The sequence below is a fragment of the Cupriavidus sp. MEYA8 genome (assembly GCF_059278825.1).
This window is the reverse complement of record NZ_CM181222.1, coordinates 391,446-504,454: the sequence shown is the minus strand read 5'-3', so window position 1 is coordinate 504,454 and position 113,009 is coordinate 391,446. Positions and strand designations below refer to the sequence as shown.

100 protein-coding genes, 2 tRNA genes, 3 rRNA genes and 1 pseudogene (2 of these 106 cut by a window edge) are annotated in these 113,009 nt (G+C 66.8%); 45 read left to right on the top strand and 61 right to left on the bottom strand.

Translation table 11 applies throughout. The annotated features are described in order from the left end of the window. From AC5WJ1_RS19435 to AC5WJ1_RS19385, 11 genes are all read left to right on the top strand, one after another. A 16S ribosomal RNA gene (locus tag AC5WJ1_RS19435) occupies positions 1-638 on the top strand; it begins 894 nt to the left of the window's first position. A gap of 62 nt (positions 639-700) precedes the next feature. Further along, positions 701-777: transfer RNA gene (locus AC5WJ1_RS19430), tRNA-Ile, on the top strand. Between the two features lie 11 nt (positions 778-788). After that, positions 789-864 (top strand) — tRNA-Ala (locus tag AC5WJ1_RS19425). Between the two features lie 296 nt (positions 865-1,160). Then, a 23S ribosomal RNA gene (locus tag AC5WJ1_RS19420) occupies positions 1,161-4,039 on the top strand. A gap of 115 nt (positions 4,040-4,154) precedes the next feature. Then, positions 4,155-4,268, top strand: a 5S ribosomal RNA gene (gene rrf / locus AC5WJ1_RS19415). The 16S, 23S and 5S rRNA genes sit together here with 2 tRNA genes alongside, the layout of an rRNA operon. A gap of 384 nt (positions 4,269-4,652) precedes the next feature. Beyond that, entirely contained in the window at positions 4,653-5,066 is a 414-nt protein-coding gene (gene tnpA / locus AC5WJ1_RS19410; RefSeq protein WP_494476911.1) for an IS66 family insertion sequence element accessory protein TnpA, read from the top strand. Further along, positions 5,060-5,407: an IS66 family insertion sequence element accessory protein TnpB gene (gene tnpB / locus AC5WJ1_RS19405; RefSeq protein WP_217447047.1), complete on the top strand. Its 348-nt coding sequence runs from the start codon at positions 5,060-5,062 to the stop codon at positions 5,405-5,407. The genes tnpA and tnpB overlap by 7 nt, the downstream gene beginning before the upstream one ends. A 36-nt stretch (positions 5,408-5,443) precedes the next feature. Continuing rightward, positions 5,444-6,955 (top strand): IS66 family transposase, encoded by a 1,512-nt coding sequence (gene tnpC, locus AC5WJ1_RS19400; RefSeq protein ID WP_115216979.1) that lies wholly within the window; start codon positions 5,444-5,446, stop codon positions 6,953-6,955. Positions 6,956-6,972: 17 nt separating this feature from the next. Continuing rightward, positions 6,973-7,473 carry a hypothetical protein gene (locus tag AC5WJ1_RS19395; protein WP_494476910.1) on the top strand — a complete coding sequence of 167 codons (501 nt, stop codon included), beginning with the start codon at positions 6,973-6,975 and terminating at the stop codon, positions 7,471-7,473. Between the two features lie 25 nt (positions 7,474-7,498). Further along, complete coding sequence (locus tag AC5WJ1_RS19390; protein ID WP_494476909.1) at positions 7,499-7,867, top strand: calcium-binding protein; 369 nt, start codon at positions 7,499-7,501, stop codon at positions 7,865-7,867. A 739-nt stretch (positions 7,868-8,606) separates the two neighbouring features. After that, on the top strand, positions 8,607-9,632 hold the full coding sequence (locus tag AC5WJ1_RS19385) for an IS110 family RNA-guided transposase (RefSeq protein ID WP_494476430.1): 1,026 nt from the start codon (positions 8,607-8,609) through the stop codon (positions 9,630-9,632). 395 nt (positions 9,633-10,027) lie between these two features. On the opposite strand, the gene AC5WJ1_RS19380 is transcribed toward AC5WJ1_RS19385, so the two are convergent. The 6 genes from AC5WJ1_RS19380 to AC5WJ1_RS19355 all read right to left on the bottom strand — a co-directional run bounded on the left by AC5WJ1_RS19380 (position 10,028) and on the right by AC5WJ1_RS19355 (position 19,335). Beyond that, complete coding sequence (locus tag AC5WJ1_RS19380) at positions 10,028-12,751, bottom strand: nitrate reductase (protein WP_133095384.1); 2,724 nt, start codon at positions 12,749-12,751, stop codon at positions 10,028-10,030. Positions 12,752-12,791: 40 nt separating this feature from the next. Further along, positions 12,792-14,033 carry an NAD(P)/FAD-dependent oxidoreductase gene (locus AC5WJ1_RS19375; protein ID WP_133095383.1) on the bottom strand — a complete coding sequence of 414 codons (1,242 nt, stop codon included), beginning with the start codon at positions 14,031-14,033 and terminating at the stop codon, positions 12,792-12,794. Between the two features lie 78 nt (positions 14,034-14,111). Then, positions 14,112-14,495 (bottom strand): nitrite reductase small subunit NirD, encoded by a 384-nt coding sequence (gene nirD, locus AC5WJ1_RS19370; protein ID WP_133095411.1) that lies wholly within the window; start codon positions 14,493-14,495, stop codon positions 14,112-14,114. A gap of 26 nt (positions 14,496-14,521) precedes the next feature. Next, complete coding sequence (nirB, locus tag AC5WJ1_RS19365) at positions 14,522-17,083, bottom strand: nitrite reductase large subunit NirB (protein WP_494476908.1); 2,562 nt, start codon at positions 17,081-17,083, stop codon at positions 14,522-14,524. Between the two features lie 125 nt (positions 17,084-17,208). Continuing rightward, positions 17,209-18,528 carry a NarK family nitrate/nitrite MFS transporter gene (locus AC5WJ1_RS19360; RefSeq protein ID WP_133095381.1) on the bottom strand — a complete coding sequence of 440 codons (1,320 nt, stop codon included), beginning with the start codon at positions 18,526-18,528 and terminating at the stop codon, positions 17,209-17,211. 336 nt (positions 18,529-18,864) lie between these two features. Continuing rightward, positions 18,865-19,335, bottom strand: coding sequence for a winged helix-turn-helix transcriptional regulator (locus AC5WJ1_RS19355; protein ID WP_133095410.1), 471 nt, complete (start codon positions 19,333-19,335; stop codon positions 18,865-18,867). A 90-nt stretch (positions 19,336-19,425) separates the two neighbouring features. Here AC5WJ1_RS19355 and AC5WJ1_RS19350 point away from each other — a divergent pair, with 90 nt between their 5' ends. Continuing rightward, positions 19,426-20,016, top strand: a complete 591-nt coding sequence (locus AC5WJ1_RS19350) for a GNAT family N-acetyltransferase (RefSeq protein WP_494476907.1) — start codon at positions 19,426-19,428, stop codon at positions 20,014-20,016. Between the two features lie 14 nt (positions 20,017-20,030). On the opposite strand, the gene AC5WJ1_RS19345 is transcribed toward AC5WJ1_RS19350, so the two are convergent. The 9 genes and pseudogenes from AC5WJ1_RS19345 to AC5WJ1_RS19305 all read right to left on the bottom strand — a co-directional run bounded on the left by AC5WJ1_RS19345 (position 20,031) and on the right by AC5WJ1_RS19305 (position 31,179). Next, the gene (locus tag AC5WJ1_RS19345; RefSeq protein ID WP_494476995.1) at positions 20,031-20,843 is read right to left on the bottom strand and encodes an EamA family transporter; all 813 of its coding nucleotides are present in this window, start codon (positions 20,841-20,843) and stop codon (positions 20,031-20,033) included. A 268-nt stretch (positions 20,844-21,111) separates the two neighbouring features. Next, positions 21,112-22,938: an efflux transporter outer membrane subunit gene (locus AC5WJ1_RS19340; RefSeq protein ID WP_494476906.1), complete on the bottom strand. Its 1,827-nt coding sequence runs from the start codon at positions 22,936-22,938 to the stop codon at positions 21,112-21,114. A 38-nt stretch (positions 22,939-22,976) separates the two neighbouring features. Next, positions 22,977-24,938: a glycosyltransferase family 2 protein gene (locus AC5WJ1_RS19335; protein ID WP_135703684.1), complete on the bottom strand. Its 1,962-nt coding sequence runs from the start codon at positions 24,936-24,938 to the stop codon at positions 22,977-22,979. Positions 24,939-24,940: 2 nt separating this feature from the next. Further along, positions 24,941-26,302, bottom strand: a complete 1,362-nt coding sequence (locus AC5WJ1_RS19330) for a hypothetical protein (protein WP_218959729.1) — start codon at positions 26,300-26,302, stop codon at positions 24,941-24,943. A gap of 44 nt (positions 26,303-26,346) precedes the next feature. Beyond that, positions 26,347-27,750, bottom strand: coding sequence for an HlyD family secretion protein (locus AC5WJ1_RS19325; RefSeq protein WP_135703685.1), 1,404 nt, complete (start codon positions 27,748-27,750; stop codon positions 26,347-26,349). A 530-nt stretch (positions 27,751-28,280) separates the two neighbouring features. Beyond that, positions 28,281-29,408, bottom strand: a pseudogene (locus AC5WJ1_RS19320) (MFS transporter); the annotation flags it as partial. Then, positions 29,357-29,980, bottom strand: coding sequence for a twin-arginine translocation signal domain-containing protein (locus tag AC5WJ1_RS19315; protein ID WP_494476905.1), 624 nt, complete (start codon positions 29,978-29,980; stop codon positions 29,357-29,359). The pseudogene AC5WJ1_RS19320 and the gene AC5WJ1_RS19315, both read right to left, overlap by 52 nt. A gap of 262 nt (positions 29,981-30,242) precedes the next feature. Beyond that, positions 30,243-30,935, bottom strand: a complete 693-nt coding sequence (locus AC5WJ1_RS19310) for an intradiol ring-cleavage dioxygenase (RefSeq protein WP_135703688.1) — start codon at positions 30,933-30,935, stop codon at positions 30,243-30,245. Between the two features lie 34 nt (positions 30,936-30,969). Next, positions 30,970-31,179, bottom strand: a complete 210-nt coding sequence (locus AC5WJ1_RS19305; protein ID WP_133095371.1) for a hypothetical protein — start codon at positions 31,177-31,179, stop codon at positions 30,970-30,972. A 471-nt stretch (positions 31,180-31,650) separates the two neighbouring features. Here AC5WJ1_RS19305 and AC5WJ1_RS19300 point away from each other — a divergent pair, with 471 nt between their 5' ends. After that, entirely contained in the window at positions 31,651-32,322 is a 672-nt protein-coding gene (locus AC5WJ1_RS19300) for an ankyrin repeat domain-containing protein (RefSeq protein WP_133095370.1), read from the top strand. Positions 32,323-32,433: 111 nt separating this feature from the next. After that, a complete protein-coding gene (locus tag AC5WJ1_RS19295; RefSeq protein WP_133095369.1) occupies positions 32,434-32,964 on the top strand; it encodes a MarR family winged helix-turn-helix transcriptional regulator in 531 nt (176 codons plus the stop codon). A 94-nt stretch (positions 32,965-33,058) separates the two neighbouring features. On the opposite strand, the gene AC5WJ1_RS19290 is transcribed toward AC5WJ1_RS19295, so the two are convergent. The 10 genes from AC5WJ1_RS19290 to AC5WJ1_RS19245 form a co-directional block, all read right to left on the bottom strand. Beyond that, complete coding sequence (locus AC5WJ1_RS19290) at positions 33,059-33,574, bottom strand: aromatic-ring-hydroxylating dioxygenase subunit beta (protein WP_195431450.1); 516 nt, start codon at positions 33,572-33,574, stop codon at positions 33,059-33,061. 37 nt (positions 33,575-33,611) lie between these two features. Continuing rightward, positions 33,612-34,901 carry an aromatic ring-hydroxylating dioxygenase subunit alpha gene (locus AC5WJ1_RS19285; protein WP_195431456.1) on the bottom strand — a complete coding sequence of 430 codons (1,290 nt, stop codon included), beginning with the start codon at positions 34,899-34,901 and terminating at the stop codon, positions 33,612-33,614. A 12-nt stretch (positions 34,902-34,913) separates the two neighbouring features. Continuing rightward, positions 34,914-36,194: an NAD(P)/FAD-dependent oxidoreductase gene (locus tag AC5WJ1_RS19280; protein WP_494476904.1), complete on the bottom strand. Its 1,281-nt coding sequence runs from the start codon at positions 36,192-36,194 to the stop codon at positions 34,914-34,916. An 11-nt stretch (positions 36,195-36,205) separates the two neighbouring features. Beyond that, positions 36,206-36,511, bottom strand: a complete 306-nt coding sequence (locus AC5WJ1_RS19275) for a non-heme iron oxygenase ferredoxin subunit (RefSeq protein WP_133095365.1) — start codon at positions 36,509-36,511, stop codon at positions 36,206-36,208. Between the two features lie 82 nt (positions 36,512-36,593). After that, the gene (locus AC5WJ1_RS19270) at positions 36,594-37,637 is read right to left on the bottom strand and encodes a branched-chain amino acid ABC transporter permease (RefSeq protein WP_135704016.1); all 1,044 of its coding nucleotides are present in this window, start codon (positions 37,635-37,637) and stop codon (positions 36,594-36,596) included. Continuing rightward, positions 37,637-38,521 (bottom strand): branched-chain amino acid ABC transporter permease, encoded by an 885-nt coding sequence (locus AC5WJ1_RS19265; protein WP_494476903.1) that lies wholly within the window; start codon positions 38,519-38,521, stop codon positions 37,637-37,639. Before AC5WJ1_RS19265 ends, AC5WJ1_RS19270 begins: the two co-directional genes overlap by 1 nt. A 12-nt stretch (positions 38,522-38,533) precedes the next feature. After that, entirely contained in the window at positions 38,534-39,271 is a 738-nt protein-coding gene (locus AC5WJ1_RS19260; protein WP_133095363.1) for an ABC transporter ATP-binding protein, read from the bottom strand. Then, positions 39,268-40,041: an ABC transporter ATP-binding protein gene (locus AC5WJ1_RS19255; RefSeq protein WP_494476902.1), complete on the bottom strand. Its 774-nt coding sequence runs from the start codon at positions 40,039-40,041 to the stop codon at positions 39,268-39,270. Before AC5WJ1_RS19255 ends, AC5WJ1_RS19260 begins: the two co-directional genes overlap by 4 nt. Before the next feature lie 8 nt (positions 40,042-40,049). Then, complete coding sequence (locus tag AC5WJ1_RS19250; protein WP_494476901.1) at positions 40,050-41,267, bottom strand: ABC transporter substrate-binding protein; 1,218 nt, start codon at positions 41,265-41,267, stop codon at positions 40,050-40,052. 164 nt (positions 41,268-41,431) lie between these two features. Next, entirely contained in the window at positions 41,432-43,048 is a 1,617-nt protein-coding gene (locus AC5WJ1_RS19245; RefSeq protein WP_494476900.1) for an MFS transporter, read from the bottom strand. Between the two features lie 450 nt (positions 43,049-43,498). Between AC5WJ1_RS19245 and AC5WJ1_RS19240 the strand changes: the two genes are divergently transcribed. The 8 genes from AC5WJ1_RS19240 (at position 43,499) to AC5WJ1_RS19205 (ending at position 52,309) form a co-directional block, all read left to right on the top strand. After that, complete coding sequence (locus tag AC5WJ1_RS19240; protein ID WP_135703695.1) at positions 43,499-44,461, top strand: amidohydrolase family protein; 963 nt, start codon at positions 43,499-43,501, stop codon at positions 44,459-44,461. Positions 44,462-44,481: 20 nt separating this feature from the next. Further along, on the top strand, positions 44,482-45,234 hold the full coding sequence (locus AC5WJ1_RS19235; protein WP_494476899.1) for a maleate cis-trans isomerase family protein: 753 nt from the start codon (positions 44,482-44,484) through the stop codon (positions 45,232-45,234). A 9-nt stretch (positions 45,235-45,243) separates the two neighbouring features. Beyond that, positions 45,244-46,098, top strand: coding sequence for an alpha/beta fold hydrolase (locus AC5WJ1_RS19230; RefSeq protein WP_494476898.1), 855 nt, complete (start codon positions 45,244-45,246; stop codon positions 46,096-46,098). Then, on the top strand, positions 46,089-47,147 hold the full coding sequence (locus tag AC5WJ1_RS19225; protein WP_135703698.1) for a 2,5-dihydroxypyridine 5,6-dioxygenase NicX family protein: 1,059 nt from the start codon (positions 46,089-46,091) through the stop codon (positions 47,145-47,147). Before AC5WJ1_RS19230 ends, AC5WJ1_RS19225 begins: the two co-directional genes overlap by 10 nt. Then, a complete protein-coding gene (locus AC5WJ1_RS19220) occupies positions 47,147-47,773 on the top strand; it encodes an N-carbamoylsarcosine amidohydrolase (RefSeq protein ID WP_494476897.1) in 627 nt (208 codons plus the stop codon). Before AC5WJ1_RS19225 ends, AC5WJ1_RS19220 begins: the two co-directional genes overlap by 1 nt. A gap of 128 nt (positions 47,774-47,901) precedes the next feature. Further along, on the top strand, positions 47,902-50,301 hold the full coding sequence (locus tag AC5WJ1_RS19215) for a xanthine dehydrogenase family protein molybdopterin-binding subunit (RefSeq protein WP_494476896.1): 2,400 nt from the start codon (positions 47,902-47,904) through the stop codon (positions 50,299-50,301). A gap of 3 nt (positions 50,302-50,304) precedes the next feature. Then, entirely contained in the window at positions 50,305-51,132 is an 828-nt protein-coding gene (locus AC5WJ1_RS19210; RefSeq protein WP_494476895.1) for an FAD binding domain-containing protein, read from the top strand. Between the two features lie 10 nt (positions 51,133-51,142). Then, the gene (locus tag AC5WJ1_RS19205; RefSeq protein WP_494476894.1) at positions 51,143-52,309 is read left to right on the top strand and encodes a xanthine dehydrogenase family Fe-S subunit; all 1,167 of its coding nucleotides are present in this window, start codon (positions 51,143-51,145) and stop codon (positions 52,307-52,309) included. 52 nt (positions 52,310-52,361) lie between these two features. Here AC5WJ1_RS19205 and AC5WJ1_RS19200 read toward each other — a convergent pair whose 3' ends face one another. Further along, on the bottom strand, positions 52,362-52,958 hold the full coding sequence (locus tag AC5WJ1_RS19200; protein ID WP_133095352.1) for a helix-turn-helix domain-containing protein: 597 nt from the start codon (positions 52,956-52,958) through the stop codon (positions 52,362-52,364). Between the two features lie 113 nt (positions 52,959-53,071). On the opposite strand from AC5WJ1_RS19200, the gene kbl reads away from it, so the two are divergent. After that, positions 53,072-54,271 carry a glycine C-acetyltransferase gene (gene kbl, locus AC5WJ1_RS19195; RefSeq protein WP_135703702.1) on the top strand — a complete coding sequence of 400 codons (1,200 nt, stop codon included), beginning with the start codon at positions 53,072-53,074 and terminating at the stop codon, positions 54,269-54,271. Then, complete coding sequence (locus tag AC5WJ1_RS19190; protein ID WP_135703703.1) at positions 54,271-55,227, top strand: L-threonine 3-dehydrogenase; 957 nt, start codon at positions 54,271-54,273, stop codon at positions 55,225-55,227. Before kbl ends, AC5WJ1_RS19190 begins: the two co-directional genes overlap by 1 nt. A 3-nt stretch (positions 55,228-55,230) precedes the next feature. Here the strand turns inward: AC5WJ1_RS19190 and ccmI are convergent, their stop codons facing one another. The 15 genes from ccmI to AC5WJ1_RS19115 form a co-directional block, all read right to left on the bottom strand. Further along, on the bottom strand, positions 55,231-56,430 hold the full coding sequence (gene ccmI, locus AC5WJ1_RS19185) for a c-type cytochrome biogenesis protein CcmI (RefSeq protein WP_494476893.1): 1,200 nt from the start codon (positions 56,428-56,430) through the stop codon (positions 55,231-55,233). Next, positions 56,427-56,894, bottom strand: a complete 468-nt coding sequence (locus AC5WJ1_RS19180) for a cytochrome c-type biogenesis protein (protein WP_494476892.1) — start codon at positions 56,892-56,894, stop codon at positions 56,427-56,429. Before AC5WJ1_RS19180 ends, ccmI begins: the two co-directional genes overlap by 4 nt. Continuing rightward, complete coding sequence (locus AC5WJ1_RS19175; RefSeq protein ID WP_133095347.1) at positions 56,887-57,429, bottom strand: DsbE family thiol:disulfide interchange protein; 543 nt, start codon at positions 57,427-57,429, stop codon at positions 56,887-56,889. Before AC5WJ1_RS19175 ends, AC5WJ1_RS19180 begins: the two co-directional genes overlap by 8 nt. Next, positions 57,426-59,462, bottom strand: a complete 2,037-nt coding sequence (locus AC5WJ1_RS19170) for a heme lyase CcmF/NrfE family subunit (protein ID WP_494476891.1) — start codon at positions 59,460-59,462, stop codon at positions 57,426-57,428. The genes AC5WJ1_RS19175 and AC5WJ1_RS19170 overlap by 4 nt, the downstream gene beginning before the upstream one ends. Then, positions 59,459-59,929, bottom strand: coding sequence for a cytochrome c maturation protein CcmE (gene ccmE, locus AC5WJ1_RS19165; RefSeq protein WP_133095345.1), 471 nt, complete (start codon positions 59,927-59,929; stop codon positions 59,459-59,461). Before ccmE ends, AC5WJ1_RS19170 begins: the two co-directional genes overlap by 4 nt. Continuing rightward, positions 59,926-60,084, bottom strand: coding sequence for a heme exporter protein CcmD (gene ccmD / locus AC5WJ1_RS19160; protein WP_133095344.1), 159 nt, complete (start codon positions 60,082-60,084; stop codon positions 59,926-59,928). Before ccmD ends, ccmE begins: the two co-directional genes overlap by 4 nt. Beyond that, the gene (locus AC5WJ1_RS19155; protein ID WP_494476890.1) at positions 60,081-60,851 is read right to left on the bottom strand and encodes a heme ABC transporter permease; all 771 of its coding nucleotides are present in this window, start codon (positions 60,849-60,851) and stop codon (positions 60,081-60,083) included. Before AC5WJ1_RS19155 ends, ccmD begins: the two co-directional genes overlap by 4 nt. After that, on the bottom strand, positions 60,848-61,525 hold the full coding sequence (gene ccmB / locus AC5WJ1_RS19150) for a heme exporter protein CcmB (RefSeq protein WP_135703709.1): 678 nt from the start codon (positions 61,523-61,525) through the stop codon (positions 60,848-60,850). The genes AC5WJ1_RS19155 and ccmB overlap by 4 nt, the downstream gene beginning before the upstream one ends. Further along, entirely contained in the window at positions 61,522-62,172 is a 651-nt protein-coding gene (gene ccmA / locus AC5WJ1_RS19145) for a cytochrome c biogenesis heme-transporting ATPase CcmA (RefSeq protein WP_494476889.1), read from the bottom strand. The genes ccmB and ccmA overlap by 4 nt, the downstream gene beginning before the upstream one ends. Positions 62,173-62,175: 3 nt before the next feature. Beyond that, complete coding sequence (locus AC5WJ1_RS19140; RefSeq protein WP_116319902.1) at positions 62,176-62,763, bottom strand: cytochrome c3 family protein; 588 nt, start codon at positions 62,761-62,763, stop codon at positions 62,176-62,178. Positions 62,764-62,821: 58 nt separating this feature from the next. Beyond that, entirely contained in the window at positions 62,822-63,352 is a 531-nt protein-coding gene (locus AC5WJ1_RS19135; protein ID WP_133095341.1) for a nitrate reductase cytochrome c-type subunit, read from the bottom strand. Positions 63,353-63,378: 26 nt separating this feature from the next. Continuing rightward, positions 63,379-65,874, bottom strand: coding sequence for a periplasmic nitrate reductase subunit alpha (gene napA, locus AC5WJ1_RS19130; RefSeq protein ID WP_494476888.1), 2,496 nt, complete (start codon positions 65,872-65,874; stop codon positions 63,379-63,381). Beyond that, complete coding sequence (locus AC5WJ1_RS19125) at positions 65,871-66,197, bottom strand: chaperone NapD (RefSeq protein WP_133095339.1); 327 nt, start codon at positions 66,195-66,197, stop codon at positions 65,871-65,873. The genes napA and AC5WJ1_RS19125 overlap by 4 nt, the downstream gene beginning before the upstream one ends. Before the next feature lie 86 nt (positions 66,198-66,283). After that, positions 66,284-66,448 carry a periplasmic nitrate reductase, NapE protein gene (napE, locus tag AC5WJ1_RS19120; protein WP_029044694.1) on the bottom strand — a complete coding sequence of 55 codons (165 nt, stop codon included), beginning with the start codon at positions 66,446-66,448 and terminating at the stop codon, positions 66,284-66,286. A 137-nt stretch (positions 66,449-66,585) separates the two neighbouring features. After that, a complete protein-coding gene (locus tag AC5WJ1_RS19115) occupies positions 66,586-69,240 on the bottom strand; it encodes a winged helix-turn-helix domain-containing protein (RefSeq protein WP_304524028.1) in 2,655 nt (884 codons plus the stop codon). 408 nt (positions 69,241-69,648) lie between these two features. Here AC5WJ1_RS19115 and AC5WJ1_RS19110 point away from each other — a divergent pair, with 408 nt between their 5' ends. Next, positions 69,649-70,644, top strand: coding sequence for a tripartite tricarboxylate transporter substrate binding protein (locus tag AC5WJ1_RS19110; RefSeq protein ID WP_135703711.1), 996 nt, complete (start codon positions 69,649-69,651; stop codon positions 70,642-70,644). Between the two features lie 38 nt (positions 70,645-70,682). Here AC5WJ1_RS19110 and AC5WJ1_RS19105 read toward each other — a convergent pair whose 3' ends face one another. The 5 genes from AC5WJ1_RS19105 to AC5WJ1_RS19085 form a co-directional block, all read right to left on the bottom strand. Then, positions 70,683-71,033 carry a fimbrial protein gene (locus AC5WJ1_RS19105; protein ID WP_195431475.1) on the bottom strand — a complete coding sequence of 117 codons (351 nt, stop codon included), beginning with the start codon at positions 71,031-71,033 and terminating at the stop codon, positions 70,683-70,685. A gap of 197 nt (positions 71,034-71,230) precedes the next feature. Next, positions 71,231-72,454, bottom strand: coding sequence for a phosphoglycerate dehydrogenase (gene serA, locus AC5WJ1_RS19100; protein WP_434034212.1), 1,224 nt, complete (start codon positions 72,452-72,454; stop codon positions 71,231-71,233). 136 nt (positions 72,455-72,590) lie between these two features. Then, positions 72,591-73,112, bottom strand: a complete 522-nt coding sequence (locus AC5WJ1_RS19095) for a hypothetical protein (RefSeq protein WP_133095404.1) — start codon at positions 73,110-73,112, stop codon at positions 72,591-72,593. A gap of 119 nt (positions 73,113-73,231) precedes the next feature. Further along, on the bottom strand, positions 73,232-73,426 hold the full coding sequence (locus AC5WJ1_RS19090) for a hypothetical protein (protein ID WP_133095334.1): 195 nt from the start codon (positions 73,424-73,426) through the stop codon (positions 73,232-73,234). Between the two features lie 146 nt (positions 73,427-73,572). After that, positions 73,573-73,854 (bottom strand): hypothetical protein, encoded by a 282-nt coding sequence (locus AC5WJ1_RS19085; protein WP_135703714.1) that lies wholly within the window; start codon positions 73,852-73,854, stop codon positions 73,573-73,575. Between the two features lie 351 nt (positions 73,855-74,205). Between AC5WJ1_RS19085 and AC5WJ1_RS19080 the strand changes: the two genes are divergently transcribed. Genes AC5WJ1_RS19080 through AC5WJ1_RS19065 form a run of 4 tightly spaced genes read left to right on the top strand, consistent with a single transcriptional unit; the run spans position 74,206 to position 78,109 of the window. After that, the gene (locus tag AC5WJ1_RS19080; protein WP_133095332.1) at positions 74,206-75,012 is read left to right on the top strand and encodes an HpcH/HpaI aldolase family protein; all 807 of its coding nucleotides are present in this window, start codon (positions 74,206-74,208) and stop codon (positions 75,010-75,012) included. Positions 75,013-75,066: 54 nt separating this feature from the next. Further along, positions 75,067-75,948 carry a 2-hydroxy-3-oxopropionate reductase gene (glxR, locus tag AC5WJ1_RS19075; RefSeq protein WP_434034210.1) on the top strand — a complete coding sequence of 294 codons (882 nt, stop codon included), beginning with the start codon at positions 75,067-75,069 and terminating at the stop codon, positions 75,946-75,948. A 2-nt stretch (positions 75,949-75,950) separates the two neighbouring features. Then, complete coding sequence (locus AC5WJ1_RS19070) at positions 75,951-77,105, top strand: L-talarate/galactarate dehydratase (RefSeq protein ID WP_133095330.1); 1,155 nt, start codon at positions 75,951-75,953, stop codon at positions 77,103-77,105. A gap of 47 nt (positions 77,106-77,152) precedes the next feature. Beyond that, on the top strand, positions 77,153-78,109 hold the full coding sequence (locus AC5WJ1_RS19065) for a Bug family tripartite tricarboxylate transporter substrate binding protein (RefSeq protein WP_133095329.1): 957 nt from the start codon (positions 77,153-77,155) through the stop codon (positions 78,107-78,109). 22 nt (positions 78,110-78,131) lie between these two features. Here AC5WJ1_RS19065 and AC5WJ1_RS19060 read toward each other — a convergent pair whose 3' ends face one another. Beyond that, a complete protein-coding gene (locus tag AC5WJ1_RS19060) occupies positions 78,132-78,836 on the bottom strand; it encodes a Crp/Fnr family transcriptional regulator (protein ID WP_135703717.1) in 705 nt (234 codons plus the stop codon). 109 nt (positions 78,837-78,945) lie between these two features. On the opposite strand from AC5WJ1_RS19060, the gene AC5WJ1_RS19055 reads away from it, so the two are divergent. Together AC5WJ1_RS19055 and AC5WJ1_RS19050 are read left to right on the top strand one after the other, a co-directional pair. Continuing rightward, positions 78,946-79,716: a class II aldolase/adducin family protein gene (locus AC5WJ1_RS19055; protein WP_133095327.1), complete on the top strand. Its 771-nt coding sequence runs from the start codon at positions 78,946-78,948 to the stop codon at positions 79,714-79,716. Positions 79,717-79,752: 36 nt separating this feature from the next. Then, positions 79,753-80,682, top strand: coding sequence for a 2-hydroxyacid dehydrogenase (locus AC5WJ1_RS19050; protein WP_135703718.1), 930 nt, complete (start codon positions 79,753-79,755; stop codon positions 80,680-80,682). A gap of 19 nt (positions 80,683-80,701) precedes the next feature. On the opposite strand, the gene AC5WJ1_RS19045 is transcribed toward AC5WJ1_RS19050, so the two are convergent. The 4 genes from AC5WJ1_RS19045 to AC5WJ1_RS19030 form a co-directional block, all read right to left on the bottom strand. After that, positions 80,702-81,325, bottom strand: a complete 624-nt coding sequence (locus tag AC5WJ1_RS19045) for a hypothetical protein (RefSeq protein ID WP_494476887.1) — start codon at positions 81,323-81,325, stop codon at positions 80,702-80,704. A 202-nt stretch (positions 81,326-81,527) separates the two neighbouring features. Further along, entirely contained in the window at positions 81,528-82,436 is a 909-nt protein-coding gene (locus AC5WJ1_RS19040; protein WP_135703720.1) for a DMT family transporter, read from the bottom strand. A gap of 72 nt (positions 82,437-82,508) precedes the next feature. After that, positions 82,509-83,516: a Bug family tripartite tricarboxylate transporter substrate binding protein gene (locus AC5WJ1_RS19035; RefSeq protein WP_494476886.1), complete on the bottom strand. Its 1,008-nt coding sequence runs from the start codon at positions 83,514-83,516 to the stop codon at positions 82,509-82,511. A 24-nt stretch (positions 83,517-83,540) separates the two neighbouring features. After that, on the bottom strand, positions 83,541-84,722 hold the full coding sequence (locus AC5WJ1_RS19030) for a M20 aminoacylase family protein (protein ID WP_494476885.1): 1,182 nt from the start codon (positions 84,720-84,722) through the stop codon (positions 83,541-83,543). 148 nt (positions 84,723-84,870) lie between these two features. Here AC5WJ1_RS19030 and AC5WJ1_RS19025 point away from each other — a divergent pair, with 148 nt between their 5' ends. After that, positions 84,871-85,779 (top strand): LysR family transcriptional regulator, encoded by a 909-nt coding sequence (locus AC5WJ1_RS19025; RefSeq protein WP_133095403.1) that lies wholly within the window; start codon positions 84,871-84,873, stop codon positions 85,777-85,779. An 89-nt stretch (positions 85,780-85,868) separates the two neighbouring features. Here AC5WJ1_RS19025 and AC5WJ1_RS19020 read toward each other — a convergent pair whose 3' ends face one another. Beyond that, positions 85,869-86,219 carry a hydroxyquinol 1,2-dioxygenase gene (locus tag AC5WJ1_RS19020; RefSeq protein ID WP_133095321.1) on the bottom strand — a complete coding sequence of 117 codons (351 nt, stop codon included), beginning with the start codon at positions 86,217-86,219 and terminating at the stop codon, positions 85,869-85,871. Positions 86,220-86,616: 397 nt separating this feature from the next. Between AC5WJ1_RS19020 and AC5WJ1_RS19015 the strand changes: the two genes are divergently transcribed. Beyond that, complete coding sequence (locus AC5WJ1_RS19015; RefSeq protein WP_494476884.1) at positions 86,617-87,567, top strand: GlxA family transcriptional regulator; 951 nt, start codon at positions 86,617-86,619, stop codon at positions 87,565-87,567. Positions 87,568-88,046: 479 nt separating this feature from the next. On the opposite strand, the gene AC5WJ1_RS19010 is transcribed toward AC5WJ1_RS19015, so the two are convergent. Next, entirely contained in the window at positions 88,047-89,366 is a 1,320-nt protein-coding gene (locus AC5WJ1_RS19010) for an MFS transporter (RefSeq protein WP_133095319.1), read from the bottom strand. A gap of 221 nt (positions 89,367-89,587) precedes the next feature. Between AC5WJ1_RS19010 and cyoA the strand changes: the two genes are divergently transcribed. From cyoA to cyoD, 4 genes are all read left to right on the top strand, one after another. Then, positions 89,588-90,559, top strand: a complete 972-nt coding sequence (gene cyoA / locus AC5WJ1_RS19005) for a ubiquinol oxidase subunit II (RefSeq protein WP_434034203.1) — start codon at positions 89,588-89,590, stop codon at positions 90,557-90,559. A gap of 82 nt (positions 90,560-90,641) precedes the next feature. Next, a complete protein-coding gene (gene cyoB, locus AC5WJ1_RS19000; protein WP_494476883.1) occupies positions 90,642-92,645 on the top strand; it encodes a cytochrome o ubiquinol oxidase subunit I in 2,004 nt (667 codons plus the stop codon). Beyond that, on the top strand, positions 92,638-93,294 hold the full coding sequence (gene cyoC / locus AC5WJ1_RS18995; protein WP_133095317.1) for a cytochrome o ubiquinol oxidase subunit III: 657 nt from the start codon (positions 92,638-92,640) through the stop codon (positions 93,292-93,294). Before cyoB ends, cyoC begins: the two co-directional genes overlap by 8 nt. Continuing rightward, positions 93,291-93,716: a cytochrome o ubiquinol oxidase subunit IV gene (gene cyoD / locus AC5WJ1_RS18990; RefSeq protein WP_133095316.1), complete on the top strand. Its 426-nt coding sequence runs from the start codon at positions 93,291-93,293 to the stop codon at positions 93,714-93,716. Before cyoC ends, cyoD begins: the two co-directional genes overlap by 4 nt. 22 nt (positions 93,717-93,738) lie before the next feature. Here the strand turns inward: cyoD and AC5WJ1_RS18985 are convergent, their stop codons facing one another. Further along, a complete protein-coding gene (locus AC5WJ1_RS18985; RefSeq protein WP_494476882.1) occupies positions 93,739-94,386 on the bottom strand; it encodes a TetR family transcriptional regulator in 648 nt (215 codons plus the stop codon). A gap of 177 nt (positions 94,387-94,563) precedes the next feature. Here AC5WJ1_RS18985 and AC5WJ1_RS18980 point away from each other — a divergent pair, with 177 nt between their 5' ends. Continuing rightward, entirely contained in the window at positions 94,564-97,827 is a 3,264-nt protein-coding gene (locus tag AC5WJ1_RS18980; RefSeq protein WP_494476881.1) for a bifunctional cytochrome P450/NADPH--P450 reductase, read from the top strand. Positions 97,828-97,860: 33 nt separating this feature from the next. On the opposite strand, the gene AC5WJ1_RS18975 is transcribed toward AC5WJ1_RS18980, so the two are convergent. Next, positions 97,861-98,049: a hypothetical protein gene (locus tag AC5WJ1_RS18975; RefSeq protein ID WP_133095313.1), complete on the bottom strand. Its 189-nt coding sequence runs from the start codon at positions 98,047-98,049 to the stop codon at positions 97,861-97,863. Between the two features lie 305 nt (positions 98,050-98,354). Here AC5WJ1_RS18975 and AC5WJ1_RS18970 point away from each other — a divergent pair, with 305 nt between their 5' ends. Beyond that, positions 98,355-98,735, top strand: a complete 381-nt coding sequence (locus AC5WJ1_RS18970) for a VOC family protein (protein WP_133095312.1) — start codon at positions 98,355-98,357, stop codon at positions 98,733-98,735. A gap of 81 nt (positions 98,736-98,816) precedes the next feature. On the opposite strand, the gene AC5WJ1_RS18965 is transcribed toward AC5WJ1_RS18970, so the two are convergent. The 5 genes from AC5WJ1_RS18965 to AC5WJ1_RS18945 all read right to left on the bottom strand — a co-directional run bounded on the left by AC5WJ1_RS18965 (position 98,817) and on the right by AC5WJ1_RS18945 (position 102,906). After that, complete coding sequence (locus AC5WJ1_RS18965; protein ID WP_133095311.1) at positions 98,817-99,245, bottom strand: hypothetical protein; 429 nt, start codon at positions 99,243-99,245, stop codon at positions 98,817-98,819. A 193-nt stretch (positions 99,246-99,438) separates the two neighbouring features. Further along, positions 99,439-100,767, bottom strand: coding sequence for an epoxide hydrolase family protein (locus tag AC5WJ1_RS18960; RefSeq protein ID WP_133095310.1), 1,329 nt, complete (start codon positions 100,765-100,767; stop codon positions 99,439-99,441). Positions 100,768-101,050: 283 nt separating this feature from the next. Next, entirely contained in the window at positions 101,051-102,016 is a 966-nt protein-coding gene (locus AC5WJ1_RS18955) for an alpha/beta fold hydrolase (protein WP_494476880.1), read from the bottom strand. A gap of 30 nt (positions 102,017-102,046) precedes the next feature. After that, positions 102,047-102,268: a DUF2798 domain-containing protein gene (locus AC5WJ1_RS18950; protein ID WP_133095308.1), complete on the bottom strand. Its 222-nt coding sequence runs from the start codon at positions 102,266-102,268 to the stop codon at positions 102,047-102,049. 53 nt (positions 102,269-102,321) lie between these two features. Next, positions 102,322-102,906 (bottom strand): TetR/AcrR family transcriptional regulator, encoded by a 585-nt coding sequence (locus tag AC5WJ1_RS18945; protein ID WP_135703729.1) that lies wholly within the window; start codon positions 102,904-102,906, stop codon positions 102,322-102,324. Between the two features lie 305 nt (positions 102,907-103,211). On the opposite strand from AC5WJ1_RS18945, the gene AC5WJ1_RS18940 reads away from it, so the two are divergent. The 4 genes from AC5WJ1_RS18940 to AC5WJ1_RS18925 all read left to right on the top strand — a co-directional run bounded on the left by AC5WJ1_RS18940 (position 103,212) and on the right by AC5WJ1_RS18925 (position 109,419). Then, complete coding sequence (locus tag AC5WJ1_RS18940) at positions 103,212-104,423, top strand: NAD(P)/FAD-dependent oxidoreductase (RefSeq protein ID WP_135703730.1); 1,212 nt, start codon at positions 103,212-103,214, stop codon at positions 104,421-104,423. 292 nt (positions 104,424-104,715) lie between these two features. Continuing rightward, positions 104,716-105,903 (top strand): monovalent cation:proton antiporter-2 (CPA2) family protein, encoded by a 1,188-nt coding sequence (locus tag AC5WJ1_RS18935; RefSeq protein ID WP_133095305.1) that lies wholly within the window; start codon positions 104,716-104,718, stop codon positions 105,901-105,903. Positions 105,904-105,960: 57 nt separating this feature from the next. After that, entirely contained in the window at positions 105,961-107,007 is a 1,047-nt protein-coding gene (locus AC5WJ1_RS18930; RefSeq protein ID WP_135703731.1) for a hypothetical protein, read from the top strand. A gap of 45 nt (positions 107,008-107,052) precedes the next feature. Continuing rightward, complete coding sequence (locus AC5WJ1_RS18925; RefSeq protein WP_434034195.1) at positions 107,053-109,419, top strand: DNA polymerase II; 2,367 nt, start codon at positions 107,053-107,055, stop codon at positions 109,417-109,419. A 24-nt stretch (positions 109,420-109,443) separates the two neighbouring features. Here the strand turns inward: AC5WJ1_RS18925 and AC5WJ1_RS18920 are convergent, their stop codons facing one another. Further along, the gene (locus AC5WJ1_RS18920; protein ID WP_434034194.1) at positions 109,444-110,850 is read right to left on the bottom strand and encodes a 3-deoxy-D-arabino-heptulosonate 7-phosphate synthase; all 1,407 of its coding nucleotides are present in this window, start codon (positions 110,848-110,850) and stop codon (positions 109,444-109,446) included. Between the two features lie 167 nt (positions 110,851-111,017). Between AC5WJ1_RS18920 and AC5WJ1_RS18915 the strand changes: the two genes are divergently transcribed. Together AC5WJ1_RS18915 and AC5WJ1_RS18910 are read left to right on the top strand one after the other, a co-directional pair. Beyond that, the gene (locus AC5WJ1_RS18915; RefSeq protein ID WP_494476879.1) at positions 111,018-112,988 is read left to right on the top strand and encodes a putative bifunctional diguanylate cyclase/phosphodiesterase; all 1,971 of its coding nucleotides are present in this window, start codon (positions 111,018-111,020) and stop codon (positions 112,986-112,988) included. A 9-nt stretch (positions 112,989-112,997) separates the two neighbouring features. Further along, a protein-coding gene (locus AC5WJ1_RS18910; protein WP_494476878.1) for an HDOD domain-containing protein crosses the window boundary here: on the top strand, positions 112,998-113,009 show its 5' portion. Its footprint extends 1,479 nt past the window's final position; the window shows 12 of its 1,491 coding nt (coding positions 1-12); it begins with the start codon at positions 112,998-113,000; the stop codon falls past the right edge of the window.

Below are 113,009 nucleotides of genomic sequence, written 5' to 3'. Positions count from 1 at the left end.
GATTAAAACTCAAAGGAATTGACGGGGACCCGCACAAGCGGTGGATGATGTGGATTAATTCGATGCAACGCGAAAAACCTTACCTACCCTTGACATGCCACTAACGAAGCAGAGATGCCTTAGGTGCCCGAAAGGGAAAGTGGACACAGGTGCTGCATGGCTGTCGTCAGCTCGTGTCGTGAGATGTTGGGTTAAGTCCCGCAACGAGCGCAACCCTTGTCTCTAGTTGCTACGCAAGAGCACTCTAGAGAGACTGCCGGTGACAAACCGGAGGAAGGTGGGGATGACGTCAAGTCCTCATGGCCCTTATGGGTAGGGCTTCACACGTCATACAATGGTGCGTACAGAGGGTTGCCAACCCGCGAGGGGGAGCTAATCCCAGAAAACGCATCGTAGTCCGGATCGTAGTCTGCAACTCGACTACGTGAAGCTGGAATCGCTAGTAATCGCGGATCAGCATGCCGCGGTGAATACGTTCCCGGGTCTTGTACACACCGCCCGTCACACCATGGGAGTGGGTTTTGCCAGAAGTAGTTAGCCTAACCGCAAGGAGGGCGATTACCACGGCAGGGTTCATGACTGGGGTGAAGTCGTAACAAGGTAGCCGTATCGGAAGGTGCGGCTGGATCACCTCCTTTCCAGAGGCTTGTGTCTCAAGCCTAGCGTTCACACTTATCGGTTTGTTTGCTGTTACAGCCAAGGGTCTGTAGCTCAGGTGGTTAGAGCACCGTCTTGATAAGGCGGGGGTCGTAGGTTCAAGTCCTACCAGACCCACCAAGTTATCCGAGGGGGGATTAGCTCAGCTGGGAGAGCACCTGCTTTGCAAGCAGGGGGTCGTCGGTTCGATCCCGTCATCCTCCACCACTGCCTGGTAACTTTGGTTGGCCGCCAAATGCAAGCGCTTAAGAATTGAGCGTTTGCATTTGGCATTGCCAAGCGATCGCAAGATCGGCTGTTCTTTAACAATATGGGATGTAGTAAAGGTGTCGCGCGAGCGTTGATGAGACGCTGCAGTAGCAAACGCGATACCGGGTTGTGATTGTATCAACCAAAATGTATTTAAAGTGATCGAAAGATGACTTGGAATACGGCACAAATGCGAGAACTCAACCTGTAGTGAGCGGTGTCATGAGCGCAAGCTTGAGACACACTTGTTATAGGGTCAAGCGAACAAGTGCATGTGGTGGATGCCTTGGCGATCACAGGCGATGAAGGACGCGGTAGCCTGCGAAAAGCTTCGGGGAGCTGGCAAACAAGCTTTGATCCGGAGATGTCCGAATGGGGAAACCCGGCCCGTATGGGTCATCCCACACTGAATCCATAGGTGTGGGAAGCGAACGCGGCGAACTGAAACATCTAAGTAGCTGCAGGAACAGAAATCAACCGAGATTCCCAAAGTAGTGGCGAACGAAATGGGAAGAGCCTTGTACTCTTTAGCAGTGTTGTTAGCAGAACGGGATGGAAAGCCCGGCCCTAGCAGGTGATAGCCCTGTATGCGAAAACAGCGTTGTGGAACTAGGTGTACGACAAGTAGGGCGGGACACGTGAAATCCTGTCTGAAGATGGGGGGACCATCCTCCAAGGCTAAATACTCGTGATCGACCGATAGTGAACCAGTACCGTGAGGGAAAGGCGAAAAGAACCCCGGGAGGGGAGTGAAATAGATCCTGAAACCGCATGCATACAAACAGTCGGAGCCTGGAAACGGGTGACGGCGTACCTTTTGTATAATGGGTCAGCGACTTACATTCAGTGGCAAGCTTAACCGATTAGGGCAGGCGTAGCGAAAGCGAGTCCGAACAGGGCGTTGAGTCGCTGGGTGTAGACCCGAAACCAGATGATCTATCCATGGCCAGGTTGAAGGTGCGGTAACACGTACTGGAGGACCGAACCCACTAACGTTGAAAAGTTAGGGGATGAGCTGTGGATAGGGGTGAAAGGCTAAACAAATCTGGAAATAGCTGGTTCTCTCCGAAAACTATTTAGGTAGTGCCTCGTGTCTCACCTTCGGGGGTAGAGCACTGTCATGGTTGGGGGGTCTATTGCTGATTACCCCGCCATAGCAAACTCCGAATACCGAAGAGTGCAATCACGGGAGACAGACATCGGGTGCTAACGTCCGGTGTCAAGAGGGAAACAACCCAGACCGCCAGCTAAGGTCCCCAAATATAGCTAAGTGGGAAACGAAGTGGGAAGGCTAAAACAGTCAGGAGGTTGGCTTAGAAGCAGCCACCCTTTAAAGAAAGCGTAATAGCTCACTGATCGAGTCGTCCTGCGCGGAAGATGTAACGGGGCTAAGCTATATACCGAAGCTGCGGACGCACGCAAGTGCGTGGTAGGAGAGCGTTCTGTAAGCCTGTGAAGGTGTCTTGTAAAGGATGCTGGAGGTATCAGAAGTGCGAATGCTGACATGAGTAGCGATAAAGGGGGTGAAAGGCCCCCTCGCCGTAAGCCCAAGGTTTCCTACGCAACGTTCATCGGCGTAGGGTGAGTCGGCCCCTAAGGCGAGGCAGAGATGCGTAGCTGATGGGAAGCAGGTTAATATTCCTGCACCGTCGTATGATGCGATGGGGGGACGGATCGCGGAAGGTTGTCCGGGTGTTGGAAGTCCCGGTCCCTGCATTGGAGAAGGCGCTCAGGCAAATCCGGGCGCGGGATTCAAGGATGTGGGGCGAGCGGCCTAGTGCTGCGAAGCAATTGGAAGTGGTTCCAAGAAAAGCCTCTAAGCTTCAGTCATACGAGACCGTACCGCAAACCGACACAGGTGGGCGAGATGAGTATTCTAAGGCGCTTGAGAGAACTCGGGAGAAGGAACTCGGCAAATTGGTACCGTAACTTCGGGATAAGGTACGCCCTGGTAGCTTGACTGGCCTGCGCCAGAAGGGTGAAGGGGTTGCAATAAAATGGTGGCTGCGACTGTTTAATAAAAACACAGCACTCTGCAAACACGAAAGTGGACGTATAGGGTGTGACGCCTGCCCGGTGCCGGAAGATTAAATGATGGGGTGCAAGCTCTTGATTGAAGTCCCGGTAAACGGCGGCCGTAACTATAACGGTCCTAAGGTAGCGAAATTCCTTGTCGGGTAAGTTCCGACCTGCACGAATGGCGTAACGATGGCCACACTGTCTCCTCCCGAGACTCAGCGAAGTTGAAGTGTTTGTGATGATGCAATCTCCCCGCGGCTAGACGGAAAGACCCCATGAACCTTTACTGTAGCTTTGCATTGGACTTTGAACCGATCTGTGTAGGATAGGTGGGAGGCTTTGAAGCGTGGACGCCAGTTCACGTGGAGCCGTCCTTGAAATACCACCCTGGTTTGTTTGAGGTTCTAACCTTGGCCCGTGAATCCGGGTCGGGGACAGTGCATGGTAGGCAGTTTGACTGGGGCGGTCTCCTCCCAAAGTGTAACGGAGGAGTTCGAAGGTACGCTTGGTACGGTCGGACATCGTACCTAAAGTGCAATGGCAAAAGCGTGCTTAACTGCGAGACCGACAAGTCGAGCAGGTGCGAAAGCAGGACATAGTGATCCGGTGGTTCTGAATGGAAGGGCCATCGCTCAACGGATAAAAGGTACTCTGGGGATAACAGGCTGATACCGCCCAAGAGTTCATATCGACGGCGGTGTTTGGCACCTCGATGTCGGCTCATCTCATCCTGGGGCTGTAGCCGGTCCCAAGGGTATGGCTGTTCGCCATTTAAAGAGGTACGTGAGCTGGGTTTAAAACGTCGTGAGACAGTTTGGTCCCTATCTGCCGTGGGCGTTGGAATCTTGACGGGGGCTGCTCCTAGTACGAGAGGACCGGAGTGGACGTACCGCTGGTGTACCTGTTGTCTCGCCAGAGGCATCGCAGGGTAGCTATGTACGGAAGAGATAACCGCTGAAAGCATCTAAGCGGGAAACTCGCCTGAAGATGAGGATTCCCTGGAGGCTTGACCTCCTTGAAGGGTCGTTCGAGACCAGGACGTTGATAGGCTGGGTGTGGAAGCGCAGTAATGCGTTAAGCTAACCAGTACTAATTGCCCGTAAGGCTTGATCCTATAACCAGTGTGTTTCACCTGGTGTGTGTGATCGTGTCTGTGCCAGATACGCACAACCCCAACTACATCCCGATTCGTGACGCTGGCTTGAACCCCAGCGCCACAACCCCTCATGCCTGGTGACCATAGCGAGCTGGAACCACCCCTTCCCATCCCGAACAGGACCGTGAAACAGCTCCGCGCCGATGATAGTGCGGATTACCCGTGTGAAAGTAGGTCATCGCCAGGCTCTTATTGTGCAAAACCCCTCGACAGCGTGTGCTGCGAGGGGTTTTTGCTTTTTGAGTTTTGATTTTTGCTACAAGGTGGTTGGCGATGCTGGCGTTGCTGGTGACAGCTGTCGGCCGTTGAAGCGCCTGGTTCCGCCCTGCTGGGTGGGTCACTTTTTGTCCGAGCGCCAAAAAGTAACCAAAAAACGCGTCGCCTGAGCGGCTGGCTATCAATTCACCGGCGTCGGTGGTTCGGGCGGTGGTGATTTCCGTTCGATGTGGCTGGTGGTTCGGACCTGCTACGCCAGGTGAGTCTGGGATGGGTAACCGTCAGCGGAACCCGTCTGGCGAGTAGTGGGCGGCGATGAGAAGGTAGGGGCTTCACGATCTTTGGGAGTGAAGCGATGGCCGATCAACGGGAAGGCAAGAGCGGACGATCTCGGGCAAGGCATGACCGCCACGATGAGGCTTTCTGGCGCGATCTACTGGCGCAATGGCGGAGCAGCGGCGGGAGCATTCGCGCCTTCTGTCGGCAGCAGGGCTTGGCGGTTAGCACTTTCGGCTTGTGGCGCAAGCGCTTGAGCCACGAGCAGCAACCGCCCGTGGCGCCGCCAATGGCATTGACCGCGGACACGGCATTCATCGCCGCGGCAACGGTCGCAGTGCCGACTGTCGTGCCGGCGAGCGACCCACTACCGTCGAAGTCTCGCGACCAAGTGGTCGTCACGCTCGGCGGCGCGCGTATCGAGCTGAGTGGGATGCATGCCGAACGCATCGTGCGCTTCGTGCTGGGGCAGTTGGGAGGCGGCCGGTGCTGATCGGCGGCGATGTGCAGGCTTTCATCTGCCGTGACGCGGTCGACATGCGCAAGTCCATCGACGGCCTATCGTATCTGGTGGAGCCGTTGCTGGCCAAGAGTCCGCTGTCGGGGCACTTGTTTGTCTTCGTCGGCCGCGATCGATCGAAGGTCAAGATTCTGTATTGGGACCGCACCGGCTTCGCGTTGTGGTACAAGCGGCTTTCGCACGGCCGGTTTCCCTCGCCCGCGACGCTAGCCCAGCGTGGCTTCACGCTGGCCGAACTGAACGCCTGGCTCGAAGGCATCGAGATCCCGGCGGTTCGACCCCACCGCACTGTCACGGCCACGCGCGTCTTGTGACTTGTAAACCTGTCGGCGCTGGCGCATCATGGCACCATGCTTCCGGTACTGACGCCCTCCGACCTGCCAGCCGATCTCGAGGCGGTACGTACTCTCGCGCTGGAGCAGAACCGGCTCGCCCGCACGCTGTGGGAGCAACTCGAGATTCTGAAGCACCAGGTCGCGCAGCTTAACCGCGCGCAGTTCGGCGCCAGTTCCGAGCGCCTGCCGGGGCAGGCCGAACTCTTTGCGCAACCGCTGGACCTGCCGACACCGCCGGCGACGCCGGAGGTGAAGGTGACTGGCCACATCCGCAAGGGCCGCCCGGCCTTGCCCAAGGACCTGCCGCGCACGCGCATCGAATATGACCTGTCCGAGGTGCAGAAGGTAGGCTTCGACACCCTGGAGCGCATCGGCGAGGAGCGCAGCGAGACACTGCACTACGAGCCGGCCAGGCTCAGCGTGATCGAGCACATCCGCTTCAAGTATGTGGCCACCAAGGATGGCGAGTCCACCATCGTGACCGCCGCCGCGCAGCCCTCGCCGCTGCCCAAGAGCAACGCCAGCGCCGGGCTGCTGGCCAGTATCCAGGTCGACACCTTCGTGGACCACCTGCCGATCAATCGGCAGGAGACGCGCTATGCGCGCCTGGGCGTGCACCTGCCAAGGGCCACTCTGTGCGAATGGAAGCTGGCTTCTGCCGAGCTGCTGGCAACGCTGCTGCCACCCTTGCGTAACCACGTCCTGCAGGCGCCGCGCCTGCATCTGGACGACACCACGCTGCCACTACTCGAGCGCGGGCGCACCACCACGCGGCAGGCCTATCTATGGGGCTACCTCGGGGCCGGGCAGCGGCAGGAGAACGGCTTATGGGTCGACCACCCGCCAGCGGTGCTGTTCGAGTTCGCCGAATCGCGCGCCGGCGCGCATCCCCTGAACTTCCTGCGCAACTATCATGGCTACCTGCAGGCGGATGCCTACAGCGGCCACGATGCGCTTTACCGTACCGGCCGGATCATCGAGGTCGGATGCTGGGCGCACTGCCGTCGACGCTTCTTCGAGATCGCCAAGGCCCAGAAGACACCAGGGCTGGCCGCGCAGGCCTTGGCGTGGATTGCCAAGCTGTATGCCATCGAAGCCGGCGTCAAGGACCAGTCGCCGGAGCACAAGCTGGCGGTGCGCCAGGCCGAGGCTGTGCCGCTGCTGGCGCAGTTCCACCAGTGGCTGCAGGGTAATGCCAACGGCCTGCTCGCCAGGCAGCCGCTGGCACAAGCCTTCGGCTACGCACTGCGGCACTGGCAGGCGCTGGTGCGCTACACCGAGAACGGCATCCTCGAGCCCGATAACAATCGCCTCGAGCGCGCGATCCGCCCAATTGCCCTGGGTAGGGCGGGCTGGATGTTCGCTGGCTCCCCGCGCGGCGCGCGCGCCGCGGCCACGATGTATTCCTTGCTGGGCACCTGCCGCCTGAACGGCATCGAGCCCTATGGCTGGCTCAAGGAGACACTGGAGCGCCTGCCGGCCCACCCGATCAGCCAGGTCCACGAACTGTTGCCGCTGGCGCGCTGACCGGTACACTGCGCGTCATGGACATCCCTGACGCCCTGCGCCTGGCCCCAAGTGCCGACCTGTACCGCCTGTATCTGACCATCGGGCGGATGATCAACGACCCCAAGCGTATCCTCGAGGTCCGCAGGCACCTGCATATCGGCATGACCGTGGGCTACGTCGCCGACGACCTGACCCAGCCGCTGCGCCAGGGGCGCGTCCTCGAGCTGCGTCAGACCCAGGCCGTGGTCCAGGACACCAGCAGCGGCCGCAACTGGATCCTGCCCTACGCCGCCGTGCTCGCCGAGCCCACTACTGTTGCGCAGCAACCGCCGCACGCTTCACCGCCACCACCGCCCCGGGCGCAGCGTGCGGACTTCCGGGTCGGCGATACTGTCAGCTTCACCGACCAGCACCTGCGCGAGCGCATCGGCACCATCGTGCGCATCAACCAGAAGACCGCCTCCATCGAGTGCGACCCGAACGAAGGCCACTGGCGTGTCTCCTTCGCGCTACTGCGCAAGGTCGTCGATCTCTGATTGCTTCGCCATTCACACGATAAGCATGCCTAGACCCAAGTCCGATCCAGATCGTGAAGAGCGAATCACGATGGAAATAGTCGTCGACGCTTACGGTTCAGAGGAGCGATCGATGGCGTGGTACTACTACCTCGAGGAGCAACTCACCGTTCCGTTTGAAGCTGAGGTTCGCAAGAGATCGCCAACCTCGCCGCTCAGCCCCGGCGACCGGGTTCAGGTAATCGCAATGGCTCCGGAGGACGTGTGCGAGTCTGAAGCCTTTGTGTGGATACGATGGAACAAGCGCAAGCTGGCTGTACCACTAGCGCAACTCGTGCCACTGGCGAGCGACGAGATGACGCAGCAGGCCATTGCCGATTGGCAGTACTGGCGAGACCGTGGCTATCAGTTCTGACATCAGATCGTCAGCCGTGATGCCATAGCATCCGCAGACACCACAACGCCAATGACCTGCTGAAGCAGTACTCACAGGTCAACACGGGTTCCGCTGACGGTTACTGGGATGGTGGCTGCGTCGACCGACTATTGAACGATCCCCATGCCGGGCGTAGGCCGCCTGCTGCCGACGTCAACGCGGGGACGCCTACGGCTGCGCTGCGCGGGCTCGGTATCGTAGGTCGGGGGATCGGGCACGGAGTGCATCGCTGCGCTCGCACAGCGCCGTCGTGAAAGACGCCGGGGCCGAATCTGGGCCGAGGACATGGGCGCAGCCCGCCACCTTAGGGCCGGCGCGCAGCGCAGCCGTAGGCGTTCCTACGTCGCCGCCGGCAGCAGGGGCCATGCCCAGCTCTGGGCTCGTTCAAACATCGCTTTTATCCCAGGCCACCGTGGCGCACCACGGCGTCAGGCAGTCCTGCCCTGCAACGAAGCAAAGCCCCGTACGAAAGCCCCGGAACACTACGATAAGAGCGGCCGCCCGCAGGGCCGTAAACGCGCTTTTTGGTTACTTTTTGCCGCTCGGGCAAAAAGATGGAATGAACGCGCCCCGTTCCCCCTACCTGCCGTCAATGAGAGCGTAGTTCAGTGAGAGCATGCGGGGAGGTGTCTGAGGAAAGGGGGTCCCCCATCGCGAAACGGCATCAATGTGCCAGAGTGGAAGTTCTCACAGTCCACACAGGATGGAGGGACCCGAAATGAATACTACGACTTACGGCCTGGACATTGCAAAGACTGTATTCCAGCTCTATTGGGTCGAGTCCGACGGCAAGTGTGTTAATCGCCGCTTCAGCCGGCAGCAACTGATCGAGTTCCTCGCCAAGCGGCAGCCTGCACGGGTGGCGCTCGAAGCGTGCGGCAGCGCTCACTGGTGGGCCCGCCAACTTTGCAGCCTCGGCCACGAGCCAATGTTGCTGCACGCCAACTACGTGCGTCCGTTTGTGCAAACCAACAAGACTGATGCCGCCGACGCCAAGGCCATCTGGACCGCGGCGCAGCAGCCCGGCATGCCGATCGTGGCGCCCAAGACCGAGCCGCAGCAGTGCGTGCTCAGTCTGCACGCCATGCGCCGGCTGCGCGTGAAGATGCGCACCATGCTGGTCAACCAGCTGCGCGGCACGCTGTTCGAATTCGGCGTCCACTTCCCCCGTGGACTGCGCACCGGCCTGCACGAGATCGTGCAGCACATGCTCGACATCGAGCAGAGCGTGCCGCCCCTGCTGTTCGAGTTCGTGCGTGAGCAATTGCAGAGCATCGAGCGGCTCGATGCCGAAATCGCCCGCCTCGACCAGCGGATCGACGCCTGGGGGCGGCAGAACCAGGCTTGCCAGACCATTCTCGCCATCCCTGGCATCGGCATGCTCACCGCCACGGCCATGGTCGCCACCATTGGCGATGTCCGCACCTTCAAGTCCGGCCGGCAACTGGCCGCCTATCTGGGACTGGTGCCTAAACAGACCGGCACCGGCGGCAAGGTCTGGCTCGGGAGCATCAGCAAACGCGGTGACCCCTACTTGCGCACTTTGCTCATTCACGGTGCCCGGGCCGTGCTGAGCCATCTGCGTCGAAAGAACCAGCCCGGCTGGCCTCTGACGCTCGCGCAGCGCCGCCCTGGCAACGTCGTGGCCGTCGCCATGGCCAACAAGATGGCCCGCACGCTCTGGGCCCTGCTGGCGCATGACCGGGCTTATGACCGAGACTACGTCTCGGTCAGGCCTGCCTGATGGCAGGCCGGGCTGGCAAGGAGGAAAGAAGGCAGGACCCGTCCCACAGGTTGCGACGGTTAGATGAACCTCATGGCAAGACAGGTCGGACCGCGGGAGCGCAAGCCCAACGGGTAACAGGTGCCTCAAAGCACGACAAAAAGATAGGGACGCTCCCGGCGCATATCCATGAAGGCCCGCAGGCTCGCCTGCACCGCAAGGCCGGATATAAGTCTGCAACCAGTCCTGCTCAAGCCAGAATGGTCGTCTTACCTTGCAAACGGGGCGCGTTCATATAAGTGACCCGCCCAGGAGGGCGGAACCAGACGGTTCAACGGCCGAGAGCATGTCATCAACAGCGACAGCGGGCGCTAAAAGCCGCCGCCAGCATGTCACCAGCCGCAATCCAAAACCCCTCATGCCACCTCAACCACCCGTATCTCCACCAACAACTTCTTAAGCTCAGGCACGCAAGACCCACAGTTGCCACCAGCCTTGACGCAGGCGGTGATCTCAGCCGGCGTCTTCAGATCGTGCTTCCGCACTGCATCGCAGATGGTGTTACGCCCCACGCCAAAGCACGAGCAAACCGTCGGCCCGGCATCAGCACCTTTTTCCATCGGCTGGCCGAGTAGCAATCCGATACGATCCGCATCTTCCAGCCGCTCGCGACCGAACAAGCCTGACAGCCACGACCGCGACGGCAACTCGGGCCGGGTCGACACATAGACGCAGGCTTCGAGCTTGTCGTTGACGACATAGCCAGCGTGATAAACGCCCGCAGTACGGTCCTCGTATTCGAGCCAGTCCGCTTCCGGATCTTGCACGCCGAGCAACTCGCGCGCCCAGGTGGCACGCTCGGAGACGACTTCGCGGCCAGCAAACTCATAGCGCTGGAATTGACGGCCCTGCACGCGGGTCCAGTAGGTCAGCGCCTCCGCAGGCAGTTCTCGCCGGCTCAGCACGAACCCGTGCCAGCTGACACCAAACGGCTCGACCCGCACTGGCGTGTGCTTGAACTCCGGCTCGCCCGAAACCGGATCGACCACCGGATTGACCAGCGCGCCAACGCGCGCATCGGAACTGAACTGGCCATTCCAGTGAATCGGCACGAATACGCTGCCGCGCGGGATGCCGCCGCCATGACGCACGCGCGCCACCATCGCGCCCCAGCGGGTGCTGACACGCGCCAGCTTGCCTTCGCCCACACCGCACAGCAGCGCATCCTGCGGGTGCATGTCGACAAAGGGCTCGGGCAGGTGGTCTGCGAGCCGTGCCGACTTGCCGGTGCGCGTCATGGTGTGCCACTGGTCACGCACGCGGCCGGTGTTGAGGATCAGCGGGAAATCGTCGTCCGGTGCATTGGCGGGTGCGCGCGTCGGCGTGGCGACGAAGCGGGCCAGGCCGTCGGCGTGCGCATAGCGGCCATCGCCGAACAGGCGCTGCGAGTCGGATCCGCCATTGGCTGGCACCGGCCATTGAATCGGCTCCAGGCTGTCGTAGCTGGTCTTGTCCAGGCCAGCCAGTCCGCCGATGTCGAAAACGCGCGGCGCGTCGTCGTTGCGCCAGGCGCTCAGCCGCGCGTGCTCGTCGAAGATCTCGTGCGGCCCGGCATAGTCGAACCCATTGAAGCCCATGCGGCGTGCCACGTCGCAGAGGATGTGCCAGTCGGCGCGCGCTTCGCCCGGCGCGGCCAGGAAGGCGCGCTGGCGCGAAATGCGGCGTTCCGAGTTGGTGACGGTGCCGTCCTTTTCACCCCAGCCCAGCGCGGGCAGCAGCACGTGCGCGGCCGCGTTGGTATCGGTGCGTTCGATGATGTCGCTGGCCACCACCAGTTCGCACCTGGCGAGTGCGCGGCGCACCTGGTCGGCATCTGGCAGGCTGACGACGGGATTGGTGGCGATCACCCAGACCGCCTTGACGCGGCCGGCTTCGATCGCTTCGAAGAGCTCCACCGCTTTCAGGCCGGTGCGGTCCGCCATTACTGGCGACTGCCAGAAGCTCTGCACCACATCGCGATGCAGCGGATTGGCCAGCTCCATATGCGCGGCCAGCATGTTGGCCAGGCCGCCGACCTCGCGCCCGCCCATGGCATTGGGCTGACCGGTCAGCGAGAACGGGCCCATGCCGGGCCGGCCGATGCGGCCGGTCAGTAGGTGGCAATTGATGATGCTGTTGACCTTGTCGGTGCCAGCGGAAGACTGGTTGACGCCTTGCGAGAACGCGGTCACGGTCTTTTCCGTGCCGGCGAACAGCGCATAGAAGTCCAGCACGTCCTGCACGCCGAGCTTGCAGGCGCGGGCCACGGCGGCCGGGTCGGAGCAATCGACGGCGGCCGCCTGCAGCGCTTCATCCAGTCCCGCGGTGCTTGCGGAGATGAAGGCCGCATCGGTATGGCCTTCGCGCGCGAGGTAGCTGAGCAGGCCATTGAACAGCCAGACGTCGGTACCGGGACGAACCGCCAGGTGCAGGTCGGCCAGCTCGCAGGTGGCGGTGCGGCGCGGGTCGATCGCCACGATCTTCATCTCGGGGCGGGCTTCCTTGGCTTTGCTCAGGCGCTGGAACAGGATGGGGTGGCACCACGCGGTATTGGAACCCACCAGCACGACCAGGTCGGCTAGTTCCAGGTCTTCATAGCTGCCCGGCACCAGGTCTTCGCCAAAGGCGCGCTTGTGGCCGGCAACGGCCGACGACATGCACAGGCGCGAGTTGGTGTCGATATTGGCGCTGCCGATGAACCCCTTCATCAGCTTGTTGGCAACGTAGTAGTCCTCAGTCAGCAACTGGCCCGAGACATAGAGCGCGACCGAGTCGGGGCCGTGGCGGCGGATGATGTCGCTGAAGCCCTGCGCCACGGTATCGAGCGCACGGTCCCACGACACCGGCTGCAGCTGGCCGTCGGCATCGCGCAGCTTGGGATGGAGCAGGCGGCCTTCCAGGTCCACGGTCTCGCCCAGTGCCGAGCCCTTGACGCAGAGCCGGCCCTGGTTGGACGGATGCTGTGCGTCACCCTCGATCTCGACCTGGCCGTCGGCGCGCACCGTGGCACGCACGCCGCAGCCGACGCCGCAGTACGGGCAGGTCGTGGCGGTGGTAGTGGTCAGGGTTGCAGATACAACCGGGATGTCGGACAGGTTCACGCGTTCTCCGTGCGGGGGCGTTATATGGCTTTGGTAAGGCTCAGGCAGCGAGCGCTTCGCACTGCGCCTTGCCGAACAGCAGGCGCTGGCGCAGCGCGCCCACCGGCGTGCGGCGCTGGATCATGTCGAAATACCACGGCCCGTCCTGCACGTCGCCGTACAGCACGGCGCCGACCAGGCAGCCGTCCTGCAGCACCAGGCGCTTGTAGACGCCGCGGCGCGCGTCGCGCAGCACCAGGTCTTCGGAGCCTTCCGCACCGATGAAATCGCCGGCGGAATACAGGTCGACGCCGGTCACTTTCAGTTTAGTCGCGGTGGCCTGCTGCACGTAGCGGCGATGGCCGGCGCCGGCGAGATGGGCGGCGCACACGCGCGCCTGATCCCAGATCGGCGCGACCAGCCCGAAGGTGGCCTGGCGATGCTGGACACACTCGCCGACGGCATAGATGCGCGGATCATAGGTCTGCAGCGTGTCGTCGACGACGATGGCGCGTTCGCAGTGCAGGCCCGCGCCGGCGGCGAGTTCGATATTGGGGCGCACGCCCGCGGTCATCACCACCAGGTCGGCGGGGATTTCGCTGCCGTCCTTGAAGCGCACGCCGGTGACGCGCTCGGTACCGAGGATCTCCGCGGTCTGCGCGCCCAGCAGGAAGCGCAGGCCCTTGCGTTCCAGCGCGCCCTGGAGCAGCGTCGCGGCGGGCTTGTCGAGCTGGCGTTCCATCAGGCTGTCGGCCAGGTGCACCACGGTCACGTCCATGCCCTGGCGCAGCAGGCCGTTGGCAGCTTCCAGTCCGAGCAGCCCGCCGCCGATCACGACCGCGTGGCGGTGATTGCGCGCGGCATGCAGCATGGTCTCGACGTCCTGGATGTCGCGGAACGCGATCACGCCTTCGAGCTGGTGTCCCGGCACCGGGATGATGAACGGCTTGGAGCCGGTGGCCAGCAGCAGGCGGTCATAGCGCACCTCGCGTCCCGAGGCCGAGCGCACCACGCGGCGCGGGCGATCGATCGACACCACGGGGTCGCCGGCGAGCAGCTCGATGCCGTTCTCGTCATACCACTCGCGCGTGTTGAGCATGATGTCCGCCACCGTCTTCTCGCCAGCCAGCACCGGCGACAGCAGGATGCGGTTGTAGTTGCCATGCGGCTCGGCGCCGAACACCGTGATGTCGTACAGGTCCGGGGCGAGCTTGAGCAGCTCCTCGACGGTGCGCATGCCGGCCATGCCGTTGCCGACGACGACCAGGCGCGGACGGGCCTGGGTGGAATCGGACGGCGTCATGCCGGCATCTCCGGGGCTGGGCGTGAAGGCGGTGGTGAGCATCGGGGGGCGCGACCAGGAAGTTGGATAAAGGGCGGATCAGGCGGCCAGTTCTTCCTCGGCCTCGCGCATTGCCACGCTGGCGGCAACCCACACCTTGCCGTCGTAGACGCGCGCGCCATAGGCGTTGACCGACTGCTCCGGCGCTTCCAGGCATTCGCCGGTGCGCAGGTCGAAGTGGTGCTTGTAGATGGGCGAGGCCACCACCAGGCGCTCGCCCAGGTTGCCAACCAGCCCGCGCGACAGCACCGCTGCCTGCGAGTTGGGATCGAAGTTATCGATGGCATAGACCTCTTCGCCGCGGCCGATGCGGAACACGGCGATCTGCTTGTCGTCGACCAGCGCGCATACACCAGTATTGGGCACGATATCGCGAACGGTGCAGACCGCGGTCCAGGTGTCGGGATGGTGGGGATGGCTCATCACGTTCTCCTTGAATGCTTGCACGATCAGGCTGCTTTTGCGGGCACGGCGACCACGGGAATGTGGCCCAGCCGGGAGCGCTGCAATTTCCGTTCCTCCGGCGTGGCCGGGCGGATCTGGCCGCGCTCTTCGATGAAGACCAGGTTGTCGTCGCGGCGATCGCTGTTGACGAAATGGCGGAAGCGCTTGCGCGTCTCGGGATCGGTCACGGCCTTCTTCCACTCGTCTTCGTAGGTGCCGACCACGTGCTGCATCTCGGTCTCCAGCTCGGCGGCGATGCCGAGCTTGTCGTCCAGCACCACGGCCTTCAGGTAGTCCAGGCCGCCTTCGAGGTTGTCGCGCCAGACGCTGGTGCGCTGCAGGCGGTCGGCGGTGCGCACGTAGAACATCAGGAAACGGTCGATGTAGCGCACCAGCGTGTCGTGGTCGAGGTCGCTGGCCAGCAGTTCGGCGTGGCGCGGCTTCATGCCGCCGTTGCCGCACACGTACAGGTTCCAGCCCTTTTCCGTAGCGATCACGCCGACGTCCTTGCCCTGCGCCTCGGCGCATTCGCGCGTGCAGCCCGATACGCCGAACTTGATCTTGTGCGGCGCGCGCAGGCCCTTGTAGCGGTTCTCCAGCTCGACGGCGAGGCCGACCGAGTCGCCCACGCCATAACGGCACCAGGTCGAGCCCACGCACGACTTCACCGTGCGCAGCGCCTTGCCATAGGCATGGCCCGATTCAAAGCCCGCGGCGATCAGCTCTTCCCAGATAAAGGGCAGCTCCTCGGCGCGCGCGCCAAACAGGTCGACGCGCTGGCCGCCCGTGATCTTCGTGTACAGGCCGTACTTCTTGGCCACCTGGCCGACGGCGATCAGGCCCTCGGGCGTGACTTCGCCGCCCGGCATGCGCGGCACCACCGAGTAGGTGCCGTCCTTCTGGATGTTGGCCAGGTAGTAGTCGTTGGAGTCCTGCAGGCTGGCGTGCTCTTCCTTCAGCACGAATTCGTTCCAGCACGAAGCCAGGATGCTGCCCACCGCCGGCTTGCAGATGTCACAGCCCATGCCGCTGCCGTGCGCTTCCAGCAGCGCGTCGAAGGTCTTGAACTTGCCCACGCGCACCAGGTGGTAGAGCTCCTGGCGCGAGAACGGGAAGTGCTCGCAGATGTGGTTGTTGACCGCCATCCCTTGCTTCTTCATCTCGGCCTTCATGATCTGCGTGACCAGCGGCACGCAGCCGCCGCAGGCGGTGCCGGCCTTGGTGCAGCTCTTGAGCGCGCCGATGCTGGTGGCGCCATCGCACACGGCGCCGCAGATCTCGCCCTTGGAGACGTTGTTGCACGAGCAGATCTGCGCGGTGTCAGGCAGGGCGTCGGCGCCCAGCGCCGGCTTGGCCTTGCCGCTGCTGTCGGGCAGGATCAGGAATTCCGGCGACTCCGGCAGCTCGATCTTGTTGAGCATCATCTGCAGCAGCGTGCCGTACTCGCTGGCATCGCCGATCAGCACGCAGCCGAGCAGGTACTTGCCGCAATCGGACACCACCAGCTTCTTGTAGACCTCCTTGCGGTCGTCGCTGAACTGGTAGATGCGCGCGCCCGGCACGGTGCCGTGCGGGTCGCCGATGCTGGCCACGTCCACGCCCATCAGCTTGAGCTTGGTGCTCATGTCGGCGCCGCCGAACTCGGCCGCCTCGCCGCGCAGGTGGCGCGCGGCCACGCGGGCCATGTCGTAGCCCGGGGCCACCAGGCCGTAGATCTTGCCGTCCCACAGCGCGCATTCGCCGATGGCGTAGATGTCCGGGTCGGAGGTGCGGCAGTTGTTGTCGACCGAGATGCCGCCGCGCGCACCGACTTCCAGGCCGGTGGCGCGCGCCAGCTCGTCGCGCGGGCGGATGCCGGCCGAGAACACGATCATGTCGGTGTCCAGATGCGTGCCGTCGGCGAACACCATGCGATGCGTGCCGTCCTCGCCGTCGACGATCTCGACGGTGTTCTTGCCGGTGTGCGCGGTCACGCCCAGGCCAGCAATCTTCTGGCGCAGCATGCGGCCGCCGCCTTCGTCGACCTGAACCGCCATCAGGCGCGGCGCGAATTCCACCACATGCGTCTGCAGGCCCATGTCGCGCAGCGCCTTGGCGCACTCCAGGCCGAGCAGACCGCCGCCGACGACCACGCCGGTCTTCGAGCGCGCGCCGCATTCCTGCATCGCTTCCAGGTCTTCGATGGTGCGATAGACGAAGCAGTCCTTGCGGTCCTTGCCCGGCACCGGCGGCACGAACGGGTAGGAGCCGGTGGCGAGGATCAGCTTGTCATAGGACAGGGTCTCGCCGGTGGAGACCTTGACCGTGCGCGCGGCGCGATCGATCTCCACCGCACGGGCGTTCAGGCGCAGCAGCATATTGTTGTGCTGCTCGAAGAAGCCCGCCGGCACCAGCGACAGGTCTTCGGCCGACTTGCCGGAGAAGAACTCGGACAGGTGCACGCGATCGTAGGCGGGACGCGGTTCTTCGCACAGGACGGTCACTTCCAGGTTGTCTGCGCCGGCTTCCGCCAGCGATTCCAGGAACTTGTGACCTACCATGCCGTGGCCGACGATGATCAGTTTCATGATGCTTTCCTTGTCCGGTAGTCAGTCTTTGCTGCTTGTGGTGCTTGTGGTGCTTGTAGTGCTTGAAGTGCTTGAAGTGCTTGAAGTGCTTGTAGTGCTTGCAGTGCTGTGGGGCGATACCAAATTCAGTTGGCCAGCGCGCTGTCGTACAGCGCCTGTTCGCGGGCCTTGTGCTCGGCGCTGAAACGGATGGCGATGGCGCAGACGGCGGCGATGGTGGCCAGCACGCCCAGCACCGTCAGCGTCTGCTGCACGTTGCCCAGGCCCTTGAGCATGAAGCCCGCGGCCACCGCGCCGACGTTGCCGCCGGCACCGATGATCCCGGCCACGCCGCCCAGCGCCTTGCGATCGATAAAGGGCACCAGGGCGTAGGTCGCGCCGCAGGCCATGTGGGTGAACAGGCCGAACATCAGCATCGCGACCACGGCCATGGCCACGTTGCCGGCCTGTGCGAACCACAGCAGGCCCAGGCCTTCGCCCAGGATCAGCACGAACAGCAGCGTGGTACGCGCATCCAGGCCGCGGCGGCGCGCCGCCTTGTCCGACAGCCAGCCGCCCAGTGCGCGGGCGAACAGCGCCAGCAGGCCAAAACTTGCCGCGGCCATTCCTGCGGCCTTCAGGCTCAGGCCGAACTGGTCGACGTAGTACATGGCGGCGATGTTGTGGATGAAGATTTCCACGCCGAAGCACGCGCCGTAGGTGATAAACAGCAGCCACACACGGTAGTTGGCGCTGGCGGCGCGGAAGCTGGCCCAGCCACCGCCCTTGCCGCCATCCTTGCCGCTGATAGCGATGCCTTGAGCGCGCAGGTCCGAGTAGTTGCCTTCCGGGCAATCCTGGGTGAAGCGGTAATAGACCACTGCCATCGCCAGCATCAGCACGCCCGGCACCAGCAGCGCGATGCGCCAGCCGAAGGCGTGATCCGCACCCATCATCAGCACGGCGGCCAGCAGCAGCGGCATGATGGCCTGCGCGGCGCCGCCGCCGGCGTTGCCCCAGCCGGCCGCGGCCGCGTTGGCGGTACCGACCACGTTGGGCGCAAACATCACCGAGGTGTGGTACTGCGTGATGACGAAGCTGGCGCCGACCGCGCCGATCAGCAGGCGGAACACCAGGAAGGTCTCGTAGTTCTGCGCCAGCGCCACGCCCAGCACGGGCAGCGCGCCCAGCGCCAGCAGGCCGGTATAGGTCTTGCGCGGGCCGAAGCGGTCGCACATCGGCCCGATCACCAGGCGCACCAGGATGGTCACGGCCACCGCCGCGATGTTGATGTTGGCGATCTGGCCCGGGGTCAGGCCGAACTCGCCCTTGAGCACCGGCATCAGCGGCGCGCAGGCAAACCACGCGAAGAAACAGACGAAGAACGCCATCCAGGTCAGGTGGAAGGCGCGCATCTGCGGGGTGCTCAAGCTCAGCAGCTCGATGCGGGTGGCTTTGCCGGTCATCGTCACTTGCTCCAAAAAAAAACAAATGGCGTCCCGCGAGCCGGCACATCGATGGTCTGATGAGCCAGTTCAGGGGACGCCGTTGTCCTGACAGCCGCTACATGGGATAGCCGCTGCGCTGTGTGGGATGGGCCGGTCGCCGTTGACGGGCCCGGACCACATTACGCAAGGGGTGTGCCAGAACGCGAAGTGACGGTGAATGGGGGTTTGGAGCGCGCAGTGGCGCCGGCGGCAAGCCCCGATGCGCTGTGCTGGGGCGGTTGGCGGACCGCCGGCACAGTCATGGTGCAGTGCGGTGTGCCGCGCCGGTGCGGCGCAGCAAGGGACGGCAGCGGGTTATTGCTTGCCTTCGGTGCGGCGTGGAGCAACGGGAACGACCTGCATGTCGCGCGGAGACACCAGCACATTGTCCTCGTCGACCAGCGCCGCGCGCACCAGCTTGCCGCTGGACTGCGAGCGGATCTGGACCGGGCCTTCGCCGCAGGACGTCATGTGCCTGTCGCCCCATTGCATCAGGCCGATCAACACCGGCAACAACTCGACGGCGGCGCGCGTGGGGCGGTACTCGAAGCGCTCGCGTTCGCCGGGCTCGCGGTAGCTGACCTTACGCAGCAGGCCGGCTTCGGTCAGCGTCTTGAGCCGTGCGGACAGCACGGCCGGAGAGCATTCGAGCCGCCGCAGGAACTCGTCGAAGCGCGTGACGCCGTGGAATACGTCCCGCAGGATAAGAATCGTCCACTTTTCACCGACCAGCGAAAGCGTGGCGGCGATCGAGCATTGGCGGAGGTCAGACGCGGTGGCGTTCATCATGCCGGAAGCTTAGCATGCTGACTTCATTTGCAAAAGTCAGGTTATTGCCTATACTCTGACTACGAATAGTGTATTCAGGGGTATGGCATGACAGGCAGGAGCCGATCGACGACAGCGCACGCAGCCAGCGAACCACTGGCAGAAAGCTGGCCGGTGGGCCGGGGTGGGCAGGTGATGGTGCGCCGCACGCACGAGCAGGATCGCGGCGCGTTGCGCGCCATGATCGATGGACTGTCGCGTGAAAGCCGCTACTTCCGCTTCCTGACCGGTGGGCGGGTGGTCGACCAGGTCGTCGACGGGCTGGCCCGGCCCGCGCCGGGCAGCGTGGCGCTGGTGGTAGTCGCGCCCGACGCGCAAGGGACGCCGGCGATCGTCGCCAGCGCCGAATACGTCGTGACCGGCCGTGTCGCCGAATTTGCGGTGGTCGTCGCCGATGGCTGGCAAGGGCAGGGCCTGGGCCGGCGCCTGATCACGCGGCTGCGCGACCATGCCCGCGCGGCTGGCTTGCGCGCCATGCGCGGCGACGTGCTCAGCGAGAACCGCCGCATGCTGGCGATCCTGCGGGGCCTGGGCTTCAGCAGCCGGCGCAATCCGGAGGACAGCTTCCTGCACGAAGTCTCGATGACGCTGCGGGAGGAAGCGGGCAGCGTGCCGGCGGACTGGTTCGGCGCGTACTGAGCGCTACGCCAGGCTCAGCCGGCATCGCGCTTGCCGCGCGAAGTCGCCGTGCAACCGACCGAAGCGGTGATGATGCTGGCGATCGCCAGCCACTGCAGCGGGCTCAGCTGTTCATGCAGGAACACCAGCCCCGCCAGCGCGCCCATGGCCGGCTCCATGCTCAGCAGGATGCCGAAGGTGCGCCGGTGCAGGCGCTTGAGCGCCACCATTTCCAGCGAATAGGGAATCGCACTGGACAGCACGCCCACCGCCAGCCCCGCCAGCAGCAGCGGCGGGCTGAGCAGCGCGCTGCCGGCGTGCGCCACCCCGAACGGCAGCACCACCAGCGCTGCCATGGTCAGTCCCAGCGAGGTAGCCTGGCCGCCGTGCGCGTTGCCGGCCTTCTGCCCGAATACGATATAGAGCGCCCAGCCCACGCCGGCGGCCAGCGCGTAGCCGATGCCGACCGGATCGAGCGTGCCGGCCGCCTTGCCAATCGGCAGCAACAGCAGCAGGCCCGTTACCGCGCACGCAATCCACAGGAAGTCGATGGCGCGCCGTGACGACAGCACCGCCACTGCCAGCGGCCCGGTGAACTCGATGGCAATCGCCAGCCCCAGCGGTACCGTGCGCAGCGACATGTAGAACAGCAGGTTGGTCGCGCCCAGCGCCGCGCCATACAGCGTGATCGCCTCCGCATTGGCGCGCGTCAGGGGGATGCGCCACGGCCGCCATACACACAGCAGGATCAGGGCCGAGAAGCTGACGCGAAGCGCCGTGGTGCCTTGCGCGCCGAGCGCGTCGAACAGATGCTTGGCGAACGACGTGCCGACGCATAGCGAGGCCATCGAGCCGGTCAGGGCCAGGACAGCAATAAGGGTCGAGCTTTTTCCGGAGGTGGTGTGCGGCAATTGGAGTCCTGGGGGAACGCTCGCGTCTGGTGCGCGATGCAGCCGCATCATGCGGCAAGTTCCTCCAGGGCGCCATATACAGGTTTTGGTGCGCGGCGCTGTACAGTTGTTCCGGCCCGCGCCCGCGCTCGATGGCTATGCACCGCCTTGCGCGCGTAGTCGGGGGCAGCGCCCCGGCAACTCTGCCAATCTGCCGCCGTGCCGTTCAGCGTGGCGCTGCAGGTGCTGGAGCTGGAGCTGGAGCTGGAGCTGGAGCAGGTGCAGGTGCAGGTGCAGGTGCTGGTGCTGGTGCTGGTGCTGGTGCTGGTGCTGGTGCTGGTGCAGGGGCCGGTGCAGGGGCCGGTGCAGGGGCCGGTGCGGCTGCCGGTGCCTGCGCCTGCGCCTGCGCCGCACGTGGCGCTGCAGCTACCGGGACCGGTGCTTGCGCCGGGCGTGGCGCTGCCGCAGCCGGCGCCCGCGGCGCGGCCGGTGCCGCCGGTCCGGGTGGCGCAGGGCGGGCGCCATTGCCCCCGTTGTCCGTTACCTCCCGCCAGCCGCCGCCGAGCGCCTTGTACAGCGATACCCGGCTGGTCAGCCCCGCCAGCTTGTACGTGACCAGCGACTGTTGCGCGGCATAGAGCTGGCGCTGCGCATCGAAGACGCCGAAGTAGTCATCGACCCCGTTCTTGAAGCGCATCTCCGACAGCCGCCGCGTCTCGCTGCCTTCGCGCACCAGCGCTTCCTGCGCCTTGACCTGGCGCTCGTAGGTCGCGCGCGCCGCCATGCTGTCGGCCACTTCGCGGAAGGCGGTCTGGATGGTCTTCTCGTAGTTGGCCACGTTGATGTCCTTGCGCACGTTGGCGGCATCCAGCCCGGCACGATTGCGCCCGCCATCAAAGATCGGCACCGTCAGCTGCGGCGCGAACAGCCAGGCCATGCCGCCGGAGAACAGCCCCGCCAGGCTGGTGCTGGCCACGCCCAGCGCGCCAGTCAGCGAGATGCGCGGGAAGAACGCCGCGCGTGCGGCGCCGATATTGGCGTTGGCGGCCTTGAGCTGGTGCTCGGCGTCGAGGATGTCGGGGCGCCGCGTCAGAAGGCTCGATGGCAGCCCCTCCGGGAACTCTTGCATCAGCGTGCGCGGCTCGAGCGGGTCTGCCGCCGCGCCCGCGGCCGGGTTGCCCCCCTCGGCGATCGACTTCGGCAACTGGGTGCCGACCAGCAGTGTCAGCGCGTTCTCGTCCTGCGCCACCTGCCGCGTGTACTGTTCCACGCCGACCTGCGCCGTCTGCACCTGGGTTTGCACGCGATGCTGGTCCAGCTGCGCCATCGCGCCCGCCTGGCGCCCGCGCCGCACCATTTCGGCCGCTTCCTGCTGCGTCTTCAGCGTGTCCTGCGACAGCCGCAGCAGCTCGCGGTCGGCGCGCAGCGTCAGGTAGGCGTTGGCAACCTCCGCCACCAGCGCAATCTGCGCGCTGCGGCGCGCTTCCTCGGTGGCCAGGTATTGCTCCAGCGCCGCATGCTTGAGGCTGCGCACCCGGCCGAAGAAATCGAGTTCGAATGCGGTGAAGCCGATGCCGGCGTTGTAGGTGGTGATCTGCTGCGACTGGCCCGGCGCACGCACCCGCGACGGCAGGCGCTGCGACGCCATGCCGGCATTGGCCTCCACCGTCGGGAACTGCGCCGCGCGTTCGATCTGGTAGAGCGCGCGGGCTTCGTCGATGGAAAGCGTGGCTATGCGCAGGTCGCGGTTGTTCGCCAGCGCGAGTTCGATCAGCTGGCGCAACTGCGGGTCGAGGAAGACATCGCGCCAGCCGAGATCGGCGGCGGAAGGCCCGGGCGGCTGTACCGCCTGAGCACGCTGGCCAGGCTGGCCGGCGGCGGCCTGCGGCGTGCGGTAGGCGGCGCCATCCGGAAACGCCGAAGGGATCGGCGCGTCGGGCCGCTGGTATTGCGGCTCCAGCGTGCAGGCTGCGAGCGCCAGTGACAGCGCCAACACCGAGGCGCGGGGCAGCAAGCGTTGTGCAGGGGAGGAGTGGCGGCTCAGGCTTCGCATGAAGGGTTTCCGGAGAGTCAGGGAAAGGCAGTCTTTGTTTAGCCCAGCAGCGCGCGCCGCATGAAGCGCGAGATCGCCAGCCGCGGCTGGCCCTGGCGGGCAATGTTGTGCGCGGGATCGCTGAACAGCAGGCGGATCAGGCTGTGACGCGCCGCCATGTCGGCATGCAGCGCGATGCCAAGCAACTGGTTATCGCGCCGTACCACGCGACATGGAATCCAGCCGGTCTGCGCCAGCCACAGCGCGCCTTCGGCGCCAGGGTGGAAGGCGGCGGCCAGCGGCGTCGTCACGGCCACGCCGTTGCAGGACAGGTCGTGCGTGGTGACGCGGTATTCGCGCCCGTCCACGCGCAGCAAGGCCGCGGCGCGATGCGGGAAACGCTCTTCCTTGCGCGGCCGCGGCAGCTCCACGCAGACCAGGAACGAAGCCAGGTAGAGCATCAGCGCCACGCCCGTCCATATCGTATTGAAGGCCAGCCCCTGCGCATCGGCATCGACCACCAGCGCGCGCCCCAGTCCCAGCGCCGATAACGCCAGCAGGCTCGCGTACAGCGCCGCGAACTTGCCGTGGATCACCAGCTTCGAACGGTCCAGTCCCTTGTTGGTGACCTTGAACGGCCGCCCGAACGGCTTGAACATCGCGCTGACCAGCGACACTGTCACCGCCAGCGACGCGACGATCTGCGTGACTTCGGTAAAGATCGGCAGCGCGCGCTGGCCGGTGATCCAGATGCTGTAGGCCCAGTACGCCACCAGCGCGGGCAGGCCGTAGGCGAGGAATTGCAGCGGCTCGCCGTACAGCGTGGAGACGCCGAAATACCAGTACAGCAGCGGCCCCGCCAGCAGCATCAGCGTGAACGGCCGCGACATCCAGTGCAGCAGCCCGTGCACGTAGTGCAGCCGCTGCACCGCGGTGTAGCCGGGACCGCGCAGCGGCCCGTCGGAGGTCAGCGCCACCTGCACCGTGCCCAGCCCCCAGCGGCTGCGCTGGCTGATGTACTCGGGCAGCCCTTCGGCGGACAGTCCCACGCTGAGCCGCTCGTTGAGCCAGCGCGTGATATAGCCGTGCCGCAGCAGCCGGTAGGTGAGGTGGATGTCTTCGGTCACGGTGCCGGTCGGGAAGCCGCCGATGTGTTCGATCAGGTCGCGCCTCACCACGAACGAGGTGCCGATGCAGAACGCGGTGCCCCACGCGTCCTTGGCCGGCTGCATCACGTCGAAGAACGCGCGCTGCTCGTCGACCCAGCACTCGGTGGCGCGCAGGTTGTACTGGATCGGGTCAGCGTTGTAGTAGAACTGGGGGGTCTGCACCACGCCCACGCGCGGGTTGTCGAACAGGCCCACGGTGCGCAGCAGGATGTTGCGGTGGGGCGCGAAGTCGGCGTCGAGCACCAGGATGTACGGCGCGCCGCCGGCTTCGGCGCTGTGGCGCAGGCCGTTGTTGAGATTGCCGGCCTTGGCGTGCGCATTGTCCGGGCGGGTCACGTAGTAGGCGCCGACGCGGCCGCAGAATTCACGCAGCCAGTCGCGGCGCGTGTCGTCGAGCACCCAGACGCGAAAATCGGGATAGTCGATCGCCAGCGCCGAAACGATGGTCTTCTCCAGGATGTCCAGTCCTTCGTTGTAGGTGGCGATGAAGATGTCCACGCGCGGCACGTGTGCGGCGCGGCGCAGCGCGGATTCGCCGGCGTCGGCCGCGGGCGAGTGGTTGCTGTTGCGGCTGAGCACCACGATCGACAGCAGCGTGTAGGCCAGCGTCATGCACTCGAAGGCGAAGAACACATGCGCCCATGCGCTGGCGAAGGTCGGCTGCCATGGGGGCAGCGTCTCGCGCACGCGCCAGGTCACGTAGACCATCAGCAGCAGGAAGGTGATGCCGCCGAACAGCATGCGGTCAGCCGGCCGCTCCTGGCGGCACAGCAGCGTCAGCAGCACCATCGCCAGCAGCACGCCGCCGTTGATGGCCAGCAGCGACTGGTTCTCGAGAAAGAGGGTGAACATCGTCAGTCCTTGCCGGGGGCGTTGGTGTTGGTGGCGTTGGTGGTGCCGGTATTGGCCGCGGCGATGGCAGGCGGCGGGCACGACGGGTCCAGGCAGCCGCCGGGGCGGAACGGATTCCAGCGCGCTGCCGCGAGCACGGCCCACGCGGTGGCGCCAAGATGCGGCAGGTGGAAGTAGTGGAAGTCTTCGGTGGTCGACGTGGGCCCGATCGACAGCCCCGTGCTGATGCGCGCATCGGGCGTGGCGTAGAGCATGCCCGAGGGAGCGCGCTGCGACAGCAGCAGCGGCCACAACGGCTGCGCCTGTTGCGCGCGGCCAGCGGCCTGCAGCACCAGCGCGGCCTGGCCGGTGCCTTCGGTCCAGATGCCGTCCGGGCTGGCCTTGAAGCCGTAACCCGCGCCGGCGCGATGGCGTGCATCGACCCAGCCCAGCGCGCGGTACCAGTCCCGCGGCGTATCGGGCAGGGCGATCAGCGGCCACAGCACGGCATCGAGTGCGGACGGGCCGGCATTGAGGCCGCGGCCGTCGTCCTTGGTGCCGATCACGAAGCGGCCCTCGCGCGGCTGCCACATGGCATTGACAAAGCCGCGCGACAGCGCCGCGCCGTCGCGCCAGCGCGGGTCGTTGCGCAGGCTGGCGAGCCAGCTGAAGGCGGCATAGGTATCGACGTTGTGCTCGGTCGATTTCCAGCCCTGGCGGATCTGCCTGGGCTCGTGGCCGAAGAAACCGCCGGTATAGGCCGCGGGCGCACCGGTATCGGGCACGCTCGCGTGGACCCAGCCCATCAGCGCAGCGGCGCCGTCCAGGTAGCGTGCGTCGCGCGTGGCTTCGTGCACGGCGAGCAGCAGCAGGGCGGCCCAGGCGACGTTGCCGGTGGCGGTGCCGGCCTGGTAGGCGTCCTCGAACCAGCGCTTGCTGGGCTCGTCCCACCAGCCGGGCAACGGTGCCGGCCCTGCGGGCAGCGGGCCGGCGCGATAGGCGTTGCGCAGCCGTGCGTCGCGATAGTGGCGGTCCTGCCGGCTCGCCTGCAGCACGGCGTCGGCGATGCGGCGCGCTTCGGCGGGACGCTTGCACGCCACCAGCGCGATGCCGGCCAGCGCGTTGTCGTAGACGAAGGCGGCGTTGCGCAGCGCCGGCACCAGCGGCTCGCCGCCCGGTGCGGGCTCATAGCTGGCGAGGAAGACCGGGCCGTTGCCGGCTTCACGGCCGACACGCTCGGCCAGTACCTTGCAGCCTTCGGCCAGCAGGGTTTGCTGCGACGCCTGCGCATGCGCGGCGGCCGGGGCGAGTGCGAGCGCTGCCGGCAGCAACAGTGCAGCGGCTAGCCGGCGCATGCGCGGTGGAGGCAACGGTGGTCGGATCATGCTCGTCTCCGTGGTGTCCGTTCAGGCCCGTTCAGGTCGGTGGCTCAAGTCAGCGATGCCCGCAGCTGCCCCAGCCAGCTTTGATCAAGCGTCACGCGTGCCCAGCGGCCCATGCCGCAGTGGCCCGAGGTCGCCGGTGCGGTACCGCCCGCGCTGGCCGTGGTCGCCGATGCGGCCGCATTCGGCTTGTCCGGCAGCTTGCCCAGCGGCCGGTCGAGCTTGGCGATGACGTAGATCTCGTTCTTCTCGATCGGCGGGAACGGCACGAAGTAGCGCGCCTGGTCGCCGTCGGGCGCGCGCGGCAGGACCTCCGCCACCGATGCCGGCAGCGCCGCCGGCAGTCCGTCGACATGCACGTTCAGGCGCGCCCCCGGCAACAGGTTGTCGCTGAGGCTGCGCGGGAATACCGCCACCACGCGCGTCTGCGCGCAGTTGCTGGCGCGTGCCAGCGTGGCGCCCGCTGCCACGCGCATGCCGGGTTGCGCGATCAGGTCTTCGATGGTGCCGGCCTCGGTCGAGCGGATCTCAAGGTTGGACAGCCGGTCGATGCGCTGCTGCTCGGTGGCGAGCAGCTCGTCGACTGACTTGCCGTACGCCTCGAGTTGCTCCAGTTCGGCGGTCAGCTGCGCGGATTCGGCGCTCAGCGCCTGGCGCCGCTGCGACAGAGAAGCGCTGGGGCCGTCCGCCGACGAGGCATAGACCTTGTTGCGCGACGCTTCGCTTTCGCCGACGGCGCTGTCCAGTTCGGCTTTCACCGCGGCCTTGGCGTTGGTAAGCATCGACAACTGGTAGCGCGATGCATTGGTGTAGGCCTCGCTCACCGCGCCTGCCCACTGCATGTTCTGGTTGCGGTTGACGACCTCCTGCTGCTGGTCCTCCTGCGCGGTGGCCGACGCCAGCCGCGCCTGCAGCGCACGCACGCGCGTCGCATGCTCGCGCTGCGCGGCGCTGTTGTAGCGCTGCAGGTCCTGCTCGGTGGCGCCCATCAGCCGGCGGTTCGATTCCAGCCGCGCCCGCGCGGAATCGTAGCGCTGCTGCGTATCGAGCTTCTTGCCGGTCAGCTCGACCAGCAGCGAGCGGTCGATGTTCGGGTTCTGCACCACCATCAGCGGCTGGTTGGCGGTGAAGCTCTGGCCCGCTGCCACCTTCTGCTGCATGACGATGCCTTCGACCGGCGAGGTCACCAGGCTGACGGGACTATTGATCACGGCACGCTCCGACGAACGCGTAAACACATTCGGAAACATAATCGTCAGCACCGCCCACACAATGAACAGCACCACGCCATAGCCGGCCATGCGCGGCACGATATGCCACAGCGGTATGGCGACCGGCTGCTGGCGCTGGACCACCCCGTCACCGTGCGGCTGGCGTTGCGATGCGGGGGCCAGCGTGTTACGCGGCGGGTGTGTGGAAGGCGGAGGTGGGTTGTTGCGCTGGTCGGCCATGGTCGTTGTTCTCCGGCAAGCAAGTCAAAAGCGTCCCTTCCGGCTGCACGCAACGCATGCCGGAAGAGCAAATTCGCAGGCAAGCGCGTGGCGTCGCGCAAGAGCTGTCGCGCGATGCCCGGGCCTGCTAGTCCCCAATTCAGCTTGTTGTCTGCAGCACGCGCGCTGAGGCAGTCAGCCGCTGCGGCGCACTTTGCATCGGACCTCGGTCCGGTCCGTGGATTTGCCCGGTCTGTTTCGGGCAGCGTTGAACAATGGCCGATCGCTGCTGCGAGCAGCAAGGCGATGGCCACGAGGTGGCAGCCTGTTGACGCTAAGATTCATGCACTCAGGCCGCCGCGCGTGAGTTAAGGCTAGTCAGTTGCCCCTTGGCTTGCTGTAAGAATGTGTAAGGGGAGGTCCTAGTCCTGCTTAATACGGCCTTCATAATGGCAGTTGCGACAGCAAGACGCGACGGGCGCGCGCAGGGGCCGGGAACGTTGTCTGGCGCGGGCTGCAGACTTTCGGACAGGCGCTGACTAAGCGCTGGCTTACCGTTGCGGGTGATCATCCGCAGCAAGCGGCGGCGCGACTTGTTCCAGCGGACGCCGTTCGGCATCGATGCCATAACGCAACGCCAACAGGCCAGCGATGGTGACGAGTGCCGCACCGAGGCCATAGCCCGCTGCCACCGCCTCGCGGCTGCCGCTCTCGATCAACGCACCCAGCAACAATGGCGCGATAAAGCCACCGGTGCCCGTGCCGAGGGCGTAGAACACCGAGATCGCGAGGGCACGCATTTCCAGCGGGAACACTTCGCTGGCGGTGAGATAGGCGGAACTCGCTGCCGCCGAAGCCAGGAAGAACACGGCCGACCAGCACAACGCCTGCGCGCGCGCATCGAGCCAGCCTTCGACAAAGGCCCAGCCGGTCAGCGCCAGCCCGATGCCGGCAAGCACATAGGTCGCGGCAATCATGCGCCGGCGTCCGATATGGTCGAACAGGGGGCCCAGCAGGAAGGGCCCGGCGGCATTGCCCAGCGCGAACGGGAAGATGTAGAGCGCCACACTCGCTTCCGGCACGTGGTAGAAGCGCGTCAGCACCAGCGCATAGGTAAAGAAGATGGCGTTGTAGAAGAACGCCTGCGCCACCATCAGCGCCAGCGTGATCGTGCTGCGCTGGCGATAGCGCCGCAGCAGCAGGCGCAAGACCTCGCCCACGCCGGGGGCAGCGCGCGGGCGCATCGCGACCGCGGCGCAATCGGAAGCAACCGGCGGCAGCGGCCCATGGCTCGCGCGCACCTCGGCTTCGATCGTGGCGACCACGCGCTCGGCTTCCTCCAGACGTCCGTGCGTGGCCAGCCAGCGCGGACTCTCGGGCACGTGCCGGCGCACCAGCACGATCGCCACTGCCAGCAGCGCGCCCAGCGCAAAGCAAGCGCGCCAGCCCCATACCGGCCCAAGCACGCGCGCATCGAGCAGCAGCAGGCTCAGGCCCGCGCCCAATGCCGCGCCGAGCCAGAAGCTGCCGTTGATCGCCAGGTTGACGCGCCCGCGCACGCGCGCGGGGATCAGTTCGTCGATGGCGGAATTGATTGCCGCGTATTCGCCGCCTATGCCCAGCCCGGTCAGGAAGCGGCAAGCGGCAAAGAAGGCAAAGCCCGGCGCGAACGCGGTGGCTTGGTGATTGGCTTCTTGAACCAGCCCAGCGGCTGCGTCGGCATCGGCCCGTACAGGAACGAGACCACGTCGAGGTTCAGGCTGCGGTAGATCTCTTCCTGCAGCTGCTTGCCGCCGCCGTACTTGTGCCAGGCCAGCAGCATGTTCGGATCCATGCCCCAGGCGGGGCCGGAGCCCCACAGCGCCAGGGCGGAGTTCTTGCCGTACCAGTACGCGATCACGCCGTGGCCGCCGTCGAGGGTGCCCTTGCTGACGGCATCGATCAGGTCGAACGCCTTGACCACCGCGCCGGCGGGCAGCAGTTCGATCTTCAGGTCGCCGCCCGACATATTGTTCACCTTGGCGACGAAATCGCCGGCAAACTCGTGGAAGATGTCCTTGGTCGGCCATGTGCTCTGCCAGCGCATGGTGATCGGGCCCTGTGCCTTGACGACCGCGGGGAATCCCATTGCCGCAGCGCCGGCAGCTGCCCCGGCGGCGCCGCCGAGAAAGCCGCGCCGCGAGACGCCACCCCCGCCGCCAGTCTCCGCAGCAGCCTGCTTCGCCTGCGTTTTCCTCGTCCTGGATGCCATGATTGCCTCCATGTGTGGGTGGATGACCGCGAGCGCCGGCCATGGGCCGAGGCAGCTCGCCACTGTCTTGAACACCGGAAAAGTCGGGAAAATCGGGAAAGCGCTGGACCAGGAGGCTGCGCTCGCGCTGCGCAGGGTGGCCCTTGATTCCCTTCATGGTAGGAAATGGACAGAGAACCACAATGTAGGGATTACCCGGGCGGTGAGGGCTGGCTCACTTTGGCGTTGCAGCGCGGACGCCGATGCGGCATTGCCGCAAGATTCAGGCGCGCACAATCCCTATCGTGAACTCCCCCTCGAGCGCGCCGCCGGCTTCCCCGGGCTGGTTCACGCGCACAGTGCTGGGTCTGCTGCCGGCAATCGGATCCCCTGTGGTTGGGCGCGTCGGCACGCCATGCGCGCGGTAGGCAGGGTGGCTGCCTAGCACCTGGCGGCTGAGCGCATCGTCGAAATACAGCTGGCTGGTCAGGACTTCCGCGTGCGCCAGCAGCACCTTGAAGTGGATATGGATGGCGCGCGACGGATACCAGCCGGGATAGATCGTGGTGAACGTCGCCACGCCGTCGGCGCCGGTGGGCTGCACGCCGCGCAGGTAGCGGGTTTGGCGATTGGTGGCGCTCTCGCCGCTGTAGCTGCCACTGGCGTCGCAGTGCCACACGCTGACCAGCGCGCCCTGGACGGGCGCGCAGCCGCGCCGTGCCTCGACCACGCGCAGCCGCAGCCGCAGCGGCTGGCCGGGGCGGCCGTCGCGGATGTCGGCGCGCAGCAGCGCGTCGTCAAGGTAAAAGGGTCCTTCGGTTGCCTCGGGGGTGAGCAGGCACGCTGCCGGCGCCTGCGCTCCTGCGGTGCCGGCGCCGACGAGCGCGAGCAGGCCCGCAAGTTCTTGCAGGAAGCGGCGGCGCGCGGTGTCGGAATGGGCTGTCCCGACAATACCGGCGGCAGGGCGCACGTCCATGTGGGTCAGCCGGTTGGGTGATGGGCGGGACGCCTCAGCGTCCCATGGCTTTCAGCATCGAATAGCCGTGGCTGGTGATGCGCGGTTCCTGCCGGCAACCGTGCAGGACTTCCAGCTGGACCAATTGTTTTTCGACCAGGGCCTTCAGGTCGGTGGGATCTATCTGGCGGGAATCGCTCGAATCGAGGGAGTCGGGGCCGTCACTCAATAGCAATAGCGTGGCAAATTCATGCGGGCTCAGCACGTTCATCTCCTTGGCTAGAGGGGGCGTTTGCTGGGAGTCTGCAGGGCGCACGCGGCGCCCGCGCGAAGAAGCGCGCCGTGGAGACCCTGGCACGTGCGGCCGTGCGTGCTGCGTTGCGGCACGAATGCTGCAGCGCGGTGCCCGGTGGCATGTCCGGTCTCAAGCGGCTAGCTTGTTTGACGGCACCGGTGGCGCACGGTTCCTTGCCAGTACTTGCCGTTACAAGTTGCCTCGCGGGCACCGGTGTCGGAGCCATTATCGGCCAGCGACGATGACAGTGTGATGGCCATGCCGGTGGCGTGGGCTTGGCCAGTGACACACGCGGCCAGCCATTCGCTTTGGCACTGGATCCCATTCAGAACCTTAACTTCCGGCGCGCGGTGCCGGCGTGACAGAATGCGCGGCCAGGCCGCTCCTGCTGCGCGACCATGGCCGCTATCTTCTCATTCTCATTTCGCACGGAGTTCCTGCATGCTGGCCGCGCGCCTGCTCCTCTGCCTTGCCTTTGTCATTGCCATGCTGACCCACGTTTCCTCCGCGGCCGGCGCTTTGCCGGCCACCGAACTCCATGCCGCCGCTGCCAGCGGCGACGCCGCACGCGTGCGGGCGCTGCTTGCCAGCGGCGCTACCATCGACGCCCGCGACGCGCAGGGACGTACCGCGCTGCTGGTCGCCACGCATCACAACCAGGTGCAGGCGGCAAAGGCGTTGATCGAGGCCGGCGCCGACGTCAATGCCAAGGATGCGATCCAGGACAGCCCCTACCTCTACGCCGGCGCGCGCGGCCACAACGAGATCCTGCGCATGGCGCTGGCCCACGGCGCAGACCTGCGCAGCACCAACCGCTACGGCGGCACCGCGCTGATTCCCGCCGCCGAGCGCGGGCATGTCGAGACCGTGCGCATGCTGATCGCGGCGGGCGTGGACGTCGACCATGTCAACCGGCTGAAATGGACGGCGCTGCTCGAGGCCATCATCCTCGGCAACGGCGGCGCCGCGCATACCGAGATCGTACGCCTGCTGGTGCAGGCGCGCGCCAATGTGAATCTCGCCGACGGCGAGGGCGTCACCCCGCTGCAGCATGCGCGCCAGCGCGGCCATGCGCAGATCGAGCGCATTCTCAGCGCCGCTGGCGCGCGCTGAGGCGCCGGCGCTTCGGGCCATCCACGCGACGCGCTGTTGGCCCGTTCAGGGCGAGTCGTCTTCACCGTGCCTCATATATACTGTCAGTGTGCATACAAAATGGTGAAGGCGATGTCTCCGAGAGCAAAGCGCAGCGCAACGAGTGAAAACGGCAGTACGGCAACTGCGGTGCCGGAAGCGGATCCCGCCAAGGAGTTGCTCTGGGCACGTCCCGGGTTTCTTGTGCGGCGGCTTCATCAGATCCACGTGGCGATGTTCTTCGAGGAGTGCAAGGCGCCCAATATCACGCCGGTGCAGTACGCCATCCTGACCGTGTTGTCGGTGCTGCCGGGACTGGACCAGACTTCGCTTGGACAGGAAGTGGGACTGGACCGGACCACGACGATGGACGTGGTACGCCGGCTGGAAGACCGCGGCCTGGTCGAGCGCCGCGAGAACCCCGCGGACCGGCGCACGCGCCATGTCCACCTGACGCGCGAAGGCAAGAGCGTGGTCACGTCGCTGCGCGCCGACATGGCGCGCGCGCAGGAACGCATGCTGGCTCCATTGAAGCCGGCGCAGCGGGAGGTGTTCATGGAATTGCTGGCGACGCTGGTGGAAGCCAACAACCAGTACAGCCGCACGGTGCTGCGGAGCATGTAATGAAGTAAGCAACAACGGCGGGCGTCGGTTTGCTCCCCTCTCCCGCTTGCGGCAGAGGGGAGACCACCATCGCCGGTTTGACCTGTCAGCTGCCTCAGACCGGATAGACCAGGTCGTTCGCAATGATGGTGGTGTCGTACACCACCTGGCGCTCGCGCAGCAGCAGCCTGCCGCCCTGGCGGCGGAAGCGGTCGTGATAGGTGCCAGCGAGATGGATCGTGGTGGGCCCCTCCACCAGCGTCTGCAACAGCATGAAGTTGGCCTGCGCCACGATGTCGCCGTCGGCGGTTTCATCGCTGACCCGCGTATTGGTCACCAGGTGCAGGTTGTAGCGCGGCGCGAACATCTGCGTACTGGCGATCGCCGCGGCGCGGTCGCGCATCATGCCGATGCCTTCGGCATAGACCAGCCCGACGGGCAGGTTGCGTTCGGCGTTCTCGCGCGCGGTGATGCGGTAAAGCGCATCGTCGGTGAAGAAGCCCGGCCAGCGCTCGACCACGCCGGCGTCCAGTGCCGCGCAATAGTCCGCGTGGAAGGCATCGATCTCCAGCCGCAGTTCGATCGCGCGCGCGGTGCCGAGGGTGCTCTCGCGATAGAGGGAGTAGTTCATCGGTTTCATATGCTTTTGGATTCCCGTCAGGCCGCCCTCAGAACCCCATCACGCCGCGGTAGTACTGGTACATCGCGCGGATCGCGGATTCGGAGATCAGGGAACTGGACGTGCCGACCTGCTGCGCGTCAAGCTTGAGCACGTTGAGGTCGCTGCTGGAGCGGCGCACGCCTTCCTGCACGAACTTCATCGCCTCGTTGTCCTCCAGACCGAGGAAGCCGGCGGGGCCCATCAGGTTGCCCTGGCGCAGGCGGTGCTGCGTCATTTCCTCGGTATCGTCCTCGTAGCCGAACATGGTCCACAGCATCAGCATGCTGTCCGGGCCATTGGGCACGATCTGGCGCACGCCCAGCGTGTTCATCTCGCGCTGCACGATCAGGTTCGGCCAGATCGTCTGCATCGTCACCGACCACGGCGAGTCGAACTCGCGCACGTACTCCAGGAAGCGCTCGTCCTCCAGGCGCATGCCTTCGTGGTACGAGCGCATCTCCTTCTTGTTCTCGTCGCTGACGGCCGCGTACTTGTCCTCCTTCTTGGCCGATGCCATGGTGCCGTGGCGGCCGTGCACGGGGTCGGCGATCATTGCCGACTCGTTGCCCGCCACCAGCAGGCCGAACACCACCAGGAAGGAGTGCAGCAGCGTGGCGTGGTAAGGGTCCTTCAGGTTCTCGTGGTACATCTTCCAGTTGCACGGCAGTTCGTTCTTGTAGTAGCCGAGCACCTTGAGCGGCTTGCCGTTGAAGACCACGTCGAAATCCTTCAGGATTTCCGGCGTCATGTAGTCTTCCAGGCTTTCCATGTCAGCTGCGTAGGAGGCGAAGATCACGCCGTTGCGCGTCGCCACGTGCAGCTTTACCAGCCCGTGGTCTTCGTTGCGGAAATCCCGGGGCATGCCGCCGGCGCGGTTGACGCCGCGCTTGAACGGAACGCCCTGCAGGTTGCCCTTGAGATCGTAGGACCACTGGTGGTAAGGGCAGACGAATTCCTTGGCATTGCCCTGGCTGTGGCGGCAGAACTCCGCGCCGCGGTGCGCGCACCGGTTCTCGAAGACATGGATCGAGCCGTCCTCGGCGCGCGACACGACCACCGGCGTCGCGCCGACATACGAGCGCTTGAAGTCGCCGGCGTTCGGGATCTCGGCTTCTAGCGCGACATAGTTCCATGAGCGGCCGCGGAAGATCTTCTGCAGCTCCAGGTCATGGACGGCCTGGCTGGTGTAGACCCAGTCCGGGATGTAGTGCAGTCCGTCCTCGGGCCATCGGCATTCATCCAGTCCCGGGTTCTTCTTGCCCAGCGTGTGCTGGATCACCGCTTGTGTCTGGTACATGTGGGAGTCCTCTCAGAGTGTGATGGAGCTGTCTGCTTCCGCCTGCCGTTCGCGGACGACCTGCCGCAGCGGCAATGTGTCGTCGCACAGGCGTGCCAGATGCGCCGAGACGTCGTGTCCGACCAGTGCGCGCAGCTGGCGCAGGTCGCCGCCGGCATTCACGGCAATGGCATGGCGCAGGCGGCCGTGGCGGGTGCCGAGCAGCATGAACTTCGGGGCGGCGGCATCGTGGGCCGCGATACCGCGCCAGGCATAGCGGATATCCGGATGCGCGGCGCCGAGCATCTGCACGTTGCATCCGAACTGGTCGGTCCAGAACCACGGTAGCGCCGCGGGCTCCGCCGCCACGCCCAGCATCGCCGCCGCCGCGATGCGCGCCTGTTCATTGGCGCTTTGCCAGGACTCGAGCCGCATCTCGGCGCCGAACAGCGGCTGGTACTGGCTGCAGCAGTCGCCAGCGGCATAGATTGACGGCGCGCTGGTGCGGCACTGTTCGTCGACCTGGATGCCGCCATTCTGCGGATGCAGCGCCAGGCCAGCGCCGGCGGCGAGCGCCACTTCCGGTATCAGGCCAATCGCGACCACCACCAGCGGAGCGGGCAGCGCGGAGCCGTCGTCGAACCGCATTTGCACGCCATCGCCCTGGACATCGCAGTGAGCGATGCCGCAACCAAGACGCAGGGTCACGGCTTGCGCCCGCACCCGATCCGCCAGCCATGCGCCAAGCTCCGGCGGCAGCGCGCGACCCAGCAGGCGGTCCGCGCTCTCGACCAGCGTGACCTTCAGGCCCATGCCTGCAGCGGTCGAAGCGGTCTCCAGGCCAAGGAAGCCGCCGCCGATCACCGCAAGTTCGCCTGCGCGCTGCATGGCGTCGCGCAGGCGCGCCGCGTCATCCAGCGAGCGCAGGTAATGCACATGGGGCGTGCCGGGCGGCAGCGCGGGCAGCGCGCGGGTATTGCCGCCGGTGGCGAGCAGGCAGGCGCCATAGCCGATGGCGCTGCCGTCGGCCAGGTGCGCGACTTGCCGCGCGGCATCGAGCGCGGTGACGCAGGTGCCGAGCCGCAGCTCGATGCCCTGGTCGGCATAGAAGCTGGCGGGGTGCACGCCGATCTTGCCGTCCTGTCCGGCGTCGGCGAGCACGGACTTGGACAGCGGCGGGCGCTCGTATGGCGCGTGCCGTTCGCCGCCTGCCATGACGATGCGGCCGCCATAGCCAAGGCCGCGCAGCGCGGCGGCGGCCATGGCCCCGGCCTGGCCGGCGCCGACGATCAGGATGGGCGTGTGCTGTGTCATGACCGGCTCCCTTACAGCTCGACCCACACCCGGCTGTCTTCGATCTTGACCGGGTAGGTGCGGATATCGCCGGTGGCGGGCGCGCACATCGCCTTGCCGGTGCGGATGTCGAAGCGGGCCTGGTGCAGCGGGCATTCGATGCAGCCGTCTTCCAGGTAGCCGTCCGACAGCAGCGCGTACTGGTGCGTGCAGACGTTGTCGGTGACAAAGTACGCGTCATCGCTGCGATAGACGGCAAGCTGGCGATCGCCCAGCGTCAGCGGCATCACCTCGTCGTTCTGCAGCGTGTCGGCCGCATCGATGTGAATCCATGCCATGGTCATCTCCGTGAATCTAATTTGTCAGTATGCTGAATATATGAGATCAGTGTACTGATGTTTTGGGCGCGAAATATCCTCGTTAACCCTGGCTGGTGCGTGCCGTCCCTGGCGTAGCCGCGGCATTGTGCTGCAGCGTCGGACGTGCCTGCGACCGCGCCAGGATCTCGCCCATGATGCCGCGGCGGAATGTCAGCACACAGACCACAAAGATCAGCCCTGTCACCATGCTCACCGACTCGCCCAACGTATCGAACCAGCCGATCCCGGTCATCGCCGCCAGCGCGTTGCCCGCATCCCCCAGCTTGTTCTCCAGCGCGACGATGACCAGCGCGCCGACCAGCGGGCCGGACAGGGTGCCCATGCCGCCGACCAGGGTCATCAGGATCACGGAGCCCGACATCATCCAGTGGACATCGGTCAGCGTGGCGAAGCCCAGCACCAGCGTCTTGAGCGCCCCCGCCAGCCCCGCCAGCGCCGAGGACAGCACGAACGCCAGCAGCTTGAACCGGTCCGCGTCATAGCCCAGCGAGACCGCGCGCGGCTCGTTCTCCTTGATCGCCCGCAGGATCTGCCCGAAGGGCGAGTTGACGATGCGCATGATCCCGAGGAAGGCAGCCACGGTGATCGCCAGCACGACGTAGTACATGGTGTGGTCGGACGCCAGCGGCAACACGCCGAACAGCTCGCCGCGCGGCACCGCCTGCATGCCGTCTTCGCCGCCGGTGACCGGTGCCTGCAGGCAGAAGAAGTAGAACATCTGCGCCAGCGCCAGCGTGATCATGGCGAAGTAGATGCCCTGGCGGCGGATCGCCAGCGCGCCGAACACGAGCCCCAGCAGGGCGCCGAAGGCGGTGCCGCCCAGCAGCGCCAGTTCCGGCGTGAGCTGCAGCGACTTCATCGCGTAGCCGCAGGCGTAGGCCGCGCCGCCGAAGAAGGCGGCATGGCCGAACGACACCAGCCCGGTATAGCCCAGCAGCAGGTTGAAGGCGCAGGCGAACAGCGCGAAGCACAGCAGCTTCATCACCAGCACCGGGTAGGCGCCCAGCCAGGGCGCGAGCAGCAGTGCTGCCAGCACCAGTCCGTACGCGAGCAGCGGCCGCGTTGCGTAAGTGGGGCTTGCCATCATTTCTCCTTTCCAAACAAACCGGCCGGCCGCACCAGCAGCACGCAGACCATGGCGACGAAGACAACGGTCGCGGAAGCTTCGGGGTAGTAGACCTTGGTAATGCCTTCGAACACACCCAGCCCCAGGCCGGTAAAGATCGAGCCGAGGATCGAGCCCATGCCGCCGATCACCACCACCGCGAACACCGTGATGATCAGGTTCTGCCCCATCAGCGGCGACACCTGCATCACCGGGGCGGCGAGCACGCCGGCGAGCGCCGCCAGGCCCCCGCCGAAGGCATAGGTCAGCGTCACCAGCAGCGGCACGTTGACGCCAAAGGCCTCGACCATGCGCGGATTCTCGGTGCCGGCGCGCAGGTACGCGCCCAGCCGGGTCTTCTCGATCATGTACCAGGTGGCAAAGCACACTGCCAGCGAAGCCACCACGACCCAGGCACGGTAGTTGGGCAGCACCATGAAACCGAGCTGGCTGACACCGGTCAGCGCTTGCGGCGTAGGGTAGGGCAGGCCGGAAACTCCGTAGACCGAGCGCAGCAAGCCTTCGATCAGCAGGCAGATGCCTAGCGTCAGCAGCAGCCCATACAGGTGGTCGAAGCGGTACAGGTGGCGCAGCATGGTGCGCTCCAGAACCACGCCGAGCGCGCCGGCCACCAGCGGCGCCAGCAGCAGCATCACCCAGTAGTTGATGCCGAGGTAGTTCAGTCCCATCCAGGCCAGCACAGCGCCGAGCATGAACAACGCGCCATGCGCGAAGTTGATGACGTTGAGCAGGCCGAAGATCACTGCCAGCCCCAGGCTCAGGATCGCGTAGAACGATCCGTTGACCAGCCCCAGCAGCAGCTGGCTCAGCAGCGCGGGCAGGGGCACTCCAAACAATTCCATGACAAGGTCTCCTTACACGCCCAGCAGGGCATTGAGCGCGGGCATCTTCCGTTCCAGTTCTCCGGCACCGAAGGCCTCGACGATGCGGCCGTGCTCCATCACGAAGAAGCGGTCCGCCAGAGGTGCCGCGAAGCGGAAGTTCTGCTCCACCATGACGATGGTGTAGCCGCGGCGGCGCAGCGTGGCGATCATCTTCGCCAGCTTCTGCACGATCACCGGCGCCAGCCCTTCGGAGATCTCGTCGAGCAGCAGTACGCTGGCGCCGGTGCGCAGGATGCGCGCCACCGCCAGCATCTGCTGCTCGCCGCCCGACATGCGCGTGCCCTGGCTCTTGCGCCGCTCATGCAGGTTGGGGAACATTTCGTAGATCTCTGCAACGGACATGGGCTCGCGCAGCCCCGTCGCGCCCGGCCCTGCCTCGAAAGCCGGCGGCAGCATCAGGTTCTCTTCGCACGACAGGCTGGCGAAGATGGCGCGCTCCTCCGGGCAATACCCCAGCCCCAGCGGCGCGATGCGGTGCGTCTTCATGCCGATAGTTTCCTTGCCGAATACGCGTACCGACCCCTTGCGCGTGCCGGCCAGGCCCATGATGGCGCGCAGCGTGGTGGTGCGTCCCGCGCCGTTGCGGCCCAGCAGCGTCACCACTTCGCCCGGCTGGACCGACAGGTCGACGCCGTGCAGGATGTGCGATTCGCCATACCAGGCATGCAGGCCCCGCAGTTCCAGGGCTGGGGTGGCGGTTGCGGTCATGCGGCCTCCTGCTGGTCTTCCGTGGTTCCCATATAGGCTTCCTTCACCTGCGGATTGCGCGAGATCTCGTCATACGTGCCCTCGGCCAGCACGGCGCCGCGCTGCAGCACCGTGATGCGATCGACGATCGACGACACCACGCTCATGTTGTGCTCCACCATCAGCACGGTCCGTCCCGCCGACACGCGCTTGATCAGCGCGGTCACCGTCTCGACGTCCTCATGGCCCATGCCCTGCGTGGGCTCGTCCAGCAGCATCAGCTCGGGATCCGTGGCAAGCGTGGTGGCCAGCTCCAGCGCGCGCTTGCGGCCATAGGCCAGTTCGGCCGTGCCCAGGTGCGCGAAGCCGGCCAGGCCCACGTCGTCCAGCAGCTCCATGGCGCGCGCATCCAGCTGCGACAGCGAGCGCCTGCCGCGCCAGAAATGCCACGACGTGCCCAGCTTGCGCTGCAGCGCGATGCGCACGTTCTCCAGCACGGTCAGCTGCGGGAACACCGCGGAAATCTGGAACGAACGGATCACGCCCATGCGGGCGATCTGCGCCGGGCGCAGCGCGGTGATGTCGGCACCGTTGAAATGGATGGAGCCCGACGAGGGAGCGTGGAACTTGGTCAGCAGGTTGAAGCAGGTGGTCTTCCCGGCGCCATTGGGCCCGATCAGCGCATGGATCGAGCCCCGCCGCACCGACAGGCTGACATGGCTGACGGCGGTAAAGCCCTTGAACGCCTTGGTCAGCCCCTGCGTGCGCAGGATCACGTCTTGCTCAGGCATTGGCGCGCTCACTTCTTGACCAGCGTGCATTCGCTGGCGGAGAGGGGGCGGAAGGCCTCGTCGCCGGGGATCGTGCCGATGTACTTGACCAGGTCCCACGGGCCTTTCGATTCCGCCGGCGTCTTGGCCTGGGCCAGGTACATGTCGTGCACCATGCGGCCATCGATCCGGACCTTGCCATTGCGCACGAAGGCGTCGTTGACGGGCAGCGCGCGCATCTTGTCCGCTACCGCGGGGCCCTCGACGGTCTTGGCGGCTTCCACGGCCTTCAGGTAGTGCAGCACGCCGGAATAGACGCCGATCTGGCCGTGCGTGGGATACGCCTTGTGGCGCTTGTAGTAGCGCTCGACGAAGTCCTTCGACTTCGCGTCGAGGTCGAGCCTGAACGGATCGACATAGGTCAGGCCCTGCGCGGCGGGCAGGCCCAGGCTCTTGATATCGGTGATGAAGGTGGACGGCGTGATGACCGTCTGGCCCGCCTTGATCAGGCCGAACTCGCCGGCGGCCTTGACGCCGTTGATCATGTCATTGCCGGCATTGGCCAGCACCACTACCTTGGCCCTGGACGCCGAGGCCGCGACCACCGGGCTGCTGAAGTCGCTGGCATTGAGCGGATGGCGCGTGCTGCCCACGTTCTTGCCGCCGCCGGCATCCACCGCCTTGCGGAAATCGGCTTCCAGCGACTGGCCAAAGGCGTAGTCCACCGTGATGTAGTACCAGCTGTTGCGGCCCTGGTCGATCAGGCGCCGGACCAGCGGATACGACACCGAGTAAGTGTCCCAGGCCCAGTGGAACCCCGTGGGCGAGCAGTTCTGGTTGGTCAGCGCCATGGCGCCGCCGGTGGAGACGATGTCGATCTTCTGCTTCTGGCGCGCGACTTCCTGCACCGCCAGCGCCGTCGATGAGTTGGGGAAGTCGATCACCATGTCGACGCCGTCGGTATCGAACCATCGACGCGCCAGCGACGAGGCGATATCGGCCTTGTTCTGGTGATCGGCGGACAGCACCGTGACGGGCTTGCCCAGCGCCTTGCCGCCGAACTCCTCGACGGCCATCTGGGCGGCGACGACCGAGCCCTTGCCGGACAGGTCGGCATAGGAGCCGGACATATCGGTGATGACGCCGATCTTCACGCCGCTGGCGTCGGCCAGGGCGGGCGTGGCCTGCGCCAGGCCGAGCAGGGCGGATGACGCGGCAAGGGTGCGGAGGATGCGAGAGGTGGACATGGGGGCTCCAGGTTGTCTGCGCGAAGGGATGGAAGTTGGCGACGGCTGCATTCGCCCGACGCGGGCGCCATCGCCGTGCTCGCTCGGGAAACAAGTCAGCATGCTGAATATGTGCCGATGAAAAGGGCGGATTTCTCCGCCCTGCAATTGCGCCGGGAAGCAGCTCAGGTGGACAGGTCACGGCCTCGCGTCTCCGGCACGAACACCATGCCGATGACGAAGGCGAGTCCGGCGATGACCACCGGATACCACAGGCCAAAGTACACGTCGCCGCTGGACACGTTCATCGCCGTGACCACGAACGACAGCATGCCGCCGACCCAGCCCGCACCAAGGTGGAAGGGCAGCGACAGCGAGGTGTAGCGCACCCTGGCCGGGAACAGCTCGACCATGAAGGCGGCCATCGGACCATAGACCATGGCCAGGAACAGGATCGGCACCAGCAGCAGCATGAACACCATCGGCGTATTCATGCTGGCGGGATCGGCGCGCTCCGGCCAGCCGGCCTCGATCAGCGCGCCCTTGATGCCGGCGCGGTCGAAGCCCTGCAGCGTGCGCTCGCCGATCCGCACTTCCGCCTGTGCCGGATCGCTGGCAGGCACGAAGGTGTAGCCCACGCCCAGGTCGGTCAGGTAGCCGCGGATCTTGTCGCAGGCCGACACCGGCTCGCCGAACAGGCGCGCCTTGCAGTCGCCGGCGGTCACCTGCACCGTGCCTTGCCGCTGGAACTGCTCCAGCGCCGGATTGGCGTAGTGAGTCAGTCCCTTGAACACCGGCTGGGTGCACAGCGCAGCCAGCAGGCATGCCGCCATCATGATGTACTTGCGGCCGATGCGGTCCGACAGCCAGCCGAAGAACAGGTAGCAGGGCGTGGCCACCACCAGTGCGATCGCGATCAGCTTGTGCACGGTTTCGATGGGCACGTGCAGCGTCTTGTTGAGGAAGAACATGCTGTAGAAGTGGCCGGTGCCGAAGATCGCGCCGAGCCCGGCGGCTACCACGAACAGCAGCAGCACCGACTTCAGGTTCTGCCACTGTGTGAAACTTTCGCGGATCGGTGACTTCGAGGTGGCGTTGCCCGCCTTCATGCGCGCGAACACAGGCGATTCATGCAGCTTGCCGCGGATATAGACCGAGATCACCAGCATCACCAGCGACACGATAAACGGGATACGCCAGCCCCATGTGCGGAACTCCGCCTCGGTCAGGAAGGTCTTGAGCAGGTAGACCACGAAAAGCGAGGACAGCAGCCCCAGCGTGGCGGTGGTCTGCAGCGAGCTGGTGTAGAGGCCCCGCTTGCTTGTTGGCGAGTGCTCGGCGACGTAGGTGACCGCTCCGCCCACTTCCCCGCCAAGCGCCAGGCCCTGCAGCAAGCGCAGCAGTACCAGCAGCACCGTGGCAGTGATGCCGATCTGCCCGTACGTCGGCAGCACGCCCACGCCCACCGTGGCCACGCCCATCAGCAGGATGGTGACCAGGAAGGTGTACTTGCGGCCGATCAGGTCGCCCAGGCGGCCGAACAGCAGCGCCCCCACCGGCCGGATCAGGAAGCCGGCGCCGAAGGTGGCCAGGCTGGCCAGGAAGGCGGCCGTTTCATTGCCCGGCGGAAAGAACAGTGCGCCGAAGTACACCGCCAGCGCCGCGTAGATGTAAAAGTCGTACCACTCCATCAGGGCGCCGAAGGATGAGGCAAGGATGACCTTGCGTTCTTCGGCGGTCATGCCGGAGGCGGGGGCGCGCGTTTCGGCGCGTGTTTTGGCGCGGGTCAGGCTGATCGTCATGGCGGGGGCTCCTTGGTCAGGCCGTTGTCTCTATTGTTTGTTTGCTTCCCGGAGGTGCCGGCGCCGGTGGTGAGGGTCATCCATGACCCGCCAATGTGCAGCGCCGCATCCTGCCGGTGCATCAGTCAGTATGCTGATGAGATACGCAGTATGCTGAGCAAAATGCGGGCCAACACCGGCGCCGCGTGGTGTCTAGCGAAGGCGCCGGAAAGCCCGAATTAAATGGCTATTTCATATTGTCAGCATACTGAGCATCTGGAATCAGTGTACTGAGCGCCCCCGGCCATCGTTATAGGTGTTAACCCTCCGCGCGGCGTCTGGACTTTTGAAAATCCGCTGACTAGAATCCGAAACTAATCAGTGTACTGAGCAATTAACGAAGCAACGCGTTTGCGCACGCGGGACAAGCTCGGCACGCAGCGATTCCACTCATCAGGAGCCCCCACCAGCATGACCAACGTGAAGAAGATCGCCCTGGAAGAGCATTTCATGACCCCCGGCTTCCAGGCTTATTCCAAAGGGTTCACACAGCATATCGATCCGGCGGTGTTCGCCGGGCTTGGCCGCCGCCTTGCCGATTTCGACGAGGAGCGGCTTGCCGAGATGGACCGGTGCGGCATCGACATCACCGTGCTGTCGCAAACCGGACCCGGCGTGCAGGGCGAAGCCGATACCGGACTGGCGCTGGCACGGGCGCGCGAAAGCAATGACTTCCTGGCGGCGCAGATCGCCCGCCATCCGACGCGCTATGCCGGCTTTGCCGCGCTGCCGATGCAGGATCCCGGACAGGCAGCGGCCGAGCTGGAGCGCGCCGTGCTGCAGCTCGGCTTCAAGGGCTCGCTGGTGAACGGCCATACGCATGGCCGCTATTACGACGACCCGGCGTATGACGCGTTCTGGGAACGCATGCAGGCGCTGGACGTGCCGATGTACCTGCATCCGACCGATGCCTTCGTGTCGCCGCAAGTGCTCGCCGGCCATCCGGAGCTGGCCGGGGCCGCGTGGGGGTGGGGTGTGGAAACCGCCTCGCACGCGCTGCGGCTGTTGTTCAGCGGCGTGTTCGACCGGTTCCCGCGCCTCAAGCTGATCCTCGGCCATATGGGCGAGGGCCTGCCTTACCAGCGCTGGCGTTTCGACAGCCGCTTCGCGGTCTATTCACACGGCGTCAAGCTGGAGCGCGCGCCGTCCGAGTACATCGGCCGCAATATCGTCATCACCACCTCGGGTGTGTGCTCGCACGGCGCGCTGATGGGCGCCATCGCCGAACTGGGACCCGAGGCGGTGATGTTCTCGGTCGACTATCCCTATGAATCCACCGAAGTGGCTGCGCGGTTCATCGACAGCGCGCCGCTCGACGGCACCACGCGCGCACTGGTCTGCCACGGCAACGCGCAACGCCTGCTCAAGCTCTGATCGCACAACCTGGAAACCCCATGCAAAAAGTCTTTCGTATCGGCCAGATCGTCCCCAGCTCGAACACGACGATGGAAACCGAAATCCCCGCCATGCTGATGGCGCGCCAGCAGATCCGCCCGGAACGCTTCACCTTCCATTCAAGCCGCATGCGGATGAAGAAGGTGGTCAAGGAAGAACTGGCGGCAATGGATGCCGAATCCGACCGCTGCGCGGTGGAACTGAGCGATGCCCGCGTTGACGTGCTCGGCTACGCCTGCCTGGTCGCGATCATGGCGATGGGCCGTGGCTACCACCGGCAATCCGAACAGCGACTGAAGGCACATACCACCGCGAACGGCGGCGTCGCGCCAGTCATCACCAGTGCCGGCGCGCTGGTGGATGCGCTGAAGGTGATGGGCGCGAAGCGCATTGCGGTGGTCGCGCCCTACATGAAGCCGCTGACCGAACTGGTCGTGGACTACATCCGCAACGAGGGTTATGAAGTCGTGGACTATCGCGCGCTGGAAATCCCCGACAACCTGGAAGTCGCCCGGCACGATCCCGCGCGGCTGCCGGGCATCGTCGCGCAGATGAACGCGCGGGATGCCGACGTGATCGTGCTGTCTGCCTGCGTGCAGATGCCGTCGCTGCCGGCCGTGGCGAAGGTCGAGGCGATGACCGGCAAGCCGGTGCTGACCGCCGCCATTGCCACCACCTACGCGATGCTGCGTGCGCTCGACCTCGAGCCGGTCGTGCCGGGCGCGGGTGCGCTGCTGTCCGGCGCATACTGAGGAGCGGCCATGAGTACCTTCCAGTACGGAGGCCAGGTTCATGCCAATGGCATCCGCCAGCATTACCTGCGCTACGGCGGCAATGAGGGCGGGCGTGCCGAGCGCGACGCGGTCGTTATCGTGCCGGGGATCACCAGCCCCGCGATCACGTGGGGCTTTGTCGGCGAGCAGTTCGGCACGCGCTTTGACACCTACATCCTCGACGTGCGCGGCCGCGGGCTGTCGTCGGCGGAGCCGGGGCTCGACTATGGCCTCGATGCGCAGGCGCGCGACGTCGTCGCCTTTGCCGAAGCGCTGGGCCTGCGACGCTACAGCGTGGTCGGCCATTCGATGGGCGCACGGATCGGCCTGCGTGCCGCGGCGGGAAAGCCGCACGGGCTGGCGCGGCTGGTGATGGTCGACCCGCCTGTCTCGGGCCCCGGGCGTCGCCCATATCCGGCGCAACTGCCGTGGTACGTGGATTCGATCCGGCTGTCCCGGGAAGGCACCGATCTGGAAGGCATGCGCCGCTTCTGCCCGACCTGGACCGACGCGCAACTGCGCCTGCGCGCCGAATGGCTGCACACCTGCAACGCAGACGCGGTGGTGCGCAGCTTCGAGGACTTCCACCGTGACGACATCCACGCCGACATGCCGCGGGTCGGGGTGCCCACGCTGTTGATGATCGCAGGCCGTGGCGACGTGGTGCGGCCCGAAGACGTCGCGGAAATCCGCACCCTGCTGCCCGGCGTGCTGGTCAGCCACGTCGCCAATGCCGGCCACATGATCCCGTGGGACGACGAAGCGGGCTTTTACGCGGCGCTAGATGATTTTCTCGGCGCGCCGCTGGCGCAATCAGCGAGCAAGGAGCCGACATGCCGGTAAGTGACCACCAGATGATCGAGGCCTGGCGCAAGGTGCTGCGGCTGTCCCGGCTGGAGCCGGGACAGACCGTCACCATCCTGACCAGCGCCGCCACCTACCCGCAGACGCTGTCCACGGCGCTTACCGCCACGCAGTCGATGGGCGCCATCGTCAACCGGCTTGACTTGCCGCCCGTCAACGGCGAAAAGGCGCTGAGCCGCGATGCGCTCGCCTACCTCGGCACCACGCCTTTGACCGGCAACCCGGCCGCCATCGCCGCGCTGAAGGCGAGCGACCTGGTGCTGGACCTGATGACGCTGCTGTTCTCGCCCGAGCAGCACGAGATCCTGCAGGGCGGCACCAAAATCCTGCTGGCCGTCGAGCCGCCCGAGGTGCTGGCCCGCATGGTGCCCTGCGAGGCCGATCGCGAACGGGTGAAGGCGGCCTCGCAGCGGCTGGCAAGCGCGCAGGAAATGCACGTCGTCTCGCCCGCCGGCACCGACCTGCGCTGCCCGCTGGGTGAATTCCCTGCCATCAGCGAGTACGGCTTTGTCGACGAGCCCGGACGCTGGGACCATTGGCCCAGCGGCTTCGCGCTCACCTGGCCGAACGAAGGCGCCGCCCACGGCACCATCGTGCTGGACAAAGGCGACATCCTGCTGCCGCAGAAGACCTACGTCACCGAACCGATCCGCCTGACGGTCGAAGCGGGCTTTGCGACGCGCATCGAAGGCGGGCTCCATGCCGAGCTGCTGAGCGAGTACATGGCGTCGTTCAATGACCCGGAAGCGTACGCGATCTCGCATATCGGCTGGGGGCTGCAGCCGCGCGCGCACTGGTCGACGCTGGGCCTCTACGACCGCGAGGCCACCATCGGCATGGATGCGCGCGCGTTCGAGGGCAACTTCCTGTTCTCGCTCGGCCCGAACAACGAGGCCGGCGGCCATCGCACCACGGCCTGCCATATCGACATCCCGGTGCGGCGCTGCACCGTGCGCCTGGACGGCGTCGACGTGGTGACGGCGGGCAAGGTGACCGACGGTTTCCGCTACCCGGAGGACAAGTCGTGATGCACAAGGAAATCGGCGCGTACCAGCGCCAGGGCTTCGGCAATGCGCTGGAGATGGATGGGCCCTTCGGGCTGCTGATCGTGGACTTCGTCAATGGCTTTGCCGATCCGGCGGTCTTCGGCGGCGGCAATATCCGCGACGCCATCGCCAGCACCGTGCCGCTGCTCGCGGTGGCGCGGCGCGAAGGCTGGCCGGTCGCGCACAGCCGCATCGTCTATGCCGACGATGGTGCCGACCACAACGTCTTCTCGATGAAGGTGCCGAACATGCTGACGCTGAAGGAGCGTGCCTTCAACAGCGCCATCGTGGCGGAACTGGCGCCGCAGCCGGGCGAACTGGTGGTGCGCAAGACTGTGCCGTCGGCGTTCTTCGGCACGTCGCTGGCGGCGTGGCTGACGCAGCGCGGCGTGTGCACGCTGGTGGTGGCCGGCGCCGTGACCAGCGGGTGCGTGCGCGCCAGCGTGGTCGATGCGATGCAGTACGGCTTCCGCCCGCTCGTGCTGTCCGACTGCGTGGGCGACCGCGCGCTGGGGCCGCATGAGGCCAACCTGTTCGACATGGCGCAGAAGTACGCAACCGTCGCCACGCGTGCCGAGGGGCTTGCCGCCATCGGCGTGCGGGAATAGCCGCCTGAATGGCGCTGGGCGGCCGCCGGGATGCGGTAAAGCCGCAATTGACAGGGCCGCCCGCATTTCCATAGGATTTTGGTCAGTATGCTGAATAAACCACGCTTATCATCGGAACGGACAGGGCAATGACATCGTCGATGGAACCGGATCACCCGGAAAGCCCGCGCGGCCAGGGGGTCGGCGCCCGCGTGGCGCGCAAGGAGGACGCGCGGCACCTGCACGGCAAGGGCCGCTTCGTCGCGGATATCGCCATGCCGGACCTGCAGGAAGTGGCGTTCCTGCGCAGCCCGGTGGCGCACGCCCGGCTGCTGTCGGTGACCAAGCCGTCCAATCACGCCGCCGCGGTGATCGTGCGTGAAGACATGGCGGCGGCCAGCGACATCGTCGCCGACTCGGCCTTTCCGTCCTACCAGCCCTCGGCGCAGCCACCGCTGGCCAGCGGCAAGGTGCGCTTCGTCGGCGAGCCGGTGGCGATGGCGTTCGCACCTACGCGCGCCGAGGCCGAAGACATTGCCGAGCAGGTTGCCGTGTCGTTCGACGAACTGCCCGCGCTGGCCGACGTGACCCAGGCGCGCCAGCTCGCCGGCGAGGTGCGCGTGCACGAGCACTGGCGCGACAACACCTTCCTGACGCTGACCGCCGACAAGAACTTCGAGGCGCGCCAGCACGAGGCCACGGTCGTGGTGCGCCGCAAGATCGACCTGGCGCGCCAGTGCATGGTGCCGATGGAAGGCAAGGCGGTGCTGGCCTACTGGGACCACCAGTTCGACCAGTTGGTGGTCTATAGCGCGACGCAGGTGCCGCACATGATCCGCACGATCCTGGCGCATTGCCTGGGACTGGAGCAGGAGCGCGTGCGGGTGATCTCGCCCGACGTGGGCGGCGCCTTCGGCTACAAGTGCGTGCTGCAGCAGGAAGAGCTGTGCGTCGCGTGGCTGGCGCTGACGTACAAGCGCCCGTTCCGCTTTATCGAGGACCGGCGCGAGCACCTGACCGCCGGCGCGAACTCGCGCGAGCATCACTACGACCTGACCGCGTATGCCGATGCGCGCGGCCGCCTGCTGGCCCTCGATGCGAAGATCGTGATCGATGGCGGCGCCTATTCGGTGTGGCCGTTCACCATCGGGCTGGAGCCCGGGCAGGCGATTGGCAACCTGCCGGGACCGTACGCCTTTGACGGCTACCGTTGCGAGACCACTTGCGTGGCGACGAACAAGCCGGGCTTCGTGCCCTATCGCGGCGTGGCGCGCACCGGCGTCTGCTTTGCGATGGAACTGATGATCGACGCCATCGCCCGCGAAGTGGGACGCGAACCGTGGGAGGTGCGCTGCGAAAACCTGGTGCCGCCCGAAGCGATGCCTTATGTCAACGTCACCAACAAGCATTTCGACGGCGGCGATTACCCGGCCAGCGTGCGCAAGGCCATGGAAATGATCGGCCTGCCAGCGATCCGCGCGCGCAAGCAGGCGGGGCCGCAGGGCAGCACCTATGTCGGCGTGGGTTTTGGCACCTACACCGAGCAATCGGCGCACGGCACCTCGGTGTTTGCCGCGTGGGGCACGCCGGTGATCCCGGGCTTCGATTCGGCGACGGTACGCATCACGCCGGACGGCGGGCTGGAGGTGCGCGTGGGCGTGCATTCGCACGGGCAGGGCATGGAGACCACCTTCGCGCAGATCGCCAACGAGATCCTTGGCATCGATATCGCGCGGATCAAGGTGGTGCACGGCGATACCGGCCTGACGCCATTCTCGACGGGCACATATGCGTCGCGCTCGCTGGTGATGTCGGGCGGTGCGGTGTCGCGCGCATGCAAGGCGCTGCTGCCCCGCCTGCTGAAGATCGGCGCGCACATGCTCGGCCAGCCGCAGGATGCCGTGGCGTTCCGTGATGGCGCCGTGGCGTCCGGGAACGCGGGCACCGCAGCCGATATCGCGCGCATCGCCAACGCCTGGTACATCAACCCGCATTTGCTGCCGCCGGACGTCGACGCGCAAGGTCTTGAAGTGACGATGGGCTTCAAGCCTGCCGTCGACACCGGCAGCTTCACCTACGCCACGCATGCCGTGGCAGTGGAAGTCGATATTGATTCCGGCCATGTCGGGATCCTCGACTACGTCGTGGTGGAGGACTGCGGCACCATGATCAACCCGATGGTGGTGGAAGGGCAGACCTACGGCGGCGTGGCGCAGGGCATCGGCACCGCGATGTTCGAAGCCATGCACTACGACGGCAACGGCCAGCCGCTGGCATCGACGCTGGCCGACTACATGCTGCCGGGGCCGACCGAGATCCCGTCGATCCGCATCCATCATTTCGAGACGCCGTCGCCGCATACGGAGTTCGGCGCCAAGGGCATGGGCGAGGGCGGGGCGATCGCGCCGCCGGCGGCCATCTTCAATGCCGTCAACGACGCGCTGCGCGATTTCGGCGTCGAGCTGAAGGAGACGCCGCTGACGCCGCGCAAGATCCTGGAAGCGCTGGAAGCGGCCGAGGCCGATGCGCATAACCGGAAGGCAGCCTGACCGATGAAAGCCGTTGCATTCTCCTACCACGCACCCGGCTCGCTGCCGGAGGCGCTGTCCCGGCTGGGCGCGGGCACCGATGTATCCAAGGCCATGGGCGGCGGGCAATCGCTCGGGCCGATGCTGAACCTGCGCCTGACCCGGCCCGATACGGTGGTCGACGTGTCGGCGCTGCGCGAACTCCGCGACGTGACCGCAACTGCCGACGGCATCCGCATCGGCGCCTGCGTGACCCACGCGCAGATCGAGGACGGCGTGTTCGAGCCGCTGCGCGGCACCCTGCTGCAGGCCGTTGCCGGCGGCATCGCCTATCGGGCGATCCGCAACCGCGGCACCGTTGGCGGCAGCCTCGCGCATGCGGACCCTGCGGCCGACTGGGTCGTGGCCATGACCGCGCTGGGCGCTCATATCGAGATCGCGTCCGCCGCCGGCACGCGCGCAGTGCCGATGGAGTCGTTCATGCTCGGCGCCTACACCACGGTGCTGGCCGACGGCGAACTGATCGCCGCGGTGCGGGTGCCGCCGAAGACCGCGCACACCCGCTGGGGCTACCAGAAGCTGTGCCGCAAGACCGGCGAATTCGCCGAGGCCAGCTGCGCCGCGTACTTCGACGCCAGCCGCCGCTTTGCCCGCGTCGTGCTCGGCGCGCTGGACGGCCCGCCCATGGTGCTGCCCGGCCTGACGCGCGCCGTCGCGGCCCAGGGCGCGGCCGCCCTGACGGCTGACGCCGTGGCCGAAGCCGTCGCGCAAGCCGCGCCGGGCAAGGACGCCATCGACCGCAAGCTGTACCGAACCGTCGTGACGCGCTGCGTCGCGCAACTGCTGAACTGAGGAGCACCCCGTGCAGACCATCGAATTCACCGTCAACGGCCGCCGGGTGTCCGGCGCGTGCGCGGACCGGACGCACCTGGGCGACTACCTGCGCGACACGCATCGTCTGACCGGCACGCACCTTGGCTGCGAGCATGGCGTGTGCGGCGCCTGCACCGTGCTGGTGGATGGCAAGCCGGTGCGCTCGTGCATCACCTTTGCCGCCGCCTGCCAGGGCGCCGACATCGTCACGGTGGAGGGCTACGAGGACGACGCGGTCATGGCCGACCTGCGCGCCGCCTTCAACCGGCACCACGCCCTGCAATGCGGCTACTGCACGCCCGGGATGCTGGCCACCGCACGCGATATCGTGCTGCGCCTGCCCGATGCCGACGAAGCCACCATCCGGCGTGAGTTGTCGGGCAACCTGTGCCGCTGCACCGGCTATATGGGCATCGTCGCCGCGATCCGTTCGGTGCTGGACGCGCGCCGCGCGGCCGCCGGCGTGATCGCGCGGCATGCCGGCGCGGCCGCCGCACCGCTGCCGTTTGCGGGCTTCACGGTCGCGGACGAGGCGCTCGGCACGCAGCCGCACCTGGCTGCGGCGGGCAGCGCCGAGCCCGAGCGCTCGGCCGACCGCAAGGGCTGGTCGCGCATCGAAGGCGGCTTTAACGTGCCCTATGCGCTGGACGAGGTATGGACCTTCATGGCGGACCTGCCGGCCGTGGCCGGCTGCCTGCCCGGCGCGGTGCTGACGGAAGTGGCCGGGGAGAAGGTAAGGGGTCATATCGCGATCAAGTTCGGCCCCATGTCGGCAAGGTTCGAGGGGGCCGCGCGCCTGCAGCGCGATGATGCGAACAAGCGCGGCGTGCTGAAGGGTGCGGGACAGGACTCGCTCAGCAATTCCAAGGCCGCGGGCGATATCGCTTACCAGCTCAGGGCCTTGTCCGCCGGCGGGACCGAAGTCGCGGTCGATCTGCAGTATTCGCTGCAAGGGCCGCTGGCCCAGTTCTCGCGCTCGGGGCTGGTGCGGGACTTCGTGCGGCGGATGATCGCCGACTTCGGCAAATCGGTATCGCGCAGGATGGACCCGACGCTCTCCGACGCCGAACGGAACCAGGCCGTGCGCCTGAATCCGGTGGCAGTGTTCTTCGGCGTACTGTGGGAGCGTGTGAAGCGCTTGTTCGGCGCCCGCTGAACAACGCTGGCCGGGTTGGGGGAAGGTAGGGGCGTGGCCTCCCTTGCCCGCCTTACCCCGGATGCACTACAACCAGTAGTGCGGTGGCAGTGGTCTTGCCGCCATTGGAGATCGCATGTGCGACATCAGCCGCATAGCGCGCGGTCTCGCCGTGCCGCAGCTTCTTCTCGTCGGCGCCGGCGCGCACCGTCATCGACCCGCCCAATACCGTCAGGTGTTCCTGCGTGCCGGCCTCGTGCGGCTCGGAGGCCAGCACGCCGCCGGCCTGGATGGTCAGTTCATACCACTCGAAGCGCCCGGCCAGTTCGATCGGGCCAAGGATGCGCAGGTCGCAGCGGGTATCGGGGCTTTTCAGCGACGGGATCGCGTGCGGCTGCAGCACGGTGATACCGGCGCCGGGACGCTCGGCGGCGCCGCCAGCGAGGAAGTCGGCCAGGCTCACGCCCAGCGCATTGGCCAGCCGCCACAGCACCGCAACGGTCGGGTTGGCCAGGTTGCGTTCGATCTGCGACAGCATCGACTTGGATACGCCGGCGCGGCGCGACAGTTCGTCGAGCGACAGCCGCTGCTGCTGGCGCAATGCCTGCAGCGCCAGGCCGACTGCCGGCGGGCCTTCGGCTTGCGGAGTCTGGACCGGGGCTTGCGTCATGGATGAACGTTCGTTATATTGCGCAAAATGTTCGATATACAGAACACGTTCGATTTATCGATCGAATCGTAGCATATCCCCAGCACACCACTGCACCTCACCGGGAGCCAGCCATGTCGAATGCCGAGGCATTCTACGCATCCATCCGCACCGAACTCGACGCGATCCGCGAGGCCGGGCTGTTCAAGCAGGAGCGCGTGATCGCCACGCCGCAGGGCGCGCGGGTGCGCACCACCGACGGCCGCGAGGTGATCAATTTGTGCGCCAACAACTACCTTGGGTTGTCGTCGCACCCTCGCGTGATCGAGGCCGCGCACGAGGCGCTGCGCACGCATGGCTTCGGGCTGAGTTCGGTGCGCTTTATCTGCGGCACGCAAGACCTGCACAAGACGCTGGAAGCGCGGCTGTCGGCGTTCCTGGGCACCGAGGACACCATCCTTTATGGTTCGGCGTTCGATGCCAACGGCGGGCTGTTCGAGACGCTGCTGGGAGCCGAGGATGCAGTCATCAGCGATGCGCTCAACCATGCCTCGATCATCGACGGCATCCGCCTGAGCAAGGCGCGCCGCTACCGCTACCAGCACAACGACCTCGACGACCTGCGCGTGCAGCTGGCGCAGGCGCGCGCGGACGGCGCGCGCTTCGTGCTGGTATTTACCGACGGCGCGTTTTCGATGGACGGCACCATCGCGCGGCTGGACGAGATGCGCGCGATCTGCGACGAGCATGGCGCGCTGCTTGGCATCGACGAATGCCACGCCACTGGCTTCCTGGGCGCGCGCGGGCGCGGCACGCATGAGTTGCGCGGCGTGTTCGGCAAGATCGACATCATCACCGGCACGCTGGGCAAGGCGCTGGGCGGCGCGTCCGGCGGCTTTACCAGCGCGCGCCAGGAAGTGGTGGCGCTGCTGCGCCAGCGCTCGCGGCCGTACCTGTTCTCCAATACCGTGGCGCCGGCCATCGTCGGGGCATCGATCGCGGTGCTCGATATCCTGGAAGGCAGCACCGAGCTGCGCGACCGGCTGGAACGCAACACGAAGTTCTTCCGCGCGGGGCTGGACAAGCTGGGCTTCGACGTCAAGGCGGGCGAGCATCCCATCATTCCGATCATGGTCTACGACGCGGAGAAGGCGCAGCAGCTCGCGCAGCGGCTGCTGGAACTGGGCGTGTACGTGGTGGGCTTCTTCTATCCCGTGGTGCCCAAGGGCCAGGCCCGCATCCGCGTGCAGATGAGCGCGCTGCATGACGAGGCCGCGCTGCAGGCGGCGCTGGATGCGTTCGGCGCGGCCGGCCGCGAACTGGGGCTGATCTGATGGCCGACAGCACTCCCAGGATCCTGATCGTCGGCGCCAACGGCCAGATCGGCTCCGAGCTGGCACTGGCGCTGGCCGAGCGCTACGGCCGTACCAGCGTCATCACCTCCGACGTAGTGCCGACCGGCCGCCACGTGCACATCACGCACGAGATGCTCAACGCCACCGACCGCGGCGAACTCGCGACCGTGGTGGAGCGCCATGGCATCACGCAGGTCTACCTGCTGGCGGCGGCGCTGTCGGCCACCGGCGAAAAGGCGCCGCAGTGGGCATGGAACCTGAACATGACGAGCCTGCTCAACGTGCTGGAGCTGGCGCGGCAGACCGGGCTGGAGCGCGTGTTCTGGCCCAGCTCGATCGCTGCGTTCGGACCGACCACGCCAGCCGTGGATACGCCGCAGAAGACCGTGATGGAGCCGACCACCGTCTATGGCATTTCCAAGCAGGCGGGCGAGGGCTGGTGCCGCTGGTACCACGCCAATCACGGCGTCGACGTGCGCAGCGTGCGCTATCCGGGACTGATCTCGCACAAGACGCCGCCGGGCGGCGGCACCACGGACTATGCGGTCGACATCTTCCATGCAGCCGTGAAGGGCGAGCCCTACACGTGCTTCCTGAAGGAAGACGAGGCCCTGCCGATGATGTACATGCCCGACGCGCTGCGCGCGACCATCGAACTGATGGAGGCGCCGGCGGAACGGCTGGGCGAGCGCGGCAGCTACAACATCGCCGGCACCACCTTCACGCCAGCGCAGATCGCCGCGGCGATCCGCAAGCATGTGCCGGACTTCGAGATCCGCTACGAACCCGACTACCGCCAGGCGATCGCGCAAGGCTGGCCGGATTCGATCGACGATTCGGTGGCGCGCGCTGACTGGGGGTGGAAGGCGCAGTACGGCCTGGAGGAAATGGTCGCGGACATGCTGGCCAACCTGAGGACGGCGCTGGCCGCCTGAGCGCTATGGCACGGCGGCGTCGATGGCGATCCGCACGCCTTCGCTGCCGACTGCCAGCGGACCGCTGCGCCCGACCAGGTCGCCCGACTGCGGCATGGCATTCCCGCTCGCGGAAATGCGCGCCTCCACCACCACCTGCGTGTGTGCCGACAGCTTGCGGTCGGGCCGCATCGCCATCGCGTCGTCCAGCGTGAACGTCAGCGGCAGGTCGCGCGCCTGCCGGCGCAGCACCGCCAGAGGCATGCGCGAGCCGTCGGCGGGCAGGGCGTAGACGAACAGGGTGTCGCCCGGCTGCGGCGTGCGCCCGGCCTTTTCGCTGAGCGTGACCATGCCGGTAATCTGCGCCGGCTGCGCGGCGGACGTGCCACGCGCCGCGGCGAGGTTGGCGGCCACGCGCGCCGCGGTCTGCGAGTCCGGGGGCAGCAGCCGGTGCAGGTGTTCCCAGTAGCCGATCGCCGCCTGCTTGTCGCCGCGCTCCACCGCAGCGCTGGCCGCCAGTGCCAGGGCCTTGGGGTCATCCGGATCCAGCGCCAGTGCCCGGCTGATCTCCGCCATGGGCGCGCCTTGCAGCGAGCCGTTGTTGAGGCTGGCCAGCACGTCGGCGTAATCGGCGCGCAGCGATGCCACCTCGGGCGCCAGCTCGACGGCGCGGGCGTAGGCCGCGGCCGCGTCGGCATACCGCTCCAGCACGCTGTAGGAGCGCGCCAGCATGGCCCAGCCTGCGGGATCGGCCGGCGCTTCGCGAAGCCGCTGCGCCAGCTGGTTGACCATGCCTTCTACCTGCGCGCCGCTGAGCTGGTGCTGGCTGCCGCCGGCCTCAGGCATGTCGCCGGCGCGCCAGAGAGCGACGGGGTTGCCCAGGTGCAGATAGAGCAGGATGGCGGCACTCGGCAACGCCGCCAGCAACGCCGCGGCGAGCAGTGCAGACGTGCTCGCGCGGGGTGTGCCGGTGGCGGTGTCCGCGGCTTCATCCAGCAGCCGGCGGCCGAGTTCGTCGCGGGCCTCGGCATGCCGGGCCGCGCTCAGCGTGCCGGTGCGCAGGTCGGCGTCGAGTTCGCGCAACTGGTCGCGGTACAGGTCGACCAGCAGCGTGCGCTCCGGCGTGCCAGGGTCGGTAATGGCGTGGCGGCGCAGCAGCGGCCACAGCAGTCCGGCCATGGCGGCGGCGATCAGCGCGGCGGCGAGCAGCCAGAAGGTCGTCATGGTTGTCTGGGGCCGGCAGGATCGGCGGAGGCGTTGAGCAGGCTTTCGAGGTCGCGCCGCGCGCTGTCGTCAAGTGCAGCGCCCGTGCTGCGGTGACGCGCGCGAGCCCGCACGATTGCCCATGCGACGCCGGCAACCAGCAGCAGCGGACCAAACCACAACAGCCACGTCAGCGGCCGCAGCGGCGGCTTGTACAGCACGAAGTCGCCATAGCGCTGCACCAGGTAGTCCTTGACCGCCTGGTCGCTGGCGCCGCCGCGCAGCTGCTCGCGGATCTGGCGGCGCAGGTCGACGGCCAGGTCGGCGTTGGAATCGGCCAGCGTCTGGTTCTGGCACACCAGGCAGCGCAGTTCATTGGACAGCGCATGCACGCGCGCATCGAGCTCGGCCTCGGTCGGCGCGGCAGCCGCCAGCAGCGGCAGGCAGCATAGCCACAGGGCAAGCGCAGCGCGCAGCCTACGCATGGCCGCCTCCCTGGCGCTGCAGCCGCTCGATCAGCGGGATCAGCTTCTGCTCCAGCACCTCGCGGGTGACCGGGCCGACCTGGCGGTAGCGCACCACGCCCTGCTGGTCGATGACAAAGGTCTCGGGCACGCCATAGACGCCGTAGTCGATGCCCACGCGCCCGTCGGCGTCGACCAGCGATGCGGTGTAGGGGTTGCCGAGCCGCTGCAGCCAGTCGCGTGCGGCGCCGGCCTCGTCCTTGTAGTTCAGGCCGTACAGCGGCACCGGCGCGTGCGCGGCGAAGTCGACCAGCACCGGATGTTCGGTGCGGCAGGCCGCGCACCACGAGGCCCACACGTTCAGCAGCCACACCTTGCCGCGCATGTCGGCGGACGCCAGCGTGCGGCCTTCCGGTTCCAGCAGCGGCAGCGTGAAGGCCGGCGCGGCCTTGCCTACCAGCGGCGAGGGCAGCTCGCGCGGATCGTGGCGCAGCCCCGCCGCCAGCGCAACGGCGAGCGCGAGGAAGGCGGCGAGCGGCAGCAGGAAGCGGGTCATGCCGGCGTCTCCTCGCGCGTGGAGGCCAGCGCGGGCGCGGCAGGTTCAGTCACCGGTGCGGGCGCGGCTTCGGCCGCGACGCGGCGGCGCAGCCGGTAGCGCTTGTCGCACGCGGCCACCAATCCGCCCAGCGCCATCAGCACGCAGCCGGCCCAGATCCAGTCGACAAAGGGCTTGACGTGGATGCGCACGGCCCAGGCGCTGCCATCGACGCTGTTGGCCACGTTCTCGCCCAGCGCCACATACAGGTCGCGCGTCAGGCCGCTGTCGATCGCGGCCTCGGTGGTCGGCATGTCCTGGCTGCGGTAGATGCGGCGCTCGGGATAGAGCACCGCCACGCGCTTGCCGTCGCGCGATGCGGACAGCGTGCCGCGCAGCGCGTCGTAGTTGGGACCGGCGACCTGCCTCACGCCGGCGAAGCGGAAGTCGTAGCCGCCGACGCTGACGGTATCGCCCGCGCGCATCGGCAGTTCGCGCAGGCTTTCCTGCCCGGTGACCAGCGTCACGCCCGCGATGAAGATGCCGACGCCGGCATGCGCCAGCAGCATGCCCCAGTAGCTGGGCGCGAGCTGCCGCAGCGCGCTGAACCTGCGCCCCTGCTGGTGGCGCAGCCGGGCCGCCAGGCTCGCCACCGCGCTCAGCACGCACCATGCCGCCAGCAGCAGCCCCAGCCCGGTCATGGCGGAGGCGTTGCGCAGCACCAGCAGCAGCCCCAGGCCGATGGCCACGCTGGCGATGCCGGCCCAGCGCAGCCGCCGTGCCATGTCGGGCAGGCTGCCATGGCGCCAGCGCGCCAGCGGCGCCGCGCCCATCAGCAGCACCGCCGGAGCCATCAGCGGCACGAACACCTGTTCGAAGTAGGCAGGGCCGACCGAGATCTTGCCCAGTCCCAGCACATCGACCAGCAACGGGTAGAGCGTGCCGAGCAGCACCGTCGCCGCCGCCACCGCCAGCAGCACGTTGTTGGCCAGCAGCAGCGATTCGCGCGAGACCGCGGCAAACTCGGCCCGCCGCGACACGCACGACAAGCGCGGGGCGCGCCATGCGTACAGCGCCAGCGCGATGCCGGTGAGCAGGCCGAGCAGCGCCAGGATGAAGATGCCGCGCCTGGGATCGACCGCGAACGCATGCACCGAGGTCAGCACGCCGGAGCGGACCAGGAAGGTGCCGAGCAGGCTCAGCGAGAACGTGAAGATGGCGAGCAGCACGGTCCACGCGCGGAACGCGCCGCGCTTCTCCGTGACCGCCAGCGAATGCATCAGTGCGGTCCCCGCCAGCCATGGCACGAACGAGGCGTTCTCGACCGGATCCCAGAACCACCAGCCGCCCCAGCCCAGCTCGTAATATGCCCACGCGCTGCCCAGCATGATGCCCAGCGTCAGGAACGCCCACGCCACCGTGGTCCACGGCCGCGACCAGCGCGCCCAGGCGGCGTCGACGCGCCCGGCCAGCAGCGCCGCCACGGCAAAGGCAAAGGTCACCGAGAAACCGACATAGCCCATGTAGAGCAGCGGCGGGTGGAAGACCATGCCGGGATCCTGCAGCAATGGATTGAGGTCGCGCCCCGCCATCGCCGGCGGCAGCAACCGTATGAAGGGGTTGGAGGCAAACAGCAGGAACAGCAGGAAGCCCGCGCTGATCGCCCCCATCACGCCCAGCACGCGCGCCACCGCCGCAAGTGGCAGTTGCCGGCTGTAGCGCGCCACCGCCAGCGACCACAGCGCCAGCATCAGCGTCCACAGCAGCATCGAGCCTTCATGCCCGCCCCATACCGCTGCAATGCGGTAGGCAAGCGGCAGGGCGCTGTTGGAGTTGGCGGCGACATAGCGCACGCTGAAGTCGCTGGCGGCGAAGCTCCATGCCAGCGCCGCGAACGACAATGCCACCAGCACGCATTGCACGCGCGCCGCCGGCCGCGCCACCGCCATCCACGCCAGCCTGCCGCTTGCCGCGCCGGCCAGCGGCACTGCCGCCTGCACCAGTGCGACCAGCAGCGCGACGATCAGCGCGAAGTGCCCCAGTTCGGCGATCATTGACGCGCTCCCTGCGTCGGCGCACCGGCCATGCGGCGGTTCACCTGTTCAGCCTGCCTGAGAGCATCGGCGGCTTCGGGCGGCATGTAGTTCTCGTCGTGCTTGGCCAGCACCTCGCTGGCGACGAAGGTGCCGTCGGCTTCCAGCTTGCCGCGCGCGACCACGCCCTTGCCCTCGCGGAACAGGTCGGGCAGCAGGCCGCGGTAGCGCACCGGCACCTGCCGCGCGGTGTCGGTGACGACGAAGCGCACGGTCATGCCGTCGCCTTCGCGCCGGATCGAGCCGGGTTCGACCAGTCCGCCAAGCCGGAAGCTGCGCGCCACCGGCGCTTCCTGCGCGGCCACCTGGCTGGGGCTGAAGAAGAACACCAGGTTGGAGCGGAAGGCATTGAGCACCAGCGCCAGCGCGATGCCGCCGCAGGCCAGGGCCGCGGCGAGCATGCCGAAGCGGCGCTGGCGCGGCGTCATTGGCGCGTGCTGGCCTGTCGCGCGCTGGCGCGGCAGCGGCGCGCCAGCAGCACCAGTTCCAGCGCCAGCAGCAGCGCGCTCATGCCGAACGCGCCGGCGATGAAAAGGCCATGGTGCCCGTATGGCAGCACCTGCGGGAGCAGCGAATGGGTCATGATGTCTCTCCGGTAACCGGCACTTCGCCGCGCTCGCGCAGGATGCAGCGCACGCGCACCAGCGCCACGGCGATGGTGTACATCCAGCACGCCAGCGTCATCAGCAGCATGCCCGCCAGCATGGTGGCCGCCATCGACGGCGCCGCCGTCAGGCTGACCGAAGCGCCCTGGTGCAGCGTGTTCCACCACTGCACCGAGAAGTAGATCACCGGGATATTGGCCACGCCCACCAGCGCCAGCACCGCGCAGGCGCGCTCGGCGCGGCGCGGCTCGTCGATGGCAGATTCCAGTGCGATAAAGCCGAGGTACAGGAACAGCAGGATCAGCTCGGAGGTCAGCCGCGCATCCCAGACCCACCACGTGCCCCAGGTCGGCTGGCCCCACAGCGCACCGGTCCAGAGCGCCAGCGCCGTGAACAGCGCGCCGGTGGGCGCCAGCGCCGAGGCCATCATCGACGACAGCTGTGTGCGCAGCACCAGCGCCAGCGCGCAGTAGCCGGCCATGACCAGGTAGATGAACATCGACATCCATGCCGCCGGCACGTGGATGAAGATGATGCGGTAGACCTCGCCCTGCTGCGCGTCGGTGGGCGCCAGGGCAAAGCCGACATACAAGCCGGCGAGGGCGAACACCGCCGCCGCGGCGAAGAACCACGGCGCCATGCGTCCGGCCAGCGGATAGAACCGTACTGGCGCCGCGTATGCCGTCCAGGCAAAACGCGCCCGCGGCGCCCCGGCAGTGGGCAGCGATGGCAGCGGCTGGCTCATGCCGGTGTCTCCATGGCGATGCGTAGCCCCGCGGCAGTGGCCAGCGGGCACAGGAACAGCGACAGCGCCAGGCACGCGCCCAGCAACGAGAACTGCGGCACCACGTCGAGCCCGGCGTCGGCCGCGGCCGCGGCGCTGGCGCCGAACACCAGCACCGGCACGCACAGCGGCAGCACCAGGATGCACAGCAGCACCGCGCCGCCGCGCACGCCCAGCGTCAGCGCGGCGCCCACCGCGCCGATCAGGGAGAGCGCCGGCGTGCCAACCAGCAGCGAGGCCGACAGCAGCAGCGATGCACCCCATGGCAGCCCGTACTGCTGCGCCAGCAACGGTGTCAGCAGCAACAGCGGCAGCCCGCTGGTCAGCCAGTGCGCCGCGATCTTCGCCAGCACCAGCAGCGCCAGCGGATGCGGCGACAGCAGCAGCTGGTCGAGGCTGCCATCGGCGTGCTCCTGCGCGAACAGCCGCGACAGCGACAGCATCGACGCCAGCAGCGCCGTGACCCACAGGATCCCGGGCGCCAGCGCGCGCAGCTGCTGCGGCTCGGGACCGATCGCCAGCGGGAACAGGCTCGCCGCGATGACAAAGAACACCACGCTGCCGAACAGGCTGGCGCGCCGGCGCCAGGACAGCGACACGTCGTGCGCGACGATGGCGGCCAGGGTGCGGGTCATGCCACCGCCTCCAGCCGCAGCACCGTGCCGCCGGCGCGCAGCAGCTGGTGGGTGGCGATCACGGCCATGCCGCCCGCTGCCAGGTGCGCGTCGAGCTGCGCGTCGAAGCGCGCGCAGGCGTCGGCATCCAGCGCTGCCACCGGTTCGTCGAGCAGCCACAGCGCGCGCCGCGCCAGCGACAGGCGCGCCAGCGCTACGCGCCGCCGCTGCCCTTGCGACAGCGCGCGCACCGGCGTGTGCGCGACACGCTCCAGCGCCTGCGCGGCCAGGGCACTCGCGACCGTGCCGGCCGCGTCGGTGCCGGCCATGCGCGCGGCAAAGCGCAGGTTTTCAGCCGGGCTCAGGTCCGGGTCGATGGCATTGGCATGGCCAACATAGGCCAGCGCCTGCAGGTAGGCAGGATCGCCGGCGCGCAGCGGCCGGCCGTGCCAGTGCAGCGTGCCTTGGTCCGGCACGGCGAGGCCGCACAGCACGCGCAGCAGGCTGGTCTTGCCGCTGCCATTGGCGCCCAGTACCTGCAGCAGGCAGCCGGGCGACAGCGCCAGGTCGATGCCGCGCAGCACCGGGCGGCCGGCGCGCGACAGCCCGAGTCCTTCACCGCTCAGCGCGGGAGGGATCGAACCGGGCCGGGCGGCGGGTGGCAGCACGCGTCATTTCTCCTCGGCCTTGGATACGTCCGGCAGGTGGTGCGCGATCCCCTTGTGGCAGTCGATGCAGGTCTTTTCCTTGTTGGCCAGGTAGGTCGAGTGCATGGCTTGCGCGCGCGGGCTCTGCCGCGTGAAATCCATCGACTGGTAGTCATGGCAGTTGCGGCATTCCAGCGAATCGTTGGCCTTGAAGCGGGCCCATTCGTGCTGCGCCAGCGTGAGCCGGTGCGCCTGGAACTTCTCGCGCGTGTCGACGGTGCCGAAGATCTTGGCCCAGACCTCCTTGGACGCCTGCATCTTGCGCGCCATCTTGTCGGTCCAGTTGTGCGGCACGTGGCAGTCCGAGCATTTGGCGCGCACGCCGCTGCGGTTGGTGAAGTGGATGGTGCCCTGCAGCTCCTGGTAGACGTTATCGCGCATCTCGTGGCAGCCGGTGCAGAACTGCTCGGTGTTGGTCAGTTCCAGCGCGGTATTGAACGCGCCCCAGAACACCAGGCCGGCAATAAAGCCGCCCAGCGTCAGGAAGCCCAGGCTGAAATACGCGCTGGGCCGGTTGATGGTCCGCCAGTAGCGCTTGAGCAGGTCGAGCATGGCGCGCATCCGCAATGAGGTTGAAGTCGGGGCCGGGCGCTGCTATTTGGTTGCTCCCTTATTTGGCCGCTCCCTTGGTGTCGGCCGCTCCTTTGGCGCCGGGCTTGCGCTTGAGCATCTGCTCGACATCGATGAAGCTATTGCCCACCAGCGGCTTGGCGTCCGCCTGCGGCACGTGGCACTGCGTGCAGAAATAGCGGCGTGGCGACACCTCGGCCAGCACGTTGTTGTCGCGGTCCATGTAGTGCGTGATGCTGACCGGGATCGCCTGGGTTTCTTCGGTGCGTGTGCGCGCGTGGCAGAACATGCAGCGGTTGAAGTCCTTGTCGAGCTGGTAGCCGTCGATCTTGTGCGGGATCGTCGGCGGCTGCATGGTGTAGTTGCGGTTGCGGCGGATGTCCTTGTTCTCGGTCGGGTACAGGATCGGCGCCTTGCTTTCGTTGGCGATGGGGGTGGGCCCGCGCATGGCATCGACCACCCCCTGCTGCTGTTGCTGCTGCGCGCGCGCCGGCAGCGGCAACGCCGCCAGCACCGCCAGCAGCAGCGTGAGCAAAGCCAGCAGTGGCAGCCAGGATCGACTCGGTTTCATGGCGTCTCCCTGTGGTATCGGCCGCGCTAGACCTTGACGATCTTGACCGCGCACTTCTTGAAGTCGGTCTGCAGCGAGATCGGACAGGTCGCATCCAGCGTTACCTTGTTGATCAGCTGGCTGGCGTCGAACCACGGCACGAACACCAGCCCGCGCGGCGGCGCGTCGCGCCCGCGGGTCTCCAGGCGCGAGCGCATGCGCCCGCGCCGCGACACCACTTCCACTTCCACGCCGCGGCGCAGGCCCATGGCCTTGGCGTCCTCGGGATGCATGAACACCACCGCGTTGGGGAAGGCGCGATACAGCTCGGGCACGCGGCGCGTCATCGAGCCGGAATGCCAGTGCTCCAGCACGCGCCCCGTGACCAGCCAGTACGGATACTCCTGATCGGGCGATTCGGCGGGCGGCTCGTAGGGCAGGGCGAAGATCACCGCCTTGCCGTCGGGGTTGCCATAGAACTGGTAGCCGGTGCCGGCCTTCACGTAGGGATCGCTGCCTTCGCGGTAGCGCCAGCGCGTTTCCTTGCCGTTGACCACCGGCCAGCGCAGGCCGCGCGCCTCATGGTAGGCGTCGAACGGCGCCAGGTCGTGGCCATGGCCGCGGCCAAAGGTGGCGTATTCCTCGAACAGCCCCTTCTGCACGTAGAAGCCGAAGGCCTTGGCCTCGGCGTTGCGGTACTCGGTGCTGACTTCCTTGAGCGGGAACTTGTCGACCTGCCCGTTGCGGTAGAGCACGTCGAACAGGGTCTTGCCACGGTATTCCGGCTTCTTAGCGATCAGGTCGGCGGGCCAGACGTCCTCGACCTTGAAGCGCTTGGAAAACTCCATCAGCTGCCACAGGTCGGAGCGCGCCTCGCCCGGCGCATCGACCAGCTGGTGCCAGAACTGCGTGCGGCGTTCGGCATTGCCGTAGGCGCCTTCCTTCTCGACCCACATCGCGCTGGGCAGGATCAGGTCCGCCGCCAGCGCGGTGACGGTGGGATAGGCGTCAGACACCACGATGAAGTTGGCGGGATTGCGGTAGCCCGGCAAGCCCTCTTCCATCAGGTTTGCCGCCGCCTGCATGTTGTTGTTGACCTGCACCCAGTACGCATTGAGCTTGCCGTCCTTGAGCATGCGGTTCTGCAGCACGGCGTGGTAGCCCGGCTTGTCGGGAATGGTGCCCGCCGGCAGCTTCCAGATGCGCTCGGCTTCTTCGCGGTGCTTGGGATTGGTCACCACCATGTCCGCCGGCAGCCGGTGCGAGAAGGTGCCCACCTCGCGCGCGGTGCCGCACGCGGACGGCTGCCCGGTCAGCGAGAACGGGCTGTTGCCCGGCGTGGCGATCTTGCCGGTCAGCAGGTGCAGGTTGTAGACCATGTTGTTGGCCCAGCTGCCGCGCGTATGCTGGTTGAAGCCCATGGTCCACAGCGACATCACCTTGATGTTGGGATCGGCATAGAGCTCGGCCAGCTGGTCGAGCTTGGCCTTGGGCACGCCCGACAGCTTGCTGACGGTATCGGCGTCGTACTTGGCCACGAAGCGCGCGAAGTCGTCGAACGTGATCGGGCGCGAGGCGCCGGGATCGGCCGCGTTCTTGGCCGCCTTCTGCAGCGGATGCTCGGGACGCAGCCCATAGCCGATGTTGGTCACGCCTTCCTTGAACACCGTGTGCTTGTTGACGAAGTCCTTGTTGACCTTGTTGTTCTTGATGATGTAGTGGGCGATGTAGTTCATCATCGCCAGGTCGGTCTGAGGCTTGAAGATGACCGGGATGTCGGCCAGGTCGAACGAACGGTGGGTGAAGGTCGACAGTACCGCCACGCGGGTCTTGGGATGGCTCAGGCGCCGGTCGGTGATGCGGGTCCACAGGATGGGATGCATCTCGGCCATGTTCGAGCCCCACAGCACGAAGGCATCGGCCGCCTCGAAATCGTCATAGCAGCCCATCGGCTCGTCCATGCCGAAGGTGCGCATGAAGCCCTGCACCGCAGATGCCATGCAGTGGCGTGCATTGGGATCGATATTGTTGGAGCGGAAGCCGGCCTTGTACAGCTTGGACGCAGCATAGCCTTCCCATACGGTCCACTGGCCCGAGCCGAACATGCCCACCGCGGTCGGGCCTTTCTCTTTCAGCACGCGCTTGAACTGGCGCTCCATCTCGTCGAAGGCGCGTTCCCAAGTGACCGGCGCGAATTCGCCGTTCTTGTCGTACTGGCCGTTCTTCATGCGCAGCAGCGGCCTGGTCAGCCGGTCCTGGCCGTACATGATCTTCGACAGGAAATAGCCCTTGACGCAGTTCAGCCCCTTGTTGACCTCGGCCTGCGGGTCGCCGTTCGTGGCAACCACCTTGTTGTCCTTGACCGCCACCGTGACCCCGCAGCCGGTGCCGCAGAAGCGGCACGGCGCCTTGGACCATTTCAGCTTTGTCACCTCGCTGTCCGTGACAAAGTTGGCGGCTCCGGCCGGCAGCGTGACGCCGGCCACCGATGCCGTTGCGGCGACGGCGGTCTGCTTGATGAAATCGCGGCGGGAGATGTTCATCTGGCGCCCTCCTCGTAGATGGTCTCGCTCATGGCATCGGCGTCTTCGTTGTGCTGGTAGACAAGCGCGGCCGACAGCACGCCGGGGAGCTGGTGGAGGTAGGTGAGGTGCGCGGCAATGGCGCGCGAAGTGGGCGCTTCGATGGTGACCACGAGCTTGCCGGCATCGCTGGCGGCGTGGACCTCTGCGCCGGTGAGGGATTCGATGGCGCTGCGCACTTGCGCCACGCTGGCCGGATGCGCATGCACGACGATACCGGCAATATGCCACTCGTCGCTGGCTGGCAGCGGCTGGATGGGGATCGCACATCTGGCTGCGGGCATGCGGAAGCTCCGGTTCAATGCCGTTTCAGTCTGTGCTGCAGCTTGTTCTTATCTAACATCAATGGCGCCAAAGGCGCGCCACGCGTTCAGTGCGTTGGGGGGCCGCTGACCAGCTGGGTCATCCAGACAATGAACCCATAGCCTGCCACGACGATGACGGAAAGCACCGGCACCATCACGGCGGTCAGGAACAGGAAGCTGCGCAGTTCTTCTTTCTTGCGCTGCGGATCGTGGACTTCCCCGGTTTCCATCATGACTTGAAGTAATCGGTGAAAGTGGTCAGGCAATGCACCTGATGCGTAACACCATTAAAGGAAGCGCGGTCGAAGGTGTCAAGACTGCACTCGTGCGGCGTTCTGGCGGCTTTTGCAAGATCTGGTGCGATGGCTCACGCAAGCAGCCCGCGCGCCCGCGCCAGCGCGACGGCCTCGGTGCGGCTCTGCGCGCCCAGCTTGGCATGGATGCGGCGCAGATGCGACTTGACCGTCAGTTCCGAGACAAACAGTTTCTGCGCGATAACCCGATTGCGGTATCCGGCCGACAGCATATGCAGGACTTCGAGTTCGCGCGCGGTCAGCGGATCGGCCGATCCAGCCCTGGCCGTGGGCGATTCAACCGCGGGCGGGCTTGCCTGCGTGCCGGCATCACGGCCTTGCTGCAGCCGTGCCAGCAGCCCGGCCACGAACGGCGCCGCCACACCCAGCGCCGCAGCCTGCGGCAGGTGCGTGGCAGCCCAGCCGCATAGCAGCGCGGCCACGCGCTCGCCTTCGTCCAGGAAGCTGCGCACAAAGCCTTCATGGCTCGCCAGCCGCAATGCCTCGGTGATATCCTGCAGTGCCGCATCGCGCTGGCCCAGGCCGTCGAGCGCGGCGGCGCGCAGCAGGCGCAGGCGGATCAGGCGCCAGTAGCGCTGGTGTGCCAGCGCGGTGGCAATGGCAGGTTCGAGCAGGTCGCGAGCGTGGGCGAATTCGCCTTGCGCGATGGCGAGGCGGCAACGCGCCACGCTCGGCCGCTCGATATCGTTGGCGTGGCCGGCGGCGTCGCCGGCTTCCCAGGCGCCGTACAGCTGCGCGGCGCGCACGGCTTGGGCGGCGGCTTCGAGCCGGCCTTCCAGCGTGGCGACGCGCGCGCGCTCCAGCCACGCCGAGCACACCGCGCGCGCGGCACCGGCCTGCTGGCCGAGCTGCTCGAGTTCGGCAAGGCGCTGCAGCCACTGGCCGCGGTCGCCGCGCAACAGCGCCACGCGGGCGCTCAGCACGTGGCAGGCGATCAGTGCGTCGGGCGGGCCATTGCCCTTGCTGTAGGGCAGCGCGCCGGCGAGAAGCCGCTCGGCATGGTCGATGGCATCGTGCTCGTACAGTGCCTGCGCCCAGCAGATGTCGCTGGAAGGCTTGCCGCCGGTGACTTCGCCGGGCGTCGCGCTCCAGCCGCCCCAGCTGCCGCCGGAGGCCGCGCGCAAGCGTGCCAGCGCATTGCCGAGCCGGCCCTGTACCAGATCGATCACGCCTTCCAGGCTGTCGGTGATGCCGCGCATCGGCAGCGGGCGCGGCGCGCGCTGCATGGCGCGCGACAGCACGCTGCGGGCCTCGTCGTAGCGGTGCGTGCAGATCAGCGCATAGGCCAGCGAATTGGCGAGGATGCAGTACTGGAAGCTGTCGTCCGGCGCGAGCCGGTGCAGGTGGGCCGTGGCGGCGTCGCGGCAGGCCTGGACCCGGTCGGCCATGGCCAGCACCACGCAGTGCAGCGTCTGCGCCTCCACGGCCACGCTGGTGTCGGCAACCGCTGCCTGCGCCAGGAAGGGCTCGACCGCGGCCATGGCCTCGCCGTGGCGGCGGTTGAGCAGCAGCGCCCAGGCGCGCGTCAGCGCAAGCGTGGGCAACCGGCCCAGCGCCGCCGGTGCAACCTGGTCGAACCAGCGCAGCAGCAGCCGCACGCGGCCGGTGGCCAGCAGCGCGCCCGATTCGCTGGCGATTGCGGCCAGCGCTTCGTCGTGGCGGCCTGCCTGCAGCAGGTGGTCAACAGCCGGTACCGGGTAGCCGTTGGCCAGGTACCAGCGCGCGGCGGCAAGATGCAGCTGCGGCGCGCGGCCCGGTGCCTGCGCGGCCAGCCGGTGCTGCAGGAAGCTGGCGAAGAGGCGGTGGTAGCGGAACCAGTTGCGCTCGGCGTCGAGCGGGAACAGCAGCAGGTTGGCGCGCTCGAGGTGGTCGAGCATCTGGCGCGCGTCGTCGCGGCCGGTGAGGGCATCGCACAGCGGTGCGCTGAGCTGGCCGAGCACGCTGGTGTCTAGCAGGAAGGCGCGGCAGGCGTCGGACTGCCGCGCGAGGATGTCTTCGGCAAGGAACTCGCCCAGTTCCAGGTGTGTGCCGGAGAACGACGCGACAAAGGCCGCGTGGTCGCTGCGCTGCTGCAGCGACAGCGCCGCGAGGTAGATCGCCGTGGCCCAGCCCTCGGTGCCGCGGTGCAGCGTGGCGATGTCGGGGTCGCGCAGCGGCAGGGCGCAGCGGCCGCGCAGCAGCTCGGAGGTCTCCTGCAGAGAAAAGCGCAGCGCCGCCGGCGCGATCTCCAGCAGCTGGCCGCGCGCGCGCAGGCGCCCCAGGCCCAGTTCCGGCGTGGCCCTGGACCCGGCCACCAGCGTGCCGCACTGTGGCAGAGCCGCGATCAGCTGCTGCAGGAAGTCGAGCGCTGGTGCGCCATGCAGCGTTTCGAGATCGTCCAGCACGATCGCGAACGGCTGTGACGCGCTGCCCACCCGCTCGAGCAGGGCGTGCGCCAGCCGCGGGCCGCTGTCACCTGTCTCGGCCGACGCCCCACGTTTGCCGCGCAATGGCGCCAGGCCCGCTTCCAGGTGCACCAGCAGGCGCTCCAGGTCGTTGTCGCCGGCGTCCAGGCGCAGCCAGGCGACCGCATGGTGCTGCGCCAGGCAATGCGCGGCGTATTGCTGCATCAGCGTGGTCTTGCCGAAGCCGGCGGCGGCGCGCAGCACGATCACGCGTGCCGCGCGCGCTTCGGCCATCTGCGCCACCAGGTGCGGGCGGTGCAACATGGCCGCATGCGCCACCGGCGGGGCGAGCTTGGAGGCAAGGACGGCGGGCCGGGGCCGGACGGCCCCGGCGGTGGCGTGAAGGGCAGGCGGGTGCGAGACGTTCCTGGGGCGCCATGGCGCGGGCGGGGCTTGAGTGCGGCCGATTCTTCCACGTGCCTCAGGGTTGCGTCCTAGTTCGTTTGGACGATTTTGGCGGCCGGTGGGATTTTGCTCCTTTCGATGGACGACACCGCCGCGTGCCGCGCCTAAAGTGGCCCGCACGCGCCGCTGGGCGCGCAGCAGGGAGCCATACCGGCACCTGCCCGGAACGGCACGCAGAGGCCGGCCGGCAGCGTGGCGCAGTACAGGCCGGCACGGGCGCTGCCCGGATGCCACCGGCCCCATGACAGGAAACCAAGGAGACAAGCAATGCAGCAAGGCAGGCGCAGGGTACTGCGGCAACTGGGTCTTGGCGCCGCGGGCGCGGCCCTGGCGGGCACCGGCTGGACGGCACGAGCGCAAGGCGCGGCCTATCCGGCACGCACGGTGCGCATCGTGATGCCGTACGCGGCGGGCGGCACCGGCGACGTGGTCGCGCGCGCCATCGCCGACGGCCTGGCCAAGGCCTGGGGCAAGGCCGTGGTGGTCGACAACCGGCCCGGCGCCGGCGGCATGATCGGTGCCGACATGGTGGCCAAGGCCGAGCCCGACGGCTATACGCTGCTGTTCGCGCTGACCGGGCTGGTGCAGGCGCCCAGCCTCTATACCAAGGCGACCTTCAACCCGGTGCGGGACTTTGCGCCGATCTCCGAACTGGCAACGTCGCACCTCGCGCTGGTGGTGCAGCCCGACGTGCCCGCCGCCAGCATCAGGCAGCTGGTCGACTACATTCGCAAGCTCGGCAAGCCGCTGCCGTACGGTTCGTACGGGCTGGGCTCGAGCGGACACCTTTACATGGAGATCTTCGGCCGCAACGCGGGCGTGCCGCTGACCCACGTGCCGTACAAGGGCGAGGGCCCGATGCTCAATGACCTGCTCGGCGGCCAGCTGCCTGCCGCCATGGTGGCCGCGGTGTCGGCGCGCCAGCATGCGCGTACCGGCAAGCTCAAGGTGATCGCCGTTGCCGGGCAGGCACGCTCGCCGCTGCTGCCCGACGTGCCGACGTTCCAGGAGGGCGGCGTGCCGGGATTGGAGCGGCAGGGATGGATCGGCCTGTTCGCGCCAACGGGAACGCCACGCGCCATCGTCGACAAGGTGTCGGTCGACGTCAATCGCGTGCTGACCAACGCCGACCTGCGCGCGCGCATGGTTGACCTCGGCATCTTGCTGAAGGGTTCATCGCCGGCGGCGTTCACCGACGTAGTGAAGCAGGAGCAGGCCTATTGGGCCGAGGCGATCCGCGCCTCGGATATCCGGCTCGATTGAACGAAAGCACGGGCGGCCGCGCCGCCCGTGTGCCACGCCTACTGGTAAGTCACTACCATCATGTAGCCGTCCGGCCTGCCGCGCCGCCCGCCGAGCAGGCTGCGGAACACCGGCTCCACGCGCATCGTCGCCGTGGCGACACGCGCGTGCGCGCCGGCGCGCACCGGCGGCATCGGCACTGGTGCCGAGACCGTCCGTCCCGTAGCATCGACGCAGCGCGCGTGCACTTGTACCGCCGTGGGCGTGAAGCCGCATGACGGATTGACGATGGCCCCGCGAAACGTGATCGTGCCCGTTTGCGCCACCGCGATGCCGGCCAGGGCCAGCGCCAGGACTCCACCCACTATCAGCTGCCCGGTGATGCCGGGAACTGCCCCGCTTCGTTTCATTGATCTCATGTCATCACTCCGCTGTCGGTGTGGTGCGGATGCAAGCCCCGAGCGATGCGGTGCTGCCACTGCGCGAACGGTAGGGGCAGAACATGCGCCACTTGATGATAGTGGCCGCAATAGTGATTTCTTGGGACTTGGAACAATGCTGTGACCATTGCTCCGGCAAGCGGGGCGCAGGGCGCCCTGCAACAGCATCAGCCAGCCTGGCCAGTGCCTTCCCGCAGGATCAGGCGCGAGCGCGCGAAACCGGCGTGCGTGCGCAGCGCCTGCATCAGCTGGTCCGACGGCACGCGGTCGAGATCGGTCACCACATAACCGGTGGTGCCGCGCGTCTGCAGGTGCTGGCCGGTGATGTTGACCCCTTCCTGCGCCAGCAGCGTATTGAGCGCTGCCAGCGCACCCGGCGCGTTGCCATGCACGTTGAGCAGCCGCGCCGGTGCCTGCAGGGGACCTGGATCGACCTCGGGAAAGTTCACCGCGCCGATGGTGCCGCCGGTCGCCAGGAAGTGCGCCAGCTTGGCCGCGACCTCGGCGCCGATATTCTCCTGCGCCTCTTCGGTGCTGCCGCCGACGTGCGGGGTCAGCAGCACGTTGGACAGGTTCTGCAGTTCGCTGATGAACGGATCGTTGTTGGTCTTGGGCTCTTGCGGAAACACGTCGATGGCGGCGCCGCCCAGGCGTTTTTCGCGCAGCGCCGCGGCCAGCGCGCCAATGTCGACCACGCTGCCGCGCGAGGCATTGATCAGGATCGCGCCAGGCTTGAACGCGGCCAGCACGCTCGCATCGATCATGTTCCTGGTGCGCGGCGTGGCCGGGACATGCAGCGTCACCACCTCGGCCTGCGACACCGCTTCTTCGAGCGAGCCCGCGGCACGCGCCGAGCCGTGCGACAGCCGCGCCAGCACGTCGTAGTAGACCACGCGCATGCCCATCGATTCGGCCAGCACGCCGACCTGCGAGCCGATATTGCCGTAGCCGACGATGGCGATGGTCTTGCCGCGCGCCTCGAAGGCGCCGCTGGCCCCCTTGGCCCACTTGCCGGCATGCGCGAGCGTGTTTTTCTCGGGGATCCGGCGCAGCAGCATCACCGCTTCGGACACGACCAGTTCGGCCACCGAGCGCGTGTTGGAAAAGGGCGCGTTGAATACCGGAATGCCCGCATGCGTGGCGGCCTCCAGGTCGACCTGCGAGGTGCCGATGCAAAAGCAGCCGATCGACAGCAGCCCCGGGGCGCTGCGGATATCGTCGCCGCGCAGGTGCGTGGCCGAGCGGATGCCGACTATGTCATGGCTGGCCAGTACTTCGCGCAATTCAGGACCGGCCAGTGCACCGGTCCGGCGTTCGACCTGCAAGCCGGCTTCGGCCAGCCGTGCGGTGGCGCTCTGGTGAATGTTCTCGAGCAGGATCGCAGTGGTCACGTTCGTTTTCCGCGTGGAGGGATGGGTCTACCCTCCATTCTGCGCGCAAAACGGCACGGGACCCCGGGAGTCCCTGCTGCCGGCAATGACACCGGCATGCCTGGGACAACGCGCCCGTGCGTTGCCCCGTGCCGGTTCAGCGCGAGCGGCGCGAGTCGCCGCCGAGCGGGTCGACGATGATCATGGTCTGGCGCAGCACTCCGCCGTCATCGAAGTAAGCGCTGAAATGCGCGCTCTGCAGGCCGTCCTTGTACATCCGCCACGACCACGCCTCGCGCTTCATCAGGGGATAGTACTGGATGGGTTCGCGGGGCAGGCCGAAATGCTCCTGCATGTCTTTCTTGGTCCAGACATTGACCTGGGCACGATAGACCTCCATTTCGGTCAGCATCTGGCGGTAGCTGGTGAGCCTGCCGCCGGCATCGAAATCGGCGGCGTAGACCTCATGGCCGAAGGGCTGGCGCGACCACAGCCAGCGCGTGGTGCCGTCGGCCAGGCGGAAAGTCTCGGTGGGTGGCCCGAAGGTCTGGCGCACGGCACTTTCCGGGCTGCCGATCAACTTCTGTCCGGTCTGTACGGGCTGCAGCGTGGCGCAGCCCCCGAGCGTGCCGGCCAGCCATGCGGCCGCGCACAGGCGGCCGGCGAGCCGAAGTTGCATGCGAAGCTGCATGGCGTTCTCCTGCGGGCGTCATGCCCGCATCCGCCATTCTCTGACCAGTGCGATGCCCGGCGCAACAGGTGCCCGACGTGCCGGGGCGCCGGGCGCCGCCGGGACGATCAGCAGCGGCCCTTCTTGGCCTGGCCCGGCGGACAGAAGGATTCGTTGCCGTACGGGTCGACGCGGCAATTGCCCTTCTTGGCCTGGCCCGGGGGGCAGCCGGGACCCCCGCCGCCATACGTGTCATACGGGGCAACCACGCAGCCGCCGAGCAGGGCGCTACACGCAACGAGCAATGCCAGGACGGATTTCATCGATTTCTCCTTGTTGTGGGGGATCCGAATGCGCAGCAGGATAGTGCGTCGGCCTGTCGTCAATTGTAAGGAATAGTGAATAGACGAGCCGCGCCCGGCGCCGGGGATGGCGCCCGGATGCGTGCTGGAATATTCGAGCCGCGACGTTACGGCAGGTGCCGGCCGGGCAGCCGGGATGCCGGCGCGCCGGTGGGGCGGGCGGCCTGGCCCGCGGTGCCTTGCCGGCGTGCCGGGCCGGCCTTGGCCTGCCCGGTACCGCGAGGCGCCGTCAGCCGGCGGTCGCCGTCGATGCGCTCCGCCGGCGCGGAAAATGCCCCGATCCTGACGGGCTCGCCCATGCCGCCGGTAACGTGCTGCGCATGGGCGATGCCGGAAGCCGCGGCCAGCAGCGCGGCGGCAACAAGGGGGAGGGCAGGAAGTCGAGGCATGGAAGGTTCCGGTCGTCGGTGCCGTACGGCACGTGGCAGACGGATGTGTCGCGGCTTCGTGCGGGCGACGGGAGCATAGCCGAGCTTGCTAGCCGTGGGTGTAATAGATTGTTACTCGGTCGCCACCTAGCCATCATCAGTCATCATATAACATTGAGCAATTCGACGCCTTGGCGGATTCTGGCGGACTCAAAGTTTTAAACCGGCGGAATTTGCAACTTTATAGGCCAATATACGGCACATTGTTCCGACTGAAGTACCAAGTATACCGGGTAATCCCCAGCACAATCTTTGTCGTATCCTCATAAAATGTTGTACGACAACGTATTACGAATGCCAAGGGAGACCCAGATGCGCGAGAACCGGATCCGGAAGATGTGGGCGGCGGGCCAGGCCGTGGTGAATGGCTGGCTGTCCATCCCCAGCGCCTTTGCCGCCGAGACCATGGCCCACCAGGGCTGGGACTCGCTCACGATCGACCTGCAGCATGGCGCGCTTGACTACGCCGATGCACTGGCGCTGCTGACAGCGATCTCGACCACGGACACCGTGCCGGTCGTGCGCGTGCCGTGGAACGAGCCCGGCATCCTGATGAAGGTGCTCGATGCCGGCGCGTATGGCGTGATCTGCCCGATGGTCAATACCCGCGCCGACGCCGAGCGCCTGGTGGCCGCCACGCGCTATCCGCCGCTGGGCGCGCGCAGCTTCGGTCCGATCCGCGGGCTGCTGTACGGCGGCGCCGACTACGCCCAGCACGCCAACGACACCGTGGTGGTGCTGGCGATGATCGAGACCCGGCAAGGGCTGGAGAACCTGGACGAGATCCTGTCGGTCGACGGGCTCGACGGCGTCTATATCGGCCCGTCCGACCTGTCGCTCGCGCTGGGCTGCCGGCCGACCTTCGACGACGTCGACCCGCCCGTGGCACAGGCCATCGAGCACGTGGTTGCCCGAGCCAGGGCGCACGGGCGTCTCGCGGGCGTCCATAACGGCGCGCCGGCGGCCGCGTTGCGCCGCATCGGGCAAGGCTTCGGCTTCGTCACGGTCAGTTCCGATGCGCGGCTGATGGCTGCAGGCGCGCAGCAGGTCATGGCCGAGATGCGCGCCGGACAGCCACGGCAGACCGCGGCCCCGGCGCCCGGCAGCAGCGGCTACTAGGCCCGCCTGGCCACAAACAACACCGAACCGTACCGAACGCAAGGAGAGCAAAACGTGAAACTCGGATTCATTGGCCTTGGCATCATGGGCAGCCCGATGGCGCAGAACCTGATCGCCGGCGGGCATGAAGTCAGGCTGTCGAGCCGCAGCGGTGCGCCGCGGGCGCTGGTCGACCTGGGCGGCATCGCCTGCGCGTCGGGCCGCGAAGTGGCGCAGGGCGCCGACATCATCTTCCTGATGGTGCCCGACACCCCGCACGTCGAAGCGGCGCTGTTCGGTGAAGACGGCGTGGCCGCCGGCCTGAGCGAGGGCAAGATCGTGGTCGACATGAGCTCGATCTCGCCGATCGCCACCAAGGGCTTCGCCAGCCGCATCAACGCGCTGGGCTGCCGGTACCTCGATGCGCCGGTGTCCGGCGGCGAGGTCGGCGCGCGCAACGGCACGCTTTCGATCATGGTGGGCGGGCCCGAAGCAACCTTCGCGACCGTGCGGCCCCTGTTCGAGCTGATGGGCAAGAACATCACGCTGGTCGGCGACAACGGCGCCGGCCAGACCGCCAAGGTCGCCAACCAGATCATCGTCGCGCTGAACATCGAGGCCGTGGCCGAGGCGCTGCTGTTCGCCGCCAAGGCCGGCGCCGACCCCGCGCGCGTGCGCCAGGCGCTGATGGGCGGCTTTGCCTCGTCCAAGGTGCTGGAGGTGCATGGCGAGCGCATGATCAAGCGCACCTTCGAGCCCGGCTTCCGCATCGGGCTGCACCAGAAAGACCTGAACCTCGCGCTGTCCAACGCGCGCGAAATGGGCGTGTCGCTGCCCAGCACGGCGACCTGCCAGGAGCTGTTCAACGCCTGCGTGAGCCACGGCGGTGCTGGCTGGGACCATTCCGCGCTGGTGCGCGCGCTGGAGCTGCTGGCCAACCACGAAATCGGATCCTGAACATGACTGCAACCACATCGTCCACCCAACCCGCCGACAGCATCGCCTGGATCCGGCTGTCTTCCAGCTACCTGCCGCTGGCCACGCCGATCAGCGACGCCAAGGTGCTGACCGGCCGGCAGAAGCCGATGACCGAGGTGGCGATCCTGTTTGCCGAGATCCGCACCGCCAACGGCCATGAGGGGCTGGGCTTCAGCTACAGCAAGCGCGCGGGCGGCCCCGGCCAATTCGCGCACGCGGCCGAGATCGCGCCGGCGCTGATCGGCGAAGACCCGAGCGATATCGCGCGCCTGTGGGACAAGCTGTGCTGGGCGGGCGCGTCGGTCGGCCGCAGCGGCCTGTCGACGCAGGCCATCGGCGCCTTCGACGTGGCGCTGTGGGACCTCAAGGCCCGCCGCGCCGGCCTGTCGCTGGCCAAGCTGCTGGGCGCGCATCGCGACGCGGTGCGCTGCTACAACACCTCGGGCGGTTTCCTGCATACGCCGCTGGACCAGCTGAAGGTCAATGCCGCGGCTTCGGTCGAGCGCGGCATCGGCGGCATCAAGCTCAAGGTGGGCCAGCCCGACGGCGCGCTCGACATCAAGCGCGTGGCCGCGGTGCGCGAGCACCTGGGCGACGCGGTGCCGATCATGGTCGACGCCAACCAGCAATGGGACCGCCCGACCGCGCAGCGCATGTGCCGCACCTTCGAGTCGTTCAACCTGGTGTGGATCGAAGAGCCGCTCGACGCCTACGATCACGAAGGCCACGCCGCGCTGGCGACGCAGTTCGACACCCCGATCGCCACCGGCGAAATGCTGACCAGCGCCGCCGAGCACTGGGACCTGATCCGCCACCGCGCCGCGGACTACCTGATGCCCGATGCGCCGCGCGTCGGTGGCATCACGCCTTTCCTCAAGGTGGCGGCACTGGCCGAGCATGCGGGGCTGATGCTCGCGCCGCATTTTGCGATGGAACTGCACGTGCACCTTGCCGCCGCGTATCCGCGCGAGCCGTGGGTCGAGCATTTCGACTGGCTCGAGCCACTCTTCAACGAGCGCCTGCAGATCCGCAACGGCCGCATCCAGGTGCCGACCGCGCCGGGATTGGGCCTGAGCCTGAGCGAGCAGGCAAGGGCCTGGACGCGCCAGCAGGCGGAATTCGGCCAGCAGCCGTAACCCCGAACAACCCATATACAAGACACACAGCAAACAGGAGACAACCCATGAAAAAGCTGATCGCATCCCTGCTGCTCGGCGCAGCCATGGCCACCGCGCACGCCGCCTGGCCGGAAAAGCCCGTCACGCTGCTGGTGCCGTTCCCCGCGGGCGGCTCCAGCGACAACGTCGCCCGCATCCTGGGCGCCAAGATGCAGTCGCAGTTCGGCGGCAGCTTCGTGGTCGACAACAAGCCGGGCGCGGCCGGCATGATCGGCGCCGCCATGGTCAAGCGTGCGCCGGCCGACGGCTACACGGTGTTCGTGTCGTCGCTGGGCCCGTTCGTGATCGGGCCGCACCTGACCCGGAACGCCGGCTACGATCCTCTCAAGGACTTCGACTACATCAGCGTGGCGGTGCAGGCGCCCAATGTGCTGGCCGTTCCCGCTAACTCGCCGCACAAGAGCCTGCAGGACGTGATTGCCTACGAGAAGGCCCATCCCAGCAAGATGACCTTCGCCTCTGCCGGCAACGGCACCAGCGACCACCTGACCGCCGAGCTGTTCTGGCAGCAGACCGGCACCGCCGGCCTGCACGTGCCGTACAAGGGCGGCGCGCCCGCGCTGAACGATCTGCTGGGCGGGCAGGTTGATGCCACCTTCATGAACATCAACACCGCGATCCCGCATATCAAGGCGGGCAAGCTGCGCGCGCTGGCCATCACCAGCAGCAAGCGCTCGCCGATCCTGCCTGACGTGCCGACCATGGATGAAGCCGGGGTGAAGGGCGTGACGGTCTACTCGTGGCAGGCCGTGGCGGCGCCGAAGGGGCTGGCGCCGGAGATCAAGGCGAAGCTGCATTCGGCCGTGGTGGCGGCGCTCAACGATCCCGCGGTCAAGCCCAAGCTGCTCGACCTGGGCTTCGAGATCGTCGCCAATACGCCGGAGCAGTTCACGGCGTTCCAGGCGTCGGAGTATGCGCGCTGGAAGAAGGTGATCGAGGTGGGCAAGATCACGGCCGACTGAGCTGAGCTATCCCGGGGCGTGCTCAGCGCCGCGCCAGCCGCTTGAGCGCGCCCGGCTCCAGCAATTCGATCTGCCGGTACTGGCGCCGGATCCAGCCGGCGTCTTCCCATGCCTGCAGGTACTTGGCTACCGTCTGGCGCGAGCGGTTGACCATGTCGCCCAGGTCTTCGGCGCTGATCTGCACGACATGGTCGGTGCGGTCGGCCAGTTCCAGCAGCCGCGCCGCCATGCGCGCATCGACCGGCGCCTGCGCCGCGCTCTCGGCGTGGTCGAAGGCCACGCGCAGCCGCGCGCAGATCTGCTGCACGATCAGGTGCATCCCCTCCGGATGCTGCGCCAGGATCCGGTCGAATGCGCGCCGGTCCAGCACCAGCAACTCGGTATTGCCGACCGCGAAGGCGTCATGCGTGCGCGGCTTGCCGTCGAGCAGCGAGATCTCGCCGAACCAGCGTCCGCGCCCGATCACCGAATACACCGACTCGCGCCCGCCGCTGCTGACGCGGCTCATGCGCACGCGCCCCGACACCACCATGCAGAAGTAAGTCGGCGGATCGCCGCGCGCGAACACCATCTCGCCATCGGCAAAGCGCAGCCGGCGTGCGGCGCCGGCCACGGCGTCGAGCACGCGGGGCGGCGCATTGCGCAGCCAGCCGCTGGCCAGCACGCTGCGCGGCAGCGCCCGCACGGGTTCGATGCGCTTCACTTTGCTGGCCACCTGCTTTCTCATTGCCGTTCCGGTTGAGCCGAGATTGTCCAATACTTAACAGACTTTGGCACGGTGCGCCGCGACAATGCCTGCGTCCAGTCACACACCTCACCCCCGGGAGACCATGCAGATGGCGCAGATCCAGCTCGTCGATTCAGTAAGAGACCGCGTTTCCGACGCGGAATGGCAAATGCGCGTCGACCTTGCCGCGGCCTACCGGCTGGTGGCCCACTTCGGCTGGGACGACCTGATCTTCACGCATATCTCGGCGCGCGTGCCCGATGCGCCGGACCAGTTCCTGATCAATCCGTACGGCATGATGTTCGACGAGATCACGGCGTCGAGCCTGGTCAAGGTCGACCACGAGGGCCAGCCCGTGCTGGAGACGCCGTACGACGTCAACCCGGCCGGCTTCATCATCCACAGCGCCGTTCACGAAGCACGCCCCGAGGTCGGCTGCGTGATGCACACGCATACCTCGCACGGCGTCGCCGTCTCGGCGCAGCAGGCGGGCCTGCTGCCGATCTCGCAGCAATCGATGTTCGCGCTGACCGGGCTGGCCTACCACGACTATGAAGGCGTGGCGCTGCGCGAGGACGAGAAGGCGCGGCTGGTGGCCGACCTCGGCCGCTGCAAGCAGATGATCCTGCGCAACCACGGACTGCTGACGTGCGGGCGCACCGTGTCCGATGCCTTCCTGACCATGTACACGCTGGAGTCGGCCTGCCGCATCCAGATCCTGGCGCAGAGCGGCGGCACGCCGCTGACCATGGTGCCCGAAGCCGCCAGCGCCAACATGGGCCAGCAGGCGCGCCAGGCGACCAAGGGCAAGGGCTCTAACCTGGCCTGGCCCGGCTTGCTGCGCCGCCTGGATCGCATTAACCCCGACTATCGCAACTGAGCCGGCAACTGAGCCGCAACTGAGCCACACCTGACCATGGCCATTCTTGTTCACCTGCCGTCGTTCATGGCGGTCCCCATCACGGCCTTGCTGCGCGAGCAAGCGCCGGACATCACCATCTGGAACGGCCGCGAAGCCGCCGTGCCGGAAGAGGTCGAGGCCATCATCGCCTGGGGCCTGAAGCCGGGCGTGCTGCCCGCATACCCGAAGCTGCGGCTGGTCTGCGCCGCCACCGCCGGCGTCGACAAGCTGCTGGCCGCGCCGGACCTGCCGCAGGACATGCCGGTCACGCGCATCGTCGATCCCGGCCAGCAGACCGGCATCGCCCACTTCGTGCTGGCCATGGCGCTGCGCCATACCCGCGAACTGGGGGTGTATGCCGAGCAGCGGGGCCGCGGCGAATGGAAACGCCATCGCGGGCGCGCGCTGTCGCGCTGCCGCGTGGGCGTGCTTGGGCTGGGCGAGATCGGCAGCGAGGTGGCGCGCATGTTCGCGGCCATCGGCTTCCCGGTGGCGGGCTGGAGCCGCAGCCCCAAGCACCTGCCCGGCGTGGCGGACTTTACCGGCGACGACGGGCTGGACGCCATGCTGGCGCAGACCGATATCCTGGTCTGCACGCTGCCACTGACGCCACAGACCAACGGCATGCTCGACCGCAAGACGCTGTCGCGGCTGCCGCAGGGCGCTTACTTCATCAACGTGGGGCGCGGCGAGCATGTGGTCGAAGCCGACCTGCTCGCGCTGATCGACGAAGGCCACCTTGCCGGCGCGGCGCTGGATGTGTTCGCCAAGGAGCCGCCGGCGGCCGACGACCCGATCTGGACCCACCCGCGCATCGAGGCGACGCCGCATATCGCCGCCGATCCGTCGTACGAGCTGGTCGCGCAGCAGTGCATCGAAAACCTGCGCCGCGCGCGCGACGGGCGGCCGCTGCTGAACCAGGTCGACCGGCGGGCCGGCTACTGAGCGGAGCGCCCGCGTTGCATTACAGCGGCGCGGGCTGCGGCGCTGCCGGCGCTGCCGGTGCAGCCGCAGCGGCCGCAGCGGCCGGCTTGCTGCCGGCACCGCTGTAGGAGAAGTACTTTGCCTTGGCGTTGCGGGCCCAGTAGGCCATGGTGAAGTGCTTGCCGTCACGGCCATACAGCAGTTCCAGGCTGCCATTGGCCGCGGCCCACTCCGCATAGCCGTTCTCCGCCGAGGCTTCGGTCTTGCGCAGCGACGCGTAGCGCGCATCGAGCTTGCCCCGCACGTCTTCCAGCGCCGCACGGTCGAAGGTCATCGTGATCAGCGCCACCGTATCCTGCGCGTCGCAGTTCAGCGTCACGCGTGTCAGGCCGGCGAGGTGGAAGCGCTCCAGGCGCTTGAGCTCCACCGTATCGCCGCCGGCCCATTCGGACTTGCCGGTGCGGGCATGGTTTTCCGCCGGGGCGAGCCGTGCGCATTTCGACTTGCCAAGCTCCAAGCCCAGTGGTGCCGCGGTATTGGAGGCGGCAGCGGTGGTGGTGACGGTAGTCGTGGGGGCGGTGGCCGCTGCCTGCGGGGCGGCATGCGCGGCCAATGCTGCAAACGCGGCCATCAGGGCGGCGCAGTGGGGGAAAGCTTTCTTCATCTTCAGGGGGCTGGACGGATTTGCGTGGCGGGATCGATAGGTCACCGCGGATTCTACGGCTTTCCCGAGCGCGCCTGTAGGCCGGCGGCCTGCAATTAATAGCGCTGTGCGCCCGCCGGCTCGGGCCGCGACAGGCGATGGCGGTGACGGGTATCGATGTGAGGCCCTGGGCAAGCCGCCAGGGCAATCTTCACGCAGCCGCCTACCGCCGCTGCGCCAGCCAGATCCCCGCCCCGATCGCCGCCAGCCCCACCCCGTGATACCAGCGCGGCCAGTCGCCCAGCAGCAGCGTGGACAGCAGCGCCGCGAACACCGGTGTCAGCGTGATGAAAAACACCGGCAGTTGCGCGCCAGCCCTGGCAATGGCGCGGTCCCAGGCGAAGTAGGCGAGCAGCGAAGGAATCGTCGCCACGTAGAGCAGGATCGCGGCGACCTTGCCGTTCCAGGGCAGGGGCTGGTCCTGGGCCATCAGTTCCCATGCCGTCACCGGCGCGCTCGCCAGTACGCCGGCGACGATCTGGGCAAACAGCAGGACCGGCAGCGGTACGTCGGGCCGTTGCTTGCGCAGCAGCCAGGTATAGGCGCTCCAGGCAATGGTGGCGGCCAGCATGTAGAGGTCGCCGGGCACGAGGTCGAGCTGGGCCAACCGTGCCGGCTCGCCGCGCACCAGCACGAAGGACACGCCGACCAGGCACAGCAGCGCGCCCGCCACTTGCAGTGGCTTGACCCGCTCGCGGAAGCACAGGGCGCCAATCACGATCAGGAACAGCGGCGTGGACGCACCGATCAGCGTCACGTTGATCGGCGTCGACGTGGTCAGTGCCAGGTACTGCAGCGCGTTATAGCTGCCGATGGACAGCACGCCCATGGCCATGATGACGCCGGCGTGCCGGCGCAGCGCCGCGCGATGCTCCAGCACACCGCGCCAGGCGAATGGCGCAAGCAGCAGGCCGGCCAGCACCCAGCGTACGGAATTCAGCGTGATCGGCGGCACCGTGCCCGCTGCAAGGCGGCCGACGATGGCGTTGCCCGCCCAGCTCAGCGGCGGGAAAGTCAGCAGGAACAGGGTGGTCCAGTCGATGCGTCCGGAGCCGGCGCGGCTTGCTTGCATGGCGAAGGCGGTGTTGGCGAATCGCGCATTATCCGCCAACACCGGCATGGTCCGCAGCGGCGGGACCGCAAATCAGGCGTTGGTCTTGCGCCCCACGCTGCGGATCAGCTGCGTGACCCGCGTCATGTACTGGTCGAACGCCTGGTTCGCCTGCGCCTGGCTGTCGATGGGCTTGGCGACGGTGCGACCTTCCGCCTCCAGCTTGCCCAGGATATCCGGCTTGACCAGCGCTTCGCCGATCGCCTTGCGCAGCACCGTGACGCGGTCCGCCGGCGTGCCGGCCTTGACGAAATAGCCGCCGCCGATGGTGTATTCGAAGTCGGGGATCTGCTTGCTTTGCGAAATCAGCGGGACGTGCTTCAGCGCCGGCGGCAGCGCCCTGGAGAAGCTGGTCAGGATCCGCAGCCGGCCCTGCTGCTGCATCGCGTCGAAGCTCGACTGGTAGGGCAGGATGGCGAAGTCGACTTCGCCGCCCGCCAGGCCCTGCAGCGCCGGCGCGCCGCCCTTGTACGGCACGTGTAGCAGCGGTGCGCCGAGCCTGGCGGCCAGCGCGTCGCCCATCAGGTGATAGATCGAGTCGATGCCGACGGTCGCATAGGTCAGCGGCTTGGCCTTGCTCTGCTTCGCCAGGTCGAGGAACTTGTCCAGGCTGTCGGCGGCCAGGCCGTTCCTGGCCATCAGCACGATATTGGCATCGCTGATCGGCGCGACCAGCATGAAGTCCTGCGGCTTGTAGCGCGCGGCCGGGTTCAGCAGCGGGGCCAGGAACACTTCATTGATCGAACCGTGGAAGAAGGTGTAGCCATCGGCCGGTGCGGCCAGTACCTTGTTGGCGCCGATCAGGCCGGTGCCGCCGCCGTAGTTCTCGACCACGACCTGCTGTTTGACGCTCTTGCCGATCGATTCGCCGAAGATCCGGGCCGAGGTATCGCTGGCCCCGCCGGCCGGATACGGCACCACCAGCGCCAGCGGTCGGGCGGGAAAGCTTTCAGCGGCAAGCGCGGGTAGTGTGCCCAGTGCCGAGCTGCCGGCGGCACAGCCGGCCAGTTGCAGGAAGCGGCGGCGGTTCAGTGAATGCATGAAGACTCCCGAAAATAGCGATGCTCAAACCAGGTAGCGCTGCGCCAGGTGCGCCCAGAATGCGGCGCCCACGGGCAGGGCCTTGTCATTGAAGTCGTACAGGGGGTTGTGAACCATGCAGCCGCCGTCCTCGCCCAGGCCGTTGCCGAGCCTGATATAGGCGCCGGGCCGCTGTTCCAGCATGTAGGCGAAGTCTTCGCTGCCCATGACCGGCGGGCGCTCGACCACGTTGTCAGCGCCCACCAGCCGGATGGCGGCCTCGCGCGCGTATTCAGTCTGCGCGGCATGGTTGACCAGCACCGGGTACTTGCGTTCGTAGACCACATCGGACTGGAGCTGGTAGCTTTGCGCCTGGGTCGTGACGAATTCGCGGATGCGCGTTTCCACCAGCGTGCGTACCTTGGGATCGAGCGTGCGCACGCCGATCTTGATCGTCGCGCTTTCCGGCACGACGTTGTAGGTGCTGCCGGCCTGGATCGAGCCCACCGTGATGACCGCCGACTTCAGCGCATCGATCTCGCGGCTGACAATCGACTGCAGGCCCAGCACGATGCTGGCCGCGCATTGCATCGGGTCGATGCCGTGGTGCGGCATGGCGCCATGCGCGCCGCGGCCGCGCAGCGTGACCGTGGCGCGGTCGAACGATGCCATCGCCGGGCCGGCGATCACGCCGATCTGGCCGACCGGCATTCCCGGCGAGTTATGCAGCGCGTAGACCTCGTCGCACGGGAAGCGCTCGAACAGGCCATCCTCCAGCATGCGCAGCGCGCCGCCTTCGTTTTCCTCGGCCGGCTGGAAGATCAGGTTCAGCGTGCCGTTGAAATCGACCGACTCGGCCAGGTATTTCGCCGCGCACAGCAGGATCGCCGTATGCCCGTCATGGCCGCACGCGTGCATCTTGCCGGCGATGGTGCTGGCGTAGGCCAGGCCGGTCTGCTCCTGGATCGGCAGTGCGTCCATGTCGGCGCGGATGCCGATGGCCTTGCTGCCGTCGCCCTTGCGCAGGGTGCCGACCACCCCGGTCGTGCCCAGGCCCCGATGCACCGTGTAGCCCCACGCCGCCAGTTGTTCAGCGACCAGGTCGCTGGTGCGTCGCTCCTCGAAGGCGAGTTCGGGATGGGCGTGGATCTGGTGGCGGATCCGGACAAACTCGGGCGCGATGGCCTGGACGGCCTGCCGCAGGCTGGCGGTGGGGGACTGGGTCATGGTTGTCGGCGTACGTGGTCTTTGGCCTATTCTCTCCGCCCTTGGCCGCGGCATCCATGACAATGCTGTGGCAGAAACGTTGTATAAATAGCAACAATCCAAAAACGGCCCGGCATGACCGGGCATGACCACGCAAAGGGGAGCAAAGATGGATGACGTGCTGGACCGCAAGCGGGCGATGTGCCTGCTGCAGATCATTGAAACCGGCACGGTGCGCGGCGCGGCCGAGGTCCTCGAGCTGGACCCCTCGGTGGTAAGCCGCGCCGTGGCCAAGCTGGAGCAGGACACCGGCCTGACGCTGCTGGAGCGGCGCGGGCGCGGCGTGGTCGCCACCGACGCGGGGCGCCTGCTGGCGCTGTTCGCGCGGCGCCAGCAGGATCTGAACGATACCTTCCTGGCCGAGGTCAACAACCTGAAGAACGCCCAGCGCGGCCATGTCGAGCTGGTATTCGGCGAGGGCTTCGTGGACCTCGTGCTGGAGCCGGTGCTGCAAGGCTTCCTGAGCAAGCACCCGGACGTCACCTGCAGCATCCAGGTGGCTGGCACCGACGAAACCGTCCGCCATATCCTGGAAGACCTGGCGCATATCGGCTTCGCCTTCCAACCGCCCGACGACGTGCGGCTGCGCTCGCACTATTCGCGGCTGTCGCCGATCCGCGTGCATGTGCGCAAGGACCATCCGCTCGCGCGGCGCCGGCGCGCGCTGACCCTGGCGGACCTGGCCGCGCACCAGGGCGCGGCGCTGGCGGAATCGTTTGGCGTGCGCAAGCACGTGCAGGCGGCCGAGCTGGACGAGCACATCACGCTGAAGCCGATGCTGGTGACCAACTCATTCAAGGTGCTTTGGGAGTTTGCCGCGATGGGGCTCGGCTACATCCTGACGCCGCGCTCGGTGCCGCTGAAGGGCGCGCAGTTCAGGCAACTGGTGTCGCTGCCGCTGGCCAACCCGATTTTGAACAATAGCCGCATCCATATCATCACGCGGGCGGGCAGGCATCTTTCGCCGGTGGCCGGCAGCATGCTGCGGCACGTGATGAAGGCGTTCCCGCAGATCTGAAGGGGCAGGGCAGGCATCGTTGCATCGGATGCAACGGATAGCCTGCCCTCAGTCATGCACTGGATGTGCGCGCGGCGCATGCCGCGCCCTCACGCGTGCGCACCGTCCAGGTAGGGATCGATCGAGCGCGCCGGATCGGCGGACGGACCGGTGCGGTCCAGGCCAGCAAGGGTGCGTGCGCCGTCGCTGTACGGATCGACGATGCGTGCCCCATCGGCAAACGGGCTGCGAGCGTCTTGCACGCCGCGTGCGCCATCGGTGAACGGGCTGCGAGCGTCCTGCACGCTGCGCGCGCCATCGGCAAACGGGCTACGTGCATCCTGGACGGCGCGTGCGCCTTCGCTGAACGGGTCGCGTGCGCCCGGTGCGGCTTGTGCGCCGGCGGCGGCAGCGGCCAGGGCGATGGCGAAGATGATGCGTTGGGTGAATTGGGTAGCCATGATCGGTTTCCTTTATGTCAGTGGATCTGCCTGGGTTTGCGTACCTGCGCGGCCGGGGCTTTGTCTTTGCCGCCGGCCACGAGAAGCATTAAAGAAGACCGGTGTATCTGCCCTGTAGCGGGTCAAAGGCGATTCTGTCAGGACTCGTATCGATGCTGGCGGCGGATACAAAGCGGTACAAACACGTGCCCGGGATGCCGTTTGCGGGCGGCATTCAGCCGCGTCCACGCCACGCGAGAGTCCGCCGGAAGTGCGCTGCGCGCGGCTTCGAATGGCTGGCAGTCCTGAATTCAGTCGAGAGCGGCGGACCGCCGCGCGCCATCCCGTGATCCGGGGCACAATGGCGTGGCATCAAAACTGAATATGCCACCTTTCCTGCCACTCAAGGACGCCGATCATGCATCACGTAGCGCTCGCCCTGTACCCTGGTTTCCAGGCGATGAACCTGGCGGTGACAACGGTGCTGGAGTTCACCAACCGGACCCTCGGCACGCCGCTGTACCAGGTCCATCTGCTCTCGGAGCATGGCGGACCGGTGATGTGCTCCGGAGGCTTCGCCGTCAGCACCGAGCCATTCGGCAGGCGCCGCTTCGACACCGTGCTGGTGGTCGGCGACAACGACATCACGCCCACGCCGCCGGCGCTGGTCAGGTTCCTGCAGCGTGCGGCGCGTACCTCGCGGCGCATCGGCGCCACCTGCACCGGTGCCTTCAACCTGGCGGAGGCCGGGCTGCTGGATGGCCGCCGTGCCACCACGCACTGGTACTACGCGGAGCAGCTGCGGCGGCGCTTTCCCAACGTGGGCGTGGAAGAGGACCGGATCTTCATCATCGACGGCCCGGTGTGGACGTCGGCCGGCATGTCGGCCTGCATCGACCTGGCGCTGGCGCTGGTGGAGAAAGACGCCGGCGGCGCGGTCGCGCGCGACGTGGCGAAAAAGCTGGTTGTGTACCACCGCCGTGCCGGCGGGCAATCGCAGTTCTCGGCATTGCTCGACCTCGAGCCGCGCTCCGACCGCATCCGTGCCGCACTGGACTTTGCGCGGCAGAACCTGCAAAGCGAACTCTCAGTGGAGCAGCTGGCGGAGGCGGCGCACCTGAGCCCGCGGCAGTTCGCGCGCGCTTTCCGGGACGAGACCGGCCAGACGCCGGCGAAGGCGGTCGAGCACCTGCGCGTCGAGGCAGCAAGGCTGATGATGGAGAGCGGGCGCCATGCCATCGATGTGGTGGCGCGGGATACCGGATTCGGCGACCGCGAGCGCATGCGGCGGGCCTTCCTGCGGGCCTATGGCCAGCCGCCGCAGGCGATCCGGCGCCTGGCGCGCGGCGTCGAGCCGCAGGCTGCGTAGCGCTCGGGCCAGTCGGGCCGGGCGCGTTGACAACTGCGGCCACGGGTGGCTCATGAGCCCGCGCCGCATCCGTCACGCCGGTTGAAACGATTTTGTAATAAGCGCCTCACGCCATTGCACTGGCCCTTGGCGCGCTGGCGGCGCGTCCCCCACGCCGGGGCAGCATACTGCCCGCGCAACGTGAAATAGTGCTTGCGCAGCTACGGCACGCTTGTTGCTGGACAAGGGCAGGTGAGCCATCCGGCCCGTCACCTCGTCCACGTCCCTACGGACATCACCAAGGAGCCGCCATGAATATCGTCTGGCTAGTTGGCGCGGTTGTCATCATCCTCGCGGTGCTCAGCTTCTTCGGCCTGCGCTGATCCAGAGCTGGCAATCGCATGGCGCTGCCGCGGTTAGTTTCACCGCGTGCGCAGCGCCAACGTCTTCATTTCTTTTTCTTCCTTTTGTCCAGATGGGCGCGTACCGGGCGCGTCCCCTTACAGCTCCGGCGTCCCCAGCGCCCGGCTGATGCGCAGTGCCGCAAGCGTGCTGATCACGCCAGACAGCAGGTACAGGCTGACCGCCACCAGCCCGAACAGCGACGACAGCCCCAGCGCCACCAGCGGCGCAAACGCCGCGCCGAACAACCAGCCGAAATCCGTGGTCAGAGCGGCCCCCGTGTAGCGGAAGCGGGGTTCGAAGTTGGAAGTCACCACGCCCGCCGCCTGCCCGTACGACAGCCCCAGCAGGCCGAATCCGACCAGGATGAAAATATTCTGGCCAGTGGCGCCGCCACCCAGCAGCCACGGCGTGACCAGGCTGAAAACACCGATCAGCACCGCCATCGTCGCCAGCGTCGTGCGGCGGCCGATGCGGTCCGCCAGCCAGCCCGAGATCAGCGTGCCGATAAACGCGATAAAGCCGCCCGCGATCTGCACCGCCAGCACCGCGGAAATCGTCTGCTCCTGGTGCAGCACCGCCCACGACAGCGGGAACACCGTGACCAGGTGGAACAGCGCATAGCTGGCCAGCGCCGCGAACGCGCCCAGGAAGATGTTGAAGCCCTGGGCATTGACCATCTGCAGCGTGCTGATCGGCTCCAGTTCGTCTTCTTCCAGCAAACGCGTGTATTCGTGCGTGACCACCAGCCGCAGCCGCGCGAACAGCGCCACCACATTGATGGCGAAGGCCACGTAGAACGGATAGCGCCAGCCCCATTCGATAAACTCCTGCGGGGTCAGGCTGGTATGCAGGAACAGGAACAGCGCGCCGGCGATGATAAAGCCGGAGGGCGCGCCAAGCTGGCCCACCATTGCATACCAGCCGCGCTTGTCTTCCGGCGCGTTCAGCGCCAGCAGCGACGGCAGGCCGTCCCATGAACCGCCGAAGGCGATGCCCTGCAGGAAGCGGAACAGTGCCAGCAGGTAGATCGACGCGGCCCCGATCGATGCGTACGACGGCAGGAACGCAATGCCCACCGTGGCGGTGCCAAGCAGGAACAGCGATGCGGTCAGCTTGATGCCGCGCCCCCAGCGCCGCTGGATGCGCATGAACAGGGCCGTGCCGAACGGCCGCCCGATGAACGCGAAGGAAAAGATCGTGAAGCTGTACAGCAGCCCGGCCAGCTCGCTCGCGAACGGAAAGTAGACCGCCGGGAAGACAAGCACGGAAGCAATGCCGTAGACGAAGAAATCGAAGTACTCCGACGCCCGCCCGATCACCACGCCAGTGGCGATTTCGGCAGGTGCCACATCATGGTGGCCGGGGGCCGGAGGTGCAGTCGGCGACGCTCGGTGCTGGTGGGTCAGGCTGGCCATCGTCAGTCTCCTCTCGACAGGAGTGCTTCGATACTGCACTTAAACTCGCACAGTCACAAGAATAGCGCCTAAACTGCCATAGAAAATCGAAAGGTGGATTCATCGGTGCATACCGATATTCCTCAGACGCCACTTCTGTGACTATGGGCCACTTCGACACTGCAGTCCCGCATTCCCGTGTACCGAGAAGACTACTGCAAGGATGTGGCGCGGTAGTCATCATGGCGTGCTTGTCCGGCTGTGATGCAGTGCTGCTTTCGCCATCCGGCGACATGGCCTTGCGGCAGCGCGACCTGATCATCATCGCCACCTGCCTGATGCTGCTGATCATCGTGCCGGTGATCATCCTCACGCTGGCATTCGCGTGGCGCTACCGTGAAAGCGCGACCGACGCGCCCTACAACCCGGACTGGGACCATTCCACGGTATTGGAACTGGCGATCTGGGCCGCGCCGCTGCTGATCATCATCGCGCTCGGCGCGGTGACCTGGGTCAGCACCCACCAGCTCGATCCCTACCGACCGCTCACGCGCATCGACGCCAACCGGCCCGTGACCGCAGACGTCAAGCCGCTGCCGGTGCAGGTGGTGGCGATGGACTGGAAATGGCTGTTCCTGTATCCGGAGCAGGGCATCGCCACGGTCAACGAGGTCGCGGCACCGGTGGACCGGCCCATTGCCTTCCACATCACCGCCACCTCGGTGATGAATGCATTCTTCGTGCCGTCGCTGGCCGGCATGGTCTACGCCATGCCCGGCATGGAAACCAAGCTGCACGCCGTGATCAACAAGCCCGGCGAATACGAGGGCATGTCGGCCAACTACAGCGGCGAGGGTTTCACCAACATGCGCTTCAAGTTCCACGGGCTGTCGAACGAAGATTTCGACCGCTGGATCCAGCAGGTCAAGTCCTCGGGCCAGGGCTTGTCGACGGATGCCTACCTGCAGCTCGCGCAGCCCAGCGAGCGCGTGCCAGTGCAGCGCTACGCCAGCGTGGCGCCCGGCCTCTATGACCTGATCCTGAACCGCTGCGTGAGCGGCGGCCGGTGCTTGGCCGACACCATGGCACTCGACCGCAGCCGCGGCAAGTTCGACCCGTCACGCGAGATCTGCACCGCGAGCAACACCCAGGCGGTTGCGCCTGCGTTCGCGGACGGCACTGCACGCAACGAGGGCCGGCTGCTGCTGCAGTAAGGCGCGGATCCCCTTTTCTCCCAGCGGTACTGGCCAGCTACCATCGGCCACGGTTGGTTACTTCAGGCCCCAGGTGACAAACATGCCCGAGCGCTCGGAACTCGCCAATTTGATCTTCGGACGGCTGACGTGGGAAGCCATCCCGCTGCATGAGCCCATCCTGATCGGCACCTTTGCTGTGGTGGTGCTGGGCGGGCTGGTGCTGGTCGGCGCGGTGACCAAGTACGGCCTGTGGGGCTATCTCTGGCGCGAGTGGTTCACCAGCATCGACCACAAGAAGATCGGGATCATGTACGTGATCCTGGGCATCATCATGCTGCTGCGGGGGTTTGCCGACGCGGTCATGATGCGCATCCAGCAGGCCATCGCCTTCGGCGACAACGCGGGCTACCTGCCGCCGCACCACTACGACCAGATCTTTACCGCGCACGGCGTGATCATGATCTTCTTCGTGGCCATGCCGCTGGTCACGGGGCTGATGAATTTTGTCATGCCGCTGCAGATCGGCGCGCGCGACGTCGCGTTTCCGTTCCTCAACAACTTCAGCTTCTGGATGACCACGGGCGGCGCCATCCTGGTGATGATGTCGCTGTTCCTCGGCGAGTTCGCGCGCACCGGCTGGCTGGCGTATCCGCCGCTGTCCGGCATCATCCACAGTCCGGATGTCGGCGTCGACTACTACATATGGTCGTTGCAGGTGGCCGGGGTCGGGACATTGCTATCCGGCATCAACCTGCTGGTGACTATCGTCAAGATGCGCGCGCCAGGCATGACGCTGATGCGCATGCCGATCTTCACCTGGACCGCGCTGTGCACCAACGTGCTGATCATCGCCGCTTTCCCGGTGCTGACCGCCGCGCTGGCGCTGCTGTCGCTCGACCGCTACGTCGGCACCAACTTCTTCACCGCCGACCAGGGCGGCAGCGCGATGCTGTACGTCAACCTGATCTGGATCTGGGGCCACCCCGAGGTCTACATCCTGGTGCTGCCGGTGTTCGGCATCTTCTCCGAAGTGGTCGCCACGTTCTGCCGCAAGCGCCTGTTCGGCTATGCGTCGATGGTCTACGCCACGGTGGTGATCACGGTGCTGTCCTACCTGGTGTGGCTGCACCACTTCTTTACCATGGGGTCGGGCGCGAGCGTCAATTCGTTCTTCGGGATCACGACGATGATCATCTCGATCCCGACCGGCGCCAAGATCTTCAACTGGCTGTTCACGATGTACCACGGCAAGATCCGCTTCGAGGCGCCGATGCTGTGGACCATCGGCTTCATGGTCACCTTTGTCATTGGCGGCATGACCGGGGTCTTGCTGGCGGTGCCGCCGGCGGACTTCTCGCTGCACAACAGCCTGTTCCTGATCGCCCACTTTCACAACGTGATCATCGGCGGCGTGGTGTTCGGGCTGATGGCCGGCATCCACTACTGGTTCCCCAAGGCATTCGGCTATCGCCTGGTCTCGTCCTGGGGCAAGGCCTCGTTCTGGTTCTGGCTGACCGGCTTCTACTTTGCCTTCATGCCGCTGTACTGGCTGGGGCTGCTTGGCGTGACGCGCCGGATGAACCGTTTCGACGATCCGTCGCTGCAGATCTGGTTCCAGGTCGCCGCCTTCGGCGCCGCGCTGGTTGCCATCGGCATCGCCTGCTTCATCATCCAGCTGGTGGTCAGCTTCGTGCGCCGCGAGGAGCTGCGCGACCTGACCGGCGACCCGTGGAACGGCCGCACGCTGGAGTGGTCCACCTCGTCGCCGCCGCCGCAATACAACTTTGCCTTCACGCCGGTGGTGCACGATACCGATGCCTGGTGGCACATGAAGCAGAACGGCTACCAGCGGCCGCTGCAGGGCTTCAACCCCATCCACATGCCGAAGAACACCGCGGCCGGCATCGTGCTGGCGGGGCTGTCCACGCTGTGCGGCTTCGCGCTGATCTGGCACATCTGGTGGCTGGTGGTGGCGTCGTTCGCGGCGATCATCATCGGCGCGATCATCCATACCTTCAACTACAAGCGCGACTACTACATTCCGGCCGAGCAGGTGGTCGGGACCGAATCGGCGCGCACACAACTGATGGCTGGCCATGGCTGAGACCACCTATCCCCAGTACGTGAGCGGCACCTCCGCGGCGGATGACATGCCACCGGGGGGCTTCACCTTCCACCTGACCGAAGAGCACCACCCGCAGAACGGCACGCTGCTCGGGTTCTGGCTCTACCTGATGAGCGACTGCCTGGTCTTTGCGTGCCTGTTCGCGGGGTATGGCGTGCTGGGCCGCGAATACGCGGGCGGGCCGACCGGGGCCGAGCTGTTCGAGCTGCCGCTGGTGGCGCTGAACACCACCTTCCTGCTGTTGTCGTCGATCACCTATGGCTTTGCCATGCTGCAGGTGCAGCAGAACCGGATCGCCGGCACGCAGATCTGGCTGGCGATCACCGGCGTCTTCGGCGCGGCCTTCCTGGCGGTCGAGCTGTATGAGTTCGCGCACCTGATCCACCAGGGCGCCGGCCCGCAGCGCAGTGCGTTCCTGACCTCGTTCTTCGCGCTGGTCGGCACGCACGGGCTGCACGTGACCTTCGGGATCATCTGGCTGGTCGTGCTGATGACGCAGGTGGCGCGGCACGGGCTGATCACCGCCAACAAGCGCAGGCTGATGTGCCTGTCGATGTTCTGGCACTTCCTGGACGTCGTGTGGATCGGCGTCTTTACCTTCGTCTACCTGATGGGGGCCCTGCCATGAGCGCGCACGACGAGACGCTGGACGGCCACGGGCATGGCCACGAGCACGAGGAAGACGTGGGGCCGCACGCCACGCTGGGCGGCTACCTGACCGGCTTCGTGCTGTCGGTCTTCCTGACCGCGATACCGTTCTGGCTGGTGATGGGCGGAGTGTTCGAAAAATCCCGCACCACGGCCATCGTCATCCTGTTGATCGGTGCAGTGCAGATCGTGGTCCACATGATCTACTTCCTGCACATGAACGCCAAATCGGAAGGCGGATGGAACATGCTGTCGCTGATGTTCACGCTGACGCTGGTGGTGATCACGCTGACCGGGTCACTGTGGGTGATGTTCCACCTGAACAGCAACATGATGCCCAAGATGCATCACGAGCGCACCGTGGAGCCCGGTGCGACCATCGTGCCGCCCAAGACCCCGTAGCCCCCGTAGTCCCGCTTGCAAACTAATGGGCCGCTGCCTTCTGTGCGCGGCCTTGCGTATGCGGCTTCGCCGCGTGGGCTCCCGCTGCCCCGACCAGCAGCCAGCAGCACAGCTGCACCGAACGCTCCATCAGCCGGCGGCGCCCGGCGCTGTCGGCTTCGATGTAGTCGACGCACTGGTGGAACAGGTGGGGCACGACATAGGCGCAGAATTCATCGACGAGCGGTCGCGAGAGCTGCGGACAGAGTTCGAGCCGCTCGATGTCGTCGGCCATCTCGGCGGCGATGTCGTGCAGCACCGCGCGGATTGCCGCACGTAGCGCCGGCTGCGGGCCGGTGATGCCGCAGACGCCAACCACGAACGCATCGGGGTGACGCCGGGCATACAGGAACAGCGCCTCGCACGCGCGGCTGGCCACCTCGTTGGGGTTGTCGCGCGCCGCGGCCCAGCGCACCGAGCGCAGCATCGGGCGCAACTCGGCGCTGGCCTCGGCCACTGCAGTCAGCGCCAGGTCTTCCATGTCGTGGAAATGCCGGTAGAAGGTATTGGGGTTGAGGTCGGCTTCGCGCGCGATTTCGCGCAGCTTCAGGGCCGCGAAGCTGCGCTTGGCGGCGGCCAGCTTCAGCGCGGCGTCGATCAGGCGGCGTTTGCCGTCGGCAATGGCTTCCATGCGGATTAGTAGTGATGCTCGGTTTTTGGTCGACACGCTGCGTTGACACGGTGTCTACGCTTGTCTACCCTTCGCCGGGTGTAGACAGTTGTCTACGTTAGACGAAGTGGCGGCAGATGGCAATCGCCCCGCCGGCCCCCGGACCTCACTACAAATAGCGCAGATCGCCCCCGAGTCATGCCGCAGCCTACCGTGTCACCGGGCACCGAAGCCCTTGCCCAGCCAGCGCATCCCGCCGCCCCGACCGCGCCCGAGCCGATCCCGCGCGATCCCGGCTGGCCCCTGGTCGGCAACCTGCTGCAGATCAAGCCGGGCACGGTGGGGCAGCACCTGCTGGCGCGCAGCCGCCACCATGACGGCATCTTCGAACTGGACTTCGCCGGACGGTGCGTGCCGTTCGTGACGTCGGTCGCGCTGGCGGCCGAGGTGTGCGATGCGGCGCGTTTCCGCAAATACATCGGCCCGCCGCTGTCCTACCTGCGCGGCATGGCCGGCGACGGCCTGTTCACCGCGCACACCGACGAGGCCAACTGGGGCAAGGCGCACCGCATCCTGATGCCGGCGTTCAGCCAGCGCGCGATGAAGGGGTATTTCGAGGTGATGCTGCGCGTGGCCAACCGGCTGGTCGACAAATGGGGCCGGCAGGGCCCCGACGCTGATATCGCCGTGGCCGACGACATGACGCGGCTGACGCTCGACACCATCGCGCTGTCCGGCTTCGGCTATGACTTCGACTCGTTCGCCAGTGCGCAACTGCACCCGTTTATCGAGGCCATGGTCGGCGCGCTGGGAGAGGCGATGTCCAGGCTCACGCGCCTTGGCCTGCAGGACCGCTTCATGCACGCGGCGCACCGCAAGTTCGACGAAGACACGCGCTTCATGCGCGAACTGGTCGACGACGTGATCAGGCGCCGCCGCGCCGCCGACGAAGGCGGGCGGCAGGGCACCGCCATGGACCTGCTCGGGCTGATGCTCGAAGCACGCGATCCCGACACCGACCAGCGCCTGGACGACGAGAACATCCGCAACCAGGTCATCACCTTCCTGATCGCCGGCCATGAGACCACCAGCGGGCTGCTGACTTTCGCGCTGTACGAGCTGCTGCGCAATCCCGGCGTGATGGCGCAGGCGTATGCCGAGGTGGATGCGGTATTGCCCGGCGACGCTGCGCCGGTGTATGCCGACCTGGCGCGGTTGCCGGTGCTCGACCGCGTGCTCAAGGAAACGCTGCGCCTGTGGCCCACCGCGCCCGCCTTCGCCGTCGCGCCGTACGCGGACACGCTGCTCGGCGGCCGCTACCTGATCCGCAAGGACCGCCGCGTGTCCGTCGTGCTGACCGCGCTGCACCGCGACCCCAGGGTCTGGGCCGATCCCGAACGCTTCGACATCGACCGCTTCCTGCCCGATAACGAAGCCAGGCTGCCGCGCCACGCCTACATGCCGTTCGGCAATGGCGAGCGCGCCTGCATCGGCCGCCAGTTCGCGCTGACCGAGGCCAAGCTGGCGCTGGCGCTGATGCTGCGCAATTTCCAGTTCACCGATGCGCACGACTACCAGTTCCGCATCAAGGAAACGCTGACGATCAAGCCTGACGGCTTCACCGTGCGCGCGCGACGGCGCCGGCCGCACGAGCGCATCGTCGGGATGCCGGTCGCCGGGGCAGAGCAGGCGCCGCCGGCTGGCGCGGAAGTGCGAGGCGCGGGACGGGCGCTTGCGGTGCTGTGCGGATCCAGCCTGGGCACCGCGCGCGAACTGGCCGAGCAGGTCCACGCCGGCGCGCTTGCAGCGGGCTTCGACGCCACCTTGCGCGACCTCGACGAGATTGCCGATGCGTTGCCGGCCAGCGGCCTGGCCGTCATCGTTGCCGCCACCTACAACGGCCGTGCGCCGGACTCGGCGCGCCGCTTCGAGGACCTGCTCAACAGCGGCGCAGCCAGCGACTACCGCGCACCGGACCTGCGCGTTGCGGTGCTGGGCTGCGGCAATTCGCAATGGCCTACGTACCAGGCCTTCCCGCGCCGGGTATTCGAATTCTTCGCCAGCGCCGGCGCCACGCCACTGCTGCCGCGTGGCGAGGCCGATGGCAACGGCGACTTCGATCAGGCCGCGGAACGCTGGCTGGCGTTGCTGTGGCAGGCGCTGCAGGGCGGCGACGCCGCCAGCGCCTTGCCGCAAGTGCCAGCAGTGCAGGTACAGCTGCGCGGCGTGGCTGAGATCCGCGCGACGACGCTGCCGCCCAATGCGCAGGGCTTCACTGTGCTATCGAACACCGAACTGGTGAACGATCCCGACGGCCTGTGGGACTTCGCGCGCGAGGCGCCGCGGACATCCACGCGCGACATCCGGCTGCGCTTGCCGGAAGGCGTGCGCTACCACACCGGCGACCACCTGGCCGTCTATCCGCAGAACCAGCCTGAAACTGTCACGGCGATTTGCGAGCGGATCGATGTCGACCCGGACGCCATCGTCACCTTGTCCGCCGCGCCAGGGGCGGCGCGCGGGCTGCCGGTTGGCGAGGCGCTCTCCGCGCGGCAGCTGCTGACGCATTTCGTGGAGCTGCAGGACGTGGTGTCGCGCCAGACGCTGCGCAGCCTCGCCCAGGCAACGCCTTGCCCGTTCACGCGGCAGTCGCTGCAGCAGCTTGCCTCGGACGATGAAGCGGCTGGCTATGCCGCACAGGTGGTGCAGCGCAGGCTGGGCCTGGGCGACATCCTCGACCGGTTCCCTGCGATCGGACTGGACTTGGCCGGCCTGCTCGCCTGCACGGTGCCGATGCGGCCACGGTTCTACTCCATCGCGTCGTCGCCGCTGGTCTCGCCGGATGTGGCCACCATCACCGTCGGCACGGTCTGCGCGCCGGCGCTGTCTGGCCGTGGCCTGTTCCGTGGCGTCGCGTCCACCTGGTTGCAGGGCCTGGCGCCGGGCGCGGTGGTAGCGGGCGCGATCCGCACGCCCCATCCGCCGTTCGCACCCGAAGCGCCGGACGTACCGATGATCCTGGTCGGGCCCGGGACGGGCATCGCGCCGTTCCGTGGCTTCCTGGAGGAACGCGCGGCGCAGCAGGCCGCGGGGGAGGCGGTGAGGCCGGTGCAGCTGTACTACGGCTGCCGGCACCCTGCGCACGACTGGCTGTACCGTGACGACGTCGCGCGCTGGCAAGAGCAGGGCGTGGCCGAAGTCCATGCGGCGTATTCGGTCGTCGATGGCGCACCGTGCTTCGTGCAGGATTTGCTCTGGCAGCGGCAGGCGGACGTCTGGGCGCAGCTGAACGCAGGCGCTGTGTTCTATGTTTGCGGCGACGGCCGGCACATGGCGCCGGCGGTCAGGCAAACGCTGATCCGGATCGCCGCGGAGCAGGGCGGGATGACGGAAGCGGCGGCTTCGGACTGGCTCGCGGCGCTGGTTGCGGCGGGGCGTTATCGGCAGGACGTGTTCAACTGACCAGCGTACGTACCCGCCCCCGGGCGAAAGCCGTCAGATCACAGGGACATGCAACTGGCCATCGGTGCCAAGCACACGGCCATCCGGCGTCGCCGGCAGATGGGTGAGCTCGAACGCCAGGATCTGCGGCGGCGTGCGATAGATGCCGCCGTGAATCGAAGACATGGCGCTGGTGTCGAGGGTGCGGTAACCGGCAAGGTCGCGGATGATCAGGGTACTCATGGCAGTTCTCCCAAGGATTGGCGAGCGGGGCGCTCTGACCGGGAATCGCAATCATCGTGCCTGTCGGGGGTTGGCGCAGCTTTCAACATGCCAGCGGCTCGGGGGTGATGCTGACGGCGCGCGCATCCCATGCGGTGTTGGGTGGCGCCGTACACTGGTGCGATCAGGGATGGGCGGAGTACCAACACCGGCGTGTTCGCTCCCCGTCTCCGGCACGGCCAGCAAGCGGGCGCCCTGGCCGGCACTGAGTCCCTGGATGGAAGGGTTAGAATCCTCGCGCAGGCCTACAGACCTCAGGAGAACTCATGTTTGACCACGTCAAGTTCGGCGTCAGCGACTATGCAGCGAGCAAGGCGTTCTTCCTCAAGGCACTAGAACCGCTCGGTGTTGCTGTGGTCTCGGAGGGGGTGCCAACGTATGGTGTCGAGCTTAGCTCGAAGCGCAAGGCCTCATTGTGCCTGTTCCAGACCGAGGAGAAGCCCGCGCATCTTCACCTGGCATTCACGGCCGAGAATCGCCAGCAGGTCGATGCTTTCTATCGCGCGGCGCTGGAGGCGGGCGGCAAGGACAATGGAGCGCCTGGTCTGCGCCCGCACTACCACGCGAACTACTATGCAGCGTTTGTCATTGGCCCGGACGGGCACAACATCGAAGTGGTTTGCCAGGAGCCCGGAGCGCTGACGTAGCTTATCCCGCAGAGCCCGCGGGATGAGCAGGACTGCGATGGGTGAGAAGCCCGCTTCCGCTCTGTCGAAACTTCTGCCCGATCACCCGCGCATCCGCAACAGGTCGCCGTAGGAGACCAGCTTGCGTTTCTCATTGGAAAGCGTCTTTCGCTTGTTCGTCGGGCGGGCTGGCTGGCCGCGCTCGAACTTGGCGGCGGCACGCGCGTCCTCGCGCGCGAACGCCTGCGCGGTCCTGGTTTCCGCCTTCAGGCGTTCGGCTTCCAGCCGCGCGGCTGCGCGCTCTTCGCGGGCAATATCCTGCACGGCCGACATGATTTCGGCTCTCAGCAGTTCGCGCCTCTTCCTTGCGGCGGCGCGGGCAGCCTGCAATTGCTCTTTCCTCTGGCGCAGCCAGTCCCTCCGGTTGACCGGCGCGGGCCTGGCCTCTGGCGGCACGCTCAGGCGCAAGGCCCTGCTGGTTGAAACCTTCTCGGCCAGCGTGCGTTGCGTTTCCCGCTTCGCATCACTCACGCTGCATCACTCTCCCGGCACCAAACAAATGCGCCCCATACATCACCAGTCGAAGTCCGTGAAATCATGCTGCCAACCTTACCATAGGACTCCATCCCGGGCCTGATGGCTGCCAGAAGCCAGTCCGTGCCGGGACAGTCACAGGCTGCATAAATGCAGTACAGGACCAGTTCACGACACGGCCTATCCCGATCTATTGGGCTGTCTGGCGCAACGGCCGGAATGCCGACCTGACCTCCGCACTGAACAACTCCGGCTCTTCCCAGGCCGCAAAGTGACCGCCCCTGGCGACCTGGTTGTAATAGACCAGGTTGGGATACGCCCGCGCCAGCCAGGCCTTCGGTGGCCGGTAGACCTCGCCGGGAAAGACTGTCACTGCCGCCGGAACGGTAACGGGGCCGGTCCTTGCCGGTGTGTTGCTCGTTTCCCAGTAGATCCGTGCGCTGGATTCGCCGGTGTTCGTCAGCCAGTAGAGCGAGATATTGTCGAGGATCGCGTCACGGCCCAGCGCCCGTTCGGGATCGCCGCGCGTGTAGACCCAGTCGGCCAGCTTGTCATAGATCCAGGCCGCCAGCCCCACCGGCGAATCGGCCAGGCCAATGCCGATGGTCTGCGGACGCGTCTGCATCAGGGCGGCGTAGCCGAATCCCTTGTTCAGGAAATCCCTGGCCTCGTCGAACACCTGCTTTTCCCCGGCGCTCAGGTTAGAGGGTGCGGGCTCGCCGGTCTTCAGCGCCATGGCGAGCGCGGGCGGCAGCGTCGTGCCGCGTTCGATTCGGTTGACGTGGATGCCGAGCAGCCCTTCGGGCGCGGCGCGGCCAAGTGCGTCGGAGATGATCGCGCCCCAGTCGCCGCCTTGCGACAAGTAACGCGCATAGCCAAGCCGCTTCATCAGCACGTCCCACGCGCGGGCGATGCGGTCCGCATTCCAGCCGGTGTCCTTGGGCTTCTGTGAAAAGCCGAAGCCCGGCAGCGATGGGATCACGAGATGGAACGCATCGGCCGCGCTGCCGCCGTAAGCGGTCGGATCCGTCAACGGGCGGATGCTGTCGAGCAGTTCGAACACGGAGCCGGGCCAGCCGTGCGTCATGACCAGAGGCAGCGCGTTCTCATGGCGCGAGCGAACATGGATGAAGTGGATGTCCACACCGTCTATGTTCGTCACGAACTGGGGCCAGGCATTCAGCCTTGCCTCGGCCTTGCGCCAGTCATGCCCCGTGGCCCAGTAGCGCACGAGCGGCCGCAGCTTGTCGACTTGCACGCCCTGGGACCGGTCCGCGACGGTTTCCGGATCGGACCACCGCGTCGCCATCAGGCGGCGGCGCAGATCGTCCAGCGCCGGCTGCGGAATGCGTGCGCGGAACGGGCGGATCGCATCCGACGCCACGGCGCGCGCTGGCGCGGGCTGCGCGGCGAAAGCCAGGCGTGACGAAAACAGCGAGAGCGCCGCACTTGCCACGCCGCCCAGCAATAGGGACCGGCGCGACGGGTCGGTGGCGTTATTCGACGATTTGGCGTTCATGGAATGCTCTTTCATTGCGCGTTCGTCGGGCGGGACGGCTTGGCGGGTACCAGCAGCGCTCGATATCGGTATGGGGCTGCGTGTTCAGCATGGGCAGGCTGCCGCCGGCAATTGGCAGGGCGGAAAAGTCGGGACATGTTCATGAGGCAGGTTTGGAACAGGATGGTCCAGAGTGAGAGTTGGTTTGCCACGCGGAGTCGAGCGTCGCCGGGGTGGCCGTACCGGCGGCGCGATGCAGGCGGACTGGATCGGACTGCTGACGTGTGCCGCCTGCTGATGCGATTCAACGAAATGCGGCGCGAACGTCTGCCTCGGTTCGACGGGGATCCTGCAGATGCGGGTAGTGCCCGATGCCTGGCAGAACGGTGAATTCCGCATGCGCCTTCTGCGCGAATTCGATGCCCATTTCTTTCCGGATATAGAGGTCCTTCTCGCCCCAGACCACCTTGACCGGTGTCTTGAGCCGGTGCAGGTTCGCCTCCAGGTACGCCTGGTCCCGCGTGAAGTGCGAGTAGTAGTGATAGAAGGCGTCGGCAGACGTCATCGCGCCGTGGCTCCATCCGCGCGCCATGTCGTCCTGGAGCTCTGGCGGGATGTCGAACTGCTCGTGTGCCGGCAGGCCGCGCCGGTAGGCGTTCCTGAGGACATCGTCGCGGTTCTTGTTCAGCTGGACGCGAGCCAGTTCGGCCGACGGCTGCGATTTCAGGCTTTGCAGGCTTTCGTACATGTACTGCGGCCTGTCGAACGGGGCGAAGTCGCCGACGATGATCGCTCTTGCAATGTCCGGCGCCTCGAGCGCGAGCAGCAATGCCGGCAGCGCGCCGATATCGGTGGCGTAGATGACCAGCTGCGACGTGTCGATGCCAGCCTTGCGGATGTATGCCTGCAGGACACGGGCATAGTCCCGGGGCGCATAGGAGAACCTGTCGGCAGTTGGACGCGATGAGAGCCCGTAGCCAGGCCAGTCGATGGCATGCACTTCGAATTCGTCGCCCAGCGACTGGGCGATGTCCTTCCATGCGTACAGCGTTTCCGGGAATCCATGCAGGAACAGGACGGTTCCCTTGGCGCCGGGCTGGTGCACGACCATCCGTCTCAGCGAAATGTCCGCGTCAATTTCGATCCATCCGATTTCGGGCTGTGGTGCAGGCATCCTGGCGCCGGGGGCGGCATGGGCGATGGCCGACGCCATGGCAGCGCCAAGGATGAACACGAAGGCAAGCAGCCGCTGCAGCAGGGGTCTGGGCATGTCAGTAGTTCGTGGAAACGGCATGCGGCATCAATGGACCCAGCGCTCGACCTGCGCTTGCAGGCGCGGCCCGACCAGCAGGATCGCGGGGATCACGATCACATAGCCGATGCCCCACGAGCGCAGCCAGGTCAGCGCAAAGCCTTCCGAGAATCCCATGTTGAGGGCAAGCAGGGCGAACGAGATGATCCCCGTCGTCACGACACCCATCGACAGCGCGAAGGCGACTTTCCGTTTCAGTTGCACGTTCATGGCTACTTCCTTTCCGTAAAAAATACCGATTGGTATATTTTTGCTCAAAAAAATCAGGTGAGATCGATGACGGTCTTCTTCACCGCCGACATGACGGCCAGGTTGTAGGCCGGGTTGTCGGTGAGCCGGGAGATCATGATCGCGCCTTCGATCAATGCGATCAGCGTGATGGCAGTCTCCTCGGGGTTGACGTCCTTCCGGAACTCGCTGGAGGCAATGCCCGCCTTGATGACCGAGACGAGATTCGCCTTCCAGCCCCGGAACGCTTCCATGGCTTTGTCGCGCAGGGCAGGGTGGGTGTCGTCGGCTTCAATCGCAGTGTTGAGCAGCGGGCATCCACCCTTCGGGAAGCACGCAGGAAGATTCCCCAACACGCCAGTCAGGGCAAGCAGCTTTTCCTTGCTGGTGCTTTTGGTGGCCATCTGGTCCCGAACCGCGGCTTGCGCCTGCTTCCAATTGTGGTCGAATGCCGCCAGCGCTACCTCTTCCTTGTTGGCAAAGTTGCCATAGACACTGCCCTTGGTCAGGCCGGTGGCCGCGGTCATGTCTGCCAGCGATGTTCCGGCATAGCCCTTCGTGTTGAAAATGGGCGCTGTCTTCTCGACGATCAGCTGGCGGGTGCGTTCGGCTTTGTTCATGCAGGCCAGAATATACCAATCGGTATTTTTGTCAAGGACAGGCGCCAATGTGAAGGCGGGTACATGCCGCATGAGGCTTTGCCGACACACGCGCAGTCCAGTCTCATTTCCCGCTCCCTTCCTCCTTCGCCGTTTCAGTGGATCGTTCGCAAAAGCGCAAGCCCGGCGCGCGGGTTCGCTTTGCGTCACCGGCGAAAAAAGATCTTGCGCATTTAAACTACGACTCATATGATCGTAGTTAAGGGTCGTCGCTTCTCGCACCGGCCCTGTTACATGAAACCGAGGTTTGATTCAGGAGCTTGAGGATGTCGAAACGTATTCTTGTCATTGGCGCCGGCTTTGCCGGCATGTGGAGCGCACTGGCTTCGGCCCGTCTGCTTGACCAGGTCGGGCGCACCGACGTGGAAATCGCGCTGGTCGCACCGGAACCCGAACTGCACGTCCGCCCGCGTCTCTATGAGCAGAACCCGAACGGGATGAAGGCGCCGCTGCAGGAGATCTTCAAGGCCGTGGGCGTGCGGTTTATCCGGGGCAAGGTGGAACACATCGACGTCGCGAGCCGCGAAGTGAGCATTGCGGCCGCCGGTGGGGATGGCTCGTGCCAGCGCGTCGGCTATGACCGCCTGGTGCTCGCTGCGGGAAGCCGGTTGTTCCGTCCGCAGATTCCCGGCCTGGACCAGCATGCGTTCAATGTCGACCAGATCGCCGACGCCGCGGAGCTCGAATCGCATCTGCATGGGCTGGCCAGCCGCCCGGAGCGCGCCGGTCGCAATACCGTGGTGATCGCGGGTGCCGGCTTCACCGGCATCGAGACTGCCGCGGAAATGCCGGCCCGCCTGCGTGAAGTCCTGGGCGAGGACGCTGCCGTGAACGTGATCATGGTGGAGCGCAATGCCGAGGTCGGACCTGACCTGGGCGCGGGGCCGCGGCCGGTGATCACGCAGGCGCTGACCGAACTGGGCGTGACCTGGAAGCTCGGCTCCGGCGTCGCGGCCGTCGATGCGACCGGCGTCACCCTCGAGAACGGCGAGCGCATCGAGGCGGATACGGTGATCTGGACCGCCGGCGCCCGCGCCAGCGAGCTCACCGCGCAGATTCCGGCCGAGCGCGATGGCCTTGGCCGGCTGCACGTCGACCGCGATCTCAGGGTAAAGGGTGTCGAGTCGGTGTTCGCCACCGGCGATTGCGCCTACGCCGCGACCGATGACGAAGGCAACTTTGCAGCAATGTCCTGCCAGCATGCGATGAACCTCGGCCGTTCGGCAGGGCATAACGTGGCGGCGGACCTCGTGGGTGAGACGCTGATCCCGTATAGCCAGCCGAAGTATGTGACCTGCCTGGACCTGGGGCCGTGGGGTGCTGTCTACACGGAAGGCTGGAACCGGCAAGTCAAGCTGACCGGAGGCGTCGCCAAGGCGCTGAAGACGCGGATCAATTCCGAGTGGATCTACCCGCCGAGCGCGGACCGCGCCGAAGCGCTGGCGCTGGCTGACCCGCGCCGGATCGTTGTCGCCTGACGGGGCGCAGGAAGAGAAGAGGGCGATCCGGTGGGTCGCCCTCTTTGCATTGGTTCAGCCCTTGTTCGACCGGCTGGACTGAGCGGTGACACCGGCCAGGACAGCCGCGTGTGCCGCCGGGCGCATAGCGGAACGCGATCCGGCGAGCGCCGTCCGGCCTATACTTCGCCGTGGATGATGTAATACGTATCCAAGCCGTTACCTCGCGCAAAGGTCGGCCTGTGCCCGACTTGCAGCGGGGAACCACGAAACGACGCGGGCTATCGCCCCGTCATCTCCTCGGGAGGGGAATGTGGAACAACTGCTGGTTGACGCGGTAATCTTCCTCGCCGCGGCGCTGATCGCCGTGCCGCTGTCGGTGCGCTTCGGCTTTGGCTCCGTGCTGGGCTACCTGGTTGCGGGCGCGGTGATCGGCCCCTGGGGGCTGAGGCTGGTCACGGACGTCAACTCGATCCTGGACGTGTCCGAGCTGGGCATCGTGCTGATGATGTTCATCATCGGCATTGAAATGGACTTCGAGAAGCTGTGGGCAATGCGCCGCTCCATCTTCGGCTACGGCGGGATCCAGGTTGCGCTGTGCGCGGCGCTGCTGGCGGTAATCTTCATTGTCTTCGGCGTGCAGTGGCGCGTGGGCGTGGCGGCCGGCTTCGCGCTGTCGCTGTCTTCCACGGCGATGGTGATCGCGATCCTGGAGCAGAACCGGCTGATGGAGGCGCCGGTCGGGCAATCCAGCTTCGGCATCCTGCTGTTCCAGGACATCGCCGCGATCCCGATGATCGCGCTGTTGCCACTGCTTGCGCCGGTTGCGGCGGGCGACGGCATGTCGGGCGGGTGGGTTTCGGCGGCAAAGGCGCTGGCCATGATCGCGGCGGTCGTCCTCGTTGGGCGCTTCGTGCTCAAGTACGTGTTGCGCATGATCCAGCGCAGCGGCACCCGCGAGATCTTTACCATCTTTGCGTTGGCGTGGGTCATCGGCATCGCGCTGCTGATGCATGTGGTCCACCTGTCGATGTCGCTTGGCGCCTTCCTGGCCGGCCTGTTGCTGGCCGGGTCCGAATGCCGCCACGAGATCGAATCGGACATGGCCCCGTTCAAGGGCATCCTGCTCGGCCTGTTCTTTATCGCAGTCGGCATGTCGATCGATTTCTCGGTGCTGGCCAACAGGCCCCTCCTGGTGGCGGTGCTGGTAGTCGCGCTGGTAGTGGGCAAGTTCCTCGCGCTGATGTACCTGGCGAACCAGATCGGCATGCCGCGCCAGCATCGCGTCTACTTCGCCATCCTGCTGTCGCAGGGCGGTGAGTTCGCCTTTGTCGTGATGGGCGCCGCGCAGGCGGCGAACCTGATCGATGCCGAGCAGCTCTCCGTCGTCACGGTCGTCGTGGCGCTGTCGATGGCGACGACACCGCTGCTGTTGCTCGCCCACCGCAAGCTGCCGCGCACTCGCGCGGCACCGCGGCAGGCCGAAGCGGATGGCCAGTAGCCTGCCGGGCTTGCCTGCGCCGCAAGCCAACCGATCGCGCCATGGAGGTGCCATGCGATGACTGTCCTCAACTGGCTGCGCCGTCGCGGCAAGCATTCTGACGGAGCGCGCGATGCGGAGCGCGCCGCGCTGGCGGAGCGCGTGACCCGGCTCTGTCCTTACGTGCGGCTGGTCGGCGGCTATCGCAAGCGGCTTGCCCCGGCGCTGGCCATCGCAGACCGGTACGTGCGCGATGTCGTGGCGGGTTTGCCGCCGGCTTCGCCAGCAAGCGAAGCCACCTGGAACAGCGATCCGTACATCCATGCCTTCTTTGCCACGGCCCAGGACGTCATGCCGGTATTCAGCCGGTCATCGGACCTGCGCGACTATTTCAGCGGCTCGGCGTCCGCCACCGAGGCCTATTGCGTGCTCGGGATGGAAAAGCAGGAACGCCGCACGCTGGGCGTGGCGCTGGAAGGCGATGTGATGCGCACGGAGGTGCCCCAGACCACGGTCAGCTTCGTCGATCACCGGGTCAGGATCTGCGCAGCGACCGAAGCGGCGCTGCGCGAGGAAATCGCCTGCCGCATGCTGGACCAGTTCGCGCTGCAGGCACTGGCCGAGGTCGCCGGCGGCACGACCCGCCGCGACCGCATCGAGCGCGAACAGGCGTTGCTGACCACGCGGCTGCACCTGCTGGAGAAGCAGGGCGTCGGCATGCGCAGCGTGCTTGGCGAAAGCGCCGACACGCAAGCCGACGAGTCGGAGCGGCTGCGCGAGCAGGTGGCACAGAACGAGGCCGCGCTCGCCGCCCTTAGTGAAACTGAAGCGCCTGACGCACCGGGCGGCCGGGCCGGCATGCCGGACAGGCAGCTGCAGGCGCTGGTCGACGTGCTGACGCATGCCGAAGCCAGCTTCGTGGTGGAGCGGGAGGCGGTGCGGCTGAGCCCCATGAACATCGTCGTGCCGCCGGGCAGTGCCGGGCCCGGCGCGGACCTCCAGTTGATGACCGCGCGGGTTCCGGGGAATCCGCCGCTGGTTCGCACTTTCTCGCTGGTGTGCGTGGCCCGCGCCGGGATGCTGTCGCCGATGCAGCTGCTCGATGAGGCTGCGCGCATGCTGTGACGCTAAAATCGCCTCGATCATGGTTTCATCACAGAAGGCCTAAGCGTGGCACTCCAGCAGGGTTTCATCCTTACCCGGCATTGGCGCGATACCCCGGCCGGCACCGAGGTCGAGGTCTGGCTGGCCACCGACGAGGGGCCGCGCCGGCTGCGCCTGCCGTATCAGCCGTCGATCGCATTCATCCCCGAGGCACAGCGCGAACGTGCCGAGGCGCTGCTACGCCGCGAGCGCGAGGTCGAGTTGCGCCCGCTGAAGCTGCAGGACTTTCGGGGCAGGACGGTCATGGGCCTGTATTGCCAGCAGCACCGGCAACTGATCCAGCTCGGCCGTTCGCTGCGCGACGCCGGCATCGACGTTTATGAAGCCGATATCCGCCCGCCCGAGCGCTACCTGATGGAGCGCTTCATCACGGCGCCGGTTTGGTTCGAGGGCGAACCGGACAGCGACGGCGTGCTGTGCAGCGCCCAGCTGAAACCCGCGGCGGACTACCGGCCCACGCTGCGGCTGGTGTCGCTCGATATCGAAACCAATGCATTTGGCGAGCTTTATTCGATTGCGCTCGAAGGCTGCGGCCAGCGCGAGGTCTACATGCTGGGCGCTGCGCCGCAGGAGCCGGCCGCTGCCGGTTTCTCCCTTGAATACTGCGCGACACGGCCAGAGTTGCTGGAGAAGCTAAACCAGTGGCTGGCCCGGCACGACCCCGACGCGATCATCGGCTGGAACCTGGTCCAGTTCGACCTGCGCGTGCTGGTCGAGCATGCGCGGCGGTTCCAGCTACCGCTGCGCCTCGGCCGCGGCGGCGCGGAGATGGAATGGCGCGAGCACAACGCGCAGCAGCACTATTTCGCCAGCGCGCCGGGCCGGCTGATCATCGATGGCATCGAGGCGCTGCGGTCGGCCACGTGGAGCTTCCCGTCGTTCAGCCTGGAATCGGTGGCGCAGGCCCTGCTCGGCGAGGGTAAGGCGATCGACAATCCGTACGACCGCATGGATGCCATCGACCGCATGTTCGAGCAGGACAAGCCGGCGCTGGCGCGCTATAACCTGCGCGATTGCGAGCTGGTGACGCGCATCTTCGAGAAGACGGAGCTGTTGTCGTTCCTGCTGGAGCGCGCCACGGTCACGGGGCTGGCGGCGGACCGCAGTGGCGGTTCGGTGGCGGCCTTCACGCATCTCTACATGCCGCTGATGCACCGCCAGGGCTATGTCGCGCCCAACCTCGGCGAGCTGGCGCCGGAGGCAAGCCCCGGCGGCTTCGTCATGGATTCGCGCCCCGGACTCTATGAATCGGTGCTGGTGCTGGACTACAAGAGCCTCTATCCGTCGATCATCCGCACCTTTCTGATCGATCCCATCGGCCTGGTCGAGGGACTGGCGCATCCGGACGATGCCGACTCGGTGCCCGGCTTTCGCGGCGCCCGCTTCTCGCGCACGAAGCACTGCCTGCCGGCGATCGTCGCGCGGGTCTGGCAGGGACGCGAGGCGGCCAAGCGCGACCGCAACAAGCCGCTGGCGCAGGCGCTCAAGATCATCATGAATGCGTTCTACGGCGTGCTGGGGTCAAGCGGGTGCCGTTTCTTCGATCCGCGACTGGCCTCGTCGATCACCATGCGCGGGCACGAGATCATGCGGCAGACGCGCGCGCTGGTCGAGGCACGCGGCTACGAGGTGATCTATGGCGACACCGATTCCACGTTCGTGTGGCTGCGCCGCGCGCGCACCGAAGCCGATGCGCAGCAGATCGGCCGCAGCCTGGTGGCCTACGTCAACGACTGGTGGCGCGACCACCTGTGGCAGACCTATGGCCTGGAAAGCGCGCTTGAACTGCAGTTCGAGACCCACTTCCGCCGCTTCCTGATGCCGACCATCCGCGGCACCGACCTTGGCAGCAAGAAGCGCTACGCCGGCCAGGTGGAGCGGCCAGACGGCACGGTCGAGATGGTGTTCAAGGGGCTCGAGACGGTGCGCACCGACTGGTCGCCGCTCGCGCAGCAGTTCCAGCAGACGCTTTATGAAAAGGTCTTCAACCGCGAGCCGTACCAGGACTATGTGCGCGACATCGTGCGCCGCACGCTGGCGGGGGAGCTCGACGCGCAGCTGGTCTATCGCAAGCGGCTGCGGCGCAAGCTGGAGGAGTACCAGCGCAACGTGCCGCCGCACGTGCGGGCCGCCCGCATCGCCGATGATTACAACCAGCGCCACGGGCGCCCGCGCCAGTACCAGCAGGGCGGCTGGATCAGCTATGTGATGACCATGGCAGGGCCGGAGCCGCTCGAGTGCCGTTCGGCCCCGATTGACTACGACCACTACGTCGGCAAGCAGCTGCAGCCGATTGCCGACGCGATCCTGCCGTTCCTGGACGATGATTTCGAGCGGCTGCTGACGGGGCAGATGACGTTGTTTGCGCAGTAGGGCAGCGTTGCCGCCCCGGGCACGTCAGTCGCGGATACTGTTTATCGCGGCCATCAGGTCATCAGGATGGACCATCAGTTCGCGCACTTGCCACAGCGTGGGATACTGGTTGAGCACGCTGTGCCAGCGGGGCGATTCCAATAGCTGGTGCCAGACCGGCTCAAGTACGGCCATATCCGCGGTATCCGCGGTATCCGAGGTTTGCGCCGTTTGCGCGAGCGCCAGCGCGCTGGCGAATTCAAGGCTGGCGTGCGCCGACAGCAGCTGCATCCGGCTGGCGGCGCCGAGCAGGCGCGGTCCGGCTTCGGCTGGCGCATCGCAGCAATACAGCACCGTGCCGGCAACGCCGGCCGCGTCGGCGCGCAGCGCGCTCAGCGAGGCACCATGGAGGCGTACCGTTCCTTGCCGCGTCTCGAACGCATAGACCGCGTCCTTGTCGGCATGCGCCAGCAAGCGCAAGCCGCGCAGCAGCTTGGGCAGGTCGGTAGTGGCGGCATCGACGGAGGCCTTGGCCTCCGCGAGCAGGCAGATCTCCCAAACCGGTATTTCCTCGATCGGCGGCAGCTGCCTGAGCAGGACCGCATCCCATTCGGTCTTGGCGCGTTCATGCTCGGCGGGGATCGAAGCCGGTACGCGCATCGAGGTCACGACGCGGTATGACGCGCTCGCTCGCTCGGCCTCATTGAGTCGCTGCGCCAGTGCCTCCAGTGCCTGTGCGGTCTGTGCTTCGGTGGCAGCGCCCCGCTGGCGGGCGGCGACGCCTTGCGCACTGGCGCCGGCGCTGCCGGAGCGGGGGCCATGCCGTTCCCACAGCAGCTGGTACTGGCGCACCTGGTCATCGGACGCCAGCGCATCAAGACGCTGCAAGCGCTTCAGCGCGGGACTGTCGAGCAGCCTGGCGAGGCCCGGGGCCCCGTTCGCGATCTCCGGCAGATCGGCCAGGCTGCGCACGGCATCGTGCAGCGCGGACCACGATGACGCGGCGGCGCAGGCGTGGAGCCGGGCCAATGCCTCGCGCCACGGACCTGGCACGAGGCGTTGCTGCCGGCCCGGATGGGCGATCGCATTGACGGCGGCCCGGATTTCGCGGCGGTCCTGGTCGGCGCCCGCGGACAGCGAGGCGTACTCGCGCACGTGCGGCGCCCGGTGCCGCATGACCATGGCCAGGAACACCGGGTCGCCCGCATCCGCGCGCAGCGCTTCGCGGATCAGTTGCGCGAGCGCGTCGATGAAGCGTTCCTTCAGTGCCGCAGCGGGTGCTTCGCCTCGTGCCACGGTGGCGCGCGCCTGTTCGATCGCGAGCGCGAGCGTGGTGGCCGGGCTGGGTGACTGCAGTCCGGAAATTGCAGCGGCACTGGCCGGCAGGCGGTAGCGGCGCGCGACGGTGCGAAGCGTTGCATCGAGTAGGGAAGGTGCGGGCAACGGTGGCATGGCAGAGGACGGCACAGGGGTAATCAAGGGCGACGCACGCGGACCTGGTCAAGTCTCGGCAATCCACAACGGTTTGTCCATCGCCGGGACGGCTCACTGTACGTTAGATCCGGTTTTTCGGCATACGGCGCGTTGCCGGCAATCCGGCCGCGAGCGCCGCTGGCCGCATGGGCGTCGCGGCGTTTCCACAGCCCGGCTCGTGTGCTTCCTTATTCGCCTTGCGCCGTAATAGAATCGGGCCTTCACAAAATACCGTGCGGGGTACCGACAGGCTTGACGCGCCCTGTCGTCAAGGTCCCGGCATGACAACGATTCCCGGCGACAGCGTGGCCGGGCAGGGCGGGTCGATTCACCGTATGCACGCATTCACGTATGACGCCGTCCTGGCGAATGACGAAGCGGAATGGGCCCGCGACGACGAGGCGGATCGCGCGCCGCCATCCCCCGCCGGGCGGCACGGTTGGGCCTTGCTGGAAGCGTCGGAAGGACTGGCCCTGCATGTCAGCGCGACCGGCCAGATCCTGCACGCCACCCGTGCGTCGGGGGCGCTGCTGGGCCTTCCGTACGAGTACCTGGCCCGTGCGGCCATGCGCGACATTCTTCCCCTGGGAGAATACGAACGCACCGCCGCGCTGTGGCAGGCCTGCCTGCTGGATGGCCAGGCCCGCCGGACCACCGTCCGGTTCACGGATGCCTCGGCGGGAAGCCGCTATTTCGATATGCGGATCCGCCGCGACACCGACGAGGCGGGGCAGGCGTCGCTGCTGCTGTTCGGGACCGATGTCACGGCGTGGACGCAGAAGCTGCAGCAGCTGACGGAACAGTCGCAGATCGATCCGTTGACCGGGATCGGCAACCGCGACCTCATTCGCGGCCGGATTGAACAGTACCTGGCCGGGCAGCATCCGGCGGGACACCGGCTCGCTGTCGCGCTGATGGACCTGGACGGGTTCAAGAAGATCAACGATTCCCTCGGGCATGGCGCCGGCGATGCCTTGCTGAAGGAAATGGCGGCCCGTTTGCGCGGCGTGCTGCGCGGGACGGACACCGTGGCGCGGCTGGGCGGCGATGAATTCGTCCTGCTGCTGGAAGACATCGCAACCGACGAGGCCGCCGCAGACATCCTGGACCAGGTCATGCGGATTTGCCGGCAGCCCTTCCAGCTATCGGCGCGCCAGATCCGCGTCACCACCAGCATCGGGCTGGCCTTCGCCACCGGCGGCGAGGATTCCGACGCCGAGTTGCTGCGACGCGCCGACCGGGCCATGTACGAGGCGAAGGCGCTGGGCGGCAATCGCTGTTTCCGCTATTCGCCGGAGTTCGACGAGAAGCTGAACGAGCAGTTCCGCATCGAGCAAGACCTGTTCGAGGCCGTGCATCACGGCGAATTGTCGCTGCAGTACCAGCCCATCGTCAGCCTCGACGGCAGCAACCTGTGCGCGGTCGAGGCGCTGATGCGATGGGAGCGGGCCGGCCGCGCCGTGTCTCCCGAGGTTTTCGTGCCGGTCGCGGAAAACAACGGCCTGATCCATCATCTCGGCGCCTGGGTGCTGCGTTGCGCCTGCGCCCAGCTTGCCATGTGGGATGCGAAGGGTGCGCAGGTCGGCTACGTGTCGGTCAACGTGTCGCCGGTACAGTTCAGCCATCCCGGCTTCGCCGACCAGGTGCGCAGCGCGATCCGCGATACCGGTGTCAGCGCCGGCCGGCTGGTGCTGGAAATTACCGAAGGCGCGCTGATGATCGATCCCGAAGCGGCGGGCAGCGTGCTGACCGAATTGCGGGCGCTGGGCATCCGCTTTGCCGTGGACGATTTCGGCACCGGCTACTCCAGCCTGTCGTATCTGCGCCGGTTTCCGTTGTCGGCACTGAAGATCGACCGCAGCTTCGTCGCCGACATGGCCGACTCGCCGCACGCGCAGACCATCGTCTATGCGGTGCTCTCGCTGGCGCGCGAGCTTGGGCTGGCGGCAATCGCCGAAGGCGTCGAGACGGCATGCCAGCGCGAGCTGCTGGCCGCGCAGGGCTGCGAGATGGCGCAAGGCTGGCACTATGGGCGCGCGATGAGTCCCGCCGACCTCGAGGCGGCTTTCGCCGCGGGCAGGTGGCGCCTGGACGCCCCGACCTTGCTGCCGCGGTGAGGCATGGCCATGGATAAGCAG

Excerpts from the sequence above, each read along its gene's own strand:
- AC5WJ1_RS19385 (WP_494476430.1), top strand. The coding sequence starts at position 8,607 with ATGAATACTACGACTTACGGCCTGGACATTGCAAAGACTGTATTCCAG.
- AC5WJ1_RS19135 (WP_133095341.1), bottom strand. The coding sequence starts at position 63,352 with ATGAAACCGAGTCGATCCTGGCTGCCACTGCTGGCTTTGCTCACGCTG.
- AC5WJ1_RS19220 (WP_494476897.1), top strand. The coding sequence starts at position 47,147 with ATGCACAAGGAAATCGGCGCGTACCAGCGCCAGGGCTTCGGCAATGCG.
- AC5WJ1_RS19155 (WP_494476890.1), bottom strand. The coding sequence starts at position 60,851 with ATGAGCCAGCCGCTGCCATCGCTGCCCACTGCCGGGGCGCCGCGGGCG.
- AC5WJ1_RS19375 (WP_133095383.1), bottom strand. The coding sequence starts at position 14,033 with ATGACGCCGTCCGATTCCACCCAGGCCCGTCCGCGCCTGGTCGTCGTC.
- AC5WJ1_RS19115 (WP_304524028.1), bottom strand. The coding sequence starts at position 69,240 with ATGTTGCACCGCCCGCACCTGGTGGCGCAGATGGCCGAAGCGCGCGCG.
- AC5WJ1_RS18945 (WP_135703729.1), bottom strand. The coding sequence starts at position 102,906 with ATGAACAAAGCCGAACGCACCCGCCAGCTGATCGTCGAGAAGACAGCG.
- ccmI (WP_494476893.1), bottom strand. The coding sequence starts at position 56,430 with ATGACGACCTTCTGGCTGCTCGCCGCCGCGCTGATCGCCGCCGCCATG.
- kbl (WP_135703702.1), top strand. The coding sequence starts at position 53,072 with ATGTCGAATGCCGAGGCATTCTACGCATCCATCCGCACCGAACTCGAC.
- AC5WJ1_RS18980 (WP_494476881.1), top strand. The coding sequence starts at position 94,564 with ATGCCGCAGCCTACCGTGTCACCGGGCACCGAAGCCCTTGCCCAGCCA.
- AC5WJ1_RS18985 (WP_494476882.1), bottom strand. The coding sequence starts at position 94,386 with ATGGAAGCCATTGCCGACGGCAAACGCCGCCTGATCGACGCCGCGCTG.
- AC5WJ1_RS19010 (WP_133095319.1), bottom strand. The coding sequence starts at position 89,366 with ATGGCCAGCCTGACCCACCAGCACCGAGCGTCGCCGACTGCACCTCCG.
- AC5WJ1_RS19025 (WP_133095403.1), top strand. The coding sequence starts at position 84,871 with ATGGATGACGTGCTGGACCGCAAGCGGGCGATGTGCCTGCTGCAGATC.
- AC5WJ1_RS19270 (WP_135704016.1), bottom strand. The coding sequence starts at position 37,637 with ATGGCAAGCCCCACTTACGCAACGCGGCCGCTGCTCGCGTACGGACTG.
- AC5WJ1_RS19310 (WP_135703688.1), bottom strand. The coding sequence starts at position 30,935 with ATGGACGTGCGCCCTGCCGCCGGTATTGTCGGGACAGCCCATTCCGAC.
- AC5WJ1_RS19250 (WP_494476901.1), bottom strand. The coding sequence starts at position 41,267 with ATGTCCACCTCTCGCATCCTCCGCACCCTTGCCGCGTCATCCGCCCTG.
- AC5WJ1_RS19055 (WP_133095327.1), top strand. The coding sequence starts at position 78,946 with ATGGCGCAGATCCAGCTCGTCGATTCAGTAAGAGACCGCGTTTCCGAC.
- AC5WJ1_RS19390 (WP_494476909.1), top strand. The coding sequence starts at position 7,499 with ATGCCTAGACCCAAGTCCGATCCAGATCGTGAAGAGCGAATCACGATG.
- AC5WJ1_RS19300 (WP_133095370.1), top strand. The coding sequence starts at position 31,651 with ATGCTGGCCGCGCGCCTGCTCCTCTGCCTTGCCTTTGTCATTGCCATG.
- AC5WJ1_RS19020 (WP_133095321.1), bottom strand. The coding sequence starts at position 86,219 with ATGGCTACCCAATTCACCCAACGCATCATCTTCGCCATCGCCCTGGCC.
- AC5WJ1_RS19045 (WP_494476887.1), bottom strand. The coding sequence starts at position 81,325 with ATGAAGAAAGCTTTCCCCCACTGCGCCGCCCTGATGGCCGCGTTTGCA.
- AC5WJ1_RS19335 (WP_135703684.1), bottom strand. The coding sequence starts at position 24,938 with ATGTTCACCCTCTTTCTCGAGAACCAGTCGCTGCTGGCCATCAACGGC.
- napA (WP_494476888.1), bottom strand. The coding sequence starts at position 65,874 with ATGAACATCTCCCGCCGCGATTTCATCAAGCAGACCGCCGTCGCCGCA.
- nirB (WP_494476908.1), bottom strand. The coding sequence starts at position 17,083 with ATGAAACTGATCATCGTCGGCCACGGCATGGTAGGTCACAAGTTCCTG.
- AC5WJ1_RS19030 (WP_494476885.1), bottom strand. The coding sequence starts at position 84,722 with ATGACCCAGTCCCCCACCGCCAGCCTGCGGCAGGCCGTCCAGGCCATC.
- AC5WJ1_RS19050 (WP_135703718.1), top strand. The coding sequence starts at position 79,753 with ATGGCCATTCTTGTTCACCTGCCGTCGTTCATGGCGGTCCCCATCACG.
- AC5WJ1_RS19290 (WP_195431450.1), bottom strand. The coding sequence starts at position 33,574 with ATGAACTACTCCCTCTATCGCGAGAGCACCCTCGGCACCGCGCGCGCG.
- napE (WP_029044694.1), bottom strand. The coding sequence starts at position 66,448 with ATGGAAACCGGGGAAGTCCACGATCCGCAGCGCAAGAAAGAAGAACTG.
- AC5WJ1_RS19225 (WP_135703698.1), top strand. The coding sequence starts at position 46,089 with ATGCCGGTAAGTGACCACCAGATGATCGAGGCCTGGCGCAAGGTGCTG.
- AC5WJ1_RS18940 (WP_135703730.1), top strand. The coding sequence starts at position 103,212 with ATGTCGAAACGTATTCTTGTCATTGGCGCCGGCTTTGCCGGCATGTGG.
- tnpA (WP_494476911.1), top strand. The coding sequence starts at position 4,653 with ATGGCCGATCAACGGGAAGGCAAGAGCGGACGATCTCGGGCAAGGCAT.
- AC5WJ1_RS18955 (WP_494476880.1), bottom strand. The coding sequence starts at position 102,016 with ATGCCCAGACCCCTGCTGCAGCGGCTGCTTGCCTTCGTGTTCATCCTT.
- AC5WJ1_RS19255 (WP_494476902.1), bottom strand. The coding sequence starts at position 40,041 with ATGCCTGAGCAAGACGTGATCCTGCGCACGCAGGGGCTGACCAAGGCG.
- ccmE (WP_133095345.1), bottom strand. The coding sequence starts at position 59,929 with ATGACGCCGCGCCAGCGCCGCTTCGGCATGCTCGCCGCGGCCCTGGCC.
- AC5WJ1_RS19200 (WP_133095352.1), bottom strand. The coding sequence starts at position 52,958 with ATGACGCAAGCCCCGGTCCAGACTCCGCAAGCCGAAGGCCCGCCGGCA.
- AC5WJ1_RS19210 (WP_494476895.1), top strand. The coding sequence starts at position 50,305 with ATGAAAGCCGTTGCATTCTCCTACCACGCACCCGGCTCGCTGCCGGAG.
- AC5WJ1_RS19085 (WP_135703714.1), bottom strand. The coding sequence starts at position 73,854 with ATGCCTCGACTTCCTGCCCTCCCCCTTGTTGCCGCCGCGCTGCTGGCC.
- AC5WJ1_RS19170 (WP_494476891.1), bottom strand. The coding sequence starts at position 59,462 with ATGATCGCCGAACTGGGGCACTTCGCGCTGATCGTCGCGCTGCTGGTC.
- AC5WJ1_RS19070 (WP_133095330.1), top strand. The coding sequence starts at position 75,951 with ATGACTGCAACCACATCGTCCACCCAACCCGCCGACAGCATCGCCTGG.
- AC5WJ1_RS19275 (WP_133095365.1), bottom strand. The coding sequence starts at position 36,511 with ATGGCATGGATTCACATCGATGCGGCCGACACGCTGCAGAACGACGAG.
- AC5WJ1_RS19110 (WP_135703711.1), top strand. The coding sequence starts at position 69,649 with ATGCAGCAAGGCAGGCGCAGGGTACTGCGGCAACTGGGTCTTGGCGCC.
- AC5WJ1_RS19360 (WP_133095381.1), bottom strand. The coding sequence starts at position 18,528 with ATGACCGGCAAAGCCACCCGCATCGAGCTGCTGAGCTTGAGCACCCCG.
- AC5WJ1_RS19180 (WP_494476892.1), bottom strand. The coding sequence starts at position 56,894 with ATGCGTAGGCTGCGCGCTGCGCTTGCCCTGTGGCTATGCTGCCTGCCG.
- AC5WJ1_RS19140 (WP_116319902.1), bottom strand. The coding sequence starts at position 62,763 with ATGCTCGACCTGCTCAAGCGCTACTGGCGGACCATCAACCGGCCCAGC.
- AC5WJ1_RS18915 (WP_494476879.1), top strand. The coding sequence starts at position 111,018 with ATGGGCGTCGCGGCGTTTCCACAGCCCGGCTCGTGTGCTTCCTTATTC.
- AC5WJ1_RS19350 (WP_494476907.1), top strand. The coding sequence starts at position 19,426 with ATGACAGGCAGGAGCCGATCGACGACAGCGCACGCAGCCAGCGAACCA.
- AC5WJ1_RS19060 (WP_135703717.1), bottom strand. The coding sequence starts at position 78,836 with ATGAGAAAGCAGGTGGCCAGCAAAGTGAAGCGCATCGAACCCGTGCGG.
- ccmD (WP_133095344.1), bottom strand. The coding sequence starts at position 60,084 with ATGACCCATTCGCTGCTCCCGCAGGTGCTGCCATACGGGCACCATGGC.
- AC5WJ1_RS19285 (WP_195431456.1), bottom strand. The coding sequence starts at position 34,901 with ATGTACCAGACACAAGCGGTGATCCAGCACACGCTGGGCAAGAAGAAC.
- AC5WJ1_RS19065 (WP_133095329.1), top strand. The coding sequence starts at position 77,153 with ATGAAAAAGCTGATCGCATCCCTGCTGCTCGGCGCAGCCATGGCCACC.
- cyoC (WP_133095317.1), top strand. The coding sequence starts at position 92,638 with ATGGCTGAGACCACCTATCCCCAGTACGTGAGCGGCACCTCCGCGGCG.
- AC5WJ1_RS18920 (WP_434034194.1), bottom strand. The coding sequence starts at position 110,850 with ATGCCACCGTTGCCCGCACCTTCCCTACTCGATGCAACGCTTCGCACC.
- AC5WJ1_RS19040 (WP_135703720.1), bottom strand. The coding sequence starts at position 82,436 with ATGCAAGCAAGCCGCGCCGGCTCCGGACGCATCGACTGGACCACCCTG.
- cyoD (WP_133095316.1), top strand. The coding sequence starts at position 93,291 with ATGAGCGCGCACGACGAGACGCTGGACGGCCACGGGCATGGCCACGAG.
- AC5WJ1_RS19330 (WP_218959729.1), bottom strand. The coding sequence starts at position 26,302 with ATGATCCGACCACCGTTGCCTCCACCGCGCATGCGCCGGCTAGCCGCT.
- AC5WJ1_RS19295 (WP_133095369.1), top strand. The coding sequence starts at position 32,434 with ATGTCTCCGAGAGCAAAGCGCAGCGCAACGAGTGAAAACGGCAGTACG.
- AC5WJ1_RS19080 (WP_133095332.1), top strand. The coding sequence starts at position 74,206 with ATGCGCGAGAACCGGATCCGGAAGATGTGGGCGGCGGGCCAGGCCGTG.
- AC5WJ1_RS19260 (WP_133095363.1), bottom strand. The coding sequence starts at position 39,271 with ATGACCGCAACCGCCACCCCAGCCCTGGAACTGCGGGGCCTGCATGCC.
- AC5WJ1_RS18970 (WP_133095312.1), top strand. The coding sequence starts at position 98,355 with ATGTTTGACCACGTCAAGTTCGGCGTCAGCGACTATGCAGCGAGCAAG.
- AC5WJ1_RS19355 (WP_133095410.1), bottom strand. The coding sequence starts at position 19,335 with ATGAACGCCACCGCGTCTGACCTCCGCCAATGCTCGATCGCCGCCACG.
- AC5WJ1_RS19325 (WP_135703685.1), bottom strand. The coding sequence starts at position 27,750 with ATGGCCGACCAGCGCAACAACCCACCTCCGCCTTCCACACACCCGCCG.
- AC5WJ1_RS19245 (WP_494476900.1), bottom strand. The coding sequence starts at position 43,048 with ATGACGATCAGCCTGACCCGCGCCAAAACACGCGCCGAAACGCGCGCC.
- AC5WJ1_RS19105 (WP_195431475.1), bottom strand. The coding sequence starts at position 71,033 with ATGAAACGAAGCGGGGCAGTTCCCGGCATCACCGGGCAGCTGATAGTG.
- AC5WJ1_RS19095 (WP_133095404.1), bottom strand. The coding sequence starts at position 73,112 with ATGCAACTTCGGCTCGCCGGCCGCCTGTGCGCGGCCGCATGGCTGGCC.
- AC5WJ1_RS19215 (WP_494476896.1), top strand. The coding sequence starts at position 47,902 with ATGACATCGTCGATGGAACCGGATCACCCGGAAAGCCCGCGCGGCCAG.
- AC5WJ1_RS19345 (WP_494476995.1), bottom strand. The coding sequence starts at position 20,843 with ATGGCCTCGCTATGCGTCGGCACGTCGTTCGCCAAGCATCTGTTCGAC.
- nirD (WP_133095411.1), bottom strand. The coding sequence starts at position 14,495 with ATGAGCCATCCCCACCATCCCGACACCTGGACCGCGGTCTGCACCGTT.
- AC5WJ1_RS18975 (WP_133095313.1), bottom strand. The coding sequence starts at position 98,049 with ATGAGTACCCTGATCATCCGCGACCTTGCCGGTTACCGCACCCTCGAC.
- AC5WJ1_RS19035 (WP_494476886.1), bottom strand. The coding sequence starts at position 83,516 with ATGCATTCACTGAACCGCCGCCGCTTCCTGCAACTGGCCGGCTGTGCC.
- AC5WJ1_RS19280 (WP_494476904.1), bottom strand. The coding sequence starts at position 36,194 with ATGACACAGCACACGCCCATCCTGATCGTCGGCGCCGGCCAGGCCGGG.
- AC5WJ1_RS19015 (WP_494476884.1), top strand. The coding sequence starts at position 86,617 with ATGCATCACGTAGCGCTCGCCCTGTACCCTGGTTTCCAGGCGATGAAC.
- AC5WJ1_RS18960 (WP_133095310.1), bottom strand. The coding sequence starts at position 100,767 with ATGAACGCCAAATCGTCGAATAACGCCACCGACCCGTCGCGCCGGTCC.
- AC5WJ1_RS19125 (WP_133095339.1), bottom strand. The coding sequence starts at position 66,197 with ATGCCCGCAGCCAGATGTGCGATCCCCATCCAGCCGCTGCCAGCCAGC.
- tnpC (WP_115216979.1), top strand. The coding sequence starts at position 5,444 with ATGCTTCCGGTACTGACGCCCTCCGACCTGCCAGCCGATCTCGAGGCG.
- AC5WJ1_RS19190 (WP_135703703.1), top strand. The coding sequence starts at position 54,271 with ATGGCCGACAGCACTCCCAGGATCCTGATCGTCGGCGCCAACGGCCAG.
- AC5WJ1_RS19240 (WP_135703695.1), top strand. The coding sequence starts at position 43,499 with ATGACCAACGTGAAGAAGATCGCCCTGGAAGAGCATTTCATGACCCCC.
- AC5WJ1_RS19230 (WP_494476898.1), top strand. The coding sequence starts at position 45,244 with ATGAGTACCTTCCAGTACGGAGGCCAGGTTCATGCCAATGGCATCCGC.
- cyoB (WP_494476883.1), top strand. The coding sequence starts at position 90,642 with ATGCCCGAGCGCTCGGAACTCGCCAATTTGATCTTCGGACGGCTGACG.
- AC5WJ1_RS18930 (WP_135703731.1), top strand. The coding sequence starts at position 105,961 with ATGACTGTCCTCAACTGGCTGCGCCGTCGCGGCAAGCATTCTGACGGA.
- AC5WJ1_RS19265 (WP_494476903.1), bottom strand. The coding sequence starts at position 38,521 with ATGGAATTGTTTGGAGTGCCCCTGCCCGCGCTGCTGAGCCAGCTGCTG.
- AC5WJ1_RS19235 (WP_494476899.1), top strand. The coding sequence starts at position 44,482 with ATGCAAAAAGTCTTTCGTATCGGCCAGATCGTCCCCAGCTCGAACACG.
- cyoA (WP_434034203.1), top strand. The coding sequence starts at position 89,588 with ATGGCGTGCTTGTCCGGCTGTGATGCAGTGCTGCTTTCGCCATCCGGC.
- AC5WJ1_RS19315 (WP_494476905.1), bottom strand. The coding sequence starts at position 29,980 with ATGGCATCCAGGACGAGGAAAACGCAGGCGAAGCAGGCTGCTGCGGAG.
- AC5WJ1_RS18950 (WP_133095308.1), bottom strand. The coding sequence starts at position 102,268 with ATGAACGTGCAACTGAAACGGAAAGTCGCCTTCGCGCTGTCGATGGGT.
- ccmB (WP_135703709.1), bottom strand. The coding sequence starts at position 61,525 with ATGACCCGCACCCTGGCCGCCATCGTCGCGCACGACGTGTCGCTGTCC.
- AC5WJ1_RS19175 (WP_133095347.1), bottom strand. The coding sequence starts at position 57,429 with ATGACCCGCTTCCTGCTGCCGCTCGCCGCCTTCCTCGCGCTCGCCGTT.
- AC5WJ1_RS19395 (WP_494476910.1), top strand. The coding sequence starts at position 6,973 with ATGGACATCCCTGACGCCCTGCGCCTGGCCCCAAGTGCCGACCTGTAC.
- AC5WJ1_RS19340 (WP_494476906.1), bottom strand. The coding sequence starts at position 22,938 with ATGCGAAGCCTGAGCCGCCACTCCTCCCCTGCACAACGCTTGCTGCCC.
- AC5WJ1_RS19090 (WP_133095334.1), bottom strand. The coding sequence starts at position 73,426 with ATGAAATCCGTCCTGGCATTGCTCGTTGCGTGTAGCGCCCTGCTCGGC.